Raw genomic sequence first — 115,343 nt, 5'->3', positions numbered from 1 at the left:
CACCGCCTGTGCTGTGTTTATCGACCTTGATCCCTTCAATCCCGGAAAGATCAATCTGATCACCGGACTCAACCATCGCCTGTGTCAAATGGACGCGTTCCTCTTTTGTCATTCCCTTGAAGAAAACGGCCATCGAAAACGCTGACATTTGATAGTCAGGTATATCCCCGCTTGTAAATCCTTCTATCATAAATTGAATTTCTTCTTTTGTTAACTCGTATCCATCACGCTTTTTTTCAATAAGATCAACCATTCTCATGCTGGTTCCTCCTAATGCGCTACCGCGAGCGCTTTCATTTTCATTAAAAAATTTTAACCTGATAGAATCCCCTATTGTGGTTCCAGGGGAACAATTGTACAATAACGATAACTACGAGATTACTATATCAGTGGTAACCCTTTCTGTAAAGAGGAAAAATAAATGTTAGAATTTTAAATGTTGGTAAAAAAATTGCCAGCTTAACAGGCATTTACAAAACATTTTTAATCTCATAGAATGAAATCAATCTATTCTGTATCTTGGAAATTTTAATAAAAAGAGGTCGTCATCATGCTGCAAAAATTTGGATTTTCACAATATGAAAGCAAAGTATACGAGGTTCTGTCATCATCAGATGAGCCGCTGGATGCCACGCTCATTGTAAAGTACTCCGGGGTTCCAAAGGCAAAAGTATACGAAGTGATCTCGCGGATGATCGAAAAAGGGTTAGTCCTCGATTCCGTTTCTGAAAAGAAAAAGCTCTATACGGCCCTGCCCTTACAGCTTGTAATCGAAAAGCTGACGAAGGAATTTCAGTCCAACCTTGAACAATTGAAAAACAATACTGGTAAAAAAATTGTTACCGATGACCGGGTATGGAGCCTGAAGGTCGATTCCTCCATCGTGCTGCAAGGAAAACAGCTGCTCGAGGAAGCAAGGTACTCCATCCATATTTCACTCTGGAAAGACGAGCTGGAGGAATATTTGCCGCTGTTACTGGAAAAGGAACAGGCCGGAGTAAAAATCGAGGCCCTCATTGTCGGAGAGCTAGAAGAAGACATTCCGCTGTCCACCTACTACAATCTGTCTCCCAATCAGGAACATCAGAAGCTGGAGAAAAACCGCTTAATCATTGTCGATGAGGAGAGCATCCTGTTCGCCGGCGTTGAAAATGACTCCTGGCAGGCGATGATTACCCGATCAGGGCCATTTGTTAAATTTTTTGCGGAATTCTTCTACCATGATGTTGCCCTGGCCAGAATCACGAGGAAATATGAAGACCAGCTGATGCAGGATGAGGAAATCAAGAATCTTTTATTAAGGCTGCGCTATTAAAAAACAGGCAGGGGACGCTCCCCTGCTTGTTTTTGTTATTGATTAATGATCGCCTCGAGTGCCACAACCATCATGTCATTAAAGGTTGTCTGTCTTTCTTCGGCCGTTGTATCTTCCCCGTTAAAAATATGGTCGCTTACTGTAAGGATGGACAGAGCCTTCACTCCGTATTTTGCAGCCAATGTATAAAGCGCCGCAGTTTCCATTTCAACCGCCATTACGCCATAATCCCCAAGCTTCTTCACAATGTCCATGCTGTCACGGTAAAAAACATCCGCAGAAAGGACATTTCCAGCTTTCATTTCAATGCCCTGTTCCTGGCCGATTTGATAAGCCTTGTTCAGCAAATCAAAGTTGGCACACGGAGCATAGTCAATCCCCGGGAACGTAAGGGAGTTCATATTCGAATCCGTCGAAGCTGTCATGGCAAGGATGACATCGCGCACATGGAGATCATCGTGGATCGCCCCGCAGGAACCTACACGAATCAGGTTTTTCACGCCGTATTCACGAATCAGTTCATTCACGTAAATAGAGATCGATGGAATCCCCATGCCGGTTCCCTGGACGGAGACTCTTTCTCCTTTATACGTTCCTGTAAAACCAAGCATTCCACGCACCTCGTTATAGCAGGTCACATCCTCGAGAAACGTCTCGGCAATGTACTTGGCCCGCAAAGGATCTCCAGGCAGCAGGATTTTTTCAGCGATTTCACCTTGTTTTGCATTAATATGAACACTCATTTACACATGATGATGAAGAGGTCTCCCCTGTTCATCACCACGTCCACCTCCTCTAAATAATTTCTTGAGCCTCTCTGCTCGTGCTTTTCACCTGACCCCGTGTAATCGAATAGATCGCACAGAGCAGGGAAAGGAAGACAAAGATTCCGCCAACAGCTGCGTTATGCATGACAGAATAATGATTAATGACCACACCGCCAATGACCGAGCCTAACGCAATGCCGAGATGCAGGGCTGAATTGTTCAGGCTTTGCTGGATATCAGCCGTTTCCGGCGAGGTTTCGATCAGATAGTTCTGCTGCGCGGGAGAAATCGCCCAGCTCAGCATGCTCCAGATCATCATCAAAATGACAAAGAGCGTAATCGAAAAGGCTGCCTTAGGCAGTGAGATCAGCGCCACGCCAAAAACGATGATAATCGTCAAAATGCTCCGCTTCGAACCCCACTTGTCCGCCATGAATCCGCCAAGTCCGCCGCCGATCACCGCAGACACACCAAAGATAAAATAAAAAATGGAGATCCAGGTGGAATTAAGGTTCAAAGCACTCTGAAGAAACGGAGTCAGGTAAGCATAAAGCGTTAAATGCCCTGTTAAAAATAAGGCAGATGCCAGCTGGGCAAACAAAATCTTTGAATTCTTCAGAGTCCTTAACTGCTCACCCAAAGATACCATCGGCTTCGGCTGGATTTTATTTAACATGAAATAAACTCCGGCCATCGAAACCAGGGTAAGCGCCGCAATAAACAGGAACGGCGAGCGCCAGCCAAACTGATTTCCGATCACAAGTCCAATCGGCACCCCTAAAACAAGGGAGCCGCTGATTCCCATGAAGATAATGCCAATGGCCCGGGCCCGGAACTCCTCTTTCACAATGCTGGACGCAATCGTCACACACAACACCACCAACAGCGAACCGCTCGCGGCCGAGATAATGCGTGACAGAAAAATCACCCAGTAATTAGGAGCGAAAAACGCCACAAGATTCCCAAAGAAGAACAGCACCAGCGTCACCAGCAGCAGCTTTTTCCGCTCCACTTTCGCCGTCAAGGTCAGAAGCACAGGAGACGCAATCGCAAACACCAGTGAATAAATCGTAATCAGCTCGCCCGCTTTACTGAGCGAAATCTCCAGGCCGCCAGCCACAATGTCCAGGATCCCCCCGACAATCAGCTCGGCCATCCCAACCACAAACGAAACAATCGCCAACAAATAAATCCTAAAATTCAAGAGATATCGTGCCTCCTTTCAAAATGATGTTAATTGATTATCCAAAAGGTTACTACATGTATAGTAACCCTTAAATAATGACGGAGGCAAGAGAAATTTATTTTTTAATAACTCGACTTTTTTTCCAAGCGGCAATCTGGTGGCCTTCCTGCAACTTCTATTTTCCAAAACGGACCTCTTATTTTTCAAAAACTCTACTTTATTTTCCAAATCACTTATTTATTTTCCAAACAGCTATTTTTATTTTTCAATTTCACTAGTTTATTTTCCAAGCAGCATTTCGGGGGCCTTCCTGCACCTTCTATTTCCCAAAGCCACCCTCTTATTTTTCGAAAACGAGAGCGTATTTAATTTTGTGTAAATGGTTATAACTTCCAATGAGGAGATGATCATTTATGCATAGCTTTGAAAACAAAACAATTAGGGATCTAGCACTGGAATGTGAATCAGTAGACGATATTCTTGCCATGATGAAAGTTCTCTTTAAAGAAACGCTACAGCTTGTATTCGAGGCGGAGATTGAAGAACACTTAGGTTACTCGAAACATAGCCAGATTGGAAATAACTCAGGTAATAGTCGGAATGGATACAGTAAAAAAACAATTAAAACTAAATTCGGAAACACACAGCTACATATTCCTAGGGATCGAAAAGGTGAATACGAGCCTCAAATTGTAAAAAAGTATGAGACCTCTATCAACGGTCTGGAAGAACAAATTATTGCTCTATATTCAAAAGGAATGTCGACTAGGGACATCGAGGACCATATGAAAGATATTTATGGAGTCAACGTGTCCCCCAGCCTAGTAAGCAAAGTTACAGATAAGATATTGCCACAGGTCTTTGAATGGCAATCCCGGCCACTGGAACGCGTGTATCCTATTGTTTATTTGGATGCCATTCACTTTAAAGTACGTCATGAGAACCGCATTATTAATAAAGCTGCCTATACAGTCCTTGGAGTCAATTCTCAAGGTGTGAAAGACATCCTTGGAATTTGGATTGGTGAGAATGAGAGCGCCAGTTTCTGGCTGAGTGTCTGTACAGATTTAAAAAACCGAGGGGTCGAAGATATCCTGATTGCCTGTAAAGACGGGCTTGCAGGCTTCTCCGAAGCAATACAGTCCACTTTTCCGCAAACAGATATTCAGTTATGTGTCATACATCAAATTAGAAACAGTATGAAGTATGTAGCTACAAAGGATCGACAAGAGTTTATGAATGACTTAAAGAAAGTTTATAAAGCATCCGTTATCGAAGAAGCGGAATTACAATTCGGTAAACTTAAGGAAAAATGGTCAAGCAAATATAAAAAAGTAATTTCCTCTTGGGAAGAGAACTGGGTAGAGTTAACTGCCTTTTTTGCCTATACATCCGATATAAGAAAAATGATCTATACCACCAATACCGTGGAAGGCTATCATAGGCAGTTAAGAAAAGTAACGAAAACCAAGTCGGCATATCCGACAGACAATGCGCTTAGGAAAATCATTTATCTAGCTACAACAGGTATAGTAGAAAAATGGGGTAACCCAATACCAAGTTGGCTAGAATGTAAGAGTCAGTTCAAGATAATTTTTGGAGACCGGCTAAAAGACTAATCACTAGCCATATTTAGGTGGCGTTTATAGGGATATGCCCCTTACTTTTATTAAAGAATAATTCATTTACACAAAATAATTTATACTCCCTCGAAAACTCCACTTTATTTTCCAAACCGTCGAATTTATTTTTCAATTACCTATTTTTATCTTTCAATTACGCCCTTTTATTTTCCTAGCGGCACCCAGGAGCCTCTTCCGCACCTTTTATTTTCGAAAGCCCCCCTCTTATTTTTCATGAACTCCACTTTATTTTCCAAACCATCGAATTTATTTTTCAATTACCTCTTTTTATCTTTCAATTCCGCCCTTTTATTTTCCAAGCGGCACCCAGGAGCCTCTTCCGCACCTTTTACTTTTCAAAGCCAACCTCTTATTTTTCAAGAACTCCACTTTATTTTCCAAACCATCGAATTTATATTTCAATTACCTATTTTTATCTTTCAATCCCGCCCTTTTATTTTTCAAGCGGCATTCAAGGCGATTTGGCCTTCTTTCTTAGTAAAATAGACTGTCCCTTTCCTAAAAATAAAAAGAACGAGCTGATCACACCCAGCTCGTTCTTTGCAATATCTAAAATTCACATTTGAATTTCCACAATCATTTACTCTAGGCCAAGGGCCCACTAACCCTGTCCTATCAACCTCAAATTAATCAATCGTTTGATTATTTTAGTACTTCACCGCACTGCGGGTCTGACCCCCTTTAGCACTTTACCGCACCACGGTTCAGGCACCCTTTAGTAAACTAAAGGGTGCCTGACCCCGTTCGCTGCTACTCCAAATTACTATGCCTTCCAAAGGCCTCCGCGTGATCCACTTCTTTCAGCTCACTGTACTGCAAGCAAATGGAGTCAAAGATGATATGCACGCATTGATCGAACAGGGAGCCGAGCGGCTGGATGGTTTTTAGCTCGTTTTCGCGGCGATATTTGGTTGCGGCCAGCACGTGGACCACCCCGGTTGAAGCTGCCGCCAGCGGGGATTCGGGATTGGTGGTCACAGCAATGACTGAACACCCGAGCGACCCGGTCTTTTCCGCGGTCCACACAACATTTTTGGTGGTCCCGGAACCTGAGATGGCCACCAGCAAGTCTCCTTCTTCAATCGATGGGGTAATTGTTTCCCCGACCACGTAAACCGTTGCCCCGAGGTGCATCAGCCGCATCGCGAAGGATTTTCCCATCAAGCCGGAACGTCCCTCTCCGACGACGAAGATTCGCTTCGCCTTTACCAGCTGCTCTGCCACTTCCTTCAGCTTTCCCTCTTCTACCTGTCCCAGGACCGCTTCCACTTCTTTTAAAATCGTTGGTAGATAAGACATGATTTATTTCCCCTCTCCGTGTAAAATCAGTTCTTTAAACTGGGCCGCCGACTCTGATGGGTTCTCCGCCTTCGTTATTGCGGAACCGACAATTACCACCTCGGGCTTTAGTGTCCGCTGCAGCTGCACAAGCGACGAAAGGGTAATTCCCCCGGCCACCGCCACCATCCTTTCACCAGAAAAGATGGAGCTTCCTCTTCCCTGATTCTTTGCCCCCATTTCTTCCTGTTGGTCCTTGCTGACATGCTCGCAAAAGATGGCATCTTTATACTTCAACAGCTCCCGTTGCTGCTCTTCAGATGTATTTAACAAATCAATCATCACCATTCTGCCATAACGCCCCGCAACCTCCATACTGGCGTCAATCGTCACAAGCGGCGACACTCCCATGACAGTCGCCACATCCGCCCCGGCCTCAAAGCACATTTCAAATTCATAGCGCGCATTGTCAATCGTTTTAATATCCGCGACAATCACCTTGTCAGGGAATGCCCGTTTCATTTCCTTCACACTGTCAACGCCAAACTCTTTGATCAGAGAGGTTCCGACCTCGATCCAGTCAACGGACTGTGCCACCTTCTCCGCCATCCCAACCGCTTCTGGAATGGTCATCCGATCCAATGCCAATTGTATTTTCATTAAGAACACTCCTCAACATTCTACTAAACCGGTTTATCAAACACCCAATACAAAGGGGCCGAACCACAAACTCTCCTCCAGCCCCTAAGTCAATCTGCTCGGAAACACAAACACTTCCGGCTCTTTCTCTTCCTGGTTGATCTGCTGAAACAACAGCTCCGCCGCCTTAGTTCCCATTTCCGCCGCCGGCTGGGTAATGAACGAAATCGGAGTCTCGAGCAAATGAAGGAATGGAATATTGTCAAAGACCACCAGTTCAATATCTTTCCCCGGCTGGATCCCTTTTTCCTTTAGAAATTCCGTCACCGCCATAAACACCCGGTCATTTGCCGCAAACAGGGCGGTCGGCTTCACGTCCAGAGAAAACAGCTTCTTAAGCTTCCCTTTCATCTCCGGAATGCTGGCTTCCGTTATGAAGTCAGGATTGATCTCAAGTCCCGCATCCCTCAACGCCTTTTTATAGCCCTCGAGCCGTTCCATCCGTGTCGAAACCGTCAGCGGCTGCACAGCAAAGGCAATATGCTTATGGCCGCCATTAATAAAATGCTGAATCGCTCTGTAGGTCGACTGGGCATTGTCCGTAATCACGGAAAACACCTCAAGCTCCTCCACGCTGCGGTCAACAAACACCACCGGATAGCCCTGCTTCACCATGCTTTTATAAAGCTCATTGTTTTTCCCGGTCGGAAAAATGATCAGGCCGTCCACCTGCTTGGCCTGCAGCATTTCAATGTATTTCTTCTCTTTCTCCGGATCGTCATCGGCATTGCATACAATCGCATGCAAATCATGCTGGTGGCAGAAATCCTCAATTGCCCGGGTGACCTCGGTTGAAAAGTAGTGCGTGATGTTCGCCACGATGATCCCTACCATCGAAGTGCGCTTCTGCTTCAGGCTTCTGGCGATAAAATTAGGCTGATAGCCGAGGGCTTCAATGGCTTCCTCAATTTTACGCTTCGTCTTTTCCCCCATGTATTCATACCGCTTATTTAAAAACTGGGAAACCGTGCTTTTGGAAACTCCAGCTTCCCTGGCCACGTCGGCCATCGTTACTTTCTGCATGCCTATCTTCCTCTTTCCTCTGCTGCTAGCTTCATTTTAGCGGCAAATCTCCAAATTATCCAGCGTCAGACAGATAGGCTTACTTTTTATAAAAAAGTGAGGATGGCGCTTTCAATTTGGCCATCCTCAAAATCCAGTAAGATTCATTACGCACTTGCCACAACCTTAGGGCTTTGCCTGCTCTCCTTTTTTCCCGCTTTTACCGCCCAGATGGTCAAAATGGCTGAGATAAACAGTGACCCGGCCATGAAAATGTAGGAAGCGCCGAACCCGCCTGTCGCACCATTCAAATAGCCAACAACATAGGCTCCAAGGAAGGAACCAAGTGCTCCCATGGAGTTAATCAACGCCATGGCTCCACCGGCCACATTGCGAGGCAGAATTTCCGGAATGATCGCGAAGAACGGTCCATACGGGGCATACATCGCGCCACCGGCAATGACCAGCAGGATAAAGGAAATCCAGAAATGCTCCGTTCCGATGGCATAGGATGCATAGAATGCCACAGCCCCAACCAGCAAGAATGGCCACACAAATGCTTTCCTGTTCATTGTTTTATCAGAGAAATACGAAGCCACAAGCATTAGAACCACCGCCAGAATATAAGGAACAGACGACAGCCAGCCGGTTTTCACGATATTCATGTTCGGCGCTGCCTGAATGATTGAAGGAAGCCACATCACGAACCCATAGACCCCAATGCTCCAAAGAAAATACTGCGCGCTTAGCAGGATAACGGGCTTGGAACGGAATGCTTCTCCGTAGTTTTTCACCGGCTTGATGCCTTCTTGTTCTTTCGCCAGCTGCTTTTCCAGATCGTTCTTTTCCTGATCTGTCAGCCATTTTGCTTCACGAGGCTTATCGTTGACAATCTTCCACCAGATAAAGGCCCAGATGACAGCCGGAAGACCTTCAATGATAAACATCCATCTCCAGCCGACAGATTCAACGAGATAGCCGGACACAATGCTCATCCATAAAACCGTTGCCGGGTTTCCTAAAATCAGGAACGTATTGGCCCGGGAACGCTCGGCCTTTGTAAACCAGTTGCTCAGAAGCACAAGCATGGACGGCATAACCGCACTTTCCACGACTCCAAGGGTAAAGCGAATCACAAATAATGCTTTAATGTCGGTCACCATTCCGGTAGCTGTCGCCAGCAATCCCCATAAAATCAGGGACCAGAAAATTAACAGCTTGGCGCTCTTCTTTTCCGCAAATGCCGCTCCAGGCACCTGGAAAAAGAAGTAGCCCAGGAAGAACAGCGAACCTAATAACGAAGAAGTACCCGCCGTAATGTTCAGGTCCTCAGCCAGCCCCGCCGCTGCCCCAAATCCATAATTGGCTCGGTCAAGATAGGCAAGACTGTAGGTAATAAATGCAATCGGGATTAAATACAGCCATCTCTTCTTAGCAAGGGTTTGATTCATGTTCGTTCACTCCTTCTAGGTTTCGTTTTATATAATCTTCGAGTTCTATTTTTGTTGGATAGCCATCATTGTCGCCAGGGAACTGGACAGCCCGTGAGCCAATCGCATTTCCTCTTAACACCGCTTCCCCGATAGAAAGCCCTTCAAGGAGTCCTGAAATCACTCCTACGGCAAATCCATCTCCTGCTCCAACGGTATCGACCACTTTGTCCACGTGGAATCCCGGAATGCAGCCTTCTTCTGTTCGACTTTTAAAATAAGCTCCCCCGGCACCAAGCTTGATGATCACCGCTTCAACCCCTTGATTCAGGTAAAAGGAAGCAATATCCCGCGGCTGCTGGAAGCCGGTCAAGGTTTCGCCCTCCGCGATTCCCGGCAAAACGTAATCCGCCTGAAACGCAGCTTCATTGATTTCCCTCACCATTTCTTCTTCCGTGTTCCAAAGGGTTGGTCTCAGGTTCGGGTCAAATGAGATTTTCTTTCCATTCTGTTTCATAAAAGCCAAAGTATGTTTGGCAAAGGATCTTGCGCTATCCGATAGAGCCAGGGGAATTCCCGTCATATGCAGATGCCTGGCACGTTTAAAATAATGTTCATCGAAATCACCGATCCATAAATGACTGGCCGCCGATCCCTTCCGGAAATACTGGACCTCAGGATCCCCGGACGTCACTACGGATTTTAACTGAAACCCTGTCGGATACTGATTGTCGGTGATAACATGCCCAGTGTCAACGTTTTCATTTTTGAGCCGTTCCATGATGAACCTTCCAAAAGCATCGTCCCCTACCTTGCTGGCCCATCCAGAACGAAGACCAAGCCGGGCAAGCCCGATGGCTACATTGGTTTCAGCCCCGGCAAGCTCGCGGGTAAACTGGCTGACCTCATGCAAGGGGCCTAGGTGGCTCGCCATGAACATCGCCATCGCTTCCCCAAAGGTCACAACATCTAATTCCTTCATGATAGAACCTCGCTTTCTGTCATCATCTCGATATACTTTTTCGTTCTTTCCTTCGGTTCAATCGGAAACTCAAGGGCCGTTACAATCCCGGCTGGAAGGCTCTCCTTCACCTTTTCCCAACTGTGTCCCCCGCCTTTTACAAGGGGCAATGTCACCAGTTCCCCGTCTTGAACTTCCACTTGCTTCAGGTGCAGATACCCAACGTACCGCGCCAGCTTGCTTAAGGCTTCCTCCACGTCCTGGTTCGCGTAAAACCAGTTCCCGGCATCGAATGTCATTTTGACAGGCACACTTTGTTCGGTGGCGCTTTCAAAAAAGGAAGCTAAGTTCTCAACATTCCCGCCATAAGGAGTCTGGTCGTTTTCAACCAGCAGCTGCACATCCGGCTGCCGGGACAGATAGTTTCTCAAGGCTTTCAAATCTGAATGTTCCCGATGGAAGTGGCCAAGGGAGACCTTGATCCACTTGGAACCGAGCACCCGTCCCTCTTCAAAGGTTCTTTCCAAGATCCCTGAGTTTAAGCTGCCGTCCTCTTTCCAGAGTTCCACCGGTGCGGAATACACGGTGAACAGTGAATATCGTTGAATTTCTTTTCGAATGGTTTCTATTGAAAGATCCTGTTCCGGCAATAATTCCCGGCGGATTTCCACTCCAAAGGCGCCAGCTTCAGCAATCAAACGAATGAACGAAGCCTGCCCTTTCTCTAAAACTTCTAAGTAATTAAAAGCATTCATTGGAACAATTACATTTTTCATAGCATGAACCCTTTCCTGAGAAAGTTTGATCCTAAACCGTTTTACTAAATCGGTTTAGTAAATCGATTTATCTGTATTATAAACAGAATGTAAACGCTTTTGCAACTAAAAAAATAAAAACATCCGAAAAATCTCAAAATAAAATATGCCCCACCCTGTCCTTTTCCTCCATTTCTCCGTATATAGAGGGTGAAAGGAGGTGATGAACAATGGCACAGGCAATGATGAAGAATTCACGCATCACACTGATGTTCGAAACCGGCATGAACGAAAAAGGCGAGGCGATTTTAAAAGGAAAGGCGTACTCCAATGTGAGGAAAACCGCCACTCCGGACCAGCTGCAACAGGCAGCCACAGCGCTTGGAACCTTGAGCGCCTACCCGCTGGTCTCCGTGGAGCGCACTGACAACTATGATATCTTTTAATCCCTATTTTTAAACAAGAAAGGAGGTAGTAACCATGGCTAAAACCCTGGAATTGCAATTCGTCACCAGTCTTGGCAAAACATCCAAGCTGACCGTCGAAAACCCCATCGAGCCAATCAGCACCGCGGCCGTCAAGCTGGCAATGGAAGCGATCATCGCTTCCAACGCCTTCTACTCCAACTACGGCAACCTTGTGGGCGTTGACAGTGCCCGCGTCGTGGAGCGCAATGTGACCGATTACGAAATACTCTAAAATTCATAAAGGCAATAAAAAAATGACGTGTGGCTGCTCACACGTCATTTTTTTACACCCATTTCTTGCTCGTACTGCTCACTCCGCTCCAATGGCGCCAGACCGACATCCTTCATATAAGTCTTCCCCCACTCATACATGGAATCCAGAATTGGCATCAAGCTTTCCCCCTGTTCCGTCAGGGAATACTCCACCTTTGGAGGAACGACCGGGTAGACTTTGCGCTCAACAATTCTGTCCTCTTCCAGTTCCCTCAGCTGATTCACCAGCATTCGCTGAGTGATTCCCGGCATCAGGGACTTCAGCTCCCCAAATCGCTTGGTCCCTTCTTTCCCAAGATGCCACAGAATCAGCATCTTCCATTTTCCGCCAATGACGGAAAGGGTTAATTCCTTTTCACAGTTAAATGTTTTATCTTCCAAACGTGACATTCTCATCACTCCCTGCCACTATCATAGTTTACTCCATAGCACTTAGTATACTTTTTAGCACTATGTAAAATAAAAGTGCGTACTTACACAAGGATGGATTACGTACTATACTTGCAGTAATTCCGGTGGAATAGCAGAAAGGAATATCCTTACAACACTGAGTGGAGACGAATAGGGAATATTACTACTGTTCACCGAGGCTTAAAACATGAGGAGTGAAGCAAAATGAAATTGCAATTAGCATTGGATCTAGTGAACATCCCTGAGGGAATTGAGCTTGTGAAACAAGTTGAGGAATATATTGATGTGGTTGAAATCGGCACGCCGGTCGTCATTAACGAAGGCCTGAAAGCCGTAAAAGAAATGAAAAATGCCTTCCCGAACCTGGAAGTCCTGGCTGACCTTAAAATTATGGATGCAGCTGGCTATGAAGTGATGAAAGCCTCTGAAGCAGGTGCCGACATTATCACCATTCTGGGTGCTGCCGAAGATGAATCAATCAAGGGGGCAGTAGCCGAAGCCAAAAAACAAGGGAAAGAAATCCTCGTGGATATGATTGCGGTCAAAGATAAAAAAGCACGTGCCAAAGAACTGGATGAGTTCGGCGTGGACTATATCTGCGTTCATACAGGCTATGACCTGCAGGCAGTGGGACAGAACTCTTTTGAAGATTTGAGAGCAATCAAAGACGTCGTTAAAAATGCGAAGACAGCGATCGCAGGCGGCATCAAGCTCGATACGCTTCCTGAAGTGATTAAAGCGCAGCCGGATCTTGTCATTGTCGGTGGAGGAATCACCGGGCAGGACGATCTCAAAGGTGCTGCGGCCCAAATGCAGGAAATGATCAAGCAAGGATAACACCTATGAATACGACTCAATATTTAGCGGAAATTTTGAAAGAGCTGGAAGGGGCACCTGATTACATTGATGGTGATGAAGCCGAAAACCTCGTCAACTCCATTCTTGAATCGAAGAAAATCTTTGTAGCGGGGGCTGGCCGCTCCGGGCTGATGGCCAAGTCCTTTGCCATGAGAATGATGCATATGGGGCTCGACGCTTATGTCATCGGTGAAACCGTGACGCCAAACTTTGAACAGGACGACATCCTGATTGTCGCTTCAGGCTCTGGCGAAACCAAAAGCCTAGTCTCCATGGCCGAAAAAGCCAAAAGCATCGGCGGAACCATCGCTGCGGTAACAATCAAGCCTGAGTCCACCATTGGAAGGCTGGCAAACATCACCGTCCAAATGCCTGGTGCTCCAAAGGATCAGTCATCTGGCCAGTCTGAAACCATACAGCCAATGGGCTCACTGTTTGAGCAAACCCTCCTATTATTTTTCGACTCTATCATTTTAAGGGTCATGGAGAAAAAAGGCCAGGACTCAAAGACCATGTTTGGCAGGCATGCAAATTTGGAATAAAAGCAAAAAAGACCGCAAATTGTCTCTGAGGAGATGATTTGCGGTCATCCTTTTAAAACCAGCTCTCCTTGCCACACAAGATGACGCAAGACTATTATATTTATCATAAAAACAGCCTGCCAGGTAATCGGAAGGCTGTACTTTTTGCAATTAGTATACTTCCATGGCTCTCTTTAAAGTAGGATAGATCTCTATACCCCGTAAATTGACTCCCATCGCTGCCATTTGTTTTGCTACTTGCGGGCGAAACCCGGTGAGAATCATTTCCTTTCCAATTAATTTCATTCCACGAGCAAGAAGTGTGATGGAATCATAAAAATTTGCATCAGCTTCATAGATTGCCGTAACATCTAAAATGACCTTCGTTATTTGCAGCGAGTGAACGGAGGTCAGAACCTTTTCGATAAAATACCCTGGCTCCAATTCTGATACGATTGGCTGAGTTAATGGAAGCACCGCAATCGAACAAGAAATGGGCACTAGATTCGCTGCCATTTCCTCTACACTTTTTTTGAGGGCAGCCTCCCGTTCAATATACTTGGTTATATCTGAGAACTCCGCCATGGCACCGACAACCAGGCCATCTTCATATAGAAGTTTGGTTTGCAAGGTAAAATAAGCGTTATACGGACCCCATTTATACGGCATAACATCCACAACATATTCCTGTTCATACTTCATTGCGTTTTCAATATGTCTTACTTCCTCGGGTGCATCAGGAAAAGCCTGAAAGATGTCCTTATATAAAATATCTTCCCGATTTACTTTCAGAAGTTTTTCACACTGCTGATTGACAGAAACAACCATATTCTGTGGATCAATGACCATTATTGCACTTTTAATATTTTCGACAATGGAAGAATACATCTCTCTCAATAAAATCGTCCCTTCCTGTAAGTCGCAGGGGCTTCTACCTACAATTAATGGAAAATAATCATCCCAACGCTTTTAGATTCCATTATATAGGAATTGTAATAGATAAAATACAATTACGCTAAAAAGTCATGCAATATTCACAATTATTTATTTAAATAGAAAGTGCCTTCATACATAGACAAAATGATCGAATAATAAACGACCTACATAAAAACGAGCCCAGGAAAATTCCTGAGCTTATCGTCTATTATTCTTCATTAAACCAGGTGCTGGTATTGTTCGGAGAGTATTAAATCATCCTCCATTAAAATATATGGATGGGTTTCCATCAAAATCGTTCGAAGGTGATCTGGCATTTTGTCTCCGTCATACGCACAAATCAATGGAAACGACATCAGATTTACAGCTCCGTCCACGACTTTCTCAAAGTCTTCTATTAGATGCAGCGGGTCCTTCATCGTGGCCCACTCCACATGTGCCCAGGATCGGAAAGAGACTTCTTCCTCCACATATGGCTGCACCATTTCATTAAAGTAATTCGTGATGGAAGGAGGATGATAGCTGCCACTTGAATAATAAAAATCAAAGTTGTTTACATGATGAAGGAATTTCAATTGATCCTGCGTCACGACCCTGCTTAGTTCTTTGTAAATAATAGGGTAATTCCGGTCATTTTCAATAAAAATAACGCAATCCCCCGCCGTAATGCCATCTTGGATAAAACGCACCGCCTGTTCAATGTATTTCTCCATTCCATTATAGGGATATAACACATGAACACTCCTTTGATCATTAAACAACTGGGTCATTTTACTATTCAAGTGATCACCTCTTCCTTCCTGTATTTTCTCCATTATAAAGTATATTGTTATAAATAATGAGAAAGAATAAGATTTTTAAAGAAATGGAGACATGGATGTAATAACTTGATACAAACGTTGAAAACACAGGAACGTTTTCCTTTAAAATAGAGAGACTCACTCCCGGCTGCCTGCCTCCTTCCTAAATCCCCCAACAACATTTTTTATAAAGAACACAGGCTATTATAAATTTGTTTTTCAGACCTTTCCAGCTGATGCCACAAAAGATATTTTTTCAATATAATAATTCATATTTAAACCTAATTAAATACCGTTGCTGTCATGAACACGCTACCGAAAAAGATTTGTGATTGAAAAACTCGAGGCGAACGAGTAAAATGAATTCTAACCGAATGTTCTTTATTAAGAACATTTAAAAAAGGGGGGTATTTGCATGTTTTACGATGGAAGCGGCAAAATCAGTATTAAAGGGGGATTAGAACAAAAGCCTCTTGAGGTTACAGCAGAAATGAGAAAGAGCATGAGCGGGAATCCTTATATTTTTGATGTAAAAAAATAAAAGATATCACATGTAAAAAACCTGGATTGAGTTCATCAATCCAGGTCTTTATTTTACCTATCAAATTATACAGACACGGTTTTCCTATACTCTTCTACTTCTTCCAAGGTTGGAATGGCATCCTGGCCTCCGGTACGGGAAACTTTAATGCCTGCTGCTACGCTTGCAAACTTTGCGGCTTCGATTAAGTCGTTTGTATCTAAATAAGCGCTGGCGATGGCACCTGCATAGCAGTCCCCCGCTCCTACTGTATCCACTGCTGTTACTTTAATCGCATCAATTAGTGTAGGAACATCGTTTTGATAAACCAGGCTGCCGTTTTCAGCCATTTTCACAATCACATCAGAAACGCCAATCTCTCTAATTTTCTTGGCCGCCAGCAACGCTGTTTCCTGGTCTGTTACCTCAATGCCTGTAATTCGCTCTGTTTCTTGTTTATTCGGAACCACTAAATCGGCATATTGGAAGGCTTCCTCAAAGATCCCATCTGCAGGAGCAGGGTCAAGAATGACATACATATTGCGCTCTTTTGCGGCTTTCATGGCGGCAATAATGGATTCTTTGCTTGTTTCCATCTGAACTAGAAGGATTTTTGCTTCAATTTGATTAAAGATCCCGTCAATATCTTCTTTTGTGATAAAGTCATTGGCCCCTTTTGTGCCCACCATCGTGTTTTCTCCAGTACTGTCCACCATGGCAACAAATGTACCGGTCCCCTGGTTTTCAATTTCAAGCATATGGGTGGTATCTACACCTTTTGACTGCAGATTCTGCAACAAGCTACTCCCTGCACTATCTTTGCCGACAGCACCAATAAGAGCCGTCTTTTTGCCTAGCCGGGCAACGGTCGCAGCCTGATTGGCCCCTTTCCCGCCTGGGGTCATCGCAATGGAGTTACAGAAAACCGTATCTCCATACTCTGGGTATTGAGGACATTGAACAATGACATCCATATTGATGCTTCCAACTACTACAATATCGTATTTCATTTGGGGTTCCTCCAATTCTATTTAAATAGTTCTCTTGTATTTGCTACATTTTCCTCTAAAGAATGATGACTGTTAAAGACCGCACTTGTTCCTAACACATACATGGTAGCCCCGTTTTCCTTGCACCCAGGGATTGTCTCCGCTCCGATATTTCCATCCACCTGAATTTCAATATCCCGGTCGTATGTACTAATTCTTTCATGCAACTCTGCAATTTTTTTATACATCGCTGGCAGGAATTTCTGCCCGGCAAAGCCTGGATTCACCGTCATGACAACTACGTAATCGGTTACGTTGTAGACATAGTCAAGAAAATCCAGTGAAGTTGCAGGATTAATGGCTACCCCTGCCTTTATGCCTCGGCTCTGAATTTGAGCAAGGGCACGCTGAAGATTCGGGGTAGACTCCTGGTGAATTGAAATCATTTCAACCTCACACTCAGCAAATAGATCAATATACCGTTCTGGTTCTTCAATCATAAGGTGAATGTCAAGCGGCTTATCTGTGATTCTTCTCACCGTCTTGACGAAGTCAGGGCCTAATGTAAAATTAGGCGCAAACTTCCCGTCCATCACATCAATATGATAAAAATCAACTCCAGCAGCATCCAATTCTCTTATATCTCTTTCCAAGTTTCCCAGATCCGCACACATCAATGATGGTCCTAATTTATACAAGTCAAATACCCCCTGTTGTTTTCGTTGATTGCCGGATGACGATTTGAGGTTCAAGCCGGTATTGTTTCGGCTTTTCCTCACCGTTCTGAATTAACCGAATTAATTCCTGAATGGCCAATTTCCCTATTTCCCCTTTTCTCTGATCAATCGTCGAAAGGGACGGGGCCATAAAAGAAGCAAAGCTGATATTGTCATATCCAATCACCTTAACCTGCTCAGGAATTTTAATGCCATATTCATAGCACGCCTTCATCGCGCCAATTGCCATGGCATCATTTGAACTGAAGATACTGTCAAAAACTGTTCCTTTCTCGATGAGCGACTGAAGGCCATGATATCCGCTTTCAGTGCCAAAATCTCCATAGACAACAGATGTTTCCACAGGAAGTCCCGATTTCTCAATAGAATGTTTAAATCCTTTTAAACGGTCTTCTGCACTTTTTTCTCCTCGAGGCCCTGATATAAAGACAATCTTTCGGCAGCCTTCATCCTCAATTAAATGCGTAACCGCCTGTTCAGCTCCCAGCTGATGGTCCACTGTCACAGCAGAATAAGGATGTTCAAAATTGGCACGGTCGATCGTGATCGTTTTAATTCCGCGTTCTTCAAGCATTTCCAAATCTTTTTCATCTACATGCAAGGAGTTGATAATGGCACCGCTGACATAATGGTCCACCATCGAATCCAGATAATACTTTACCTTGAATCTTTTATCATCACTGTTGCACAAATAGATGTTATATCCCTGTTCATTTGCCGCGGACTCTATGGCCTTAACAAGCTCAGGAAAAAATGGATTGCTTAATGTCGGTACAAGAAGCGCAATTAAATCCGAGTTTCTTTTTGACAGACTCTTTGCCAATGAATTGGGCTTGTAATTCAATTCCTTTATTACCCGCTTTACGCGAGCGATCGTTTCGGGGCTGGCTTCCCCTTTGTTATTGATAATTCTTGATACGGTTGCAACAGAAACTCCTGCTTCACGTGCAACATCCCTAATAGTAGTCAATTTATTATCCCTCATTTTTACGTAACCGGTTACTTAACATTTAAGCACCGCAATTTTAAATTGTCAAACTAAATTTTATATTTGATTTTTTGTGATTTTGGTGATAAGTTAAATTTAGTTATTCCTACTTTGTAATGTAACCGGTTACGCTTCATCACATTACAACCTAGGAGGTAGTTTTATCATGTTAGATACGTTAAATGATGCATTTAATGGCTTTATCAACCTGGGCGGAGCAGCAATGATGTTTATTATCATTACGATCTTATCCCTACTGGTTGGCGTTTCGATCTCCAAATCCATCGAAGGCGGTCTTCGGATGGCCATTGCTTTAACTGGTATGGGGGCAATCATCTCTTTGCTGACAAGTGCCTTTGCTCCTGCATTGGAGGATTTTGTTAAATCAACTGGCGTTTCCTTATCTGTTACAGATCTTGGCTGGGCACCCCTAGCCGTTATTACATGGGGATCCGTTTATACTCTTTATTTTGCCTTTATCTGTCTTGTTGTAAACTTTCTAATGCTAGTTATGAAAAAAACAACCACTTTCAATGTGGACTTGTTCAATATTTGGAACTTATCAGTTATCGGACTGCTTACTCTTTATTATTCAGATAATAATTTAGTTTTAACTTCTGTTTTCATCATGGTCATTTACGCGTTAATGCTTGTGAATGCGGACGTCATGAAGCCGACGATCAACGAATTGCTCGGTTATGACAAAACAAACATTACAACAACGGCACATCCATCATTACTGATTGCACCAGTCGTATATATTTTTAATAAAATCATTGATAAATGTCTTCCGTTTATCGATAAATATGATTTTAATGCCGAAGTTTTAAATAGAAAAATAGGATTCTGGGGAAGCAAATTCGCAATCGGGGCCTATCTGGGGATCTTCATCGGATTACTTGGACAGCAATCCGCAGCGGAAATCTTCACATTAGCCTTTACTGGCGGGGTTGCCCTGGAATTATTCGGTCTTGTCGGAGGATGGTTTGGCCCGGCCATTGAACCACTTTCTGATGGAATTACAAAGCTTATGAGTAAACGCTTACGAGGAAGAAAACTATTCATTGGAATTGACTGGCCGATTCTTGCCACAAGAGCGGAGTTATGGGCTGTTGCCAATATTCTGGCGCCAATTCTACTGGTCATTGCCATCTTCCTGCCAGGAAACACAGTATTGCCGCTCGGAGGCATTATCCTGACCGTTCTTGCACCTGCACTGTTAATTGTAACAAAAGGCCGCGTTGTCAGAATGACCATCATCGGTACCATCCTGATCCCGCTTTTCCTATGGGGAGCTTCACTAATTGCGAAGTTTGTGACAGATACATCTAAAGCGATGAATAACTTCCCTTCAGGAATGAACGAGAACGCTTTATTTTCTTCCGTCGATTCAGATCCAATCGAAAAAATGCTGGCCATCCTGATGGGGCGCGCGGTTGACACGATGGATCCAAAACTTCTTCTATTCACAATATTAGCTTTTGTCGCCTACATCGGCATGTTCCTATGGTACTTTAAGCAAATGCGCAAGGAAAATGCCAAGGCTCAAAATGGTAAAGAAGAAATCAATATTAAGTCTGCGATGTAAGATCTTGTGGGAAAAGAACCTCCAAATTGGGGGTCTTTTCATTATTAAACTTATTTCATGGAAGCTTACCTTTGAATGGTCTTCCCGACGGTAGATTTTGCGGTGATTTTATTCCAGGCTGTTTTCATAACAATCCCATGAATAAAGGCTCCTCCCAGTATCTATTTAAATGATTTAGAACTCACTATAGTTGAGCAAAAACATCTAAGAGACCCCGGTATCCCCGGGGTCTTAACTATCTAATATAGAGAATATCCCTCATCACTAAGCTATAAAACTTAAAGCACAATCCAAAACGGCAATAGAAAGATACTAATTAAGATAATTACACCAAGAGGCATTGGTACCTTTGTTTCCAGAATCTTGATTTTATTAGTAATGATCAGGACCAGACAAACGAGAGCCCCATTAATTAGGCCTATCAGCCATTTTTGGTCGATATGTAAAACTGCTCTGATTGTCTGACTCCCAAAGTTGATAAGCAGAATAACTGCCAAAAATTGAACAAGGATCATAATCCTCATGAAGTTCAACCCCGTCCTACATGGTTTGCAAAAATCATATTTTATAGATCAAGACGATAACCCAGATTCCGTAAGTTCTAACCCTCACCTATTCCTTCATTATAAAGATATAAATTCTTCATAAATAGCCAATCCAATCGACAAATTTCTATCTTTTTCACGACTTTAGATCAAACACTGACTATCACTGCTAGAAATAACAATGTCGCTAGAGGGCTTACTATAAGAGGGTGTAATACCAATTACCTTTACATCCCTATGTGTGAATCCATTCTAATAATCACCTTTCAGTCATCTCATTTTGTCACCATTTGTCGACAAAAATATAAGTCAATCCTGTGACTTCCAATAACCACATATAGTAATATTTAATTAGTTCTAAATACCTAATTAGAAAAAGGCAAACCATTCCAAAGTCTGGGACGCAAAGCTTCAGGTCTAAGGTGAAAAACTAGGATGGCTGAGTTACCTAAAATACTAAATATATTTTAGGGGGCTAATTATGATGATGACCCAGTACGATACAGAGATAGAGAAACTTGATACAGGATGGATCAGTCTTATTAAGGAAGCACTGGAGCTGGGACTCTCCGAAACAGAAATTAGAGAATTCCTTCAAAAATAAAATTGGACCCGTATGAGGTCTATTTTTTTATCTAAAAATGATTTAGTTGCTAGCTTCAAAGTAATATAAAAACATTGATAATATTTTATACCCAAGACAAAAGACCCATGATATATTATTCTTTGTTAAAATCATCAATTTTTGGAGGTATATATGAAAAGGTTATTTACACTATTGTTAGCAGCACTTTTTATTTTCACTTTCTCTTTTAGCGATGTTGCTGAGGCTGCTACTGAGTTCGAAGACAATGACTCATTCGGAACGGCAACGCAGCTATCTTTGGCAAAAAATACGGACGGTACTTATACGTCCAAGGTTACCGGCACCATAAGCGACAGCTATGATGATGATTACTATATGTTCAGCTTGCCGAACCCGGGAAAATTATCGGTTAAACTGGATCGCAAGGTCGGCACCAAATTTAGTGTGGAATTGTACAATGTGAAGCAAGAACGGCTGGAATCCTATTATACTGAATATGATGATGCAAAGGGAGTTTTTGAGGTATTTGGGCAAGGGCTCGATAAAGGAGTCTATTACATTTCAGTAGAATACTATGATGGCAGCTCAGCTAAAGTTCCTTATACCCTTCAGCTAGATTTCACCCAAAGCAATGTGTATGAGAGAGAAAACAATGACGACAGATCCCAGGCGAACTGGATCGGGTTAAATACCGTCTACAATGGCTTTGCCGATGATTATGATCCTGATTATTATGCCTTTAAAATCGATAAGCCCGGAGAAGTGAAAATCGATTTAAACAGCAATCCACAAACGGAATATAGAATAGAATTGCTTACGAATAATGGCAATAACTTAGAAACCTGGTATACAAACTATGGAGACAATTATAACCTCACCAATGTCATCCATACTGGATTGGCCCCAGGGAATTATTATTTGAAAATCACGGCCTACGATGGAGAAAAAGAGAATGTCCCTTATAAATTCAAAGTAAACTTCAATGCCAATAATTATTTTGAACAAGAGGATAATGATGCAGAATCATATGCCAACGCTTTAAATCTGAATACCCTATATAAAGGCGTCATCAGCCATGACTCTGATTATGACTATTACCGTGTCAGCGTTCCTAAGAATATGCATCTGGCCTTATATTTAACAAGGCCTAGTGATACCAGCTACCGGGTAAAAGTCTATAATCAAAGCTACTCTTTTAGTGAAACCTATTACTCTGCTTACGGGAATAACTCCTTAAGCCATTTTGTGAACCTTGATTTAAAAGCCGGAACCTACTTCATCAATATTAGCCATTATGATGGAGAAGATAATAAAGTCCCATACTCTTTAAAGTTGATTGAAAGAGACACCACCCCTCCGGCAACGCCGAAAGTGAATGCTGTCACGGATAAAAGCACAACCCTTTCTGGTACTGCCGAGGCAAACTCAACGGTTCACTTACAGGTTGGCTCCAAAGTGGTCAAAAAGGCGACTGCCAATAAAGATGGGAATTTCTCTTTCAGCATTTCAAAATACAAAGGCGGAACCACACTTGTTGTATTCGCAAAGGATTCCAGCGGCAACCAAAGCAAATCAACCAGCATCAAAGTAAAAGATACAACACCGCCTGCAGCACCTAAAATCAATACCGTTACAGACAAGAGCACAAAAATAACGGGTACGGCAGAGGCAAACTCAACGGTTTATTTAAAAGTTGGAAGCAAGGTCATTAAAAATACAAAAGCAGATAAATACGGAAAATACTCCATCAGTATACCCAAGTACAAGGCTGGAACCACCCTTACTCTTTATGCAAAGGACTCCAGCGGCAACACAAGCAAATCAGCCAGCACCAAAGTAAAAGACGCAACGGCCCCTAAAGCCCCGACCGTCAATAAGGTAACAACCAAATCAACCTATGTAACAGGAAAAACAGAGCCAAAGGCCAAAATTACCATCAAAAGTGGCAGCAAGACCCTTGACAAAGGTACCGCTGATTCCAAAGGCAACTTTAAAGTAAAAATCTCCAAGCAAAAGAAGAACACCAAGCTTTCCGTTTACAGCGCCGATGCATCCAATAATGTGAGTGGTGCAAGGACGGTTTATGTGAAGTAACGAAGAAAGGCTTGTCTGCAAGAAGCAGGCAAGCCTTTTTGTTGGTCCTCTATCCATCTTTAAAAATTTCTTGTAAAACTCCCCCAAATTCCTCTTTTCCTACTTAAAAATCATTTTTGCGGCCCGAAAACCCTGTTTAACCCCAAAATCTCCTTCAAATTTGAAAAAGGCCAGTTCGCCCAAAATTCCCAATCCTTATATCCTAAAGCTACCCGGGAATACATTAGCAAAGCGCGCTTTCTGAAGGGATTACCATGGAAAGCTTTGAACAGCTCAAAAATCAATATACACCAATGATATACAAAATTATCTCCACCTTGAATATCACTACTAATAAGGACGAGTTCTTCCAACACGGCCTCATCGCCTTATGGGAGGCTCACCAGCGGTTTGACGCGAATAAGGGAGTCTTTACAAGTTACGCCTACAGCTTCATCAGGGGAAGGATCCTAACCGAACTGGACTTAAGCAGTCAATATAATGAACGTTGGCACCAGGCAAAGGTAGATCTCGGGAATTATATAGCCGATCCGTTCTCCACAAGTCCATTAGAAGAAGACACTCTGCTATGCTACTGCCAATCTGGGTGCTTGACTGAAAACCAAACAAAGTGGGTACTATACACCTTCCTTAAACAATTGGACGTAAAAGAAATTGCCGAAATCGAACATGTTTCATTATCCGCAGTGAAAAACTGGAGGGCTGGGGCTAAAGAGAAACTGAGGCACACGATGGAGGAAAACAGTATATTTTAAACAATGGATGAAGCAAGAGACCGGTTCTCTTGCTTTTTCAAAAATGGAAGCAGCATTCCTCCAGTTCCTAGGTTTGTCACAATTTTCTTTGTGTTTTTTTAACTACACCTTTTCCAAAATCCTTATAGCTTAAGGGTTTTGCAAAAAAGTACCTTTTATATCCTAATTTAGTTTAAAAATTTTCCTTAGAGAAACTTTTGGCACTACACTGCGTGATTCAAAGATTTTGCTTATCGTTAGTCCTAATCCGTCCGGTTATAGGAAGTAAATAAACGACACTAAGCGGCGTTAGTCCTACATCATAAGGAGGTAGCGCCTTTAATAGTCGACTTTATAAATATTTTAAATGTTTTACATACACTAACTTTGGTTTAATCTAATTTCTTTACATTTTTTACAGCCTCTAGATATTTGAATCGGTCCCTTTTATTTGGTTGGAGGGAAGGACCTCCTTCTGCCCATTCTGAAACATTATATAAAGTAATAATTTTAGGTTTTTTGCTTTTATTAGTAACATAAACTGCATTTTGTAACAATTTTTCGAATAACTCAGGTGTAGAACCAGTCGTTGACCATCCACTTGGATGCGGGGCTTGCGACTGGGAGGCAGTTAAGACATTTAAAACTTGATAATCTTCCTTAGGAAACTGTACATGGTTAACGTAATTTCCATATGTATCATATCTAGTTTCTGCATACATACTGGAATATTCTCCACTGAAAAGATATATGTCATCATCTTTCAACTGCTCTCTAATATTATCTGTAAATATATCACTAGAAAGATTTCTTGCAATAATACTAATACCATCAAAATTAAGTGCTTTTAGTTTTAATGAAAGCTCCTTTAACCTTTCTATACTATATTCTGCTCCGTTATACTTATCGTAGGTTCCTCTCCACCCTTCCATGTCCCATATAAAAAACATGGCATATCTCTTACCATTAACATTATAGGTATATATATTTTGATGTTTTGCAACAATATCATTTATAATATGGTCTTGTTGGAAATTCGCTACCTCTTTTTTTGTTTTATGATCGCCACCGTTTAGCCAAAGAACGTATTTTAAACTATTAAAGTTTTTAACATTATTAAACAATTGGTAAGCCCAGTAATTTCTATCTGTCGGTTCGCTCCATTTTGTTGTATCAATAGCAGTTGACAATATTACTCCATTTACTCCATACTTTACTAACCAATAGCTAATCCAATCTAATACCTTTGGGTCATCCCCTTTATACCAGCCTAGTAATGGATGCCTTGAAGAATCATAATTTAAATTTCCACTATGGTTCCAACTCCAATCATACCAAACATAAGCTCCCTTCGCCTGCGTTGGTGATGATGCTGTAGATTCTAATCCAAAATCATTATACCAATGAGCCAAAAAATCAATGCTGTTTTTGGATTTAGGAAAAGCCAAAGGTGCATCATTTAGCTCACCAAAATCTATCCGGTTTGGGTAGTAATACTTCATCTCCTTTTTATTCTGTTCTCTCCCAAACTTTTCCTTATGGGAAATATTCAAAATCAATAAAATGCTAAACACTATAATTGTTATACCTAAGAATATTTTAATATTTTTTTTAAACAAAAAATCCACCTCTGTATTTCCATAAAAAAAAGGCGGGTTTACCAGCCTTTTTTTGCACTTTTATTTTTTATATTACCACACAATCTTAATTCTTTTCTTTTTTATGGTTGGCATATCTTTAGTTTTTTCAGACCATTGCCCTATTATAATCCCAATTGTAATAAAATACACAGCTGATGAATTAGGACTCAATGCAACTTCATTAAACATAATGTTAAGTAAAATTCCAAGTATTAAGGTTTGTACCATTACTTTTTCCTCAATATCCTGAATTAAATTACTTCTCTTCCAAATAAAGTAGAAAAAATATATAAAAAGAACTAGACCCACTATTCCAAGTTGTCCTATAACCATACCAAGTCCACTTTCAGTGATTTTTGTTTGAGCCCCATCAGAGTAGAGACCTGCTAAAACCCCTATATTTCCCAAGCCTCTACCTAAAGGATGATTAATTAACTCTGGAAAAGCTGAAAAGAACCCTGTTAAATGAAGAAACATACTCATTGTAGAATGCATCATTGAATAGATTATAAAACCTACACCAGCAACGAACGCACCAGAAAGAATAATAAAAAATCCAGTTTTAGAAAGCTTATAGTAGGACCAAACAACACTAAAAACCAAAAAACCTAGCATTGCACCTTTACTAACTGCCAAAGCTATCGATAACAAAATTGCTATCCCTAGTACCCTCTTCTTTAATAGCCATGCTGCCATAAACCCAAAAAACAAAAAGGTCCCTAGATTAACAGGATCGGCAAAAGAGGATACCATTCTTCTTAATTGTGAACCTCCAACCATTTCGGACGAATAAAAGTTACCCGGTAAGCCGGTAAAGGCGTTTAACGGCAAGCCTTTCTTCGACCATAAATCAGGCAAATTAAAAAACTCCCAGATATCTGTTAAAATAAACCGTTCTATAATTCCAAAAACTACTACAAAAATAGCAATATAACAAACGTATTTAAGAAATCTTTTTAAGCAAATATTGCATGATGCCAACAACCCAATTAACAAAAATAACATTGGAGTCATAACATTTCTTAACGAAGCGAACGCCGAAGTAATATGGGCATTAAATAAAAAGATAGTAAGAAATGAATAAACTACTAGTATTATAAGTACAATTAGTGTTTTTTGATATAGTGCTTGATTAAACCTAAATGGAGTATTTATAAATAAAATTAATAGAAGTACTATTGAAAATAAAAAATTTGTAATAACTAAAAACTGAATTTGGCTATCCGTTGCATAAGGAGATACTAAACCTAAATACAAATTTTGTGTTGCAGAAATTATTATTGGAATTGCCAAGTAAAAAGAAGCTTCTCGTCTCTTTACCATGTTAGATTCAAACAACACTATAGATGTAAATAATCCAAAGCCAAATAAATAAACTAAAATATGAGCCACTGATTCAAATGCTATAGTAGACAGTAAAATTATGATTAAAAATGCGCTAAAAAAGAAAAAAGAGATCAAATCTAATCCTTTATCATTAAAGGCTTTTTGCGAAGTATATAACGAATTCATAAATTCCCACCAATAAATATTTATTTTACTTAATTATGGATTATTACGGGGTATTTTGCAATATCGTTTGTCGCACCTTTAAATGGTATTAATTGTAAAAGTATTCTCTAGAAAGCTTATTTTATAGCCATATAACAAAGATGTTTTGCTTTTACATTCCGTCTATACTTATTTTCAGGAGATTGGATCTCAGTTAAATAGTTTTCCATCAATCAAAATAACCCTCAAAGTTCACTTTTCAGGCCCCAAAACTTAGTTTATTCTCATAATTCCCTTCAATTCAAACGTGGCTAAAGCCCATTCGCTCTAAAACGCCATTCCTATTATTCTAATGCTACTCAAGGATACGCTATAAATACGGATAAATTTACAATCTAAAACTTTAAACAGCTCACTACTACTCATCCCCCTCTCCTCTCCTAATGCTGGACCGGCTGCCTGACTGAGAATCAGACAAAGTGGGTGCTTTATAGTGAGTAAGCGTGTACCTTTTTATATTTGTGCCGTTTTAAAGAGAAATAGAATAATGAAGCAGCTGTCACAAGAGGAACTTGCCTATTGGTCTCACCTGACCGGAAATTCACCAACGAAATTTGAACGAGACAAACAAGAACCATTTATGGGACTTTCATCTTTCTTGCGAAGCTTTAGAAATAAATGCGATAAAGTTTATTAAAGTGATTACCGAATCATAAGTAAAAGGAAAAGATCCGAAGGGATACCCTTCAGACATATGGATCAATTTTTTAGGCGTTTAAAAGGGGATACTGTCCCCTTCTCTCCATATCAGATACGTCCGATGACATTTCTTCTTCGCGGCTTTATCTAATGACAAATGACTTCCTTCTGTTGAGTGGGGATTATATAAAAGTAAATCCATACAGAAAAGACGGAATCAAACGGCAAGGGTGACTCTATAGATCGATCATATTGCTGCTAAAGGAGTCGGACCACTTATTCATTGAAAACACTATATAATAAACTAACATTTCATGTTTATACGCGGACATTATGACCGAAACAGGAAACAGTATACGGAGATTAACGAAGCAACTAGACTATTTATGGACAGAGGCCCCTTTGGAAGCCCTCTCTGATAGTGAAAGTTGCATTGGATTTAATCTAACGGGGAGCCTATGTAGACATCCAAGTGTCTGCTGTGGAAGTCCATATGTGTCCCATTATGGTCAATCTGATTCACCAAATCCTTCCTGTTCCCTACCCGTTCTCCAAAGCATGACAAGGACCTCTGGGTAAACCAGATCAAGTTAATAAAACGACAAGCATAAGTAGAAAAACATGTATTTATTTCTAAGTGGCTGCACTATAATCAACCCACCAAGACTATCTTCATTGAACCATAAACTCAAAACCGTTGAACAATGTAAGGACATGAAAATTAAAACTGCGGAGAATCCATTATCATTATCATCGATTCGGGAAAAGAAAGACGGCTAAAGATTTTAAGCATGAAAGAAATATAGTTAAATATACCTAAACATCCCGGAAAATATGGGGGATATTTTCCTTTTTGGTTATTAAAATAACTATATTAATCTCGAATCTTTTTTGGTATTCTAGAATAAAGTTGAAAATAATGTAAAACTGTGGAGGAAATTATAAAAATGAAAGCTGATAATAAGAAAAAGGAAAAGCGATCCTGGCCGCGTATTGTTGGAGCAATCGCTTTAGTCCTAATCATTGGAACCGGGGCTTATGCATATTCAGTCTATCAATCCGTGTCTAATGCTGTCGATACAATGCACCAGCCAATCGAAAGGGAAAAGTCGGAGAAAAGGGAAAAAGAAGTAACCTTAACAAAGAAAGAACCATTCTCCGTATTGATGCTAGGAGTAGATGAACGCGAGGGCGACAGTGGCCGATCTGACACGATGATAGTTCTAACAGTTAATCCAAATAACAACTCTGTTAAAATGCTCAGTATCCCTCGTGATACACGTACGGAAATTGTAGGTAAAGGTATTGAGGATAAAATCAACCATGCCTATGCATTTGGCGGCGTTGAAATGTCCTTGAATACAGTAGAGAACTTCCTGGACATCCCAATTGACTATTATATGCAGATTAATATGGAAGGCTTTAAAGATATCGTTGATGCAGTTGGTGGTGTGACAGTCAATAATGATTTGGATTTCACCTATGAAGGAGTTCACTTTACTAAAGGTGATGTTACTCTAAATGGTGAAAAAGCCCTTAAATATAGCAGGATGCGTTACGATGATCCAAGGGGAGACTTTGGAAGACAGCTGAGACAACGCCAAATCATCCAGGCAGTTATTAAAGAAGGAGCTAGCCTATCTTCACTGACAAATTACAATGAAATATTTGGAGCATTAAGTAAAAATATTAAAACAAACCTAACCTTTAATCAAATGGTTGATATTCAAAAGAACTATAAAACAGTAGGAGATCATATTAAACAATTGACTGTTAAAGGCAGTGGAACAAAGATTAATTCTATTTATTATTTAATAGTCACTACCGAGGAAAGAGGCAGGCTTCAATCTGAATTAAAAACTCAGTTGGAAATTTAGATTTAAGAAAGTACCTTTTTTAGGTGCTTTCTTATTTTATAGTTATTGTTACCATAAAAAATTAAATTTTTCTAGTAGTTGTCGAAAACTAAAAAAAAACTCTGACACTCTTCTACTTTATACTCAATTTTAATATGGTAAATTAAAAGTATTCCTTATAAATTGAAATATCTACCTGTTTAAATTTAATGTGAACAGGCTAAGTATATCAATATACTTATTCTTTATTAAATACTTCGTAAAAATCCTATTTATTAAAAATAATTATTTTTATATTGTTAGCGCTTACAAATATAATTATTTAAACTATAGGCCCGGTAAAGGACACCATAAAGGAGTGTAAAATTCATGGAGGAGCAAGGGAACTTTTTAGTTGGTTTTTTATGGGGAACTTCTTTAAGTGTACCGTTATGGATTGCATTACTTGGCTGGTTAAAAATTATAATCAATTTATTATAAAGATTTATCACAGATCATTAGGATGAGCAAAATGTGTTAACTTTTGCCCTCCTTAATACTGCTAAAGGAGGGCAAAAGTTCTATTTATTCAAAGAATATTGTTGGTCGAAATATTTTTTATACTCTCCACTAATAACCTGTTCCCACCAACACTTATTTTCCAAATACCAATCGATAGTCTGAGCAATCCCACTTTCAAAATTATAGGTTGGTTTCCATCCTAGCTGTTCTAATTTTGTTGGATCAATTGCGTAGCGCTTATCATGTCCCAATCGATCTGCAACAAATTCAATTAGGTCTTCCGACTTACCAAGAGTATTGATAATTGTTTTTACTACTTCCAGATTAGTCCGTTCGTTATGTCCGCCAACATTGTACACCTCTCCATTAACCCCTTCATGTAATACAAGGTCGATTGCTGCACAGTGGTCGATTACATGGAGCCAGTCACGAATATTTTTACCATCTCCATATACTGGTACCTTTTCATCGTTTAATACGCGAGAAATCGTTAATGGAATCAGCTTCTCTGGGAAGTGGAATGGTCCATAGTTATTGGAACAGCGGGTAATATTAATTGGCAAGTGAAATGTTTCATGATAAGCCCTTACTAATAAATCAGATGATGCCTTACTTGCACTGTATGGGCTGTTCGGCTGTAGTGGAGTCTCTTCTGTAAAGAAGGTTGTCGGATCAAAATCCAGCTCTCCATATACCTCATCAGTAGAAACATGAACAAATTTAGTTACACCAATTTGTTTTGCTGCATCTAGTAACACTTGAGTTCCTAACACATTTGTTTGGACGAAAATCCCTGGGTCTGTAATCGATCTGTCTACGTGGCTTTCAGCTGCAAAATGCGCGACATAGTCAAACTTTTCTTTTTTAAAAAGAGCCATGATTGCCTCTCTATCTGCAATATCCGCTTTTACAAAATGGTAATTTTCCTTATTCTCAATATCCTTATGCTTAGCTAAGTCGCCTGCATAAGTTAATAGGTCAAGATTGTAGATATCATACTCAGGATATTTGTTAACCATATATTGGACAAAGTTACCCCCAATAAATCCAGCACCACCGGTAACCACTATTTTCTTCTTTGCCATTATTTCACCTCATTTAATAATTGCTCTAAATAATGATTTAAGGAGTCTTGCCACCTTGGTAAAGGCTCAAAACCATTATCAATTAGTTTTTGTTTGGACATACGAGAATTTTTAGGACGGACAGCCCTAGTAGGATATTCTTCAGTTGAAATGGAGTTGACTTTGACTTGTTTTCCAGCCTGACGGAAGATTTCCTGAGCAAATTCTGCCCAACTGCAGAAGCCATCATTCGAAGCATGGTACACTCCGTACTTATTAGTTTGAATCATATCGATGAGCAGCCTCGATAAATCAAATGTATAGGTAGGAGAACCGACCTGATCTCCGACTACATTTAATTCGTCCCGTGTCTCCGCTAGTCTCAGCATTGTTTTAACAAAGTTATTACCATTTAAGCCATAAACCCATGATATCCGGACAATAAACCATTCCGACAAAAGAGATTGTATAACTTTCTCCCCTTCAAATTTTGTCAGTCCGTAATATCCAATAGGATTTGGCTTGTCATTTTCAGTAAAAGAATCTTCTCCTTCACCGTTAAAAACATAATCCGTACTAATATACATAAACTTTGCATCTATATCCTTGGCAGCTTGGGAAAGGTTCCTTCCACCCTCAACGTTGACATTCCAGCAATTTTCCCTGTCATCCTCCGCTTTATCTACAGCAGTATAGGCAGCACAGTGGATAATGGCATTGGGCTTAACTTCTTCTATATAGTGAGTTACAGCCGTACTATCCGTTATATCTAAATCCTTGGAGCCAACACCAATCATATTCAGCCCACGGTTTAGGCCTTCACGAACCACATCATATCCAAGTTGTCCTGTATAACCCGTTACTAGTATCTTCATCTTTTACTCTCCAAAGGTAAAATTGTTCTCGGCTTGATTGAGAAGTGGAGCATTTTCATCTTTCGCTGACAGGATTGGTGTTATATCCATTGGCCACTCGATTCCGATAGCAGAATCATTCCAAATAATTCCCCGGTCACATTCTGGAGCGTATAGCTCATCGACTTTATATTGAACTTCAACGTCATCAGTCAGGGTCATGAATCCATGAGCAAAACCTTTAGGAACTAGTAACTGCTTTTTATTTTCTGCACTCAATTCAATTCCAAACCACTTTCCAAATGTAGTGCTATCTTTTCTTATATCAACAGCAACATCAAAAATAGAACCTTTTGTACATCTAACGAGCTTTGTTTGGGCTTTAGGATTTAATTGATAATGCAATCCTCTTAAAGTCCCTTTTGCTGCGGAAAAAGACTGATTGTCCTGGACAAATTTAATATTGATTCCAGCCTCTTCAAATTTAGCATCACTGAATGTCTCCATAAACCAGCCACGATGATCCCCGAATACAGTCGGTTCAATAACCTTTACACCAGGTAAAGAAGTCTCAATTACATTCATTCCTAACACCCCACGAATTATTAATACTTAATATCTCCATTTGCTACCTTTAGTAAATACTGGCCATAGCCTGTTTTCGCAAATCTTTCACCAGAACCAAGAAGCTCATTTAGACCAATCCAGCCATTGATATAGGCAATTTCCTCAAGGGCAGCAATTTTTATTCCTTGATGCTCCTCAATTGTTTTTACAAAATTAGTCGCTTCTACTAAACTCTGATGAGTACCTGTGTCTAACCAAGTAAATCCACGACCAAGAAGCTCAACATCTAGCTCTCCCATTTGTAAATAAGCCTCATTAATTGAAGTGATTTCTAACTCACCTCGGTGAGATGGCTTAATGTTTTTCGCAATGTCTACTACTCTATTATCATAGAAATACAAACCTGTAATGGCATAATTAGATTTTGGGAATTCAGGTTTTTCTTCTACACTTAGTACCTTGCCAGTCCCGTCAAACTCAACAACCCCAAAACGCTCTGGGTCTTGAACATGATAACCGAAAACAGTGGCGCCCTGCTCTTTTTGAGCAGCACGTTGAAGAATTTTTCTGATACCACTTCCATAATAAATGTTATCTCCCAAAATCATTGCAACAGAATCATCACCAATAAATTCTTCGCCAATTAAAAAAGCCTGGGCTAATCCATCCGGGCTTGGTTGGACTTTATATTCTAAATTTATACCAAACTGTGAACCGTCACCTAATAATGACTCAAAACGCGGAGTATCCTCTGGAGTTGAAATAATTAATATATCTCGAATGCCTGCAAGCATTAAAGTTGAAAGTGGATAAAAAATCATTGGTTTATCGTAAATCGGTAATAATTGTTTACTTGTTACCATTGTTAATGGGTATAGACGCGTACCGCTGCCACCCGCTAAGATTATACCTTTCATTTATTAAACCCCTCGCTCACTTTTTACTGATTACTCTTTAGTAGATAAAAGTACTTGATGAAATAAAAAAAGAGAGAGACAATTCACCTTCCTTGTTGAATTATACTCTCAAAACTCTATTAATATTGTTAAATACTAAAATTTTAAAGGATATTTAGTGAATACTCAATTTTTAGTTAGCCTTATTAAGGACTAAATACACACCTCTTTTTACTTTCCTTAAAATTTTTCTAACTGTTGAAGGTCCAGCCATTTTATCATAATTTTTTATTATAGGATTCATATATGTTACAAAAACATTAAAATCATTTACCTTTACTGCTTCTTTATAGGCGTCAAAGCTTTGTTTGTATAATTGTATTCTTTTTTCATAAACCCTTTTTCTTTTTTCACTGATGTCGTTACTCGGTTGCACCCTCTTATTCGGCCTACTTTCACCGTTCACATCTTTTAAATACAATCTATAGGAAAGTCCTTCTCTTCTATGTTTAAAACCACTAGCCTGTGATTGGTAAACCTCTTGGGTAGTAATTTCTTCTAAAAAGAGTTGATCTCTATTATCTTCAATTATATTTTGTATAATGGGATTTCTTACAATAACAACATTAGTCCCCATACTATCATTTGTATATTTTGGTAACCACGCATCACCAACGGTAACATCTGCAGTTTCTCCTACCACATCATCACAATATTCACAGGCGTTATATTTAAATAGCCCATGACCCCAATTTGTAGTATATAAACTTTTCGTCGGAGAGCTAAGTACTACCCGTTTTCCTTTTACATCTCCTGTTACTTCAACACCATAATTATTTGCAGCTTTACCTACTAATTTTTTCCTAAAATCAATACTTTTAAGATTTGCAGGTTCTATTCCCATTTGCCATCCCATAGATTTTGCAAACATTTCACTTTTCAAATGTCCACAAACAAGACCAATAAAAAATTTAATTCGATCTCTAATTATTTCATCATGCTCAGCTAATAGACGGACAGATTTAATGAAACAAGGTATACCAATCAATGCATACCTCCCCTCATTTTCTTTTACAAGATTAATAACTTTTGACATTTCTACTGGATAATACTTTGACTTGGCGCCTTTTGATAAATCCGCCTCGCTATATGATATTTGATATTCAAACAACATATTATTATCTGAATCATTTTTTGCCTTAACATGCAGAATGCCATCGACCAGATTCAACCTAAGAAGCTGTGAAGCTATCCAACTTCCCATCCCTCCTGAAGATCCCTTTTTTCTAAACTCTCCTTCTTTTACATAGCTTGCATAGTTTTTCAAATAATACCCAGTATACTCATTAAAATTTGCCTTATTCTCTAAATTAAACGCAATTTTTCCTATCTCATCTTCATTCTTACTGTAATTAGAAAACGGACAAACTGTTAATGGATTAATATCCATTTTACTATTTTGTGTGCTATTTTCTTCAAAAGGTCTAAACTTTCCGTCTTCATCAAGTCCCATTGTTAGTTGAGAACCTTTTAATGTTGCACAAATACCACAACCAATACAATAATCATTTTGTACAACTGAATTCATTAATTCTTTTATATTTTCATTCATAACTTACACTTCCTTAGCGAATTTAATTCTAGGAGTTAACACTTTTCATTTTATTAAAGGTATTTGTAACCTTAATTATTACTGATTTAATTAATTGTTTTTCATATTTATTTAAACCAAGTAACCAAATTAGAACAATATAAATTATAGTGAATAGTAATATTTTATATAAAAGATGTAATAAGCTATTGTCGGGTAGTAAATAGATAATTCCGTAACCAAATAGCAAGGAAATTAACACAGGAATTGAAATTATTAAAATATTTCTCCAGAATAAGAGCATATTTAAGCCGATCTTTTTCTGATAATAAACATTCATAATAATTATATTTCCTACAATTAAAGGAACCATTGTTGCAATTGCAGCTCCTACGCCTGAATAATATTTAGCTAAAGGAATAGAAATTATAACTTTTATAACTGCAACCACAATCATTATTATCGATCTGAAACCATGTAAGTTTTTAGCCTGCAAGATGGAGATACAAACATTTTGAATTAGGGGAATAGTCAATGGGATCATAACTAATAAAACTATATAGTAAGCATCATCAAAATTGGAACCAGCCCAAAGGTTTATAAAAGGCCGCCCAAACAAAACAAAGCCACTCACTATTAAAGCCATTATAATATATTGAACCCTACCAACTTTAATGGTTAAATTAGTTAATTCATAATTACTTGAGTTATTTGCTACCATCATAGAAACCTTAGGTAAGAAAACCCCACTAACCGAAGTAGAAAACATCATATATAGTTTAATAAATTGCATAGCAACTGCATAAATAGCAACAGTTGCTGTTCCTGATATAATCCCCAAAACAAATTGGTCAGTGTTCCAATATATTTGGTCGACTATAACATTTAAAAATATAAAAAAGGAGTAGCCAATAATTTCTACTAGCATCCGATAATCTATTTTACTAAAGAAAAATCTAATCTTTAAATGTTTGAAACAATAAAAGACGGTAAATAATAAACATGATATATTAATAATTGTAGTTATAATTACAATAGATACCGAGCCATAACCAACATATAAAAATGGTAAAGAAAGTATAGGTAACATAATATATCGTATTAATGTAACTATCTTAACTGCTATAAATTTCTCGTACGCCTGCATAATTGAACCAAATACAGATAGTGGGAACGACAGCGCAAAATTGACGATTAAAACTAATATCATTATTTTTGCTTTTTGCAATTCAGATGTACTTAAGCTCGCCCCAAATATTTGGTCAATGCTATTAAAAATTACTGCACCGACAACTACAGTCAATAATCCAATAACCGTATAAAGTAACAAAAACATTCCATTCAATTTGGACTCTATAACTTTATCACCTAACGCCCTATTGCGTGCGGTATATCTTACTATAGCGTTTCCTAAACCTAAATCCATAATACTGAGATAACCAGCTATAGAACCAATTAATGAGTACAAGCCGTATTCTGACTGTCCTAATAATCTTATAAGTATAGGCGTATATAGTAAGGCAATAATTACATTCACAAAAATTGATAAAAAGGACAATACCGCTCCTGCTTTAAGTTGATTCAAATTAAAACAACTTCTTTCCCTAAAATAACTTTCATTATTTATAATCAAATTATTAATTACAATATAACTGATTTAACTACTTTTATATCAGTTATATTGTTTTTAAATTGAGGAAAACGCCACTATTTAGTGGAAACTACCTCTTTAATATTTAAAGCTTTCTTTAGGTAGTTATAAGTTTTGGAGCGCTCTGCTTCTAGTATTGGAGCAATATGTGAATAACTAGTTTTAAAAACTTGATCATTAGAAGTTATATTTCTTGCTAATCTTGATTCTAGTTTAAATGTTGATAACAATGTATCTATTCGTGAACTCATTGATGGTAAACTTCCTCCCCTTTCGAAGACTATAAAAGGAGTTTCTAACAAGATGGAAAAAACAGAACCATGGAAAGAGTCGGTACACACTACACTCGCAGAGTTTATAAAATCAATAAATTCACTTGGCCCTGCTATAAATGTATCGCTTTCTTTAATTTGCGCCAAATTTACTACTTGTAAGTCATTATTCCTGGCCATTATATTAATTCTATCTTTGGCTTCCTTAGAAATAGGTCCTAAAAAGTAAGTCAATAAATACGGTTTTGTAGGTTTATTTGAAGCTCCTTTAGAAATAGAGAGCCATTGTTCTTTTGTGAGCATAAGAGTTGGATCAACTAGTACAATTGCGTCCCTACCCGTTAATGTCTGGATTATTTTCGCCCCTGCTTCCTCTCTTACAGATAGGCTGGCCATTTCCGATATCCATTTCTTATATTTACCGATAAATCTTTCTGGGATACTTGATACGGCAAAACTCGGTGAAAATGCAACCCTTTTATGCGGTGGAGCGAAAGTTATAAAATCAATTGAGGATCGATGATCAATATTTGGGTTCCAAACTTGATCGCTTCCTGTTACAAAGTAATCGTATCCTTTGTGTAAATCTTGCGGTATATTATTTTCAGAAATACTAAACTTTGTTTCCTTAATATATGATGAAGTAAAGTTTTTAAATACCTCAAACCTTTTTGCTTTATACTCTTTATAAGTAAAATTTAGGATTTTTCCATTTATCTTAGAATAGAGTTTTTTAAAGGTTATCTTTTTTAGCTTCTCTAATTTATCGGTTACACTACTATTTCTATTAATATACTTTGAATTGTTAACAACAGTTTCAGCTTCAAAACCCATATTCTTTAAAACTTCCTGTGTCGCATAATTTTGCAATCTATTTCCGTAATTTTCATAGTCATTTATTGTTAAAATCCCAACTTTTTTCATAATTACTCCTTTAACCTAAAAGCTAAATTTTTTTTCATACTCGCTGACAATTTTATCCCAAGAATATTCATTTAAAATCCGATTCTGTGCCTTAATTCCTAAATTATTTATATCCTCAGTTTGCAATTCCTCTACACTTTTAACTATCGAAGCTAAATTCCCTTCTTCTTTTGTAAAATAAATTGCTCCACTAGATCCAACTTCCTTATTAAAAACTACATCAAGTAATAGATTTATTTTGGTAGAAGCTAACGCTTCAAGCAATGAGGGGTTAGTTCCACCAACTTCATGACCATGAAAATAACCAAACGCTAGTTCTCTAATTTTCTTAAGTAAATCTTGATCATAAACGGTACCGACAAACTTAATACGTTTGTCCAGTTTAAAATTAGTATTTTGTAATAGATTATTATAAAAATCATTTTGCTCTATATTTGAAATAATTACTAAGTCCTTTTTTGACTGTGTTTTCATAAATTCACGGATAATTAACTCATAATTATTTTCTGGTACAAAACGACCAACGATTAAATAATACTCATTAGAATTAATACCAAAATTTTGGAACCAATTAAGTAACTTTTCATCGCTTTCTTCGAGAGGCGATAAGCTAACATCTGCACCATAAGCTATGAATGTAGTTTTAGGATTATATTTATGATATTCCTGAGTAATATAAGATTCAATTCCTTTAGAATCACATATTATTAAATCAGCATGTTTTACCATTAAACGTTCTGATAACTTCCAATATCGCTTAATCCAATAATTCCATTTACTTCTTTTCCACTCATGACCATCTGGGTTAACCCAAACTTTCGCACCCAAATCTTCTAGCTCTTTCTTAAACTTTGAAAAAAATGGGCCAACACGGCACGCTAATACATATACTATGCAATTAGAGAGATTATTTTCTTTGATATATTTTATAGACTCTTGGATGCTTAAAAGATCGTATAATACTGCTTTAGCACTACCTACATTCGGAACCTTTATATTAAAGCACCTAGCACCATTGTAATAGTGTTCATCATTATTTTCACCCATGCATGACACATGATAGGTAATTTCACTATTTTTCTTTCTCTTAGTTAACTCGTCTACAAATGTTTCAAATCCCCCGTATTTTGCGGGTATTCCCTTAGAACCTATTATAAAAATGTGTTTCATTTAACTCTCCCTTTATAATCCTTATTGTTTTTAATAAAAAAAAATTCAATTAATAATTAACAATAAGCATAAAAAAACTCTTTAAAAGGTAAATCCTTTTTTTAAAAAAGCGTCCTAGGAATTAAACGTTTTTAAAAATGTTAGATAAAACCCCTTTAATATTTGCTTTTTCATACCTTTGTGAAGTTTTAAAAGAATTTATCTTTAATTTATTTATTGTTTCTTTATTAAGAGAATAATACTTTCTAATTGCTAATCCCAACTCTTTTTTACTCTTTGGTTCGAACAAATAGCCATTATGTCCATTTTCAATATAGCTTTGTAACCCCGCAATCCTACTTCCAATAACCGGAGTACCACAAGCCATTGCCTCTATACCTACTAATCCTAAACTCTCACCTTTTCTCTCGGTTGGAAAACAGAAAAAATCTAAAATATTATATACGAGGTTCAATTCAGATTGTTGCATATACTTGAAGTGAATAACCGTGTCCTGTAACCCCAAGTTTTTGACTTTTTCATGAAAAAGGTTCAATTGGTCACCGTAACCTACAAAAATTACTTTTTTGTTTTCGAGGAGCATTTCCTCTTTTAAATCTCTTAACGATTCAAGGAAAGTGTCCCAACCTTTTCCATACTCAATTCTTCCGACATATCCAAGATACTGTAGGTTAGAATCTAAGTTTAACTTTTTAAAAATTTCCTTTTTATTTTCTATTGGATAAAAGATTTCCTTACTTATTCCTCCAGATGGAAAAGTTTTTATCTTATCTTTTGGAATATTATATTGCTTTGATACTAAATCCTTAAAATAATCGGAGGGTGCAATTATACATTCAGATATATTTAATAATCTATCAACAAAAATTTGAAATAATTCATGTATTTTATTTTCTGGAACAACATCTGTACCGTGAACATTCGTTATTACTTTAACTTTTTTATTGAAAAATTTCACAAACAATACTGGTATGGAAGGATGTGCTGCAAAATGAATATAAAATACGTCATAACGTTTAAACAAGCCTTTGAAAAATATTTTCAAATAAAAAATAAGATAATCGAACAATTTACTAAATATATTATTTTTTTTATATCTAACAACTTTATCGATTATGAATCCTTCATTATTTAAAATGTTTTCAGTATGTTTAACAAAAACACCAAATCCGGGATGCTCTTTATCAGGGTACATATTAGATATTAATAATATTCTCATGGATAAACACCTCGCCTAAGATAGTCTATATACTTTTTTGTAGCGCTTTGCATATTTTGCCTATTATGAGATGTTATTTTATTTAAACACATACAAAAAATATGTATGTACAAATCACCGAAGTAAGACAAAACAAAAGGAAAGTGGTCGTTTTTCGAACATTTGACACACTTTCCAACTTGCTGTTTCTAACGCTATTTTAGGAATTTCTAATATGCATCTTTGGAGCCGAACAAGACTAAAAATGTTTTTAATATAATTTTCATGTCAAAAAGTAATGAACGAGTTTGGATATACTGCAAATCTAATTCAACCATTTCTTTAAACCCTATATTACTTCTTCCACTAATCTGCCACAGTCCAGTGCATCCAGGGGTTACCATTAATCGCTGACTATCAAAATCAGAGTACACGGCAACTTCTTTAGGCAGAGGGGGCCGAGGCCCAACCAGACTCATTTCGCCTTTTAAAACGTTAAAAAGTTGTGGTAATTCATCTATACTAGTTTTCCTTATAAATTTTCCTATTTTTGTAATTCTAGGATCATTTTTCATCTTGAACATAGCACCTGATACTTCATTATATTTTAATAAGTCCTTTAGTTTATCTTCAGCATCAGAAACCATTGAACGAAATTTATAAATTTTAAACTCTTTTCCGTTTAACCCGACTCTTTTTTGGGCAAAGATAACTGGTCCTTTTGGATCTTCAATTTTAATCAGTAAAGCGATTATTACAAACAATAAACTCAAGAAAACAATACCAACGGCAGACCCAACAATATCTATTAAGCGTTTTGTAGCTAAGTATAATTTTTTATTATTAACTTTAATAGCTGAATTTTCTTTATTTAAGATTGCCACATTTTGATTTACTTGATTAGCCATTTGTATCCACCTTTAAACTAGTGCTTTCCCTTGAATATTTCCAATAAGATCTTTAAGGTAATCAACGATATCTTCCCGGAGATCTTCATGCTGTAACGCAAATTCAATAGTTGTTTTGACAAATCCAAATTTTTCACCAACGTCGTATCGCAATCCTTCAAAATCATACGCAAAAACTCTTTGAATTTGATTTAGCTTTTGTATAGCATCAGTTAATTGAATTTCTCCCCCTGCACCTTTTTGCTGGTCCTCAAGGAACATGAAAATTTCTGGAGTGAGAATGTAACGCCCCATAATTGCTAGATTAGATGGAGCTGTACCGGTCTTTGGCTTCTCAACAAAATTACTAACCTGATACCTTCTTCCCTCTTGTGAAGAAGGATCGATTATTCCGTATCTATTAGTTTCTGAATCACTTACTTGCTGAACCCCTATAACCGAAGACCGTATATCTTCATACTGATTAATTAATTGACGTAAACAAGGGGTCTCACTTTGAACAATATCATCGCCAAGGAGGACCGCAAAAGGTTCGTCACCAATAAAGTTTCTTGCACACCATACGGCATGGCCTAACCCTTTTGGTTCCTTTTGTCTAATATAGTGTATATCTGCTAGATTTGTAGAATAGCGGACCTTATCCAACAAATCGTACTTTTCTTTTTCAACTAAATTTTGTTCGAGTTCTGGTGCAAAATCAAAGTGATCTTCAATTGCTCTTTTTCCCTTACCAGTAACAATAATAATATCTTCGATCCCAGACTCAATTGCCTCTTCAACTATGTATTGAATAGTTGGCTTATCAACAATTGGCAACATTTCTTTCGGCATGGCTTTAGTTGCAGGCAAAAAACGAGTTCCTAAACCCGCCGCTGGAATAATTGCTTTTCTTACTTTTTTCAAACTTATCTCCTCCATTACTTCGTTATTCTAAAATCTTACTCCCGAGATTATATTAGAAATTAAATATCTAATGATAAATCACGTATAATACATGTACTATCATTAGATATTTATGAAAGCGCATTATCTTCTTTTAAAGCGTCTTGTTTATTTGGTTATTGGGCATCTAACCCGTCCTCACACCATACTTTTGACGACAATGCGCCTAAGGCTTGCATAACTAGATGCTACCCACAGCATGGCCGAGTGTCTCCATGTATAACGGGCAGGAGACATCGCCGGTCAGGAGAATTTCCTGAAGAGTTAATTCTATTACAGTTATCTATCTAATTTTGATGTGATTTACCCATTGCCTTATCATTGTTCTATCAAATATATAATTTAGAAAATACCTAAAAACTTTTTCTTTTTTATATGATGCGGCATTTCTTTATAAACATTCTGTCCCTCAACTAATAACTCAGCGTTCTCCTGGAATAAATAGACTAAATCGACTCCATATTTGGATTCAACAATATCAAAAGCCTCAACCATATTAAATGAGCGTTTGTAAACATTATGGGCATCCGATGCAATGAAATGGACTAGATTTGCTTCAATCAAGTCAAAAGATAAGTTTTTAACCCTCTTTCCAAACTTTCCACAAATCGCTCCAGCCGTCACCTGTGCCAAGGCACCTTTTTCAATCATCTTAAACAACAAATCCGGGCGTTCCTGAATCTCCTGATTTCGCTCTGGATGAACAATTATAGGAGTAAGTCCCTTTAATTGAAGCTCAAAAAGCATTTGAATTGTATAGCGTGGTACATGGCTCGAAGGTAATTCAACAAACTGATAATGGGTATTATTCAGACTAAGAATCTCATCCTTCAGATAGTTTTCTAACAAATCTCCATTAATAGCCGGTTCCTGCCCTGGCAAAATAGTCACTTCAATGTTTTCTTCCCGTAGTCTCTTATTCAACTCTTCTACTTTTTTCAAAATTTCTCGCTTCGGATTATCGTAGCGGCCATTTTTATGGTGCGGGGTGGCAATGATTGTATGAATTCCATCCTGAACAGCCTTCTTGGCCATATCAATGCTGTTGTCGATATGTTGCGCACCGTCATCTATTCCAGGTAGTATATGACAATGTATATCAATCACTGCAATCACCCATTTCCATAAGATTGTTAATTTCCTAGGTCCTTAAACAGGTTACCATCGACACATTAAGAGGTCAAAGGGGATATTTTGTCGAAAAAAGTCGATGAAGCCTATTTCGTTCCATAATAGTAATAATTATCTGAGTTCTCGAGTTTCTTCCCATTTAATACGGCCCCTAAAAGTTTTCCTTTTGAAGCAACTAATAATTCTTTTGCTTTTCCCGCTGCTTCCATCTCAGTTCTACCGCTATAGGCAACAAGTATTGTTCCATCACATTTATTAGCCAGTATTTGAGCATCTGTAACAGCCAATACAGGAGGTGTATCAAAAATAATAATATCAAAGGTCTCTTTTGCTTCTTTTATGAATCTTTCCATACCGACAGAGCCCATCAATTCTGAAGGGTTGGGTGGTATTGGACCACTAGTTAAAACAGAAAGATTGGGGACATTTGTTTCTTTCACAGCTTCCCCGAGCGAAATTTGCTTTGCCAAGACAGTGGTTAAACCAAAAGTATTTGTAAGATTAAAGGTATAATGAGCAGTCGGCTTTCTCATATCAGCATCAACAAGTAATACACTGTTTTCTGCCTGGGCAAATACAACTGCCAGATTTGAGGCTGTTGTCGACTTCCCTTCTCCTGGTCCTGAGGAAGTAACCATAATAGTTTTAATTTCTTCATCAACAGAGGAGAACTGAATATTGGTTCGGATCGTCCTGTATTGCTCCGATATCGGAGACTTAGGATCATAAGAAGTTACTAATTTCCGTCTCTGTTCACCCATCATTGTTTTCTTAGGAGCCAATTGCCTCACCCCTTGCTTTAGAATTTCTCTTACCTCGTTGTTCTTTTACTGTATCCATTTGTGAGCCTTCAATCACTGAAATACTTCCTAGGATTGGTAGGCCGAGTGTTTTTTCAATGTCCTGTTCGTTTTTAAGTGTATTATCAAAATACTCTAGCAGGAAAGCTAGTCCTACCCCTGCCAATAAACCTACAACTAGAGCAATTGCAATATTTAAAATCGGCAGCGGTTTAACAGGAGACTGTCCTTCAATTACAGTTGCCTCTGCAAGAACACTTACGTTATCAACATTCATAATTTCAACAATCTCGTTTTCAAAAACCTTTGCTATCGTATTGGCAATAGCTGCTGCTGTTTCAGGATTCTCATCCTGGACAGATATATTGACAACCTGTGATTGATTTTCACTACCAATTATAATCTTTTCGTTTAGCTGCTGGGCTGTAATATCAAGATTCAGCTCTTTAGCCACTTCATTGAGAATAGCGGGGCTTTTTATAATTACATTATAGGTATTAATTAACTGAAGATTAGTTTGAACTTCACTAGGATTATACATAGATTGTTCGCTTTTCTTTTGATTAACTAGTATCTGTGTTGAAGCCTGATAAATCGGTGTCAAAAAGAAAAAGCTAATCACACCGCTAACAATCACGGCTGTTAAGGTAATGCCCATTATCATGACCAGTCGTTTTCTTAAGCTCTGAAGTAACTCTTTTAAACTTATTGTTTCTTCCATACGATCCTCCACTTACTTTTTTTTGCAAATCTTTTAGTATTATAGCACAATATAACACAAGAACTTGTAAATATTGCCGTTTCTTGTCATAATTTTAATAAACTTGTAATGTTCCCTAACCCTTATTTATTTAAACCTATTTTTCACTCTTTTTAAAGAGTTTTTAGAATATGGAATTATTTACAATTTATTGGAAAGAGGGAGATTTCTTTCATGAAAAACGTTCTAGTTGTTCTCCTTGCAGTTGGATGCATTTTCCTGCTTGTTGCCGGAAACCTGCACTGGAAGGAAAAAACAACAGTGTCATCTGCTAAACAAGTTCAAAACGGGACTGTTAGTCAAGATGTTAACAATGAAGAGGAAACAACAACCGCTACTAACAGTGACATCGACGTTGAGGAACTTACTAAGCTCACTGAAAACTGGCCAAAGGATGCGAGAGAGCAATATAGTAAGGCTGTGGAAATCAATAAGCCTTTCACTATTCTACTGGCTGGCTCCAACGCCTTAGGGATGGAAGAAAATAGCTGGAGCAACCTTCTAAAGAAAGAATTGGAGACTGCCTATGGCGGAACTGTTAAAGTGATTGTTAAAACCTACGACTTGACTTCTTCCCAGTTCATTGCTGAAGGAAAACTTGGCGAATTAAAGAAACTACACCCAGACATTACCCTGCTCGAACCTTTTATTTTAAAAGATAATGGTATGGTTACGATTGAAGATTCAGAGCAGAATATTACTTCAATTGCCGGCGGACTGTTGGAGGAAAATTCCAACCACTCTCTAATCCTACAACCTTCCTTTCCAATTTATCAAGCAACTTACTACCCACTCCAGGTAGAAGCTCTTGAAGATTATGCAAAAAGGAATAGTATTGATTACCTGGATCACTGGAGTACTTGGCCAAATCCGGACAGCGAGGAGATCAAGCAATACCTGATGGAAGACCAGGAAAGTCCCAATGAAGCCGGCCATAAGCTTTGGGCTGATTATTTAATCCATTATTTCATTGCGAAGTAAACATAAAAGGAGCGATACCATATGGTACCGCTCCTTTTTATAAGTTCTTACATTTGATTTGCCAATAATGTCAGTGCCCCGCTCACAACTACAGTGAGGACAAAAAATGAGATATAAATAAGGACTTTGTTGCGCTTTTTCTTTCTCATTTTTTCTTCAGGTGTCAGGTGATAATAGTTTGACATCTAGTAATTCTCCTTCGAATGATTAATAAGGGTTTAGAGACAGGGCTGCTGAAAGAAAATATCATGGTGATAGCGCTTACCCTATTATTATTTTGATTATATATAATTTGTAAGCAAAATAAAACAGTTTTTCAATGAAAATGTCATATTATGTCGTAATTTAGAAATAGATTTTTCATTAAAATTATTTTTCTAATGATTCTCTTCGGCGCCATAAGTCCCAATTTACGTTTTCCGACCCTTTATAGAATGGTATGAATAGTATAAAAACAAGATATATATACCCATTATTAAAAGGAAATAAACATAAATTGGACAAATAATTCCCTCTACTTTTATCGACATTGATACCAAAATGTTTAGCACACAATAAAAAAAGACGGTGGATAAATCCCCGCCTTACTTAACGATTGTATTCTTTAAATCTATCTGCAAATCTTTCAATAATTTCTCTACGGTCATCTCTTGGTCATTTAGACCTTTTTCATAGGTTCTTCTAATCAGGTCAAAGAACTGTTCTTGCCTGAAATTGAATGAATATTCCTTTTTGTCCAATTCCCTTAATCCTCCCTAGATTATGACATCATTCTATGTGGTGTATAAGGATTTGTAAATACTTTGTCGACTAAAATTTCTGATAATTTTGTTTCAGGATTGTTACGTATGTTAAATCTTGGCGAAATTCTGTGTCCAGTTTTAGACAAATATGGTAAGATGGACATACTATATTGCCGGATTAGGAGTGTTTGAAAAAAAAGATGAAGAAAAAAGTCACTGCCCTTGCCACTGTTGCTGTTCTTTCTTCTGCGTTCTCGACAAGTGCGTTTGCTGATACATATAGTGTCAAAAAAGGGGATACGCTGTCCCATATTGCAAGTAAGTATAATACTAGTGTCTCAAACTTAAAGAACCTGAACGGACTCAAGTCTGATTTGATTTATGTGAACCAAACTCTAACCGTATCGAAAACCACGTCCACTGCTTCTGCCGCAGTGAAAACAAGTACACCGAAAGCAACTGCAGCAAGCAGCACCACGTCGAAAACCTATAAGGTAGTCTCCGGGGATACGTTGAGCGGGATTGCCAAGAAGCATAATATATCCTTGTCTAACCTTAAGTCATGGAATAAGCTGACAAGCGACCGGATTTATCCTGGACAAGTATTTGTTGTTTCTGGTTCAACCCAAGCCGCAGCGAAACCATCGCCAACGGTTACACAACCTGCAACGAGCACACAGCCAGCTGCTCCAGCTTCTGGCACTTACACCATTAAACCGGGAGATACGCTGAGCAAGATTGCCAGCCAGCACAAGATGACGGTTGCCCAATTAAAAAGCCTTAATAATCTTTCCTCTGATTTAATTTATGCAGGCAAAGTATTAAAGGTTTCTGGGACTGCCCAGGCACCGGCTGCCCCTGCTGCTCCATCCGCTGGGAAGGAATCAACAAGCCAGCCTGCTGTTGCTGGGGATGTCCAAAAGGTCATCTCTGCGGCAAAGGCCGTGATCGGAACTCCTTATAAATGGGGAGGAACAAGTGCCGGCGGTTTTGACTGCAGCGGCTTCATCTATTATGCTTTTAATAAGGGCGGCAAGAGCATGAGCCGCACATCCGCAGAAGGATATTACAGCCGTTCTTATTATGTGAATAATCCGCAGCTAGGCGACCTTGTATTCTTTGAAAATACATATAAAAAAGGAATCTCGCATCTGGGTATCTATCTGGGCAACAACCAGTTCATTCATGCTGATAACAGCGGCGTAAGGATCACCAACATGAACGATTCTTACTATAAAAAGCATTTCGAAGGCTTTAAGCGATTCTATTAAAATACTGTTATGGTCGATCAGAGCGCACCTGGGCATACAAATGTCCGGGTGCGTTTTTATAGGTTTACCCAATGTTCCTGACAATCTAACCTACTTTTCGATAAAAATCGTGAAAATTATTTTCTAGAAAAAAGTAAAAAGCCTGCACCCTTGTGGTAATCCTGGGTGCAGGCTTTTTACTTACTCTATTAAGCTTCAACCACTTCTGGCTTGTCGTATACCTTTTTATCAAATTCGCCTGTCACCTTGCTGGTGAGGACACCGGATGTCATTGCGCCGCTGACATTCAGGGCTGTACGGCCCATGTCGATTAATGGCTCAACGGAAATCAGGAGTCCGACAATCGCAAGCGGAAGGTCCATGACGGAAAGGACGATCAGAGATGCAAAGGTTGCGCCTCCGCCGACACCGGCAACGCCGAACGAGCTGATCATGACAACTACAATAAGTGTCAGGATGAAGGAGATGCTTGTTGGATCAATTCCCGCTGACGGAGCGACCATGACCGCAAGCATCGCCGGGTAGATTCCCGCACAGCCGTTTTGGCCAATGCTCAAGCCAAAGGAGCCGGCAAAGTTGGCAATCCCCTCTGATACTCCAAAGTCCTTTGACTGAGTTTTGATTGTCATTGGCAGCGTACCCGCACTGGACCGGGAAGTGAACGCAAACGTCAACGTTGGCATTGCCTTTTTCACGTATTGGGCCGGGCTGAGTTTCGCGAATGTGATCAATAACAAGTGAACAATAAACATTGCGATCAGTGCTACATAGGATGCAATGACAAACTTCCCTAGTGAGACAATCGCCTCATAGTTACTTGTTGCGGCAACCTTGGTGATGAGCGCCAGAATTCCGTATGGAGTTAAACGCAGTACCAGCGTTACAACCCTCATAATGATGGCGTACAGAGAATTAATGATTTTCGCAAACAGGTCCGCATTTTCCGGATCCTTGCGTTTTACTCCAAGGTAAGCTACTCCGATGAACGCCGCAAAGATAACAACCGCAATCGTTGAGGTTGGGCGTGCACCTGTTAAGTCAGCAAACGGATTGCTTGGAATCATTTGAAGGATTTGCTGTGGAACCGTTATTCCTTCAACAGTTGTGGCTCTTTCTGCAAGCTCGGCATTTCGGCTCGCTTCCGCTTCCCCTTCTGTTAACTGGATGCCATCAAGCCCAAAGCCTAATGTGGATCCAATTCCGATGGCAGCGGAAATCGCCGTTGTACCCAGCAGGATACCGATGACCAGGAAAGAGATTTTTCCGATGTTCTTTGTCAGTTTGAGCTTTGTAAACGCACCGACGATGGAAATGAATACAAGCGGCATCACGACCATTTGGAGCAGTTTTACATAGCCGGAACCGACGATGCTCAGCCAGTCGATGGTCCCCACCGTGATGTCGGAATCAATTCCGTAGATTAAGTGAATCAGATAACCGAACACAATCCCTAAACCAAGTGCAGTGAATACACGCTTCGAAAACGAGACATGCTTCTTCTGCATCAGGAACAAGCCGGCAATCAATAATAAGAAAATCGCAATATTTACGATGATTAGAATGCTATCCAATGTTGATCCCCCTCTAAATGTTTATCTACTGATAATAAGTACTGACAAATAGTACTGTAAGTATTCCTACATGTCAAGTCGGAATAACTATAAGACTCTTTCATCTATATTTACTGATGTTTTTCATTAAATATGCACCTTTTGAGGATAGTTATTTTACAAGCAAGTACCTCAGGTTTGTTGGAGAAATTTATTTGCCCTCCCCTCTTGAAGCCCCATAACCCCCATGCTAAAATACTACTTAACTTCTAAAAATTACCTATATGTAATCCGAAGTGCCTATTTCGCTAGATAAATAGGAAATCCCAACGCTCTGGAGGACCTATGGGTGTTTAGAATGCAGCATTACATACACAGATGGGGGAAAATTCAAGTGAAGAAAATCGTAAAATGGACGCTGGTGATGGTGCTTCTAATGGCAGTCTTCATATCCAGCCAGGTACCCGCCCAAGCAGCAACTACCTATCCGGCTTCTGTCAATGCCGATGTACTGAATGTACGTGAAAAGGCGTCAACCAAGTCAAAGAAAGTTGGCACACTTAAAAAGGGAACAAAGGTAAGTGTTTACAGTAAAACAAAATCCGGCTGGTCCGAAATCCGGTATAAAAAGAAAAAAGCCTATGTATCCACGAAATACTTAAGGTTTGAAGGGGCTAAAATCACCCCGCACAAGTATAAGAACATTTCTGCTTTAAAGTACCCTCAGGTTAGCGGTCTGAAAAGCAAGACTGCGCAGCAGAAAATGAACAGCCAGCTGACAAACTACATAAAAAAATCACACGGATCCTATTTATCCTTAATCCAGGACGAAAAGGATCTGAAAAAGGAAGAACCGGAAATATGCCGGGAATACCCGTATTCGTGTGAATTCGAGCATCAGACGTCCTATAAAGTAAAATATAATTCAACCAAGACCCTGAGCATCCTGCTGGATGAATATCAGTACTGGGGAGGCGCACACGGAGGGAACTATGTTACTTCCTACAACTTCAATCTGGCTACAGGACAGCCGCTCAAGCTGACCAATGTCCTGAATACATCCGCGAAAAGGGCAAAAGTCCAAAAGTATGTGGCCAATTATATTAAAAAGCATCCTACCCTATTTTTTAGTGACATTACTGCCAAGGACATTGAAATCAAGGCCGATACGCCATTCTACTATTATGATTCAGGCATCTATATCGTCTTCCAGATCTATTCTGTCGCTCCATATTCATCTGGAAACCCAGCTGTTAAAGTTCCAAGTTCCGTTTATAAATAAAACAAACCCACCAATTCTCTGCGGTTGGTGGGTTTGTTTTTAACAAAGAGCCTCTCTCCAACCCGCAGCCATACTCGATTATGAATCCGAAACTTTCAAAATTTGTTATCTTCTTGAATAGAGCTACATTCCTTCTTTCAAAAAAAATAAATTTATGTTGCTTTGTTCTATATAAAGAACATATAATTCTCATTAAAGGAAGTACCAAAATTTGAGAGGTGTGTTGAAATGAAAAGGATTGTCAGTGTCGTTGCCTCCGCGTTTTTAATGGCCAGTGCTTTTACGGGAAGTGCTTTAGCAAAGTCCACCGAAGACTTTAAAGAAGAAATAAAAATGCCAAGCCTTGAGGAATCAAATAAAGAATTCAAAAATGAACTCAACCTTAATCAGTTTAATTTGCCGAAGGAGTTGAACAAAAAGGGTGCCAGCCGGTTTTCATATGGTAAAGCCGCAGAGGATGATGTCCTTTATGAATCCGAGCCAAATGATTATTTTGACGAGGCAGACAGCCTCCCATTCATGACCGGCATGTTTGGTTCTTTTTACTGGGATGAGGACTTTGATGTCTATAAGGTGAAAGTGACGACGAATGACGAATACATGGCCGTGCTTGGGGTTACGGATGAATATCCCATGATGCAGCTTCTCTATGGGATCTATGATAGCGGCCTTAACTATGTCGAACCGGAGATTTATGAGTATCAGGACGGAATTTATTATCAGATTGTTCCAGTGAAGCCGGGAGACTATTACGTCGTGGCTTTGGATGGCTATATGCTTGGCACCGACGAGCCTTATATGCTGATGGCCGGAATGCTCGATGTCACGGCACCAGCTGCTCCAAAAGTCAACGCGATCGATGACAATGATACCGTCATTACAGGAAAAGCAGAAAAAGGTTCAGAGGTCACCCTGAAGAATGGAAGCACGTTATTAGGAAAGCCAAAAGCAAATAGCTCCGGCAATTTCAAGCTGACCATCAAGAAGATCAAGGCTGGTTCGAAGGTGACAGCAACTGCCACGGATGCCGTCGGTAATACGAGCAAATCAACCACTATCACTGTTAAGGATAAAACAGCTCCAGGCGCCCCTAAGGTAAACAAGGTCGACGATAATGACAAAAGCATCGCCGGAAAAGCAGAAGCAGGCTCCACTGTGACCATTAAAAATGGCAAGACTAACCTTGGTTCTCCTAAAACGGACAAATCAGGGAATTTCAAGCTCACTGTCAAGCCAATCAAGGCAGGATCAAAACTGACACTTACGGCCAAGGATGCGGCAGGGAATGTCAGCAAAGCCACAACCGTAACAGTAGCTGACAAAACAGCCCCTTCCCTGACGGTTAACGAGATCACAACCAAAACTAAGTCTGTCACAGGAAAGACAGAAGCAGGAGCAAAGATTGCCGTTAAGGCCGGCAAGACCTCACTCGGTTCAGGAACAGCAAACTCAAAAGGCGAATTCAAGATCGGCATCAAGGCCCAAAAGAAAGACACCACCATCACCATTTCTGCCACAGACAAAGCCAAGAATACCAAAACAGTAACCAAAAAAGTAAAATAGTTTGCAAAACAAGAGCCGCTTCTCATCAGGGAAGTGGTTTTTCCAGCGTCATTCCTCACGACAAACACCTTGTAAGGCGTAAAAGACCTACTAACCCAAGTGCGCCTACCTAGTTTTAAAATAAATCATTTTTACCCACAAAAACCCAGCAACTTACATTAAAATGGATATAGAGAATGAAAGTAAAGAGAGTCAGGGGTCGTCATCATGAGAACGGAATTGAAACCAGAAAAGAAAACAAAACTTTTAATGCTTTTAGGGGGACTTGCCCTTGTGCTGGTCATTGCAGCTTTTGCCGCTTTTAAGATAAACAGTAATGCCCGGGCTTACGAATTAGAACGGCAAAAGGAACAGGAAGCACAGCAAGAGTATGAAGAGGAACGTCTTGCGGATTTAGAAATGCAACAAGTAGAAGAGGCTAAGCTTGAGGCTGAAGAGGCCGCAGAAGAAGCTGCAGAACGTTTGGGCTTCATTGATGGAGTTACATATGACACTGGACTTACTCCCGAACCCACTCAGCAGCAAGTAATGGACGTCATGCATAAAATGACCCATCAGAAAGTGAGGGCCGAAAAAAAGATCGGCGCGATTCCGATGGTGGAAGACACGATCAACCAGGTTTACGACATCGTTTCCAATAGTCAATTTGCTAATAAGGACAAGATGCTCGAGATTGCAGACAAATGGAAAAATGGCTGGTTCGATACAATTGATTCTGATCACAACTTCTTTTGGGAACAAAAAGAGGGTACGATTGGGAAGGCATACGGAGTCTTAAGCTCTGCCGAAGAGAAAGAGTATATAAAAGTCACTTTCCCTGAATTAGTTCAAGAATAATTCGTAACGAAAAAAGAAGACACTTGCTGCAGTGTCTTCTTTTCGTTTCCCCAACTACGCCTGTTCCTGTTTACTCTTATTGGGAATGACAAAGCTGATTAATAGGCTGACAATGACCACCGCTAATGCACCTTTCTCAATAACCTCATTGTCCCCCAGGGAAGTAAATTGGCAGATAAAATAAACAACAGCCGCAATAAACCCTATCCAACGAAAAACATTAATCATGATATTCCTCCATAGCTAGGGTATTGTTATTTTATCACATATATGGTTTTATTTGTAATTAATATGTATTTTATTCTTTGATTTTTATCATTATCTGGTATGATTTATCATTATTCATTTTAAAAGAATTCATTAACAGAATCCTTGATTACCCACAATCTTTATAAACTCTTAACATTCCCCTTCCTATGAAAAACAAAAAAAAGATCCTTCACTGCGAAGGATCGACTCTGCCTATATAATGTGGAGGAAGTTTCTTCGAACAAGCTTTTGCCTTGTTTTAAACGCAAGTAAACGACTGAATTTGACGCAGGCTTATTCCAAAATACACCCATCTAAATCCTGTCCAGCGCCATCCCGCGACAGAGTTTCGGCCGACAAAGATTGGGAAAAACCAGAATTGCTGAAACCCTCTTAACCATACATAGGTGTATCTGAACAAACACCTGCGTATCCCTCCTGGATCAACAGCAAATGCAGAGGCTTGCTGTGCAGGCACATACCCTGGCGGAGGCGATGACGGCGGTCCGCCTTGAGCTCCCGGACCCATCTGCGGACCACCGCCAAATTGTCTTTCATCCAACATTGGATCGAAATTAGCGTCTTGGCCAAATGGATCATCATTCCAATAATAATAATGATTAGGATACATCATTTACACCCTTTCTTGATGTTGCTTAGTGCATCCTATTCTTGAGCCATTGGCCTATCATCTTGTACGTTTAAAAATGGGCACTGCCCTATAAAGTCGGCCAGGTCACCATTCACGGCTGCCTCTCATAAATTACAATACTAGCGTTTAAAAGGCAGGCCGATGTCCATCGTGGCCTTATATGACACTGCACTAATCAGTAAATTTAATTGAATTGCATGGATTTGCGGCATGCCATTGGAGGACTGAAGATGACTAATTTTTACTCATTTCACGGAACTGTAACCATGATCAGCGACTTTGCCACAGGTCAAAATGGTACGTCAGAAGGCTGCTATAAATTGATATCGGTCGAGAACGGATTAGGTGAATCAGTGAATTTTGTTGTATCGCCTTCCACTTATTTTGTCGACCATGCTGTGGTGGCAGCGGGCGATCGAGTCACGGGCTATTATGACGGTGATGCTCCCGTTCCACTGATTTACCCGCCGCAGTACCGGGCACTTGTGATGGTGAAAGAAAGCCCGTATCAGAATGTAAAAGTTGATTATTTTAACAGTCAGCTTGTAAGCAGAGATGGAAGGTTAAAATTGAATCTATCCCCCTTTACACAAATACTGTTAACAAATGGGCAGCCTTTTACAAAATCCCCTGCAAATCGGGATTTGATCGTCGTGTATGGACCTGCCACGAAAAGCATCCCCGCCCAAACCAATCCCTATCGAATCATTGTTTTATGTTCATCGTTTTAAAAAATGCACGTAGAAATCGAATCGGCAGGCACGCTCCCTGTAAAATCGCTAAAAACTGAACATGAAACCTGGAAAAGCCGGGCTGCAGAATCTGCCCGGCTTCATTTATGCTTTGAAAGCATGCTTTTCAAAGGACCTCCCTCAGCTCTTTTGCAGGGAATGGACGGCCTGTAGAGATAGCCTTGGTACTCGGGACAGCACTTTTCGTTAAGGGATCCTAGCAATGCCTGCCACTTTCTGAATGAGAATGGATTAAAAGAATCCTCGGAAACTCTCTATCTTTGTAAACTCTTAACATTCATTCCCCATTGACCTGGAGAACAAAAAGGCGATCCTTCCCACTGAAGCACCGCCCCTAACTCTTCTCATTAATCCTTCCCATAACAATGGTATTATAGTAGTTCCCGTCCGATAGGAGTTTATCGTCTCTTAAAATACCTTCCACAATAAATCCAAAGCTTTCATAGAGCTTGACTGCTTTTTGATTGGTTTCGAGAACATGCAGGGTTATTTTCCTGATTCCATTAGAGTCGGCCCAGCGAATGAGTTCCTTTAAGAGATTTTTTCCGATCCCATATCCCCAATACTCTTTTAATACGCCAATTCCGAATTCCACTCTATGCGAGGTTCTTTTCAGGTTGTTTCCTGCAGCCCTGATGAATCCTGCAATCTTGCCATGAACCTCAGCCACTAAAAAGAGATTATGATTGCACTCTGCATCCTCGTGAATGATTTTTCTGAAACCAGATTCATCGATATACCCTTCGCCTTTTTCTCGATCAAAGGTTTCTGTTTCGCCATCCAGCTTTAATCTTACTTCAGACAGTGTTTTTGCATCTTCCTCCACTGCGGGCCGTATCGTGTAACTTAAACCCTTAACCATAAAATCCTGCTGCTCCACCCTCATAAAATATTCTCCCCCGCCACTTTCTTTAATAGCATTATCGTCTATAAAGTGAGTATAGTATCTTATGATCCACACCTGCAAGGTAACCCGTTTAAACAAAAAAGGCATTCACCCTCCCCGGATCAATGCACTCGAAAAAGAATCTATTACCTTGGTTAAATCAAACACTTTAAAATTTCCCCTTCTCTATTTGTGCCCAAGCCTCCAGCAGCTCCTGCTCCCTTTCAAGGGAAATCCCTGCTTTTCGTTCTCCCTCCGGTCTTGCCCTCTCCCATTGATCGACATCACGGATGGTCTCTTCAAGAGGCCGGAACGATAGGCCGGCGTTCACCGCTTTTTCGACGGAGATGGAAAAGGCTCCTTTCCACGGGTGAGCTTCTCCTTCCAGCGGGAAGTGTTCAGGTACCCATAAAGGCAGCTGCGTCCAGGGCTGTACGTTTTGTTCCAGGATAAACTGTTCATCTGTCCAGACAAAGTCGGCATCGCTGTTGGCCACATTTTTACAGGTATGGACTAGGTCTTCCATCGTTCGTCCAGCATCCGGCCCGGTTACATTGAACGTACCGGCTTCCTTACTTTCAGCCATATCGAACACCCAGGCAGCGACATCTTTTACATCAATCAACTGGACAGGCCGATCAGGGCGTCCCGGCACCAGTACTTTTCCGCCCTGTTCAATCCGCTGAACCCAGTAAGGGAGCCGGTCTGTATAGTCGAATGGTCCGACAAGCTGCCCTGCCCTGACACTCAAAACCTTTCCCGGCCAGTGCTTTTCCGCCTCTTGCTCACATAAAACCTTCAGGGCGCCATAATGCTCGTAAGGAGAAATTTTACCTTCCTCAACGCCTTTCAATACATCCTCCGCTGGGCTGGAATGTAAAGGATAGTCTTCCGCAATGCCCGGCGGAACCCAATCTTTATAAACGGAAATGCTCGAGATAAAGGTGTAATGCTCGATGTGATCCCCCAGTGCAGCAGCGATTTTTTTAATGTGATGTGGGGCAAAACCGCATGTATCGATGACCGCCTCCCACTTTCCATTTTGAAGAAGCAATACATCACTGTCCCGATTGCCAATCAGCTGCTCCACATGAGGAAACACCTCGGCATTTGTGCCTCGGTTGAACAACGTGAGTTCATGCCCTCTTTTCAACCCTTCTTCTGTCAAAGCTCTCCCTAAAAAACGGGTACCACCCAGTATCAGAACCTTCATTTCTTCCCCCATCCCTTCCTTGTTAAAATAACATTTCGTTTATCTTAACGGTTTTCCTTCATCGAAAAGATTCGGGGAAGAATAAATTTTTTACAAGGAATAATTCTGGTTTACCGTTTTTTAGAAGGGTTATCCCAACCATTTCAACTGACTATATCATCACCCTATTTTTGATTCATAGCAGGGCTGTTTTACTAATTTTCTAGTGTTCAGTTCATCCCCTTACAGTTCTGCAAGATTTCCATGAAATCTTACTCTTCCGCTGTCCGTTACTTCCACTTCTTGAACAGCAACAGAAGTACCTTTGATTGTTACTACGCTTGCTTTAAACATTAATTCCAGAGTCTGATAAGAAACAACCGTTGCATATGTTTCTTTTTCCACCACTGCTTCAACATCATATTGGCTTTCTGAATACATTTTCTTTCCCCTTTCCTTCTCTGATTCTAATCAAAGGGTGAATTTCTTTTTTCTGTATCAAGCTAGTCTTTTATAACAGATCCGCACTGTAAAAATAGCTATCACATACAACACCCTTATGAGTTTCATTTACCCGAAAAAGAGCGATAGAATCTTATCCTTGGCTCTTTTTGTTCATAATGTCTTTTCGAAAAGAGAGCATCTTACTTTGATAGAGCGATATTCCAACGGGAACGGTTCGCGCCGGTTCCTTGGAATTGTTCGTCAAGGCAGACAGGCAATGATTCCAGGCTGCGCATATTTTTATAAGGCCTTTTATTTCCATCTAATAAGTACGGTATGGCATCCATAGTTCTTTCACTCCAGCCAGGTTAAGAAAAATGCTTGCTATCCGGGCCGGAATTTAAAGCATTCAGAGCTTCTTTTAGAAGTTCAATATCTTCAGATACATCCTGCTTTATTTTCACGTTTTCAAAGCGGCGGTATTCCCTTTGCAAACGATTAATTTCCATTGTGAATAGATTGTATTCCCAGGTGTTATCCATACGCTGCCCCTTGCTCATCAATTTTTTACGTTAAGATACCCTGTAGGTGCTAGAACAAAACTTGCCCGATGCAATGAAAAATTTCATTAAAGATAACTCTAGCATTTTTTACGGTTCCAAATTTACCAAAATCACTTGATAGCCATGCGTGATCTGTCAGCTTATGGAAACAAAACAGCCAGGATCCGGGGAAATTTCTCCCCAATATCCCGGCTGCAGGATTTTTATCAATCTCTTCTAGTCTCTTCCTTTGCCCTTGCGCGGTACTTGTTTTCCTCGTCCCGGACTGTCCAATCCATTGCCAGGATTCTTCGTATCTCCCGGCTTAATGATATTCACCTCGGTGTTTGGAAAGGCCGGATCCATGCCGCCCTGGTAATTGCGGGCCGGATTCACTGGCGAACCCGTGACCGGTCCTGTACCAGGCTGGCCATTGTTTATTTTTGCTTCGTTCTTAACAGCTTCCATGTTTGGTTTTACCGTTTGCGTCCTTTCGAGCGTTTGATCGAATCTAGCCAGGTGTTTGGCAGCAAACTCTTTTCCTCCCAGACCAAAAGCTAAACCAAACGCGAGGGCCAGTCCTCCCAGGATCAGCATAAATGCAGTATTTACAACGGTATTGGCAATTTGAAGCTGATCAATCGCCATGAAAACGGCAAAGATGATGATGATGTACTTGGCCAGGTTGCCAAACAGATTTGCTTCTGTGCGCTGAACAATCATGCTTGTTACAAGCTTCTGTACAAGGTTTGCTGCATATAAGCCAATACCCAGAACCAGCAGGGCACCAATGACTCTTGGCAGGTAGCCAAGGATGGCGTTAATAATGCCTACTATATTGTCCAGACCAACAAGCTGAAGTGCCTCGATGGTAAAAAGAAGGACAACAACAATCTGTGCTAAATACCCAATAATGCTCGCCGGAGTCATTGAGTTTCCGGTTTGGGTGGCAGCCCCTAGGCCAATTTTGGACAGAAAGCTGTCCAGTCCAACATTGTGAAGCAGGCTCGCCACGATTTTTTTCACCCATTTACCTAACCAGACACCCGCAGCAATAAGGAGAACAGCTACGATGATGTTTGGAATCATATTTAAGACCGTGTTCAGCATGGAAATAGCCGGTGCTGCGATTCCCTGGAGCTGAAGTCTTTCAAGTACGGCAATGACGACAGGAATCATGATTAAGACAAAAACAATCGTTCCAATCACATTGGATAACGTGGTTCCTTCCAATACCTTGCTGATTCCCATTCTTTCAGCAAGACGGTCTGCTCCCAGCTTTCTTAATAAGCCGGTCACGAGGCCCTTAACCAGGCGCGCGACAATCCAGCCCACGGCAAGGATGATGGCTGCACCCAGCAGATTAGGGATAAAACCGAATACCCCGCTAAGAAGGGTGTTCAACGGACTGGCCGCACCGCCTATATTCAGCATGTTCAGGAAGATGACAACGACAACAAGCATTAATAGCCAGAAAACAATTTTGCCAACAGTCTCTTCCGATGAATATTTCTTTGTATCCACACCCATTTTGCCTAACAGGCGTTCATCCAAATTCGATTTATTCAGGGCTTTTTGTACGCCTTTCGAAATTCCTTTTGCGATTAACCAGCCGACTAAAAGTACAAGAAGTGCGATAAGCAGCTCTGGCAGGCGCCCTAGATAGGCCCACCATTGATTAAATACGTTTTCCAAATAAGTTTCCTCCTAAGTAGTTAATACAGCGATGAAGGAAGCAAGCTGCCTTTTCGCTATAGATTGACTACCACTGGGGGAACTTATTGAAACAGATGCAGCTTAAAAATCCCTGTTGGTAAATATTTCTTACCCGAGTTACCCTGCAACAAAATAAAAAAGCGGAGCAATTCCCCGCTTAATGGAATGCTCCGCTTTTTTGCTATTGATGTACTTGTTCCTCTTCCTTCAGCACCGGCCTAAAGTCCGGCTTTTTAACAATCTCTCCACCTGGATTCTCCGCGCTGTCCTTCTCGATTTTATAATAATAGGAATTGCCGAGAGAATCGGTGAGTTCAAGCACATAATAAATATTCTCTTCAGATTGTCTTTCGAAACTGTAATCGTTTATCCCTGCGTTTAAAGCCACAGGCCCAGGGGTTTCCAGACGCTCTCCGGCAGCAGCGTCATAAACGTACAGCTGCATGGCCGCATCTTCCGTAGTAGCAATTTTTAGATTGAGCGCCGTTTTCCCGTCTGCTTCATTATTCGTAAAAGAATACTGTTTCCCGGTCAGCCATTCAGGAGCCTCTTTTAATGTCAGCTGCCCTTTTGCAGTCACCTCATTTTTAACTGAGTTAATCGCCTTGACCACGTAGGTATAGGTATCATGTGAGAATGAGCTGCCTTCCTTCATGAATTCATTCAATTGGAAAGTGTTGATTCCTTTATCCGCTGTCTTTTCGAGAGTACCGACACTCTCGCCGCTAGGATCCAGAATATCGATCAGGACTGTCGCGGGTTCCGATAGTTCATAAAGTACTTCACCTGGGTTCACCTCTCCAGGGTAAAACTCTGCGATGCCGGGATGTTTAATTTCCGGTCGTGTCAATGCAACCTTTAGTTTCACGTCAAAGGAATTGGCCACTGCAGGATTATATCGATTGGTTGCCGTGATTTTAAAGGTATAATCCCCATCTTCCAGCAGTTTGCCGTCAGCACCTTTTCCATCCCATGTAAAAGTATGGCTGTCGGCTGATTTTAGGGTATCTTTTACGACTGTTTTAACCACATTATTCCCTTGATAAAGCTGGATGGTGACCTTACCAGGCTTGCTAAGGGAATAAGCAAACGCTGCTGTCCCCGGATTCCGGTATTCAGCCTGTGGCTGCGCCGAAACAACCGGCTTCTGCTGCCAATCTTGGAGATCAACCCCCGCGCTTTTAATGGTGGCTTTATTTCCGGCTGCATCCTTGAATTCTGCCAGATAGCCATATTTGCCCTCTGGCTGCAAAGCCCCCTTGTCATTTTTGCCATCCCATTTAAGGGTATGTGTTCCAGCAGTAAAGGTTTTATTGGTCGCCAGCTTTTTCACCTTTGTTCCCTTGGCATTTGTGACATAGGCTGCCGTTACAGTTACTTTTTCCTTGAAGGTCAGCTTCACTCCATCCTGCGGCTTGCCATCCATTTTAAAAATAGGCGCCGGCAGGACGACTTTCCCCTCTGGTTTTTTCGTGTCCACCACGATGGACATCTGCTTGTTTGTTCCCTTGTTTTTATAGGAATCCGTACTGGTCATCACGAGCTTGTACGTTCCGTCGCTCACCCGCTGGTTTTTCGCGTTCTTTCCATCCCAGGTGAATGACTTTTTCCCTTTGGATTCCGTCTTTTTAAGCAGTGTTTTGACGGCTTTGTTGTTTTTATCATAAACCGTGGCCGTGACAGCAGCTTTCTCGCTCAACTCATAGGAAATGGTGAGTTTCCCCTGGGCGGTCGGCGAGTAGAGCGCTGACGTTCCCAGTTTGATGACTGGCTTTATTTTATCGGCCACCTTGATCGCCGCACTTTTAGTGGCCGTTTCCCGGCCATTCGTGGCTTTTGCGACCACTTTGTAGCTGCCGTCGCCTACAAAGGTTCCATTGTCCTGCTTCCCATCCCAGGAAGCGGAAATTTTGCTGCCGGTGGATTTTTTATTTTTAACAAGAGTCTTGATGGTTGTCCCCTTTGAGTTCTGGACGTACATGGAAACAGTGGAACCTTTCTTGGCTGTAACCGAAATGGACGTCTTGCTGCTGCCGCTCATGTTAAAGGTCTTGCCGGCAGTGACCGATACGGGCGACGGCGTCTTCTGCAGGGCCCGGTATGCATCAATGCGGCCATAGCCATAGTAGTTGTCGCGGCCTTTGCTGCCCAGGTCAACCGATGAATTCTTTAAAATAGATTCCACTTCTGCCGGCGAGAGCAGCGGGTTTTTCGAGAGCACCAGTGCGGCAACCCCGGAAACCTGCGGTGCTGCCATGGAAGTCCCATCCATGGTATTGTACTTCCCGCCCGCTACGGTGGAGTAAATATTAATCCCGGGTGCAGCAAAATCGATGTAGCGCCCGTAATTGGAGAAAATCGTGATTTTATTATCCTTATTTAGTGCAGAGACTCCGATCACATTCGGAAACGCTGCAGGGTAGGTGTTGAAATTCAGGTCTTCATTTCCCGCTGCCGCTACGACGACTGCCCCCTTCGTCCTTGCATAGGCAACCGCCTCTTTCATGACCGCGCTATAATAATAGCTTCCGAGGCTCATATTAATGACATTGGCCTGGTGGTCGGCTGCGTAATACACAGCACTCGCAATATCAAAGGTATCGGCATATTCGCCGGAGAACACGTTAATCGGCATGATTTTTATATTCGGTGCCACACCCGCGGTTCCGGCTTTGTTAAAGGAAGCTGCGATGATCCCGGCGACGTGGGTGCCATGATGGTCGGCCGGCAAGGTCGGTTTGCCCGTTACCACGTTATAGGGCGACACGATTTTTCCTTTCAACTCAGGGTGGCTTGTCTGCACTCCCCCGTCAATAATGGCAACCGTGATGTTGGAGGCACCTTTGGTTTGGTCCCACGCTTTCGGGGCCTGGATCCTGCCTAAATACCACTGCTTTTTATAACCAGGGTCGCTCGGCGTATAGGCGGCCTCTACCCGGTAGTTCGGTTCCACATACTCAATTTCCTGATAGTTTAAAAGAGATGCAGCAACCGAGGCCAAATCGTTTCCCTTCGGAGAGGAAACGAGTATGAAGTCCCCTCTGTCAACGCTGTCCAGCTCTTTCAGCCTGATGGATTCAAGGATTTCCTGCCTGATTTCAGGGGATGCATCTTTTTTAAATTTTACAATGACCTGGCGGCTGTTATATTCTTTGCTGTCATCAAACAGGAGCCTGGTCTGGAACTTCGAAATCTTCGGCTTCGGCGGCTCTACCTCCAGGCTATTCGCTGACACAGCGGACACAGACAACAAACAACAGAAAACAGACAATAATAACGTGACAGGCAGCCTCACGGCGATCCCCCTTAAAAATAGTAAAATAACTAACTTGCTAGTCTATCAATATCATATGACATCCTGAAAAATAAATATATGGGATTTGAAAAAATTGTAAACCTCAGAGGGTATGGAATGGAGCAAACAGGACTTTTGAACCTGAAAAAAGACCCCTCCTGCTCGGGCGCAGAAGGGGCAAAAGGAAAAATGACAGAAGGGGCTTACTAAAGATCATTTCACGCCCAGCTGCGAAGCTGAGCATTAGCAAGAAATCGGTTTGTGGAGGTCGTGAGTGCCAACCACCTCGCTTTCTGTAACTTTCTAATTTCATAGTATGAGAAACAAAACTATTTTCATATACTTTTGTCATGAAATCTGACACGGTTTTTTCAGTTGAGATGGGTGAGTTTCGTACATTAGTAAACACCAGCGTGCCAGACCCCCTTCAGTAAACTAAAGGGGGTCTGGCACGCTTTCGTAGGGTAAAGTTTTTATTTTACTGATGTTTTATTTTGAAAAAAGGAGGGAAATTAAAACTTAACAATTTCTTTAAGTTTGCTTTACATTGGTTTAGTAAACTTACCCATAAGAATCATTTTTCGAGGTGATGGATAATGTTGATGTTGACCAGTCTTTTTAGATTCAAAGATGAAGAGATTCAAACACAATCACCAAAATTGCCTTCTGTCGAACCAGACATCGAGGAAGAGTATGATTACGAGGACGAAATCGAAGACCGACATTACTTATATTGAATATTGAGGGCAGCCTTGGAACGGCGCCCTCTTTTGTCTATTGTGGGAGTAATAGTTTAGTTTGCAGTGTAAATCGATAAAAACGTAGCGTAAAAGGGCAACACTGGAGATAAAACGCAGCATTTCACGGTTTAATGCAGATTTAAGACCCGATATTAGTCAAAAAGTAGATTAATATCGGGTTTTATAGTGTAAATCGGTATAAAAATAGGACAAAATGCTGGGATCCTCGAGGTTATACATCGATTATTTTCATTTATGCATCGTTCCCGGCAGGTTATGCATCGATTATCTGAACTTATGCATCGATCCTCGTCTTTTATTGAAAAACCGGTTACAGCCTTGTGACAGGGCACCTAATTCTAGCGGGCTGGCTCTTATTAAAAAAAGGTATCATCCCGATACAGACCCTGGGGCAGAGCGTCATTTCCTGTTCGAATGCGGGAAACCGTTTGGAATATGCCCCCTCCTATTCGGAGTAAAGTTACCTTCTTTAAGTACCACACCCCATTTATGCATTGATTATTTTCATTTATGTACCGTTCCCGGCAGGTTATGCATCGATTTTCTGAACTTATGCATCAATTCTCGTTTTTTATTGAAAAACCGGTTACAGCCTTGTGACGGCGTACCATTATTCCAGCAGTATCCCACTAAAAAAAGGCGCCCCGCAAAGGGACGCCTTTCACATGTCTACCGTTTCAAAAACCCGACGCCAATGGCCTTGAACAGATCCATTTTGCGTTCTTCTTTAAAGGACGACTTGCTTAAGTCTTTTATACGAAGCGGGGTGATGAAGTCTTCTTTCTGACGGGCGACCTGGCTCGGCTTGCTGACGACGGTTTCACCTTTCTTCAGGCCCTTTTCGATCTGGACCCTGCCGTTGACCTCAAGGCCCTGCGTAATGCTCCGCTTTTCGATTTTTCCGCCAGGGGTGATGACGTAAATATAGCTTCCGCTTTTGATCTGCTTGTCCGCTACGGTTACGGCATTTTCCACTCGATCTGTGACAATGGTGACATCGACATGGGATCCATGGATAATGGGGTTGTCCTTGGCGAGCTCGACATTGTCCTCATCGTAGATCTCGGTGTCTTCTTCATCAGAGACTTCTTCCTCATCAGCAGCTACGGTATCATCTTCACTGGAACCGCCACCATCCTCCAGTTCGCCGGCATCGATATCTCCCCCGTCTTCTGTTTCCAGACCGGAATCACCTTCTGCTGACTCACTGTCCCAATCCGCCGCAGCTCCCTCTTCAAATCCTGCTTCTCCGCCTCCCGTTTCATCCAGTTCAATTTCAAACGGGAACTGGCTTTTCTTCTTTAGATTCGGTTCGTCCTCGGGATACGAGAAGATTTTCGTTACCGTTCCGCCCAGCTTTTCTTTTAACTGGTCAGAAGTGATGTAGGCTTCCATTCCTTCTTCGACGGTTTTCAGCTCTTCTTCCACGAAGGTGCCGGACACTTTAGGGGTGTCGGAGATGATGGTCATGATCGGGTTCTTGAGGTCATAATTGATTTCCTTGACCTTCCCGCTCACCTCGCTGTCCTTCGTCAGCTCGTCCCCCTCATTTAACGCGAGGATCCTGTCTTCATATTCGTCGATTTCACTTTCGACACGGGTTTTCTCTCGTTCTTTTTCATAGATTTCTTTTTCAATCGTAACAGATACAATTTCCGACGAGCTGGAGTCCGTGGTGCTGCCAAAGCCGCTGCTGACCGATTGGCTTCCTGAACCGGAAACAGATTGAAGATATTCGAGCTGCTTGATCTGTTCATCAATCAGCACAAGTTCTTTGTCCAGCTGTTCCTTATCCGATTCGAGCTGCCGGCGCTCGCTGTCGATGTTGTCCGATGTATATTCATAAAGCGTTGTCCCCGCTTCAACGGAGTCGCCTTTTTTCACATAAAATTCCTTGAAGCCGCCCGGATCATCATTATAGTAGATGGGATGTTCTTCGGCCGGGATCACCACTCCGGCGGTCTTTAGGGTTTTCGTCAGGTTTTCGGTTCCTGCCTCGGCCCACTTCGTAATATAGGAAGTGCGGCTGACTTTGCTGTCTTTATGGAGTGTCAGCACCACATTGCCGGAAACAAGCAGGAGGCCTGCTGCGACGAGGATGGCTGTTTTCTTTTTCAACGTTGTTCACCTGCCGTCTTAAATGAGTTTTTCAAATTGGATAATCGACAATAAAGCTGACATCAGCCAAAAGAGGAGATTGATCCCGATGACCATCGCAAGAACAACTCTTGACGATTTCCCGGTCAGGACCCTGAGATACGTATACTGAATGTACATCGCCCACAACTTAAAGAGGGAGATGCAGGCAAAAAAATACATGAAGAACAAATTCTTTGTCAGTGACTGGGCAATCGGCCCAAGGGAGAACGGCGATGAAATTTCCGGCACCCCAAGTGTCAGGGAGAACGGAATCAGGACCACCTTTTCAAGCAGCAGGATCAGAAGGACCAGGAACTGGACCACAATCAGCGGTTTCATGTCCTCATCCGACAGTGTCCAGAAGAACAGGGACGGGATATAAATAATCACGGCTCCGTAAAATAGCCCCCAAAGGAGCTGCCCGACCACAAACAAGGCTTTATGCAATTCAAACTCATCCCGCGGCAGCTGGGTGAGCTTTTTCGACAGGTACTCCGAACTTATGCCAAGATATGCAGCGGCGCCAAAGAGAAGCCCGCTCAGCAAGATCAATAAAACAGCGTGCTTCCACACCTTCCCGACTGTCTCGGCTGTATTTAGCTCATAGGAAAAATAGCTAGGATGGCGCAGTCCGCGCATGAGGCGAATACGAAACATGTTAGATGATTCCTCCAAAATATACTCACATTAAAACGCTTTTTCGTACTAATCATACAACGTGCTTGTGAAGCAGGCTACATATTTGTATTCTTTTTCGACACTAGTAAATCCTTCTAATTTTAGAATTCTCCACTTCCCCTCCTCTTTCCCCGCTTTTTTGGTTATAATAAAGGAATATGGTTTTTTGGAAGTCTTTTTACATGTGAGTTTTCCATGATTAAAATAAATGCAGTTTAGTAGGAGGGCTGAAACGGTGGCAATGATTCCGGATACGCAAATCCAGCATCTGAAAATAGCGGCACGCGAACTCCAGGGCAAGCTCCGCCCCGAGTCGGATGAAGACGCCAAAATCGTCCAGAAAGGCCTGATGCTTTACCGGCAGGGCCTGGTCCATCATTTAAAAATTGTGGGCGGCTCGATCTGGGCTACGGTGCAGGATGTCACGCCGGTCCGTGTCTATATCAGCTTTCCAGACCCCGAGGACAGCAGCTGTACATGTCCGGGTTACGGCTTTTGCCGCCACCGCATGGCCGCGTTTTTCCATGCCTATGCCCAGATTGACAGCGTCGCCGACTGGGTGGAGGAATGGCGCAAGCCGGCCAGGGAAAGCAGCCTCGCCGAACAATGGGGCATCAAAAAAGCAAAGGATCTGGTTAAAACGAATTCAACAGACAGGCATGACTATAACAGCTGGGTCGATACCTTTACGAACAGCTTTCAGGAAATCCTGCTTGGCCAGGGCAAGCCGACTCCGTATATAATTGCGAATCTGCTGCACGCGTATATGCGCCAGCTGCGCGCCTCAGCGCCGGTCCAGCAGGAATGGAAGAACCTGTACGAGCTGGTCGGCAAGCTCTATGCCTTTAAACAGCTTGCCGGTCTCAGCGAGGAGCTTGGCCACAGCGACGAGACCGTGAACCGCTATTACCGCTATGTGTTTGATACGATTGAAGAGGATGTGGAAGACCTGATCGCCACTTTGTCAGTCCACTCCCTTCCTTTCGATTTTGATTCCTTCATGGTGAACCTGAAGGACGAGACTGCCACCCTCATTGATACAGACGGCTCGTTTGTGTTTGAACGGGTCAACTTATACCGCATGCTGTGGAATGGCCTGCTGAAGAAGCCGAGCTGGCGGGATGAGGAGCGGGCAAGGCTGGAGAACTTCGGGCCAAACAGAAGAACGTTTGCCGAAGAACTCAGCCTTGCGCACCACTATTATCTGGCAAAAAGGGATAAAGACACAATCGAGATTCTTAAAAAGCACGGCACTGCTGCGCTTACCTTCTTATTTTACTGGCTCGAGGAATTGACCAGCCAGGGGGACCATCACCGTGCCGGCGCTTATGTCGAGTTTTTGACTCAGCAAATGCGGAATTTCATCGGGCAGTCCGGTGATTATCATCGCAACCGCGATTTTACCCGGCACGCAATCCGGACGGCTGCCCCCTACTTCCGGCTGGCCGGGCGCGAGGAGCTGTACGAACGGCTGCTGTCACAATCCCTGCCCTACAGCTTCATCGAGTACGAGGACTATTGCTTTGAAAAAGGCCTTTATGACCGGTGGGCCGAGCTATACACCTATGCCAGCTTTGAAAGCTTCTCGATCCCAAACGACAAGCTGAAAGTCGTCCAGAAGAATGCACCGGAGGTCCTGCTTCCCATTCTTCACCAGGCGGCCGACGGACTGATTGCCCAGAAGAATCGAGGCAGCTACAGGCAGGCGGTCCGATTGTTGAAAAAGCTCCGGACCGTTTATAAAAAACTGAAACGGGTGCCCGAATGGGAAACGTTTTTCAATAAACTGCTGGATCGTACAAAACGCTTGCGTGCCTTTCATGCTGAATGCGAGCGCGGAAAGCTGATTGTGACAGAGACGGCTGAGTAATGCATGCCAGGACGGCACAGGTGAAGAACCTGCTGTCCTGGTTTCTGATTATGAAGAGAGCCTTTTGGATAAAAGAACGCCAGAAATCAGTTGAAGGCTGGTTTCCTGCTCTATTTTAAAAAGAATGGCCGTGAACCAGGAATGGTTCCCCATTCACAGAAAGGAACTGGTGAGGTTGCTTAAGACAAGACAAATCGTCGTTCATATAGCGCCGATCTCAAACGGGCAGTTTTGGCTGTATGCAGAGGACATGAATGAAAATCCGCTGCCGCTGTCCGAATGGAAGCATCTCCTTTTTAACCGCCACAAAGAAAGCTATTACGGCACAATGCTGGAAACAGGCAAGGGGGATGACGGGGCTGAAGTTGTCAAAATCAGCAGCTGGCAGCTCGTCACGCTCTTTGCCGAAGAAAGCTTCAACCGGATGGTGGAATGGGATTGGGATGAGCTTTCCCAGCTCTGCCTCGCCTCCGCCCACTCCGTACAGGAAGCGATTGTCGAGAAAGACTGGCATCCCGACTTTTCACTGCTGAACGAAGACGTTGAGGCCGGCCGCAGTGCCGGCACGCTGGATGAAAAGTCGTTCCGCTGGATGCTTCCAGAGCGGGTCAAGGAGGAATTTGACTCAAGCTTTTGGGAGGAAACAATCAACCAGGACAATGAAAAGTACCCCGTGGAGGAATTTGTCGGCGATTTGTTCCACCACGCATTGGATGATTATTTTAATGAAAATGAAGCCCTTAAGTATCTCCTGGGCGAAAAGCTTGAGCTTCTTCGCAATAACCAGCTCACCGGCCGCGAGCTGGCTGCTTATTTCGATGAAAACCGCTGGCTCGAGTGGATCGGGCTGAAAGAGGACCCCGCTCCCTTCCGGATTGGCCTTCGCCTGGAGGAGCCGCTGGAAGGTGAAGGAGACTGGCATCTGGGATTGTTCCTCCGCGGAAACAACGGGATGGCGATTGATGCCAGGGACTATGCCTCCTATCCAGCCGACTGGGAAGGCTTTTCCGATAAAATCAATGCGGAAGAGGCACGCTTGACGAACATCTTCCCGTGGCTTTCAGATGGAGAGAATTTAAAAGACAGCCTGACGGAGGAAGAAGCCTGGCTCTTTTTAACCGATGCCAGTGAAACGCTGATTGCACTCGGCATCGAGATTCTCCTGCCATCCTGGTGGGAAGCGATTAAAAATGCCAACCTCCGTGTAAAGGCGAAGTTGAAAAGCCAGGGTGGCTACCGCCGCTCCTTTGTCGGCCTGAACGCGCTGCTCGATTATGACTGGCGCTTCTCCATGAATGGAGTCGACCTCACGGAGGACGAGTTCCAGCGACTCGTGAATGAAAAACGCCGCCTTGTCTACCTGCGCGGCCGCTGGATCAAGCTGGACCACGGCTTCATCCGCCAAATCCAGGATTTAATGAAGAAAGCCGACAAAGAAGGCCTGCATATCCGCGACCTCCTTCAGCAGGAGCTGGCCGAAGACGACGGCGAACCATCAGAGCAGCTGGACGACCCGCGTGCTTTCGCGAAAATCCAGATCGAACTGAACCGCCACTGGAAGCAAATGATGAAGCAGCTTTCGGAAACGAAGGAGCTGCCGGATTTGCCCGTGCCCGCCGGCCTCCAGGGTGAGCTTCGTCCCTATCAAAAGCTCGGCATGAACTGGCTCCTGTTTTTGCGGAAGTACGGATTTGGCGCCGTTCTTGCCGATGATATGGGACTCGGGAAAACGATTCAGCTGATTTCGTACCTGCTTGCGGTGAAAGAACAGGAACCGGACAGCGGCGCGGCCATGATTGTCTGCCCGACCTCCGTGCTCGGCAACTGGCAGAAGGAAGTGGAGCGGTTTGCCCCTTCCCTAAACGTGTACCTGCATTACGGTTCGAACCGCCTCAAGGGCGAGGAACTGACCCAGAGAGTGAAGGACGCCGATATTGTCCTGACCTCCTACGGCTTGACGCATCTAGATTTTGAAGAACTGGAAGGGCTCGAATGGAGTGCCGTCGCGATTGATGAGGCGCAGAATATTAAAAATTCCGATACCAAGCAGTCCCGGGCCGTCCGGAAAATGAGGGGCCGCCACCATGTTGCCCTGACCGGGACCCCGATGGAAAACCGGCTGTCCGAACTGTGGTCGATCTTTGATTTTACGAACCGCGGCTATCTTGGCAGCGCCGGCCAGTTCCAGAAACAGTTCATTGTTCCGATTGAAAAGGATAATGAGAAAGAAAAAATCGTCAAGCTGCAGGCGCTGATCCGCCCTTTCCTCCTGAGAAGAACGAAGAAGGACGAAGAGGTCGCCCTGAACCTGCCGGACAAAGTCGAGCAGAAGGAATACTGCCCGCTGTCCGCAGAACAGGCCTCTCTCTACGAGCAGCTTGTGAAAGATACCTTTACGCAAATCGAGAATCTTTCCGGCTTTGAGCGCAAGGGCCTGATCCTGCAGATGCTCGGCCGCCTGAAGCAGCTGTGCAACCATCCTGCCCTTTATCTAAAAGAAGAGCAGCCGGACAAAATCATTGACCGGTCGGCAAAAATGGAAAAGCTCGTTGAATTGACAGGCTCCGTTCTCGACCAAAGCGAAAGCTGCATTATTTTCACCCAGTATCTTGGAATGGGCGAAATGATCCGGAGTGTACTGAAGAAGGAGTTCGGCGTCGAAGTGCCATTCCTGCACGGAAGCTTGCCGAAGACAAAGCGCGACACCCTGATCGAGCAGTTCCAGAACCGGGAATTCCCGATCTTCCTGCTGTCGCTTAAGGCTGGCGGCACAGGGCTCAACCTGACTGCGGCGAACCACGTCATCCATTATGACCGCTGGTGGAATCCCGCTGTCGAAAACCAGGCAACCGACCGAGCCTACCGAATCGGCCAGAGCCGGTTCGTCCATGTTCACAAGCTAATCTCCACCGGCACCCTCGAGGAAAAAATCGATGCGATGCTGGAGAAGAAACAAAGCTTGAACGATCAGATCATCCAGAGCGAAAACTGGATCACTGAGCTATCGACCGATGAGCTGCAGAATTTGGTTAGGCTTGGCTGATACCAGCTTTAAAGAAAGGCGTGTGCTTTTGGCACACGTCTTTTTTTCGATTTTCAAGCTCTTTTTTAAACAGCCAATGCCCTCTTCCCCATCGCGTTATAAATTTTAATAAATTTATCTTTTGGCATTTTAACGTTTTTCACAAGCTCGCTGTCATTAAAATAAACATATTGCGAGTCCACCCCTGTCACGACGATGCAATGCAGCGGCCGTGCAGCATTGATCGTTTTCCCTGAAGGTGTTTGCCATGAACGGGCAACCGGCATTTCATGGCTGATGGTGAACCACGCCAGGACAGGTTTCCCTTGAAGGATATGTTGTTCAACTTCTGAGAAATTGCTTCCTGTGAGATTTACGCCCCCTGCGCGGTATTTATCCAGCACTTTTTTCAGTGGCCCTGGATTGATGGTAAAGCCGTTTCCAAATGGCGTCCCGACAAATCCAACATCCGGGTCGCCCCATATTTTGATTGAACCGTTTTCATTTCTGACAAGCTTAGTGGAGTCGTAAGGCATCTCCCTCGCTAGAGTTGTTTTGCTTACATTCACCCCGTAATATTGGAGTGCCATGGCCAAAGCCGTTACCTCACACCCGCTCGGCAGTTCAGGTCGTTGGGCGATGATCGGCACATTCAGCCTTCTTGCCGTCGCTGTGCTGGTTCTGACACTTCCTGTTGTCACATAGTCGCCGCTCACATACGCGTTTCTGCCGTTATAAGAAATTTTATACCAGCCATTGCTTTCTCTATGTATGACGTTGAGAACACTCCCGTTTTTCAGCAAGCCGATTCTTTTATATTGGGTTCCGGGGCCCGTTCTTACATTTAATCCTGTCGCGTTTACTTTATATGTAGTTGATGTGGCCGTTTCACTATTGGCTGTCCGGACATAATCTCCACTTACGTAGCCTGTCTTACCCTGGAAGGAAATTCTATACCAGCCATTCCCCGCCTTCTGGATGCCTTTCAGTATGGTCCCTTGTTTTAGCTGGCCAATCCGCGCATAATTCGTGCCGGCACCCGAACGGACATTTAAAATGTCAGCGGTGACCGTATAGATGGAAGCTGACGCACTGGAACTTCCTGAAGTTTTCACATAGGTTCCAGATACATAGCCAGTTCTGCCTTTATAGGAGATCTTGTACCAGCCATTATTCAATTTTTGAATCACCTGGATCTTGCTGCCATTGGGAAGGCTTCCTATTTTCGAATAGTTTGTCCCTGCTCCCGACCGCACATTTAAATTCGTTGCATTTACCGTGTACGTCACCTCTGCTGCTTCCACAACATGAGAATTCCCCTTGAACACTGGAGATTGTGGCACCACCAAGCTGCTTGCCAGGATGGATGAAACTAAGACTCCTTTAGACAGCCTTTTTAGCCATAAACTCCCGCACCTGTTTAGGTTACAACCCTTGTTCAAAATCTGACAGCCTCCATTTCCTGTAAATTTTTGTCGAAACAATCAATCTATTAAAAAATATAAGTAATTTTGAAGAAAATCCAACAAAACCCCTGATAAATAGAATAAATGAACCTATTTCCTTACATGCCGATTGGGATACAGGCATATCGGCTTGGTAAGTTAGAAGGAAGGCATAAACAATTATTGTAAAATATAATAAAGTAATAGACATGCGACAAAGGAGGGATTGAAAGTGGTTCCGATAATATTAACGCTCATCCTCGTCCTATTGCTTGTTTTTTCTATATTTTTTGTCATACGCAGACGGAAAAAGGCTGGCATCACGGGTTTCAAGAGTGCCTTGACCCCCATCTGTTTTTATCTGATTGCTGTGGTCAATATCCTTGCGTACTGGTTTAATTTCCTGGGTTTGGTGAATTGGGGCATGACGGTGGTTTTATTGATTTTAGGTGCCTATTTTACGAGGTTTATGCCAATTGCCGATAAGTGATTGTTAGGTGGAACGGTCATTCTGAGAGGGCTGGGAGTTGTGTAAAGGCGTGTGTGAAACAAAACGTTTTTCCCATATGCATCCGGAAAATCATTTAAGCTCGGTGTGATTGTTATTCAACGCGGGTGGCCGGTTTCATCATGGAGGGTTTTGTGAAAAAGCCGGGGAAATTTAGGGGGACCTGATATTGAGAGTTTCTTTTATAAGTCCTTCAGTGGCGTGCCAAACTCCTGCCGAGGTGCACGCCATTTTTATATAAAGTAATGACCATGGTCTATGATCTTCACCCTGGTTTCCTTCTACTGCCCTTGTCTGCCTTCCTCATTCAAAGACGGCTGGGACGCTGAAGCTGAATCCTTTGATTTTGCCGGCATCTCCTCACTGCTTGTCCCAGAGGTCTGTGCCATCATCAGACTAAGGGAAATGGTACTGGCAATCAAGTAGCTTCGAAAATTCACTGTCATAGTTAGCTCCTTCCTTTGATTCTCACAGTAAGTATAACCTGTAAACATGACAGGACTATGTCCAAACTATGGCGACTTTCTAAACAATGATGAAACGTCTTTCTTAGGGCAATCTAAATATTTTACGGCCTCCTGGATAAACTGTTTATAGTAGGAGGGGAACTCATCATGCGAAAACAATTAGAAATAACTATTTTAAGGTCCCTTTTTGTTGTAGGCATTGCATCTTTCTTTAACCTGATCAGAAAGCCTCCGATAAAGGATTGGGTCATCATCTTTTTATTAAAAAGCTATATTGCCTCCATTTTTGATGCCATCTTTGTAAAAAAGGGATATTTAAAATACCCCGTCAATTTATTTAAAGTGTTTGATATTAGTGTCTTATTCAGCTATCTAATATTCCCTGTCACCTGTATTTATTTTAACCAGGTGACAAGAAACTCCAGCCTGATTGGAATCCTTGCTAAATGCTTATTATTCAGTGCTCCATCTGCTTTAGCCGAGCATTGGCTTGAACGAAAAACAAATTTAATAAAATATAAAAAGTCCTGGAACTCTTTTTATAGCTTCGGCACGATTGCCTGCACTTTTTTAATGGTGCGGTTTCTCATGATCATCATCAGAAAAGAATCGCGCAGACAAAATTCACGGAGCGCAAAACGTAAAGGTGAAAAAAACTAATCTATTCCCCCCCAAAAAGAAGCCTTTGCAAACTAAATTAAGACAATAAAAAAACTGCCGCCATTCAGCGACAGCCAAAAAAGGTGTGGTCAGTCAGTGAGTCCACCGGGAAGAGCAGAAGAAAGAAGTAAGGCAATTCTGCTTAAGGGGAATCTTTCTTCTTCACTCATATTGGTTAATTACCCGCCAATTGGGCAGATAAACCATTTTTGTATAAATTTTTTACATGAATTATTATAAATAAATTTCGGTCCATTCAAGCCTGCTATGACGCGTGTTCGATGCATTGGTTACATTGTAAAATGATCCTTTAATCCGTTTAAAATCGTTTTTTTATCATTTGGTCATTGTCTTGTAACAATTTTCTTGTAAGCTAGTTTTTGTATTCATTCTGATGTCCAAAAAATAATTGAATGCAAATAACTACTTAGGGGTGTTAATTGAAATGGCCTCCTCTACCAACAGAAGTTTTTATTTTGACAATGCAAAATTCATTTTAATATTCCTGGTCGTGTTTGGACATGTGATTAGTCCGTTAAAGAGCAGCGATAATTTTTTATTTACCTTATATGCTGTTATTTTCCTGTTCCATATGCCCGCTTTCATTCTCATTTCCGGCTACTTTTCAAAGGGCTACAGGAAGAAAGGATACTTGCAGAAGATATCTAAAAAAATCCTCCTGCCGTATCTGGTGTTCCAGGTGATTTATTCCCTGTTTTATTATTTCAACGGGCAGGAAGCAAATCTGGCATTTGACCTTCTGCAGCCGCACTGGACGTTATGGTTCTTACTAAGTTTATTCTTTTGGAATCTTTTGCTTTATGCGTTTGCCAGACTCAAATGGATTGGACTGGTCATTGCCCTTGCCATCGGAGTTGCCGTCGGCTATTTGGATGATGCAGGCAGCTACCTGTCGTTATCCCGGACCTTTGTTTTTTTCCCTTATTTTCTATTAGGCTTTTTACTCGAGCCTCAGCATATGAAGTTGGTCAAAAAAATAAAATTCTCTCCTGCCATGGGCTTGGCCATCCTGCTCGGTGCATTGGCGGTATTCCATGCCTTCTTCCCGAAGGATGCCGTGCACTGGCTGCTCGGTGATACCTCCTATGCCCAATTGGGCGTAACCGAGCCAGGTGCCGGGATAATCCGGTCCTTCCAATACCTGATCACTTTCATTGTGATTTACGGATTCCTGGCGCTTGTCCCGACCAAAGGAAATAAATTTACCGTCATCGGCCAGCGGACCTTTTATATCTACCTGCTGCACGGATTTATTATAAAATCCATCCAGACCTACGTGGGCGAAGACATTCTAAGCGGACTAGCCAACCATTATCTGGCGCTAACCGTTTTCTCCCTGAGCATCTGCCTATTGCTGGGAAGCTATGCAATCAACAAATATGCCCGGCCATTGGTCGAATTGCGAATTTAGCAAGTGTTAGAGAATGGGGAGACCGTGTCCATTCTCTTTTTTTTCTAGCGGGATTAAGTCATATAATTGTATAAAAAGAAAGAGTCATTTTATTCACTCTCGGCAACACTGTTTTCAGCGACGGTAAACAATGAAAAGAGGAATATAATGACTCACTTACAGGTTAACCAGGATATGGCTTTTTAAAACAATCCGTCATCAATTCTAATCTTGATAGGGTAATTATAATGGCTCTTATTTTAGTTCTAAATGAATTTAAACAATAATCTGGATTTAGGGCTCGATGAAGTCCTTTTCTCCGGCTCTCCTTATGAGTTTGGGTCTTCATAACCCCGATGAAGTCCACTCCCACGGCTCTCCTTACGAGTTTTGGTCTTCATGACCACGATAAAGTCCTCTTCCACGGCTCTCCTTATGAGTTTTGGTCTTCATGACTATGATGAAGTCCTCTTCCACGGCTTTCCTTACGAGTTTGGGTCTTCATAACCCCGGTGAAGTCCTCTTCCACGGCTCTCCTTATGAGTTTGAGTCTTCATAACCCCGATGAAGTCCTCTTCCACGGCTTTCCTTACGAGTTTGGGTCTTCATGACTATGATGAAGTCCTCTTCCACGGCTTTCCTTACGAGTTTGGGTCATCTTGACAGCGATGAAGTCCTCTTCCACGGCTCTCCTTATGAGTTTGGGTCTTCATAACCCCGATGAAGTCCTCTTCCACGGCTCTCCTTACGAGTTTGGGTCTTCATGATCACGATGAAGTCCTCTTCCACGGCTCTCCTTATGAGTTTGGGTCTTCATGCCCCCGATGAAGTCCACTCCCACGGCTTCCCTTACGAGTTTGGGTCTTCATGACCCCGATGAAGTCCACTCCCATGGCTCTACTCACTAGTTTGGGTCTTCATAACTCCGATGAAGTCCTCTTCCACGGCTCTACTCACTAGTTTGACTCTTCATAACCCCGATGAAGTCCTCTTCCACGGCTTTCCTTACGAGCTTGGGACTTCATCACCACGATGATGACCTCTTCTCAGCTCTTCCCCAGCGTTTTCGTCCTTCATAACTCAATAATGTCTAGTCCTTCACCTTCTGCTCCTGCAGCAATCCACGTCTCCCCTGCCAGCCCATTAGATTGTTGTACCAATTCCCTTTCGTTTACTATTTTCCCAGACCAGACCCAGCACTCTGCTTCTCTATGTTATGATTACTGTACCTAAAATAGCGTACTAATCTGGGCATCTAAACAAAAGCGGCCCTGAATAAAATAATGCAATAAAGGGCTGTTTGCGCAAGGGGGGAAAGCGTTCGTGTTTGGAATGGATAATCACATATGGCTAACTCTGATTTTGCTGGTAGTCGGCTATAGTGTGCTGTCGATTTGCTTTAATGCCTTCATGAGGAGATGGCTGAAGGTGGAGAAGAGAAAGGCCTTCTCGTTTAACTTTGTGAATGACACACATAAAAAGATAGATCGGACTATTAGGGCATTTTTTGTCATTTTGATCTTGATCGGCTATTTTCTTACCGTAGCAAAAGATCCTCTGGATGACTCCTTCGTTTTCGTTCCCTTTTTTATTTTAATGGCTAACTTTATTGTCACGGACAGTATCCAGGCGATCATGGAGTGGAAAGTTGCCCAGAAGAAGAATGAAGCGATCTTTACCATCTCCCAGATGCTGTTATCGGTTGCCTTTTTTCTTTCCCTTTTTTCTATTTTTATTTAATCCTTCCCTGACATAAAAAAACCAGCCCTAAACAGCCAGGCCGGTCAAAATTGAGGGATATTGAAGAGGGGGTTACTTTCTCTCTCTAGAAGGAATGATTCTGACTTTGCATGGGGGCGCTTTACACTTTGGGTGTGTGGAGTTCCTCGGGTCTTTGCGGCTCTGCGATGAAGGAGTAGACTTGGCTGGCTGGTTCTTCTTTCGCGGCCATTTCCAGCTGGTGGACGCGCTTCATGAGTTCGTCCATTTTTTCATTGGTTTTTCCAACCATTTTGATCATTGAGACCAGGAGCTTCTCCAATCCATCCATTTCACTGGGGGACCGGTTCAAATTGGCTGACCTCACTTTCCGGGGTTTGGGCTGTTTTTTTACTGAGAAATTGGACGGTTTCGGCGACGACTTCGGTTACATAGACGCGCTTCTTGTCCTGATTTTCGTACTGGCGCGTCTGGATCCTGCCGATGACGCCGAGGATGGAGCCTTTCTTGCAGTATTGAGCGGTGTTTTCTGCGGTTTTTCTCCAGAGGATGCAATTGACAAAATCGGTGTCGAATTCCCCGCTGGCATTGCGGAATTGACGGTTCACGGCAAGCGTCACACTTGCTACGGCTTTCCCGTCACTTGTGAACTTTAGTTCCGGATCCCTCGTAAGGCGTCCGACAAGAATCACCTGGTTGATCATTTTTCAACTCCTTTTCGTTTGATGAGACCATCATATCTCGTCAGGGCAAACGAGTAAAATCGCCAAAAATCCCCTATGATCGACATCTTTCTCCCGGAACAAGCAGAATGTATGGATGAAATATTTCTTTTTGAAGCCCCGGATCATGCAAATTACTTTTTTCCTAATAACACCACATATTTTTCGACAAAGGTTGAATTCGCTTTCTTTTTTTCGCTTATGTTATAATTTGGGTAAAAGCTGTGAGGAGGCCGCAATGAAGTCTTTTAGGTTGATCTCAATGCAAATCGTAGGTAAAGATCATGTTCAGGAAATTGAACTCGAGGAAGGCCTGATTATTAACAAGGAAGACGAACATGGGAACTGGCTGCTCGAAGCTTTTGTAGATGAGAAGTTTGTTCCCCATTTCGAGGAAGCTTCCGCTCAAAACCAGGACATCATTGTTCAGGTTGTCATAACGAAAAAGGAAAACGACCCAGCGGCTTTTTCTACCAAAGTCACCAGCATTCAGAAAATCAACGGCAAAGCCAGCATTCTGTTAAAAGGCCACCTCAGTAAAATCCGGAATGACTACCCAGCCCTGCTGCTTGAGCATCTCCTCGAACAGGGACTGCATGGGGAGGAACTGCTTGCTGAATTCAAAGACAAAGTCCTTGCCCGTCCGAAAATTGTGCTGCCGAAAAAGGCATGAAATTGAACTCCAGTGAAAGGCTTGCTGGGGTTTTTGCTGTTAAAAAACAGGGCAGGTTTCCCCTGCCCTGCTTTGATTAACGGTCTTTTTCGTCGCGGTCGTTCCGGTCAAGGTCGTCTTCCATGCCATCTTCGCCTCGGTCGTTATTGTCACGGAACATGTCCCCGTCGCCATCGCGGTTGGTGTCATTGTTATTGTTATTGTCGTTGAAGATGCGCTCACCGTTTGTATCATCATTGTTGCCGTTGCCATTGTTACCGCCGTTGTTGCCATTATTATTGTCAAAACGGTTGATCTCTGCACCATCATTGTCATCAGCCGGATTCTGAACATCCGTATCACCGTTTGGAGGAGGATCATTATCGTCGTTTGTTCCGCACCCTACAAGCAGCATGGCGGAAAGCAGTGAACCTCCGAGTAACTTCAAAAGCTTATTCATGAGAAAAAATCCCCTTTCAGATGTCTTATTCTTGTTGACCTGCATTGGTCTTCTTTTAGAATGCCCATTCAGTGAAAAATCTTGTATCATTTTTATTTAAAAATGAAGTCTTGCCTCGGGCCAAGTTTGGAATACTGAGACTAGAGCGTTCATTAACCTGATTTGAAAGCCGAAAAAAGAAAACCAAAGGTGAACTATGAATTTTATCGCAATTTTTACTTTCCTAGCCTTATCCTTAAAGGCTTTATTTGCACGGACTCTTATGATCGGCGACATTGAGCTGACGGGGTATGCTGCCGAGGTGTCACTGCTCCTGCTGGTCATTTTGGGTTTAAGCCTGTTTCGGGGCAGAGCCAGGACCATCCTGATGTTCGGGTTAAACTTATTGCTTTCCTTTATTTTTTTATCAGCCATCATGTATTTCGACTTTTACAACAGCATCATCACTTACAAGTCACTCGGACAGGCAGGGCAAATTGGCGAGGTTCGGGACGCCGTCACCGCCCTGCTCCACTGGAAGTATCTTCTTTTCTTTGCAGACTTTGTCCTATATCCCTTTTTATCGAGGTCTTCTTTCAAGATCTCGCTCACTAAAACGGCAATGGTTCTTATGCTTGTCCCGGCTGGGGTTTTTATCGGAAACGGGGCCTACAACGCTTCGCAGACCTTCAGTGAAACCAGCCAGTACAACCAGATTGGGCTGCTGGGGTACCAGCTCGTTGCAGGGATTTCCGGCCTGAATGCTGCGCAACTTGCTGAGGACGGCATTACCCCGGAGCTTATTGAGGAGAAAAGACCCTCGGCCTTAAAAGAGACTATTTCCTATACAGGGGCAGCCAAAGACAAACATTTAATCATCCTTCAGCTGGAATCGGTCCAAAGCTTCCTTCTAAACCGGAAGATAAATGGTGTGGAAGTGACCCCGAACCTGAATAAGTTTTTGGCTGAATCCTTTTACTTTCCGCATTTTTATACGCAGGTGGGGAAAGGAAATACATCGGATGCGGAATACATCACGAACACTTCCCTCTATGCTTTGGGTGATGTACCGATGTCTTCTGTGGTCACCGGAAAGCAAATCCGAAGTTTTCCTGCACTCCTTGGGGAAAATGGCTACCATACGGCCACCTTCCATGCCAACGCCGTTTCGTTCTGGAACAGGCAGGATATGTACGCAACCCTGGGTTTTGATGAGTATTATGATAAAAAATATTTTGGGACTCAGGATATGGTTTCCTACGGGACCTCGGACGAAGTTTTTTATCAAAAAAGCCTGGATAAGCTAGTGGAGTTCGATGGCAGGGGCTCAAGGTTTTACGCCAATCTTATAGCGCTTTCCAGCCACTTTCCCTTTGACCTTCCCGAGGAAAAAAAGGCTATGGCGATTGACTTGCCGGAGGAATATAACGGCTCCATTGTCGGCTCCTACATTGAAGCCGTCAGCTATGCCGACTATGCCTTTGGCAAGTTGGTGGAGGGACTGAAAGAGCAGGGGCTTTATGAAAAGACGGTGATTGCAGTTTACGGAGACCACCAGGGGCTGCAGACGAAGAATGAAGCCGACCAGAAGCTGGTTGAAAATCTTTTTGGCAGAGAGTACCATTCTGTTCTCGATCATTTGAATGTTCCACTCGCCATCAGGGTTCCTGGCCTGGAAGGGGGGCAAACCGTGAAAACAACCGGCGGCCTTGTGGACATCTACCCTACCCTGGCCAATCTGCTGGGGCTGGATTTAAAAAAAGAGATCGTCTTCGGAACCGACCTCCTTAACGCCAAACAAAATAGGATTGGCATCCGGTTTTATGCTCCAACCGGAACCTATGTGAACAGCAAGTATGCCTTTGCTCCCGGCGAAACCAAGGGCAGCGGGCAAATCACCAATATAGACAGCCGGAACAGGACAGCTGCGGATGATGCCGCCATCCAGCAGCTGGAAGAGATCATGGAGTTTATGAGTTTATCTGATGAGTATGTGAAGTCGCTGGAGTAGGTTCAGCCCGGGTATGAAGAGCTGCTACCACAGCGGCTCTTCCTTACTGGTCAGTTCAAAGAAAAAAGGCATCACACCTATACAAAGAATGCCAAGGACCATTCCGAGCCCAAGGATTGAACCCGGCGCAAGATCAAACAGACTCGCTGCAGGAATCAGTACCACGGGTATCAAGCCGGCAATCAGAGAGGTCTTTTTTCTCGAGGAACGTGTTTGATATTGCTTCTTTTTGCAGTTCCGGCATCTCATGCCTCTGCGGAAAGTCCAGCTTCTTTTAAGAGTGTCGGACCAGGACCATTTGGCTCCACAATGTTTACAGACAGGCATTTAGCATTTCCCCTTCCTTGACAGGGCACTTTATCTAGTTACGATCATCACCTGCGGAAGGTTTCAATTTATGGCTAAAAGGGGGCCTAATTGCCCCCTCCTGTATAGCCGCTCTCGATCCCGCTTGCTTGAGGAGGCTTTCGGACCACACACATGAGCCCGGCGATCAGATAGAATATTCCGGGGACAAGGCCTATGCCTACAGTGACGACAGATACCAGAATGGCTGTAACAAGGAAAAGGATGCCAGCCGGTTTCGGCTTTTTGTTCCCTTTTACCATGAAGATGGCCACTATTCCCAAAAGGATGGCAAGAATGGAAGCCGTAATAAACATGATGCCGCCGGATTCCATGGAGTTCATGGCCATCTCCATCTCTTCTCCCCCGACGCTTTCCATTTCACTCAGGAACTCTTCATTATTTTGCAGGAAAACCATCAGGCTGCCTAAGCCTGCTAGAAGTCCGTATCCCAGTATTCCTAATATGGCTAAAATAACTTCGCCCGTTCTCTTCATCTATTCCATCTCCCCACGTAGAACGTTACCTATCGTAAAAGTATTAAATGCTGATATCCCTTTTTTGAAAAAAGGCAAAGGTGATGAGCAGAAACACGATGTAGTACACAGCAAGTGTGGCCAGGGATACCGGCAATGTGACATCCTGAAGTATATTTTCCTGCAAGGCATATACAGTCAGATCCAGGTGCGGGAAAATTAGAAACTTCGTCCATGTGTATTTTTCCGTTAACAGGATCATGATGCCGCCAAGTGTGGAGGACAGGAACAAGACGAATATTCCGACGCCAACCGCCAATGCCTGGCTTTTGAACAAGGTGGACAACATGAAGGCGATCGTTAGGACAACGAGCAAACTTGGGATATAATAGAGCACCTTCAACAGGAATTGCGTTCCGACCACTGCTATTTTTTCGCCCTCAAGAGTGATTTCAACGAATCTCGCATTGAAATCGCCGCTTCCGAACAGAAGGGTGCCAACAATATAACCTGATGCAATCAGCACAGCCAGCAGCATCAGGGAGTAGATCAATACGGAAAGATACTTCGACAGCAGGATCACCCATCTTTGATGAGGCCGGATCAGCAGCTGTTTGATTGTCCCATCTGCAAATTCCGAGGAGACACTGGCACTCGCGACAATCACCGCAAACAGCGTAACCAATGTACCCATCCCAATCACAGTTCCATTCATAAAATGCCAGTTGCTTGCTGCGTTGGGATCGATGTTTTCATCAAGGTATTGCTGCTTTTTCTGAATCTCCTGAGCAATCCATTCCTTTTCTTCGTCCGGGGCGGCTTCCAGGTCTTTTTGCAGCTGGGTCACCTCAGCCTGCGTTTTCTCCCGCCAATTCTGGCTTGGTTCTCCGCCAAGTTTTTGCTGAACCATTCCGCCAATGGCAACGGCGATGATTAAAATAAGGATATAAATCCAGTTTGCTTTTTTCCCGAATAGCTTCATCATTTCGTTCTTAACTAGATAAAACACTCGCCTCTTCCTCCTTCCTTCCTTTGCCGGTTAATTCAAGGAACCGGTCTTCAAGAGTGGCTGTTACCAGCTGGATGCCGTATACCTTGATCTGATTCGTGACCAATAGCTGATTTACGGCAGCGATGGTCTCTTTATCGACGGAGACGGTAAATTGCCCATTTCCTGATTTGACCGCTTCAGCCCCCAGCTTATGTTCCATCAGAAGGTGAATCGCCTGGTCCGAATCGCTCACCTCAAACACCACATTTTGTGCTGCCCGATCAGCTTCCTTAAGAGTATCAATTGAAGAAACATGAATCAGTTTCCCATGTTCAATAATGGCAAATCGGTCACACATTAATTGCATTTCTGATAATAAATGCGAGGATACAATCACGGAGATTCCCTCTTTCGTCAAGGAACGGAGGTAATCCCTGAATTCCCGGATCCCCTGCGGATCAAGCCCATTTGTGGGCTCATCCAGGATGAGGATGGATGGGTTATGCAACAGCGCCTGCGCCACTCCCAGCCTTTGCCTCATCCCAAGGGAATAGGTCCTCACCTTTTGATGGACGGCCTTCTCGAGGCCAACGAGCCTGACTACTTCCTCAATGCGTTCCTTCGTAATTTTTTGCCTTGCCATATTTGCGTAATGCAATAAGTTTTTGTACCCGCTCAAATACTTATAGAACTCCGGATTTTCGACAATCGCTCCAATTTCGCTCATGGATTCTTTGAATTCGCCGTCCAGGTTATGTCCATTCACATGGACACTCCCTTCTGTCCGCCCAATCAGGCTGACAATCATTCGGATGATCGTCGTTTTCCCCGCTCCATTTGGGCCCAGCAATCCGAAAATTTCACCTTTTTCCACTTCAAAGCTGACATGGTCAACAATCACTTTATTCTTTATCTTTTTTGTTAAGGACCGAACTTCTAGCGCTTTTCCTGTCATCTCGTCTCCCTCTTTTCGTTAAATCATTACGGCTTTCTTACCTTTCTCCCTGGGCTTCACGCATCTTGCTGAACAGTAAAAGCAGGGAAGGAACAACGATCAGCCTGATAATGAACACTTGAGTATCCCCTTCCCGCAAGTCGGAAAAATACCCCCATACAATCGATATGATCAGTCCGGCAATAATTGGGGGCAGTGCTGATCTCAAGGCACACCCTCCTTTCTATTTATTTCCACCAGGCATCCGGTAACAGCAGTCTGTTATTTGGATACAACTCCCAAATCCCTTCCATTCAATTATATTAAAACATTCTTTAATTTTATTCAAGTTGTTTTAAATAAAATTAAAAATAGTGGTGTTTTAGCCCTATCTAACCTGAGTTCCCCCCATGTTCGGACAGCCCTCAACTTATCAAACCTTTATAGATAAATAGCAAACTACCAGGTAGGATAAAGCCGATGAATCTATATGGCTTTCCTTTTTTTCATTATAGGGATGGAATCCACCCTTTTATAGGACCTTTTTACAAATATTGGTTAACATTCTGTAAAAGTGTAAATCACATGTAAAAGAGAAAAAATACCAGGAATAACAGTTTTACCATATGTTACCACCAACCATGGTATAATTACCTGACAATATTGTCAATAAATTTCCAAATTAAAGGTTGATTTGGTTACCCTCTTGTTGCCAATTAAGTTTAATCTCCACAGAAAACATAGCTGCTTTTTTAAGAATCTTTGACCAATTAGGTGTGTAATTGTAATCTGCGATATTGGCTTGAGACAGCAAAGCAAGGTAGTGGAATGGAACCGAAATGGGATGGCAATTGCGTGGATCATTGACCGAACCAATGATTGTCAGCTAATCCTTGGATGAAATGATTGTTTGCAGATAGAAAAAATCCATGGCTAATTGCGGACCAGAGGAACTAGGATGGCTGCGTTTTTGGAAATGCTGGTCAATAGGTGTGAAAGCTGCGAACTGAAGGTAGAATCTTGAGGGAACAGACCTGTGATAGATCCTTGAAGCGTTGGCAATTGCCTGAAACTGCCGGCATGAGGGCATCGCCGGGTAAGAGGAAAAGTGAGAATCAAAAAAAGTTTTACATGCTGCTGAAGTTAAATACAGGTTGGGATAGAGGAATGACAGGATATATTCCCTATCCCAAGAGTACTTGCTTGAAGGAGAGGGCCGTTTAAAGATCCTTGGCCTTCATTTTATTCAACTCTCTCTTCCTTTGCCGGTACATGGCATCTCTCCCTTTCATCCACGCCGACACAAGCAGCACACTGCCACCAAAAAGGGCCGCGAGTACACTGACTTCCGATTTACCCTCAAAAAACCCGGTGACATATCCATAAACAAACAGCCCAATATAAATCAATGGCAGGATGGCCCCCAACCATGCACTCCCTCTTTTAGAAACAAAGTATTGAATGATTAAAATGATAACAGCGAACGAGAATTGTACGAGATGTTCCATTCTTATTCTCCTTTTTCACTTCTGTATTTATCAATAATCACCTTGGCAACCTCTAAACTTAAGCGTTCGTCGATGACCAGGTTTTTAATCATGTTCACGAACTCCACATCTTCTTCTTTGCTGTACAGCTCAATTTTTTTAATTAAATTGTCCAGCATGGTGCGGACAGTAGGATAAGAAACCTCGTACTCCTTCGCCATATTTTTCAAGGAGCCAGAATTTAGTATGAACTTCCTGATAAACTCCAAGGATTGTTTATCCAGGGACAGCACCCAGGATGGGATTTCATCTCTTTCCAATTTAAACACCCTCCTTTTTTTAATTATATTAAAACACATTTTAATTTTATTCAAGTATTTTTAAATAAAATTAAAAAAGTTTGTAATTCGCTTAACCTAAAAAAACCGAGTGTGATATGATCCACCCGGTTTTGCTTGCTATGTATATTTATCCTTGAACGGCAAACATGATCTCCGCTTCCAGAGAAACTTTTCCGTCAACTTTGGAAACGACCTTTCCTTTTCCAATCCCTCTGCGAATGGATAAAAGCTCGACTTCTGTCACAATGGTGTCTCCCGGACGAACCTGCGCTTTGAATCTTAGCTTGTCAATTCCGGCAAACAGGGCGATTTTCCCTTTATATTCCGGCATGGACAGCAGTGCCACTGCCCCTACCTGCGCCGCATGCTCCAGGCCGATAACACCGGGCATCACGGGATATTCAGGGAAATGTCCGTTGAAGTATTCCTCATTTGCGGTCACATTCTTTACTCCAACCGCACGTTTTCCTGCTTCCAGCTCAAGAATTTTATCAACTAAAAGAAAAGGATAACGATGGGGGATAATTTCTTTAATCTGATCAATATTCAATTCCATTACATCCAAACTCCTCATGAAATATTTATGAAAACCGTTTTTCCTTCCGCCATTATACAATAAGGAGGTTGTTTATTCCAATGGAGGCCATGAAAAAAGGAAGGGACCACTCCCTTCCTCTGTACGTTATTCTCCGTTGACCAGACTCCAGATATGAGTCCAGGTTGACTTTTCAAAGATTTCCTTTGGGTCGCCTCCGCCCATCACGCCATACCCGAAAGCGGCGCCAAGGACAATGCTGAGAGCGAGCAGCACAATGACAATAAGAACTCGAAGCCAGATCGGCACAAGGCGCACCCGAACTTTTTGCTGCTTTTCCTGATGCTCTACTTTCTTTTCTTTTTTTACCTTCTCCCGTGTTGCTGCTTCTTGCTGCTTACTGTTCACTGCCATGCTTTTCTTCCCCTCTTCACGTATTCCGTCCGCAAGCCCTTGCCTATTTATCTATCGGGCAGCGGCTTGATCCCATGCGTGCCCTCTTAACGAATCCCGTTCACAAGCCCCAGCATCTGATCGGCGATGGAGATGGACCGGGAATGGAACTGATAGCCGCGCTGAACGTTCAAAAGGTCGGTCATTTCCTTGCTTACATCTACATTGGATTGCTCAAGCGTATGCTGCTGAATGGCGATCTCGCTGGGCAAAGCTCCATTAAGTCCGGTCACGATATCATTTTCGGTTACACCCAGCGCTGCCAGATTCTCCGGCAAACCATAAAGATTATGGCCTTTTTGCTCCAGGAATTGCGGTTTATCCACCCTGACAACCCCCAGGTTTCGCTGCTGCGAGCTCCCATCTGCCATAATCGCCACAAACTCGCCATTTCCGGCAATTTTAAATTCTTTTGGTGTGCCTGTAAAGGAAATCGGTTCCCCATTTTCATCAAGAACAGAATCCCCGTTCCCGGTGACGACCATGGATTCCCTTTCTGATACAGGCGTTAGGTAAAAGGCACCATCCCTTGTATAGGAGACGGAGCTGCTGCCATCTTCCCCCTGAGCCAGAATGGTATAAAACTGCCCTTCCTTTGTAAAAGCAGTATCAAGCCCCCGGTCGGTCGTTTTCAAAGCACCCTGCGTCAGGACAAGCTGGGACTGGGCAATTTTAGCTCCTGTCCCCTGACGGATGTTATAAGGTGTCAGGCGGTTCGCCTCCAGCTGATCCTGCGGCTGATTGCGGAACTCCTGGACGACCAGGTCACTAAACGTAGTTTCCCGGCTCTTATACCCGTTCGTATTGGCATTAGCGATATTATGACTGATGCTGTCCATTTGCTTTTGCAGCTGGGCCAGCGTGTTGGTTGCAGTTATCATTGTTCGGTTCATGATTTACCTCTTATGATTTCCATTTCTTCTCTATTAATTTAATCATAGTCTGCCAATTTCATTCGCAGCCTTCTGCATGCTCTGATCATATGCCTGCAAAACCTTTTGGTTCGCCTCAAATGCACGGTAGGCGGTCAGCATTTCAGTCATCGTCTGGCTAAGATCTACATTGGACTGTTCCAGGAAGCCTTGCTGAAGCTTGAACTCGGCTCCATTGGTCCCTGCTGCATCAGGAAGCGCCTCGCCGTTTTCCGTGCGGAACAGACCGCTTCCTTCCTTAATCAGCTGATTCGGGTTGCCGGCAAGGCCGATCCCAAGCTGGGCAGTTTCACCATTTTGGCCGGTTACAATTCCCGTTTCGCTGATAGTGAACTGATCACTGGACAGCTGGATTGGATTTCCTTGCCGATCCAGGATGTACTGGCCGCTCGCCGTCGTTAAAAACCCCTGGCCGTCCAGCGTGAAATTTCCGTTGCGTGTATAGCGGACCGTGCCATCAGGGAGTCGGACGGTAAAAAGTACCGAGCCGCTCATTCCTGTTTCCTCATCCGCCGGCATAGCGACATCGACCAGCGCGATATCGGTTTTCTTTCCGGTTTCCCGCATGTCACCCTGGATAAACTTCGGCATTGCCTCCTGCATGTATACGCCAGTATTGATAGCGCCAACCTCTTTTCCCGTACCATTTGGGGCAGTCTGGTCATAGCGCTGCAAAAGCATTTCCGGGAAAGCCCTCATTGCTGCCTGGTCGGCTTTAAAGCCCGGTGTATTGGAATTGGACATATTGTTTGTAAGCATTTCAGTGCGGCGCTGCTGGGCAAGCATCCCGGACGCCACTGTATAAAAACCTCTGAACATCTCTTGTGTTCCACCTCAGAAGGATATGTAGTAAAATAAATACTTTTTTACTCATCTACTATTTTACAAAAATTTTCAACAAGAAACATTAACAAATTGTAGAAATTTGATGGTTTTTGCGTTTTAAAGAGCCTTTTTCGGGTAAAAAAAGAAAAAATCCTGGCTTCAGCGGCGATGTTTGCCGATTGACCCGGATTTTTTTCTTTTAAGTGGTGTTATTTTATATTTTTATTCTTGCAATCCTGTCAAGATTGTCAAGCATGATTCCTGTTCCAACGGCCACACACTCCATTGGATTGTCCGCTACCAGCACAGGAACCTTCAGTTCTTCTGCCAGAAGGGTGTCCATGCCGTGAAGCAGGGCGCCGCCGCCGGTTAAAATCACTCCTCGGTCAATGATGTCCGCAGACAGTTCAGGCGGTGTTCTTTCCAGGACCGTCTTCGCTGCCTGGACGATGACCGCTACAGATTCTCTTAGAGACTGCTCGATTTCCTCAGAACGGACAGAAATCGTTCTTGGCAAACCGGATACCATATCCCGGCCGCGGATTTCCATTTCCTCGCTGCGAAGGCCAGGGAACACGGTTCCGATGGTCACCTTGATATTCTCGGCTGTGCGCTCACCAATCAGAAGCTTATATTCCCGTTTGATATAATTCAGGATTTCAGCATCAAACTTGTCACCGGCCATTTTTAAAGAAGTGGAAGTCACGATATCCCCCATAGAAAGGACAGCAACATCCGTTGTTCCGCCGCCGATATCAACGACCATGTTTCCGCTCGGCTGGAAGATGTCCATGCCAGCACCGATTGCAGCAACCTTAGGCTCTTCCTCCAGATAGATCTTCTTGCCTCCGCTCTTTTCCGCAGCTTCCCTGATTGCTTTTTGCTCGACGCTCGTAATGTTTGTCGGGCAGCAAATCAGGATGCGCGGCTTGGACAGGAAGCCTTTGACATTCAATTTGTTAATAAAATGCTTCAGCATTGCTTCCGTTACATCAAAATCAGCAATAACTCCATCTTTCAATGGACGGATTGCGACGATATTCCCAGGTGTACGGCCCACCATCTGGCGCGCCTCTTCTCCAACGGCCAAAACCCGGCCCGTATTCTTATCAAGCGCCACAACAGACGGCTCATTCAACACAATCCCACGGCCCTTGACGTGGATCAACACGTTAGCCGTACCAAGGTCAATTCCAATATCCCTTGCTAACATTTTTTTATCCTCCTTGACAATGGCTGGCTGCGGCTGGTTTAACCCCTACATCTACCAACATAGACAAGGAGTTCTCAAACTATACAGACGCTACCGCGTATAACGCAAAACCATATTCTACACTAATTGTTTATTTTACCACAGCGATAGGAAAATAGTAACTATTTACCTGCTGGATTTGCTAGTTTTTGAAGAAAAATGGGAATTCGTGATGAAAAAGAAGCATGGAGGCCGGTTTGAGGCGGGAGCTGGGGCCGGCGGCGGGATAGTTTCTTTATTTTAGTCCCTTTTTTCGGGGAGGGAAATGAGTTATGCATCGATTATTTCGACTTATGTTTCGTTCCCGGGAAGTTATGCATGTATTATTTTGGTTTATGCTATGATTCTTGGCTTTTATTGAAAAACCGGTGTCAGATGTGACAGTGACCTTTTTTAAGCTGGTTTCAGATTAGGAAAGGCGTATTCCTGTTCCGGTTTGAGGACAAGTGGGCAATTTAGGGGTGGGTGACAAGCTTTAACTAGATTTACGATGTTTTCGTCTCCTAGTTTTATAGGGGAAACACTAGTTATGCATCAAAAAATTTAGGTTATGCATCGTTCCCCGGAAGTTATGAATCGATTATTTCGGTTTATGCTTTGATTCTTGGCTTTTATTGAAAAACCGGTGTCAGAGGTGTGACAGTGACCTTTTTTAAGCTGGTTTCAGATTAGGATCGGCGTATTCTTGTTCTGATTTGAGGACAAGTGGGCACTTTTGGGGTGAGAGACCAGCTTTAAATAGGTTTTACATTGCTTCGCCTCCTAGTTTTATAGAGGGAACACTAGTTATGCATCAAAAAATTTAGGTTATGCATCGTTCCCGGGAAGTTATGCATCGATTATTTCGGTTTATGCATCGATTATCGGCTTTTATTGAAAAACCGGTGTCAGATGTGTGACAGTGACCTTTTTTAAGCTGGTTTCAGATTAGGATCGGCGTATTCCTGTTCTGGTTTGAGGACAAGTGGGCAATTTTGGGGTGGGTGCCCAGTTTTAACTAGGTTTACGGTTTTTTTCGTCTCCTAGTTTTATAGAGGGAATACTAGTTATGCATCAAAAAATTAAGTTTATGCATCGTTCCCGGGAAGTTATGCATGTATTATTTCGGTTTATGCATCGATTATCGGCTTTTATTGAAAAACCGGTGTCAGAGGTGTGACAGTGACCATTTTTCAGGGGTTATCACAACCAGCGTATTTCTGTTCTCTAGGACAGATACCTGTAAAAAGCCCTCCCCTGCCGCACAGGAAAAGGAAGGCCAACACCACATCAATATTCGACATCGAATACAAACGGTTCAAATTCTAGCTCATAGTTATCGGAGGAGCCTTCAAAGAGGATTTTTACATTCCCTTTTTCGGGCAGTTCCGGGAAGGCAATGATTCCTTCGCTCTGGACGCCGGGCAGGATATCGGAAGGAATTTCCGGATAGGCTGCCTCGTAATTGTCCTGTGTTTCCAGCTGTTTGCTTCCAGCTACAGCCTTCGCATCAAAAGAGAAGAAAGAGATGTTTTCTTTCGTCTTGTTGGTGACGGTCACGTATACTCGGCTTTCCGTATCGGCCAGCTCTATTTTATTGAGCTTGATGATGTAGCCGTGCTGGTCCACTTCTTTACTGACTTCAATGGTTTTTTTAGGTGGAGAGAAGGCGGTGACATAGTCGGATTGCTGGATGGATTCCGCCCGGATCATCGGGGCCGTTACAGTCCCGCCAAGTGCATTTTCCCCTTCAAATACATCTTCCACTGTTCCTTTGACCAGGATAATGTCGTCCACCTTGACGTCAAAATCAGGATCTTCATATCCAATGATGGTGTTTCGTTCGTCATTATTATTGGCATACACCTGAAGATAAGTGCCCTCTTCATCTTTTTCCGGCTCCACAAATACCTTGGCGTAAAACTCCACCTTTGATCCTTTGTATTTTTCAGGATCGGTATACATCTGTTCAAATTCTTTACGATCCAGCAATTTTACTTCTTCCTGCTTCTCTTCCTTCACCGCGGTGGATGTTTCTGTGCCTCCGCATGCGGCCAGGCTCAACATTAGTAAACTGGCAAGCAATGAATACATCAGCTTCATGTAAAATTCCCCCTCCTATTTAACTAGGTCTATTTTACTATACAATAGAGTGAACTTGCTGTACTCTCCCTAATTGTCGCTAATTGTTCAAACTTCACTCCAACATAAAAAGAGGCCTTAAAGGGATGCCCCTTTAAAACCTCTTCCTTCTTTCTATTCTTCTGGCTGTTCTTCTTTCCTGCTTCGCGCAGCCATGAATCCTGCAGCTGTCACGATACCCAGAAGTCCTGCAATTGTTCCGGCAAACAATGGCTTGTTTTCGTAAAGCTTGACGAGTGCTCCTTTTTCGACAATCTCGAATGGAAGGACCTTCTCTGTTTCATTGCCTGCTTCATCATACGCTGTTACCTTGATTTCATATTTATTAATATCACTCAGTGTGGTTTTGATGACTTTTTGGCCATTCTCCTCCACGACTTCCCCGTCAAATAGCTCTCCATTGATGGAGACATCCTTAATCGTATCCTGCGGATTGTCGAGGGTGATGGAAATATTGACTGGGTCGCGGTATTTAGCCGCTTTCTTGACACCTTCAAAAATCACCTTTGGCGCGCTTTTATCAATAATGAATTCAACACTCATCTGCTTGATATTGCCCGCCTTGTCCTTGACTTCAAAGAACAGCACATGCTTGCCTTCTTCCTTAATCGGATCGCCCAGCTCATAGGATTTTCCGTCGAGCATCATGGCGATGATGTCATAGGCATTCAGGTCCTCAATCAAAAGCTCTGGAATCAGGTCTTCGTTGAAGTACTTATTGGAAATCGGCTCTTTGAACTTGATGACAGGCGATGTTTTATCGATCGTAAATACAATTGTTCTTGTAGACACATTGCCGGCCAGGTCGGTTATGAGCGCTTTAAGCACATAATCCTGCTCCTTTTCAAGCCTTGTTCCATTGACATATGGCTGCCCATTCAAGGTGACGGAGGTCTTTCCGCTGTCCAGATGAATATCGGAATACGTCACGCGCGGTGCGATATTATCCTTGAAATATCCATCCAGCACGCCAGTTACATTCAGCTGCGGCTTGGTTGTATCCAAAGTAAATGAAATTTCAAGAGTCGCTTCGTTTCCTGCTTTATCGCGGGCCAGCACCTTATAGGAATACTTCATTTCCTTGGAGGCCATCGGGATTTTGGTTCCCATGTTCTTGCCGTTCAGCGATACAGAAACGATGCTGTCTTCACTCTGATCAAGGGCAAAAACTGGTGTGAACACCTTATTGATGTAGGCACCGTCTTTTATGGTCTCGCCATTCATTTTCGGCGTGATGACCGGCTTGGTTTTATCAATCGTGAACGTAATTTCCCTGCTGAAAGAGTTGCCCGCCTTATCGGTCGCATCAACCGTTACATGGTATTCGCCTTCCTGGCCGAAGCTGTGGCTCAGCGATGCCGTGTTCCCGCTGACCGCAAAACCGCCTGGGCTGTAGCTCATTCCGTTACGGGTCACCTTGATTCTGTTGATATCCAGATTGACATCTGTAATCGAAACAGACACTGGCTTTGTTACATTATAATACGCATTATTTTCCACACCGGAAATTTCAATTGCCGGCTTTACCGTATCGATGGTAAAAGTGGTTTTCCTGGAAGCAGGCCCGTTTCCGGCCTTGTCCTCAGCACTGATATTGAGTGTATATAGGCCGTCGCGGCTGAAGTTGTATCCCAGCTTCGACACCTTGCCTGTGTTCTCCCAGGCACCGATGCTGAACGGACTTCCATCCTTTGTAGCCGTAACCGAAACATTGTTTGTCTTATAGTTCAGCTCATCCACCGACAGGGTGACGTACTTGCTTTCCGGATTGAAGGAACCGTCCTCCACTCCATCAATCTTCACGACCGGAGTCGTTTTGTCGATAATAAAATCAATTTGATCATGAGTCGTGGAATTGCCCGCTTTATCGGTCGCTTTAAACGAAATCACATAACGGCCTTCTTCGCTAAAAGTAAAGCTCTTTGCCGCTGTAATGGCGTTCGCAAGGGTCGGTCTTCCAATGTTATAGGCCTTGCCGTCTCTGGTCACACTTATTTTCGTGCTAGCCATATCGATGTTGCGGTCAGTTGCCTTCATCGTCACTGTCTTTGAGACAGGATAATCCTCGCCAGATTCAACGCCGGTGATGCTCAGGCCAGGAGCAACCTGGTCAATCGTAAAGTGGGCGGTTTTCGTTTCTGCCTTGTTTCCGGCAGCATCGGTCGCCTTGACGACGATCTCATATTCGCCATCCTGGCCAAAATGATGGCTCAGGCTGGAAACCTCACCGGCATTGTTCCACTCGCCGATGGAGTAGACTGCTTTTTTGCCGTTCACTTCGATTTGTCGAGTGACAGAGATGCTGACATCATTGTTTTTAAAATTGTGCTCTTTGATTTGGATGCTGACATTCTTGCCGTTTTTATAATAGGCATCCTTGGCGACGCCGGAAATATCGATCGCCGGCTTCACATTGTCCACCGTGAAACTGAGTGTTTTCGCCTCTGCAGCGTTCCCCGCCTTGTCCTCGGCGCTCACCGTGATTTCATAATCGCCATCGGAGTTGAAAACATGAGACAGCTTCGAGGATTCTCCGGTGTTTTCCCAGTTCCCCAAATCGTATTCTTCATGATTGCGGGTCGCCTTAATCTTCACCTTGTTATAGGCAAAATTATGCTCGTCGACCTTAATGGTCACGGTCTTGCCTTTTTGAACGAAGGCTCCCTGTGCAATTCCGCCGAGACTGATCTTTGGAGCTGTATGATCAATGGTGAAAGCCTTAGATACATGATCAGCACTATTTTTCGCCGCGTCAGTGGAGCTGAACTGAATCACGTAATCTCCTTCTTTTTCAAAGGAAAGCTTCACTTCGGCTGTCCGGATATTGTCATCCGATTTTGTGACCTTCCAGTCAAGCTTGCCAAGGTCATAAGGCTTGCCGTCCCTGGTTACCGCAACGACGGTTTCCTTGAGGTCCAGCGTAAGGTCCTCCGCAGTAAGCACGATTCCCTCTTTTGACTTGGCATGTTCCTCATCGTCGACTCCGGTAATCTTTAGCTTTGGTTTCGTTTGGTCAATCGTAAATGACATCGGTTCAAGCACGCGTTTATTTCCCGGGCCATCAGTGGACTCCAGGTAGAGCACGTACTCGCCATCCTGATCAATCAGGTGGGATGCTACGGCCTCTTTACCACTCGCCTTAAGGAATTCTTCCCCATTACGGGTGATATACAGCCTGGTGCTTTCAATCGCCGGATGAAGATCCGTCACCGAAATTTCAATCGTTCTTGCTTCCTTGTATAGCCCGTTGTTCTCGACATTCTTCACTTCTAAAGCCGGGGCCGTCTGGTCGATATCAAAGGCCACTTTAAGTGTTTGAGCTGCATTTTCCTTTGAATCCGCCGAACTGAAAGAGATTTCGTAGCTGCCTTCCTGATCAAAGGAAAGCTCGGCCGCCGCCTTCTTCAGGCCAGCGTCGGTTTTGGATCGATCCCATTTCAGCTTTCCCGGATCAAACTCTTTTCCATCCCGCGTCACCTTGACTGCCGTCCTCTTCATATCAAGCGTCAGGTCTTCCACTGTCAGGATGACATGTTCCTTCTTCTGGGCAGCTTCTCCATTTTGAACCCCTGTGATGCTCAGTTTTGGAGCCGTCTGGTCGATGGTAAAAGCAACCGGTGGGTGCTGTGCTTTGTTTCCTGGCTGATCCGTCGATTCGAGGTAGATCACATACTCGCCATCCTCCTCGAACAGGTGGGATTTCACAGCCTCTTTTCCGTTTGCCTTCAGGTATTCTTTTCCATTGCGTGTTACATACAGTTTCGTATTTTCAATCACGTTATGCAGGTCTTTTACAGAGATTTCGACCTTCTTTGACTCCTTGTACAGCCCATTGTTATCGACGTTTTTGATTTCGAGCGCTGGAGGCGTATGGTCAATGGTAAAAGCGACCTTTACACTTTCAGCAACATTCTCCTTGGCGTCCGCCGAGCTAAAGGTAATTTCGTAGGTTCCTTCCTGTTCAAAAGACAGCTGTGCTGCTGCTTTCTTCAGACCGGAACTCGTCCTGGTTGTCTCCCACTTCAGTTTGCCGAGTTCATACTCCTTGCCGTCCCTGGTCACTTCAACGGCTGTCCGTTTTAAATCCAGCGTTAAATCTTCCACAGCGAGAATGACATTGTCCTTCTTCTGGGCAATCTCTTTATTTTCAACGCCGGTAATGCTTAGGCCAGGCTTTGTTTTATCAAGGGTAAAAGCAACTTCTTTTGTTGCCTTGTTCCCCGCTTTATCGGTAGATTCAAGATAGATGACGTACTCGCCGTCCTGATTGAATTTATGCTTCTGAACCGCGTCTTTTCCTGATGCAGCCAGATACTTTGCTCCGTTCCTGGTCACGTAAAGCTTCGTATTCTCCAGCACGAAGTTTTTATCTGCCGCGGTAATGCCAATAGTAAGATCACTGTTGTAAATCTGGCTGTTCTCGACGTTATCGATGCCGAGCGCCGGTTTCGTCTGGTCGATCGTGAACGTCACTGGTTCCAGCCCGGACTCGCGGCCAAAGGCATCCGCCGTGCTTAACTGGAGCTCGTATACGCCATCCTCCTTGAAAGTTAGGATCTTCTGATAATGGAAGAAACTTAGATCCAGCTCTTCATTGAGGTACTCTTTTCCATCCTTTGTCACTTTGAGAACAGGCTTTTCAACTAGTGTAAAATCTTGGACGGAAACCTTTAAGGTTTTATTTTCATTAAAATACTTGCCATCCACATCTTCGGAAAGTTTTACTTCCGGCTTATCGCCATCAATGGTAAAAGAGATGGCTTTCTGCGTCTGGTTTCCGGCTTTATCGGCAGCCTGGATCGAGATCTCATACAACCCGTCCCGCTCCGCCCTCAAGGTTGCTTTTCCTTCACGGTTCAGCTGATAGGTCTGAGGTGTCTCTTTTCCGTTATATCCAGTTCTTGTCACCGTCACTTCTCCGCCGGAAAAATGCGGGTCCTGCACGGCAATTTCAACACTTTTGGCTGATTCATATTTTTCTTTGTCCTTCACACCTGCTACGCTAACCTCAGGGCCGGTATGATCCACCGTAAAAGCATAGGCCGGAAGCTGGTGCGTTTTTCCCTGTGCATGTTTTTCTGCAACATAGACGGTTAGCTTGAAATTCCCTTCTGTAACAGGATAGCTCAGGCTCGCTGATTTGCCATCAACCGCCAATTCCTGCTTCGTAGGTGCCCCGCCGTTCTTCGTGATTTCCACATACGCAGAGCCAATGGAAATGCCACTCTCTACGGCAATGCCTATTTTCTTCGTTTTAGTGATTTCATCCAGAGGTTTATTCCCCTCAAGGTCGCTGATACTTAAAACAGGGCCTTTGGTGCGGATCGCAAAGCTGATGGTTTTCGTCCCGGACGCATTGCCCAGCTCATCCACAGCTGAAACCGAAAGCTTGTATTCCCCGTCTTTATTAAAGTAATACGTTTTTTCGGTTGTTTCCCCTCTGTTCTGCCAGTCCAGCTGGCCGGCACTCTTTCCATCCTTCGTGACGGAAACATCCACCTGGCTGGTTTGGAAATGCGTCTCGGCCACTTTGACCTTGATGCCGACATCCCTGGTGGAAAGGGCGCCATTTTCAATTCCTGAAAGCTCCACTGCTGGTGCCGTTGTGTCCCTGGTAATGCTAAAGCTTCCGGATGATGGGCGGGCGTCCCAGCCATTATTTCCATCAATGCTAATATGTATATCCAGTCGTCCTTCCTTATTAAAAGGAATGGTCACCTGGTACTGGCCCTTAAAGCCAGCCTCACCGCCCACTTTCACAGGCTCAGGTACAGAGATTCCATTTCCCTGGTAGGCTGCCTTAATGGTAAAAGGCCGATCCACCGGTTCAGCGGGAGGCTCCTTAAACTTGTTTTCATAATCATCCTGCAAGTCAACAACAAAGGTAACGGAATTCCCATTGGTCTTCCATCCTTTGTTGAAGCGGTCGCTCATGTCCCAGGTATCGCCATTGAACGTAACCTTCCTGTCAACGCCGAACCAGTTGGACAACGCCTTGGTATCAAATACAAGGATCGAAGCGAGCAGCACGATTACAGCGGATGCCAATACAATCCATTTGTTCTTTTTATAGATTCCCAGTATTGTCCCTATCATTTCCTTCTCCTTCTTAAATCGTGGTCGAAGAATGGACGATCATAATGTCCACTTCTTTCTTAAAAGCCGTTTCTTGCTCAGGTTCTGCGGCAGCTGCGGCCTGCCGTGCGGTGCCCTCGATCTCCGAGAGGACGGTTGTTTCCTCCAGGTCCGAGAGAATCATCGTCTCATCAAAGGCGGCGGCCCGTGCTTCCTCCTGACCTGGTCGCATTCTTTCTTCTAAAAGCGAGGTTGTCCCTTTATCTGGGTGCGAGGATAATAGGGCGGTTTCTTCCTGGCCTGGCGGTGCTTCTGAAAGAATTGCCGTTTCTCCCGCTTCTGGTTGCGCTTGTGTCAGAAGTGCGGTTTCCCCCAGGTCTGGCTGTGTTTCGGATAGAAGGGCCGTTTCCTCCTGGCCTGATGGTGCTTCGGTCAGAAGTGCCGTTTCCTCCAAATGCTGATGCGAAGTTACTTTTAAGTCAGAAGCTGCGCGCTGTTCTGTCGAAAAGGTTGCTGCGCCTTGACCTTGTTTTCCTGATAAAAACGCCGTTTCGTCCTGAGCCGGTCTACTTGTGTCTTTTAACAGTGCTGTCGCCTCTTGTTCTCTCAGGAGTGCAGTGGCTTCCGCAGACTGGGGTGATAAAAGAGTGGTACCTTCTGCTTTTTGCGGAGCTAAAAGCGTTGTTCCGCTTCCATGATCAACATTGTGTCGCTTTGAAAATGACACCCTTTCCGCTTCCGGCTTTGAAGCAGCGCTCCCCTTCTTGCCCATTCGGATCGTTGTTCCCGTTGGGTTTCCGGTCAATATCGCCGCGCCGCTTCCATCCGGGCTAAGCAGGGCGGTCGGCGCTGGGTGTGACCCTTCCACTTCCACATGCTTTCGCAACTTAATTTCGTTGGTGATTCTGCCAGTCTGCTCAGCATCAGAATTCCTCATGGAGTTTGAAATCCTGTTGGCGCCAGGAAGGGTGAAACCAGTTAAATCCTTCACCACCTGCGGGATATTCAGTTTTATATAAAGGAAGACTGACAGAACCAGTGCCAGCGCCGCACCCGCCATGCCCCCGTAAAACATAATCTGGTATTCCATACTTTCACAGCCTTTTATCTGTCAATTTCCGATGCAGTTGAAAAGTTACTATTTTTAAAAGAACCATCCTATTGAATTTGGTAATGATTTTACAGCTATTAGGAATATATCAAGCGTAATCAGTGATATATAGACTTTAATCAGGAATAAACCACTGCTAATCAGGAATAAAATCGTCGGTTTAAAGATTAGGGAGGTTTCCACTCAAATTAGCAGCTTTTATAACGACCTTTTCCTTGGTTCCTGCAAATTACAGGCGTTATGAACTTATTCATAATGATCAATTTGCTCTTCCCCGCACCATTTCGGTCCCCATGAACCCTTTATAACGACCATACTCTCTGATTCTTAGCAAATCGGGTCCCCATGAACCCTTTGCATTAGCTAGTTTTTCAGAATCTCCTCAACCCCAGTCACTATAATCGCCCAATACAATTACTACAAAATCCGCAAATTCTCCATCCGCCTCGTCAGCTTCTTGAAGGCTTCATCTTCACGTGCGCCTTTGAGCTTGCCGGCCTTTTGATAGAGCTGCTTTGCCTCTTTATAGTTCCGCTTGCTTTCTTCCTTGCTTTGCTCGATGTCGAGCAGGAGGTTCCCGAGCTTAACGTGAATGTTGATGCTGTCGGGGAGTTTCTTGATTGCGGTCTGGAATTGCTCGACAGCCTGCGAGCTTTCGCCCATTTCCTGATGGATGACCCCGATGTTGCCAAGGATTTCTTCCTGATTTGGCGCATTCAATTCAATCAGCTTGCTATAGTGCTCGACGGCGAGCTCGTAATCATCCCTAGCAGTCAGCTTATCCTCGGAATTCACGGCCCTGCTGTAATACGCCTGGGCCAGCTTTTGCTCAAACTCCATTTCATATCTGAACTGCAGCTCTTCCTGCCCCAGCTGTTCGAGGATGTCTCCCGCTTTTAGCACAATATCAATCGCCTCGGTGTTCGCCTCGCTAATTTGGCTTTTATACGAGATATAAATATTGGCCAGCGAATTGTAGTTCTCGATTTTTTTCGCATTGTTCGGGAGGCTGTCATTAAACTTCTGGAATTCGAGAAGGTCGCCGGCAAACTTTTTATAATTGATATTCAAGGTTCCCATCGTGGCGGCAAGGGATTTATAGTACTTCGCATCAGGGATTTCTTTTTCATCCACCTGCTGGAAATACCTCAGGGCACTCGTATAATCCCGTTTCACATCAAAATACGTCATCCCCATTTTGAACAGGACAGCATCATTTTTATGGACATTCCCATATTTATCGTTGATATAGGACGTCATTTTCTCCAGGCCGGTATCGACATCACCCCGGTTTATGTAAAAATCAAGCAGATTGATGTACGCTTCAGGCCTCTTGTTGTCCACTACCGTGATGGCACGCTCCAGAAGCTCTGCGGCCTCCGTTTCTTTCCCTTCAATCAGCGCCAGGCTAGACTGGTTGACAAGGCCCATATAATCCTGGAATTGTTCATTTTTCATGCCTTTGTATCCGAGAACCGAGGTTGTCGAAAACCCGAGGAACATCACTGCCGGAATCAGGAATAAGGTTAATTGCTTCATCAGCCTGTTTTTATAGCCCTGCGTGAGCCGGTCGATATTCTCCAGATCATACGCGAGCTCCTCGCATGTCTGATAACGGTCACCAGGCTCGGACTGGGTGCATTTGTTGATAATGTGCTCAAGCCCTTCCGGCAAAGCCGGATCCCACTGGCGGATTGGCTTCACCTCGTAAGGCGGCTCGCTCAGGCTCTTCCCAGTCACCAGGTGGTAGAGGGTAACGCCAAGGCTGTAGATGTCGGTCCGCGCATCGGTCTGCTTTCCGGAAAGCTGTTCCGGCGCGGCATACCCTTTCGTTCCAAGGTTGGTGGTATCCGAAGAAGTGTCGGTTTTATACTCTCTGGCAATCCCGAAATCAATCAGCTTGATTTTTCCTTCGGGTGTCAGCATCACGTTGTCCGGCTTCATATCCCGGTAAATGATCGGATTGGGCTTCCTGGAATGAAGGTAGCCGAGGACATGGCTGAGCTGGCGGGCCCAGTCGATCACTTCATCCGCGGCGATTTTCCCCTCGCGCTTCAGCTTTTCTTTCAGCGACTCGCCCTCGATGTAATCCATGACCACATAGATATCGCCAGCTGAATCAATAATGTCGTAAATCCGGGGCAAAGCACCGTGATCCAGCCTTTTCAGCATGTTTGCCTCAACAACGAGAGAGTTGATCAGCAGCTCGTTATTGCTGTTGGCCCGTTTGCGGATATCCTTGACCACAAGGGATTTATTGAGCCTGTTGTCCATCGCCAGATATACGACGCTCATGCCCCCGCGCCCGATCTCCTTGAGGATTTCGTATCTGTCATCTATGATTGTTCCGATCTGTATCAAGTAAATCCCCCCTCAGGCTGAATGGCCTTTCCAATAATGGTTGCGTCTTTTAAAAGCAGCCCCTGCCGATGCAACCGGAAACTGCCTCTGAACCTTTCAGAAACACCGTCTGCGGTTCTATTAAAAGAACTTCCCGCTGAAACTGTTGATCAGGCCGTCACCTTCGCCACAACAACGGAAATATTGTCACTTTCCTGCCGCTGCTTCACAAGCTCGACCAGCTCAACTACTTTATCTTTCATCTGCTCTTCCCCATAAAATCGGTCAGGATTCAGGGTGGTCAAAAGTTCTTCCTCCATCACCTCGTGGTAAAAGCCGTCCGTGCACAGCATATATAGCGCACCTTCCTCGATGTACCCCTCGGAAATCGTAACATCAAGCTCCCTCGTCGCCCCGATGCATTGCAAGAGGATGTTCCGCCGCGGATCCACTTTCGCCTGTTCCTCTGTGAGGTTGCCCCGCTCCAGCTCCCGAGCAACCAGGGTTTGGTCCTTTGTCAGCTGCTTTAGCTGATGATGGATGCTGTAAACCCGGCTGTCGCCGATCTGGACAATATAATAGCGGGAATAGATGACAAGCAGCGCCGTGATGGTGGTGCCAAGCTTGATCTTATTTGCCTCGCCAAACTGGAGGATTTTATCATTAAGCTCACGAATGCAAGCCTCCAGCCCGCTCACAATATTCCGTTCCTTTTTCTCAGCAAGGAGGCGCGGAAGCTGTTCATCGAACCAGCCGGACATTCCCCGGATGACGGTCGCGCTCGCAAGCTCCCCGTGCGAAAGTCCGCCCATGCCGTCGCACACCACGAACAACCCCACTTGCCCGTCCGGCGTTTTCGCTGTTTTCAGCAGCAGGCCATCCTGATTCGTTTTCTTTCTGATGCCGATGTCCGTATGATAGGCCAATTGAAATGGCATCCCGTTCCCCTCCTTCCTTCTTGTAAAATTGGACTAAAACAGCCTGAATACAAATTCCTCGTTGGCCAGCCTGATTCTGTCTTCATGCCTGATTTTTTGCCGCTGTTTCGGCTGCAGCTTCACTCCGTTCACGAAGCTGCCGTTTGTCGAATGATTGTCTTCAAAAAAATACTCTCCATCGATTGTGAGCAGCTGGGCGTGGACCCGCCCCACCACACTGTTCTTTGAAGTGTAATGTGTCTGCAGGGGATCGCGCCCCATTTTAAACAAGCTTTTATCGATCTTGATTCTTTCATTGGTGGCACTCGCCAGCAAAAATGGCTTGGCTGAAGGTTCCAGGCCCAAGAAGGTTGTCCCCTCTTCCTCCTCCCCGGCAGCTCCCAGGACGGTCGTGCCTTCCTCTTCCACCTCGTCTTTGGCAGGGGTCCCGATATTCGGCAGGATGCTGATGGAAGTGCCCCCTAATGAAGCGGCATCCTTCAGGAGCGAGCTGTTGTCTCCCAGCTCGGTCCTGGTGATCCGCTTATACTGGACCTCTTCCTCAATCTCGAGCTTCCGGCCTGTTTTCTTATCCTTTTTCTGCGAGCTGTACTCCGATGTCACGACGCCCTGTTGAACCGGGGTGTCCACTACCACTGCAGGACTTCCCGGACTGTAATAATGCGGCTGCCTCTTCCAATCCTGCTGGAAGAAAGGGATTTCCGAATCAGCCGCCCATTCCCGGAGTTTTTCAGAAAGGTCCGTGGGGGAGATTTCCTTTGTTTGCAGGAGATAATTATGAAGTTTAATAAAGAAGCGGGCGTCATCCTGTTCGTCGTACGGTGCCATCGTGATAAATTCCTGTAAAAATTCCTTCAATGACCTTTTTTCAAAGGCATGATTTTTTACAGGCAGATAAATAAAAACCAATCGGCCGGAAAAGCTGTCAATATAAATCTGGTCCTTGTTCAGGATAAAACTCTCTGTGTCCAATCCGCCAGCCTGGGCTTCCACCAGGGTTTCAGCCAGGTCCATCAGGGCTTTGCAGAGAGTATCCCTTGTAATAACTGAATGCTTTTTTCTGAGAGTCGTTTCCGATACAAGGTCATAGCGAATATAGACGTCCTCATCCTTCTGAATGGCGATGCATGGCAGGACACCAGGAATCCGGCTGTTCTTCAGCCAGTCAATGCGGGCTCCATCAACATTTTCAGACCCAGCGGCCTTATAAAATAAAAACTTCGAAACTCCAAAGTTATCGAGATTCAGCTCTACCTGTTTAATCATCTTCACTCGACTCCATCATGTTTGTTTTAAAGAGGGCAGCGAGCCTGTGCTGTCTGCCCTCATCATTTTTCTTTCCAGCTTGCCAAAGGAAGCGGGATGTCAACGTTCGCCACAGGATGTGGCGGGTCTTAGTTGACGTTCCTCCCAAGGCGTTTACGCTTTTCCTTGTCCAGCTCCGCCTCCTAGCCCTTCGGGTCATAAGCCACTCCCCTTCAGAAGTCAAAGAACGACTTCCTGCGGGGCGCGTCTTATGCCTGTCAGACTTGCACAGGATGTGCTAACGTCAACGTTCGCAACAGGACGTTGCGGATCTTAGTTGACGTTCCTTCTAAGGCTCCGCTTTTCTTTGTCCAGCTTCAGCGCCTAGCCCCTCGAGTCGCTTCGGTCCAGCTGATGAAGTCAAAGAACGACTTCACCTGCTGGACCTTCGACGGACAGGATGTTAGTGCCGACGTTGCCACAGGACGTGGCCATCTTAGTCGGCCAGCGCTTGTCAGACTTGCACAGGATGTGCTGACGTCAACGTTCGCCACAGGATGTGGCGGGTCTTAGTTGACGTTCCTCCCAAGGCTTCGCTTTTCCTTGTCCAGCTCCGCCTCCTAGCCCTTCGGGTCATAAGCCACTCCCCTTCAGAAGTCAAAGAACGACTTCCTGCGGCGCGCGTCTTATGCCTGTCAGGGCTGGACAGTCGGCTCCGCTTTTCCTACTTAAAAGAACTAGCGTTATTATTAATGGCTGTTTCTGCCTGGTTGTAGTTGGTTACTGTGTTGTCGAGGAACTTTGCGTAGCTGTCGACGACTTGGCGGTATTCTTCAAATCTTGGTGCCAGGGCATTGAAGTTGCCCCTGATTGTGTTGGATGAATCAGAGTTCCAGACGGAAGCCAGGGCGTTCATTTCCTTCTTGATTTCTTCAAGACGGATGGAAAGCGTCTGGTTCAGGGTACGGATTTGTCCAGCGGTTTTGCTTACCTCGCCGAGCGTAATTTTAATTCCATCAGCTGCCAATATGTCCACCTCCTAAATATGTAATGGATTAGTTGGTTAATCTTCTTGCCTGGTTAATGACTTCGTTTTGTGTTTCACGGTAGGTTTTCGCGCTTAGCTTCAGGAACTCGGAGTACTGGCGCATCAGGTTGGTCATTTTTGTGAAATCATCCATGAAGCCTTTGATTTGGCCGACATACGCAGTGTTATCTGTTCCCTGCCATGCAGCTCCCATTGCCTCAACCTCGCTAAAAAGAGCTTTATACGTTCTTTCGTAGTCAGCTGCCTGCTGGTCAATTTTGTTTGCTGCTGTTTCCAGTCTTTGTGGTTCAACCATAATTGATCTTGACATTCTTCTCACCTCCTTAAAGTGGCTTTTTTATATGAACTCCTAAAGAGTCATACGAATGGATAGACCTTAAATTCTCCTAAGCTCGCTTGAGACCCTGTGATATTTCTGGGCTGCTCCCTGGAGGCTGGATGAGCACTGGGCAACGCCAATCCCCTTAAATTCCCTGGCAATTCCCTCGGCAATTTCCTCCAGCTCCCTCGCGATGGCATGTGACTCAGCTGCAATTCTATTAATCTTGCTTTTTACTTTCGGGTCCATTTTCCCCATCTCTCATGCCTCCTAGCGGACAGATCCCGCTCTGTTTAATAGATAGGCCTCATCCCTTTGCATCAGTTCAGCCGTCCTGTTTAAATAAGCAGCACTTTGGGTAATTCGAGTATCAATGGCTGATGTTCTTAAATCGGCCCTCAGTACATTATCAAGACCCAAAAGCCCGGCTTCCCAGTAGAGGCTGTCCACCATATCATTTAAGTGGGCTGTCCTGCGCTTCAGATTCTGAAGCCTTTCAGCATAGTACCTTAGGCGGCCGATATCGACCTTGATCACTGGCTCGGCTGCCGCTGCACTGCCGCCGGCGAAGAATGCGGCCACACCTCCTACAAGCGACTTCGCTTTGTGAATCATATCGTTAAAAAAGGAGTTCAGGTTGCTCTTCAATTCCCTCGTAACGTTCTGCAGCTTTGTAATGATTTTAATCGACTCATCCCGTAACCAGTTCGCGGCTTTGGTAAGCCCTTTGGCAGCGGCAGAAATCACATGCGGTGCCACATTGCGCACATAGTCCGAGGCTTTTTTCATTAAAACTGGAGTCGACATCGAGACACCAAAAATCACTCCCGCTAACACATAATTCACTCCATCGCGGGCCCAATTGGAGCCTGTTTTACATCGTTCATAATTGCCTTCGCTGTCAAAATCCCCGACATTTGCAAGGCCATGGGCATAGAATGGATTCAGCACCTCACCCATGGATTCCCTCGGCTTGGTTGATACAACTTTATCTACGTAGGGGACATAGCCCAGCTGTGATACCGGATCAAGCTCGAACACAATGAATGAATTTCGATCACCTTTTAATGCTTCTTTCTGCTCATCGCTCAAATCCCACCAGTAAATCGGAGCTGCATTGATGACATAGGATTTCACATTGTCATCCAGGTTGTTCACAAATACATGCGAGGTGAGGTTGCCGCCCTTGGAATGGCCCATTACTAACCGTTCTCCGCTAAGCTCACCCAAATACCTTTGGTAAAAATCATCCGCTTCCCGCTGCTGTTTGATGTCAATACCCATTGCCGCTTCAACGTTTGATTTCCAGTCTGTCGCCAGATGGCCCGGGTTAACCAGCGATTCACTTCCCCTGAACAGGGCCACGCCGTTTCCTTCCCTATCCTCGAAAGCATACCCGACAAAACCCGAGACCGATTTGTGATCCATAAGATCCTTGAAATTCGGATTATTATTTTCATAGCCTGCAAACTTCAAATCTGCCAGATTATTATTCGGCTTTTGAAGATAATCCTGAATGGCGATCACCGTCTCATCCTCTGCATAATCCGGCATGAGCGCCAAGTCACTGACAACCCGTTCTAAATTCGGGGAGTCTTTTGAGTTTTCATAGCTCGTTGGCAAATCAATATAGGAAAGCCGCAGCAATAAATTCTTCTCTTCATCAGTCAATTTATTTACAGACATGCTATTGCTCCTCGTTCGGCTGGTAATATTCCACCAGGTCATCTGCATTTTGGATGTCAGAATAATCACGGGCAACAATTGCGCCGTACACCTTGCCCTTCAGATTTGTCCAGGCCACATTATTAACATTCGAAACTCTGATATAATCAGAAATTTCTTCCTCTGACTTGTCTACAAATCCCACGGACAGTGTGTATTTATCGGTGCCCTGCTCCTTCAGCAGCTGAAATAAATGAAATAACCCTTGTTTATATTCATCGAGATTGGGTTCCCCATCCGTAAGAATGGCCATTTGCAGGACGATATCCACGTTTTGATTTTTATTTTTAAGATAATCAAAAACAGATAGATCCATCATGCTGGCGTCATATTGGTTGTCCGCAGCCCGGAGATAGAACTTCGAAATGCTGTCACCGGCAATTTCCTTCTTTACCTGGTCTTCGTACGTCTCTGTCAGCTCTTCTCCCCACAAAGATAGAACGTAGGTATCATAATAATCCCCATCGTTTTTTTTGCTCTCCCCCGCAACGAAAATCAACTCGGGCTTGCCCTCCGGATAGGCAAATACCTGGTCCTTCCCGTACATTTCCGGAAAAAGATCACTGCCTTCCTTTACCTCTTCCACTTCAAACTTTTGATGGTATTTCTCTTCCAGGTGCCCAAGCACTTTGCTTTCCGACTCCATGCAGCCTGTCCCCCCAGCCATGATAAAAATCAATAAAAGCATGAACCTTATTCTATTTGTAAAAGCCATTTTGCTCCTCCCTGCCAGCACATCACAATAATTGTTGAATGAATATCAGGGCACTAGGCCTGTGCCAAAGTGGCTTGATATTCATTCAACCGGATTCCAGGCAGCTGGTTTTAATAACCACATGCCCGGATCTAAGTCTATGAATATCCAATGGGACATTTTTACCGGGAGCCCCCACCCGATTTTGTTTCAACGAAATCTACATTTCTGCATGGGTTTGGCTCTGTGAACCCTGCTCCCAAATCAGAACCAGGATTCACCAACCCCTTAAATCAGCATCAGCTTCGCCCCATTCAGGAGGCCATTTTCTTCCACTGTCTGATTGATGTTTAAAATAGCCCCGGTTTTCCGGTCGCACAGAATCGTATCGGCGGTTCCCGCAAAGAAACCCTGCGACAGCTCGGTCAGCGTTCCTGCGAGCAAAACCAGGACTTCGTAAAGCTTGCTTTCGAGCGGCAAGTAGACGTCAAACTCCTTTTCGGAGGCCGGGACATATACCTCGACGAGTACTTTATCCATGATAAACGGCCTCCTCCTCTCTAGTGGCTGCTGCCCTTAGCAGCTTCACAAGCGTTGCTTTTCCTTTCACCACGACATATCCGAAATCGTTCGGGATTTCCTGGTACATCTCCGTTGTCACCTTGGATGTCTTCAGGACATACTGGTCGGTAATTCCGCTGCCGGCCCAGATAAAGTCGTTCAGAGAAACATGCTGCTTGAACCAGCTGTCGAACGAGAAGGAGCTGATTTTATCGCCGCTGTCGGAAATGATCATATGAACATTCAGGCCGCTGCCTTTTTCCAAGAAGACCTTCAGCTTATCCTGCGCATCCGGTGACAGCATCATCATCAGATCCGAGAACGAATCGATGAGGCAAACGATTTTATCAAATACAGGCGGTTTAAGCCCCTCGGCGATCCTGTCCTTGGTGGTATTGTTCCGATGCACAAGTGTATGGAACAGTTCCACTACCTGCTGTTCCAGATCCACCGCGTTGGAATGGTACTCATAACGGCGGCTTTCATCCCAGGTAAAATGCTGGTTCGGGTCAAGCACGATCACACTTCCGTTCCCCAGCTCGCCAAACAGCTCGGCGGCACCCTGCATGAATGGCGTAACCGTTTCGGCACTGTTTCCGGAAGCGATATGGATAAACGATTCTTTGTAATCGAACATGCTCACCCTCAAAGAGTTCTTCTCTATCCCAACCGCGATCCGGCCTTTGCGGTCCGTCAGCTCGTCGCCAAATGATGCTACATTCACCTTTTCCGGTAAAATCGGAACGCGCTTCGCACCAGGGCGGTTCCAGCTCTCCCTGGCATTCCGGCAATAGTCTGTGATGAACTGGTACATATTTTCAGCCTTCCGGGTAATAAGGGCACTTTGGAATTCATAGGTCTGATCGGTTTTAAAAATGCCTCGGCCTTTAAACTTCGATGGATAGACACCATCAATGCTGCCAAGGATGCCGGAATACTCCGTGCGGTCATTAAGCTGCAGGACATACAGCTGCTTGAAATTCTGCAGCAGCCTGTAGCGGATGGCACCGGTATTGCTGGCGGTCAGTACGAAGTAAATGCCATATTTCACGCCCTCGCGTGTCAGGAAGGAGATCGCCTCCTCCTGGACTTCATACATTTCCGAGAACGCTGAATAGTTATGGATGCTCACCACGATTGCCGGCAGACTTTCCGCCGACATTTCGTTGTAGCGGCCAAAGTCCCCGCCATAGATCGCAAGCAGCTTCTTCCTTCGTTCAATCTCTCCGCCCAGCATTTTAAACAGGTTGGCAATCTTTTCGCTTTCGTGCGACAAGATGACATCCCCGACATGCGGAGCTTCCCGGAACCAGGTCATCGTTTCGGATGAGAAATCCAGCAGATAAAAATTCACTTCGTCCGGGGTATGCTCGCTCATTAAGGAATAAATCATCGTAGACAGAAGTGTCGTCTTCCCGCCTCCCGCAACTCCATAGATAACCGCATTCCCATCGCGGGTAATTGGCATTCTCATCACCATTTGGCGCTGGTTCGCCGGATCATCATACTCGCCGATTACCGGATTGAGCACAAAGTTCGACCTGTCCTGACAATCTTCTTGGTACTTTTCCCTCAGTTCATCAAGGAAAATGAAGGCTGGGATCGGCTCAAGCCACAGCTGGCGGACAGAGATGTTCTCCTGCCTGGCGAGGCTGGCCAAATAATCGGTCACTTCATCAATTTGTTTCGGCGGATTTTTCTCCGTATGTTTACGGCGGTCAATCTTTGCCGTCTTCATCACACGTCCAAGCTCGTCAATGACGACAACACTTTCATCCTTCGATTTCTCCACTTTATTGGATGGATAATATGGTGCACCGGCCCACGCCGACTGCCCCAGCTCGAACAGTTCATTGAAGCCAACCTGGAGATAAAAGCGTCCTGTAGTCGAAAGCTCGGCGGCATCCGGGCGCTTGATGACCTCCATCGAATCCGCTTTTTCCTGGACCTTCAGGGAAATCCGGAATTTACTGTTGCTCCAGATTTGATCGTCGACAACCCCGGAAGGCTTCTGGGTGGCGAGAATCAAATGCACGCCAAGGCTCCGGCCGATCCGCGCCGCACTGACCAGCTGCTCCATAAATTCGGGCTGCTGGGATTTCAGCTCGGCAAATTCGTCGGAAATGATGAACAAGTGCTGCAGCGGTTCGGTTACAAGTCCTTCGCGGTACAGCTTTTGGTATTTATAAATATCAATGTTGCTTTGATCCAGCCTGCGGCCCGTTTCGCTAAAAATAGCCTGGCGCCGCTTCAGCTCGCTTTGGATGGAAATCAGCGACCGGTTGACGGCGGCTCCGTCCAGGTTTGTGATCGTCCCGGCAAGATGCGGGAGGTCCGTGAAGGCATTCGCCATGCCTCCACCCTTATAGTCAATCAGAATGAACGCCACTTCGTCCGGATGGTAATTGACCGCAAGCGACAGGATGAAGGTCATGATGAATTCACTTTTCCCCGATCCGGTCATCCCAGCAATCAGCCCGTGCGGTCCATGGTATTTTTCATGAAGGTCAATTTTAAACGGCTCCCCTGATCCGTCCACGCCGATTGGTGTTTCAATGGTGACCGTCGGATTGTTCTCCTTCCATCGGGTCAGTGCGTTCAGATGCTCAATCTTGCCAACGCCAAACATTTCGAGGAACGTGAGCATTTCCGGCAGTACATAGGCCTGCCCGGAGGTGGCAAGCTGGATGTTCGCCAAGGCCACCGCCAGTTCTTCCGGATCTTCCTGCATATAAATGTCGGCATTGAACCCGGTATATTTCCCGGAGATATCATCTTTATCAAAGATCTTCGAGTACTCCCCGCCAAGTTCGATGACATTCGAGCATTCTTTCGGCAGGTTTTTCAGCTCATCATATAGTGTAATGAGGGAAAAGCCGAGGTTCTTCTTTTCCTTAAGCAGCAGACTGATCATTTCTGCCTTTGCTCCCAGGCTCTTGCTCATTGAAAAGACGACTGTGTGCTGGGGAATTTCATTCAGTTCATCTTCCGTCAGCTCGGCACGGGCATTGATTTCCTTTTCAAAGTAGACGGAAAGCTCCTTGACTTCATTGGAATCGGTGGCAATAAACCGGACATCTCTGTCCTCGCTCCACACGTGCGGAAGCCATTTGACAAACTTCCAGTCCTCCTGCTCGCGATCATCATAGATGAACACCAGCTTCAGTTCGTCATAGCTGTGCAGGGCAGTCAGCTGAAAGATGAGTCCTTTGACAAAGGACTTCACTTCCTCGCGATTCCCTATGATCCCGCTGATCCGGTCCTCCACCAGCGAAAGGGTGACAGGCACGTTTTTCAGAATTTGCGGAGTTTCCACGATTTTATAAAGCTCGTCCTGCAGATTATCATCCTCGAGCATGAAGCGCTTCTCCGGATACTTAACGTCGGCATTCAACGGCAGGTCGCCAAGCCCGAGCCTGACTTTTAAAAAGTCATCCTGCCCAAGACCTCTTTCCCATAAATTCCGCTGGCGCCGCTTGATCCTTGAAAGGCAATTGTCAAGGCCCACATGGTTTTCATGGAGAATCTCACTTTGATAGGTACATTCGTCCTTGATGACTTGCTTCATTTCTTCCAGATAGTGCAAATACTTTTCCTGGCGGATGCCTTCCAGCTTAATTTTCTTCTTTTTCTCATACTGCTTCGTTAAAATCGGCCAAAGAACCGTACCAATCAGCATGGAGATCGACATGACCAGCGTTGGCATCGCCATCATGATATCGCCGTCCTTGTTCATAACATTCTGGAGGGTAATCAGCCCGGTGAACATGGATGCCATCCCCATCGTGATTGAAGGCCCGAGCATCAGCATCAGCGGAGTCTCCTCCAGGCTTGGCTGCTGGGGCGGAGGGTCTATTTTAATCACAGCGGTGTTGATATCCCGCTTAAAACGGGGGGAACGGTAAAAAAGTCCTTCTGCTTCTTCTTCCACATGAAAATCATCCAGCTCTTCTTCCTCCTGGATGACGGGCTTTTCAGCGATATAAGGATGTAATGAATTTCTGTCGAGGAAAACGGAGCCGTGAGGATTATTCAGGCTCAGCAAGCGGCCGTTGAACACGATCTTTAGGCCCATGATAAAAATAACATCCCCGACGTTAAGCTTTTTCTCCTTGATCCGGTCCCCATTTACGTATGTACCATTGGAGCTGTTCTGGTCCCTGATGACTGCCCCTCCATTGGGAGTGTACTCAATCACACAATGGGAGCTGGACACAAGCTTGTTTGAAAAACAGATTTGGCTTTCCTTCGATCTGCCTATCTTAATGCTGTTGGAAACCGCCGTATGCTTGGTGTATTCATTGCGGCCAGATGTAGGAGGTTCCACATACAGCAGGGCGTGGGAATGGCCGTCCCGGTGGATGGTGTAGGTTTTAAACGGTTCCAGCCTGACTCTGGAAACTCTTTCGTTCTGGTCATTTTTCAGGAAAGCTGTTTTGTTGGATTTTAAATGCCATTGTTCATTTTCTGCTTCTACCGCCATCATTTCCAGCGGGTTATTGTCCTGATCTTCCGTACTTAAGACATACCTGCCTGTTACCCGGTCAGGAAGAACTAGATTGAAGGCTTTATCCTGGTCAAATAGAGTCAGTATCACAAGTTCATCTCTCCCCGCAGGCACAAATCAGCAGGCGGATTCTGGCCGTTTCGCTTAACGGTCGCCATTCCTGCCTGCCTGCTGTAAATAAAATTCGCTATCGTAAAATTATGTAGTTTACAAGATTATTATTTGAAACATTTATGACAAATCTATCACTAAATATATAAATATTTTACAATATCAGCCATTCAAGGCAAAGGTTTCGCCAGGTATTTTACCAAATTGAGGATTTTAGACCTAAATTACCCTTTCTTCGACAATTTCAAACTAGGTACATGAAAGGATAATCTCGACAAATTGCGACAATCCTCGCATAGAAACCGCTTGCCTCTTGCACATCTTTTAAGAAAAATAGAAAGATATTATAGGAAGATAGGAATTTTGAATTAGACCCCATTCAAATTCCCGCCAAAAAATCAACGGTTACCGAGACAGAAACAGTCCTTTAGTCCCGATTAAAAACAACAAAACCGGAGAAATAACGGTCAACACTGGGGAAAATTTCTTTTTATGCTATATAATTTAACAATCTATTACATTCTTGGATTCGGACTTTTCGGGGCGGGATTGAAATTTGGCTTTGAGCCCGAGGAAGACGAAGACGAAAAATAAGTAATAAAAGGGGAATTGGAACATGGATTTAGCTAGAATAAAAAAGGTGATCACATCCTTCGGGGTTTTATCAACACTCTCCTCCCTGTATGCCATCTGGTTTTACAGCAACTCTCCAATGATCAACAAACTCATCATTTCGTTGATATTCATTGTGGTTGTGCCTGTTGGTTTAAGCCTCTTTTATTTGTTTATAAAATTTCTACTAAGTAAATATGAGGTTACAAGAAAATAAAAAAGGAAGTGTCCATCATGGAAAAGGATCAAACACTGCTTCCTATTGGTACGGTTGTTTCATTGAATAATCTGAACCAGCCCATGATGATCTACGGGCGGATGCAGACCCAAAATGGCGCGGAATCCATCTGGGATTATGTAGGCTGCCCTTATCCACTGGGGTTCATCAGCAAGGAGTACAATGTTTTTTTCGACCACAAGCAAATTGAAGCGGTTCTCTTTAAAGGGTATGAAAGTCCGCAGGAACAGGAGCTGAGTGAGGCGCTGTCCAGTGAACTTGCCCGATTCAGGAACAAGGATGTATGAAAACAGGCTGCTTGCCCCAAGCAGCCTGTTTTCTATTGTACCTGCCAAAACAAACAAGGCGGTGTACCGTCTGCCCTTTAAGCAGACTCTACCCCGCCTTGTCCTTTTTATTCATGGTTGAATCATTCCTGTAAAAGCTTTCGCCCCCGATATTTCCCCTCAATTATTGAACAGGCTCCCCTTCCCTTTCCTCTTTGCGGTATTTAAGCTTCGTCGCTTCGCCGCCCCTTAAATGGCGGATCGATTTATGGTAATCGAGAATTTCCTTTACTTCATTCGCAAGCTCCGGGTTGATTTCAGGCAGTCTTTCCGTCAAGTCTTTATGGACTGTACTTTTGGATACGCCAAACTCCTTCGCGATCACGCGAACCGTTTTTCTCGTCTCCACGATATACTTTCCAATCTTGATGGTTCTCTCTTTGATGTAATCGTGCACACCACTCGCCCTCCCTAAATTGGATGTGAGAAGTGTGAAATGAGACCCGCTTTTCCTCGTAAAATACTGAAAACCGCAAAACTTGCTTTTTTACTTGCGGCAGAAGGACAGGCCTTCTATACATTACTGGAAATAATCATGTCTCCGGCTAAATCCTCATTCACGCAAAACGACTCCTCACCTCAAACACTCTCTCTTTGACAGGTTTGTATTCATTCTATTAGCTTGGTTGAGGATATATGCACGAAAAACACAATAAGGACAAGGAATAGGTAACTTTTTTCAGAAAGTTTTATTAACTTCTCAGCAGAAGAGACCTTATCCCCTTTAATCCGTTGAATCTCCAATCCATTTTACTGTCAGTTGATGCCATCCATATCGCATAGCGATATGGCATGTCAACATATTGCGCACCGACTAGATCCTGCCAATGTTATATTATTTAAGGCGTTGCCATATCACATCCAAGTATCTGCATCAACTTTTGCCCTTGCCATATCGCATGCCGCTATATCACAAAGCAGCTATACTGCTCATGCCGTTTGAACAACTTCCAGGATGGGATACCGTTACTTCATATCGGGCAGCAATACAATGCCGATTGCTGTATCGCATGCCGATACGCCGTAAAGACCTGTATCACAAACCTCAGACCATATCGGCACGCTATACGATACCCCGGCTGCCGCAGCCCATATCGCACACCTGAACTTTATCGTCACACCGCTATACTAAAGCGTGCCTGACCCCGTTTAGTACACTAAAGCAATGCCAGGCAGGCCCGGAGGTTCCGCCAGCTAAACCGCTGTTCATCGACATGGCCTTGCCCGCTCTCACCCTTTAACCGCCTTGAGCAGCTCCCCCCAGGTACGGACACCCCGCTCCTTTGTCCGGAGCAGAAGTTCGGTGAAGAGGTATGCTGTTGTCAGGGCATCCCCGAGGGCGGA

At 43.4% G+C, this 115,343-nt stretch carries 109 protein-coding genes, 1 pseudogene and 1 riboswitch (2 of these 111 running past the window's edge); of the genes and pseudogenes, 30 read left to right on the top strand and 80 right to left on the bottom strand.

The window, feature by feature from the left end; genetic code table 11:
- Window positions 1-259, bottom strand: partial view of a pyrimidine-nucleoside phosphorylase gene (locus EV146_RS16580; protein ID WP_132008402.1) — the beginning only. 1,043 nt of this gene lie to the left of the window's left edge; the window shows 259 of its 1,302 coding nt (coding positions 1-259); the start codon lies at window positions 257-259; its stop codon lies off the left edge, out of view.
- Between the two features lie 291 nt (window positions 260-550).
- Here EV146_RS16580 and EV146_RS16575 point away from each other — a divergent pair, with 291 nt between their 5' ends.
- A complete protein-coding gene (locus tag EV146_RS16575; protein WP_132008399.1) occupies window positions 551-1,315 on the top strand; it encodes a TrmB family transcriptional regulator in 765 nt (254 codons plus the stop codon).
- A 35-nt stretch (window positions 1,316-1,350) separates the two neighbouring features.
- On the opposite strand, the gene deoD is transcribed toward EV146_RS16575, so the two are convergent.
- Together deoD and EV146_RS16565 are read right to left on the bottom strand one after the other, a co-directional pair.
- Window positions 1,351-2,058, bottom strand: coding sequence for a purine-nucleoside phosphorylase (gene deoD, locus EV146_RS16570; protein WP_132008396.1), 708 nt, complete (start codon window positions 2,056-2,058; stop codon window positions 1,351-1,353).
- Window positions 2,059-2,110: 52 nt separating this feature from the next.
- Window positions 2,111-3,286, bottom strand: a complete 1,176-nt coding sequence (locus EV146_RS16565; RefSeq protein WP_132008393.1) for an MFS transporter — start codon at window positions 3,284-3,286, stop codon at window positions 2,111-2,113.
- Window positions 3,287-3,681: 395 nt separating this feature from the next.
- Between EV146_RS16565 and EV146_RS16560 the strand changes: the two genes are divergently transcribed.
- Window positions 3,682-4,887: an IS256 family transposase gene (locus EV146_RS16560; protein WP_132008390.1), complete on the top strand. Its 1,206-nt coding sequence runs from the start codon at window positions 3,682-3,684 to the stop codon at window positions 4,885-4,887.
- 774 nt (window positions 4,888-5,661) lie between these two features.
- Here the strand turns inward: EV146_RS16560 and hxlB (EV146_RS16555) are convergent.
- From hxlB (EV146_RS16555) to EV146_RS16530, 6 genes are all read right to left on the bottom strand, one after another.
- A complete protein-coding gene (hxlB, locus tag EV146_RS16555; protein ID WP_132008387.1) occupies window positions 5,662-6,210 on the bottom strand; it encodes a 6-phospho-3-hexuloisomerase in 549 nt (182 codons plus the stop codon).
- Between the two features lie 3 nt (window positions 6,211-6,213).
- Window positions 6,214-6,849 carry a 3-hexulose-6-phosphate synthase gene (gene hxlA, locus EV146_RS16550; protein ID WP_132008384.1) on the bottom strand — a complete coding sequence of 212 codons (636 nt, stop codon included), beginning with the start codon at window positions 6,847-6,849 and terminating at the stop codon, window positions 6,214-6,216.
- 84 nt (window positions 6,850-6,933) lie between these two features.
- Window positions 6,934-7,911, bottom strand: coding sequence for a LacI family DNA-binding transcriptional regulator (locus tag EV146_RS16545; RefSeq protein WP_132008381.1), 978 nt, complete (start codon window positions 7,909-7,911; stop codon window positions 6,934-6,936).
- Between the two features lie 146 nt (window positions 7,912-8,057).
- The gene (locus EV146_RS16540; RefSeq protein ID WP_132008378.1) at window positions 8,058-9,341 is read right to left on the bottom strand and encodes an MFS transporter; all 1,284 of its coding nucleotides are present in this window, start codon (window positions 9,339-9,341) and stop codon (window positions 8,058-8,060) included.
- Window positions 9,322-10,302, bottom strand: coding sequence for a sugar kinase (locus EV146_RS16535; RefSeq protein WP_132008375.1), 981 nt, complete (start codon window positions 10,300-10,302; stop codon window positions 9,322-9,324). The genes EV146_RS16540 and EV146_RS16535 overlap by 20 nt, the downstream gene beginning before the upstream one ends.
- Window positions 10,299-11,057: a sugar phosphate isomerase/epimerase family protein gene (locus EV146_RS16530; RefSeq protein ID WP_132008372.1), complete on the bottom strand. Its 759-nt coding sequence runs from the start codon at window positions 11,055-11,057 to the stop codon at window positions 10,299-10,301. Before EV146_RS16530 ends, EV146_RS16535 begins: the two co-directional genes overlap by 4 nt.
- A 209-nt stretch (window positions 11,058-11,266) precedes the next feature.
- Here EV146_RS16530 and EV146_RS16525 point away from each other — a divergent pair, with 209 nt between their 5' ends.
- On the top strand, window positions 11,267-11,482 hold the full coding sequence (locus EV146_RS16525) for a DUF1659 domain-containing protein (protein WP_132008368.1): 216 nt from the start codon (window positions 11,267-11,269) through the stop codon (window positions 11,480-11,482).
- A gap of 34 nt (window positions 11,483-11,516) precedes the next feature.
- Window positions 11,517-11,735, top strand: coding sequence for a DUF2922 domain-containing protein (locus EV146_RS16520; protein ID WP_121610668.1), 219 nt, complete (start codon window positions 11,517-11,519; stop codon window positions 11,733-11,735).
- 44 nt (window positions 11,736-11,779) lie between these two features.
- Here the strand turns inward: EV146_RS16520 and EV146_RS16515 are convergent, their stop codons facing one another.
- A complete protein-coding gene (locus tag EV146_RS16515; RefSeq protein ID WP_132008365.1) occupies window positions 11,780-12,166 on the bottom strand; it encodes a winged helix-turn-helix transcriptional regulator in 387 nt (128 codons plus the stop codon).
- A gap of 225 nt (window positions 12,167-12,391) precedes the next feature.
- Between EV146_RS16515 and hxlA (EV146_RS16510) the strand changes: the two genes are divergently transcribed.
- Complete coding sequence (gene hxlA, locus EV146_RS16510; RefSeq protein ID WP_132008362.1) at window positions 12,392-13,024, top strand: 3-hexulose-6-phosphate synthase; 633 nt, start codon at window positions 12,392-12,394, stop codon at window positions 13,022-13,024.
- A gap of 5 nt (window positions 13,025-13,029) precedes the next feature.
- A complete protein-coding gene (gene hxlB / locus EV146_RS16505) occupies window positions 13,030-13,587 on the top strand; it encodes a 6-phospho-3-hexuloisomerase (RefSeq protein ID WP_132008358.1) in 558 nt (185 codons plus the stop codon).
- A gap of 150 nt (window positions 13,588-13,737) precedes the next feature.
- On the opposite strand, the gene EV146_RS16500 is transcribed toward hxlB (EV146_RS16505), so the two are convergent.
- Together EV146_RS16500 and EV146_RS16495 are read right to left on the bottom strand one after the other, a co-directional pair.
- Window positions 13,738-14,454, bottom strand: coding sequence for a PAS domain S-box protein (locus EV146_RS16500; RefSeq protein ID WP_241993940.1), 717 nt, complete (start codon window positions 14,452-14,454; stop codon window positions 13,738-13,740).
- A 266-nt stretch (window positions 14,455-14,720) separates the two neighbouring features.
- Entirely contained in the window at window positions 14,721-15,272 is a 552-nt protein-coding gene (locus EV146_RS16495) for an MEDS domain-containing protein (RefSeq protein ID WP_241993935.1), read from the bottom strand.
- A 445-nt stretch (window positions 15,273-15,717) separates the two neighbouring features.
- Between EV146_RS16495 and EV146_RS28180 the strand changes: the two genes are divergently transcribed.
- Window positions 15,718-15,843 carry a hypothetical protein gene (locus EV146_RS28180; protein WP_258235963.1) on the top strand — a complete coding sequence of 42 codons (126 nt, stop codon included), beginning with the start codon at window positions 15,718-15,720 and terminating at the stop codon, window positions 15,841-15,843.
- A 65-nt stretch (window positions 15,844-15,908) separates the two neighbouring features.
- Here EV146_RS28180 and EV146_RS16490 read toward each other — a convergent pair whose 3' ends face one another.
- The 3 genes from EV146_RS16490 to EV146_RS16480 are packed head-to-tail and all read right to left on the bottom strand — an operon-like array spanning window position 15,909 to window position 18,533.
- Entirely contained in the window at window positions 15,909-16,832 is a 924-nt protein-coding gene (locus EV146_RS16490) for a ribokinase (RefSeq protein ID WP_132008349.1), read from the bottom strand.
- 17 nt (window positions 16,833-16,849) lie between these two features.
- Window positions 16,850-17,509 (bottom strand): ribulose-phosphate 3-epimerase, encoded by a 660-nt coding sequence (gene rpe, locus EV146_RS16485; protein ID WP_132008346.1) that lies wholly within the window; start codon window positions 17,507-17,509, stop codon window positions 16,850-16,852.
- 1 nt (window position 17,510) lies between these two features.
- Window positions 17,511-18,533, bottom strand: coding sequence for a LacI family DNA-binding transcriptional regulator (locus EV146_RS16480; RefSeq protein ID WP_258235964.1), 1,023 nt, complete (start codon window positions 18,531-18,533; stop codon window positions 17,511-17,513).
- A gap of 169 nt (window positions 18,534-18,702) precedes the next feature.
- Here EV146_RS16480 and EV146_RS16475 point away from each other — a divergent pair, with 169 nt between their 5' ends.
- On the top strand, window positions 18,703-20,124 hold the full coding sequence (locus EV146_RS16475) for a PTS transporter subunit IIC (protein WP_132008340.1): 1,422 nt from the start codon (window positions 18,703-18,705) through the stop codon (window positions 20,122-20,124).
- Between the two features lie 278 nt (window positions 20,125-20,402).
- Here the strand turns inward: EV146_RS16475 and EV146_RS16470 are convergent, their stop codons facing one another.
- Window positions 20,403-20,648, bottom strand: a complete 246-nt coding sequence (locus EV146_RS16470) for a hypothetical protein (RefSeq protein WP_132008337.1) — start codon at window positions 20,646-20,648, stop codon at window positions 20,403-20,405.
- 389 nt (window positions 20,649-21,037) lie between these two features.
- Window positions 21,038-21,121: riboswitch (cyclic di-GMP riboswitch) on the top strand.
- A 29-nt stretch (window positions 21,122-21,150) separates the two neighbouring features.
- Here EV146_RS16470 and EV146_RS16465 point away from each other — a divergent pair.
- The 3 genes from EV146_RS16465 (at window position 21,151) to EV146_RS16455 (ending at window position 24,104) form a co-directional block, all read left to right on the top strand.
- A complete protein-coding gene (locus EV146_RS16465; protein ID WP_241993934.1) occupies window positions 21,151-21,273 on the top strand; it encodes an anti-repressor SinI family protein in 123 nt (40 codons plus the stop codon).
- A gap of 153 nt (window positions 21,274-21,426) precedes the next feature.
- A complete protein-coding gene (locus EV146_RS16460; RefSeq protein ID WP_132008334.1) occupies window positions 21,427-23,349 on the top strand; it encodes an Ig-like domain-containing protein in 1,923 nt (640 codons plus the stop codon).
- 254 nt (window positions 23,350-23,603) lie between these two features.
- Window positions 23,604-24,104, top strand: coding sequence for a sigma-70 family RNA polymerase sigma factor (locus EV146_RS16455; RefSeq protein WP_132008331.1), 501 nt, complete (start codon window positions 23,604-23,606; stop codon window positions 24,102-24,104).
- A gap of 371 nt (window positions 24,105-24,475) precedes the next feature.
- On the opposite strand, the gene EV146_RS16450 is transcribed toward EV146_RS16455, so the two are convergent.
- Both EV146_RS16450 and EV146_RS16445 read right to left on the bottom strand, forming a co-directional pair.
- A complete protein-coding gene (locus tag EV146_RS16450) occupies window positions 24,476-25,702 on the bottom strand; it encodes a hypothetical protein (RefSeq protein ID WP_132008328.1) in 1,227 nt (408 codons plus the stop codon).
- Between the two features lie 72 nt (window positions 25,703-25,774).
- Complete coding sequence (locus tag EV146_RS16445) at window positions 25,775-27,235, bottom strand: hypothetical protein (protein WP_132008325.1); 1,461 nt, start codon at window positions 27,233-27,235, stop codon at window positions 25,775-25,777.
- A gap of 1,625 nt (window positions 27,236-28,860) precedes the next feature.
- On the opposite strand from EV146_RS16445, the gene tagU reads away from it, so the two are divergent.
- Window positions 28,861-29,790, top strand: coding sequence for a polyisoprenyl-teichoic acid--peptidoglycan teichoic acid transferase TagU (tagU, locus tag EV146_RS16440; protein WP_132008322.1), 930 nt, complete (start codon window positions 28,861-28,863; stop codon window positions 29,788-29,790).
- Window positions 29,791-30,329: 539 nt separating this feature from the next.
- On the opposite strand, the gene rfbB is transcribed toward tagU, so the two are convergent.
- The 14 genes from rfbB to EV146_RS16370 form a co-directional block, all read right to left on the bottom strand.
- Entirely contained in the window at window positions 30,330-31,355 is a 1,026-nt protein-coding gene (gene rfbB / locus EV146_RS16435; protein ID WP_132008319.1) for a dTDP-glucose 4,6-dehydratase, read from the bottom strand.
- Complete coding sequence (gene rfbD, locus EV146_RS16430; RefSeq protein WP_132008316.1) at window positions 31,355-32,209, bottom strand: dTDP-4-dehydrorhamnose reductase; 855 nt, start codon at window positions 32,207-32,209, stop codon at window positions 31,355-31,357. The genes rfbB and rfbD overlap by 1 nt, the downstream gene beginning before the upstream one ends.
- A 3-nt stretch (window positions 32,210-32,212) precedes the next feature.
- The gene (rfbC, locus tag EV146_RS16425) at window positions 32,213-32,773 is read right to left on the bottom strand and encodes a dTDP-4-dehydrorhamnose 3,5-epimerase (protein ID WP_132008313.1); all 561 of its coding nucleotides are present in this window, start codon (window positions 32,771-32,773) and stop codon (window positions 32,213-32,215) included.
- 20 nt (window positions 32,774-32,793) lie between these two features.
- The gene (gene rfbA / locus EV146_RS16420; RefSeq protein WP_132008310.1) at window positions 32,794-33,672 is read right to left on the bottom strand and encodes a glucose-1-phosphate thymidylyltransferase RfbA; all 879 of its coding nucleotides are present in this window, start codon (window positions 33,670-33,672) and stop codon (window positions 32,794-32,796) included.
- A gap of 172 nt (window positions 33,673-33,844) precedes the next feature.
- Complete coding sequence (locus EV146_RS16415) at window positions 33,845-35,263, bottom strand: Coenzyme F420 hydrogenase/dehydrogenase, beta subunit C-terminal domain (RefSeq protein ID WP_132008307.1); 1,419 nt, start codon at window positions 35,261-35,263, stop codon at window positions 33,845-33,847.
- Between the two features lie 28 nt (window positions 35,264-35,291).
- The gene (locus EV146_RS16410) at window positions 35,292-36,827 is read right to left on the bottom strand and encodes an oligosaccharide flippase family protein (protein WP_132008304.1); all 1,536 of its coding nucleotides are present in this window, start codon (window positions 36,825-36,827) and stop codon (window positions 35,292-35,294) included.
- A gap of 122 nt (window positions 36,828-36,949) precedes the next feature.
- Window positions 36,950-38,089 carry a polysaccharide pyruvyl transferase family protein gene (locus EV146_RS16405; protein WP_132008301.1) on the bottom strand — a complete coding sequence of 380 codons (1,140 nt, stop codon included), beginning with the start codon at window positions 38,087-38,089 and terminating at the stop codon, window positions 36,950-36,952.
- Window positions 38,090-38,104: 15 nt separating this feature from the next.
- The gene (gene cps2T / locus EV146_RS16400; protein WP_132008298.1) at window positions 38,105-39,259 is read right to left on the bottom strand and encodes a beta 1-4 rhamnosyltransferase Cps2T; all 1,155 of its coding nucleotides are present in this window, start codon (window positions 39,257-39,259) and stop codon (window positions 38,105-38,107) included.
- Between the two features lie 121 nt (window positions 39,260-39,380).
- Window positions 39,381-40,478, bottom strand: coding sequence for a glycosyltransferase family 4 protein (locus tag EV146_RS16395; RefSeq protein WP_132008295.1), 1,098 nt, complete (start codon window positions 40,476-40,478; stop codon window positions 39,381-39,383).
- A 209-nt stretch (window positions 40,479-40,687) separates the two neighbouring features.
- The gene (locus EV146_RS16390; protein WP_132008292.1) at window positions 40,688-41,365 is read right to left on the bottom strand and encodes a sugar transferase; all 678 of its coding nucleotides are present in this window, start codon (window positions 41,363-41,365) and stop codon (window positions 40,688-40,690) included.
- Window positions 41,366-41,377: 12 nt separating this feature from the next.
- Complete coding sequence (galU, locus tag EV146_RS16385; protein ID WP_132008289.1) at window positions 41,378-42,268, bottom strand: UTP--glucose-1-phosphate uridylyltransferase GalU; 891 nt, start codon at window positions 42,266-42,268, stop codon at window positions 41,378-41,380.
- A 381-nt stretch (window positions 42,269-42,649) separates the two neighbouring features.
- A complete protein-coding gene (locus EV146_RS16380; RefSeq protein WP_132008286.1) occupies window positions 42,650-43,414 on the bottom strand; it encodes a tyrosine-protein phosphatase in 765 nt (254 codons plus the stop codon).
- A 110-nt stretch (window positions 43,415-43,524) separates the two neighbouring features.
- A complete protein-coding gene (locus EV146_RS16375) occupies window positions 43,525-44,220 on the bottom strand; it encodes a CpsD/CapB family tyrosine-protein kinase (protein ID WP_132008283.1) in 696 nt (231 codons plus the stop codon).
- Window positions 44,210-44,959 carry a YveK family protein gene (locus EV146_RS16370; protein ID WP_132008280.1) on the bottom strand — a complete coding sequence of 250 codons (750 nt, stop codon included), beginning with the start codon at window positions 44,957-44,959 and terminating at the stop codon, window positions 44,210-44,212. Before EV146_RS16370 ends, EV146_RS16375 begins: the two co-directional genes overlap by 11 nt.
- Before the next feature lie 213 nt (window positions 44,960-45,172).
- On the opposite strand from EV146_RS16370, the gene EV146_RS16365 reads away from it, so the two are divergent.
- Entirely contained in the window at window positions 45,173-45,979 is an 807-nt protein-coding gene (locus EV146_RS16365) for an SGNH/GDSL hydrolase family protein (RefSeq protein WP_132008277.1), read from the top strand.
- A 47-nt stretch (window positions 45,980-46,026) separates the two neighbouring features.
- Here EV146_RS16365 and EV146_RS27115 read toward each other — a convergent pair whose 3' ends face one another.
- Window positions 46,027-46,164 carry a hypothetical protein gene (locus EV146_RS27115; protein WP_158287123.1) on the bottom strand — a complete coding sequence of 46 codons (138 nt, stop codon included), beginning with the start codon at window positions 46,162-46,164 and terminating at the stop codon, window positions 46,027-46,029.
- A gap of 399 nt (window positions 46,165-46,563) precedes the next feature.
- Window positions 46,564-46,719, bottom strand: coding sequence for a YwzD family small protein (locus tag EV146_RS27110; RefSeq protein WP_158287122.1), 156 nt, complete (start codon window positions 46,717-46,719; stop codon window positions 46,564-46,566).
- Between the two features lie 203 nt (window positions 46,720-46,922).
- Between EV146_RS27110 and EV146_RS16360 the strand changes: the two genes are divergently transcribed.
- On the top strand, window positions 46,923-47,993 hold the full coding sequence (locus tag EV146_RS16360; RefSeq protein ID WP_132008274.1) for a C40 family peptidase: 1,071 nt from the start codon (window positions 46,923-46,925) through the stop codon (window positions 47,991-47,993).
- A 188-nt stretch (window positions 47,994-48,181) separates the two neighbouring features.
- On the opposite strand, the gene EV146_RS16355 is transcribed toward EV146_RS16360, so the two are convergent.
- Window positions 48,182-49,564, bottom strand: coding sequence for an L-cystine transporter (locus EV146_RS16355; protein WP_132008271.1), 1,383 nt, complete (start codon window positions 49,562-49,564; stop codon window positions 48,182-48,184).
- Window positions 49,565-49,937: 373 nt separating this feature from the next.
- Between EV146_RS16355 and EV146_RS16350 the strand changes: the two genes are divergently transcribed.
- From EV146_RS16350 to EV146_RS16340, 3 genes are all read left to right on the top strand, one after another.
- Entirely contained in the window at window positions 49,938-50,825 is an 888-nt protein-coding gene (locus tag EV146_RS16350; protein ID WP_158287121.1) for a PdaC/SigV domain-containing protein, read from the top strand.
- A gap of 228 nt (window positions 50,826-51,053) precedes the next feature.
- Entirely contained in the window at window positions 51,054-52,388 is a 1,335-nt protein-coding gene (locus EV146_RS16345; RefSeq protein WP_132008265.1) for an Ig-like domain-containing protein, read from the top strand.
- Between the two features lie 207 nt (window positions 52,389-52,595).
- A complete protein-coding gene (locus EV146_RS16340) occupies window positions 52,596-53,225 on the top strand; it encodes a DUF6241 domain-containing protein (protein WP_132008262.1) in 630 nt (209 codons plus the stop codon).
- A gap of 54 nt (window positions 53,226-53,279) precedes the next feature.
- On the opposite strand, the gene EV146_RS27105 is transcribed toward EV146_RS16340, so the two are convergent.
- Together EV146_RS27105 and EV146_RS16335 are read right to left on the bottom strand one after the other, a co-directional pair.
- Window positions 53,280-53,453, bottom strand: a complete 174-nt coding sequence (locus tag EV146_RS27105) for a hypothetical protein (RefSeq protein WP_158287120.1) — start codon at window positions 53,451-53,453, stop codon at window positions 53,280-53,282.
- Between the two features lie 280 nt (window positions 53,454-53,733).
- Window positions 53,734-54,105 carry a hypothetical protein gene (locus tag EV146_RS16335; RefSeq protein WP_132008511.1) on the bottom strand — a complete coding sequence of 124 codons (372 nt, stop codon included), beginning with the start codon at window positions 54,103-54,105 and terminating at the stop codon, window positions 53,734-53,736.
- A gap of 251 nt (window positions 54,106-54,356) precedes the next feature.
- Between EV146_RS16335 and EV146_RS16330 the strand changes: the two genes are divergently transcribed.
- A complete protein-coding gene (locus EV146_RS16330) occupies window positions 54,357-54,857 on the top strand; it encodes a hypothetical protein (protein ID WP_132008259.1) in 501 nt (166 codons plus the stop codon).
- 355 nt (window positions 54,858-55,212) lie between these two features.
- On the opposite strand, the gene EV146_RS16325 is transcribed toward EV146_RS16330, so the two are convergent.
- From EV146_RS16325 to EV146_RS16305, 7 genes are all read right to left on the bottom strand, one after another.
- Window positions 55,213-55,764, bottom strand: coding sequence for a GNAT family N-acetyltransferase (locus EV146_RS16325; RefSeq protein ID WP_132008508.1), 552 nt, complete (start codon window positions 55,762-55,764; stop codon window positions 55,213-55,215).
- A 169-nt stretch (window positions 55,765-55,933) separates the two neighbouring features.
- A complete protein-coding gene (locus EV146_RS16320; protein WP_132008256.1) occupies window positions 55,934-56,977 on the bottom strand; it encodes an NAD-dependent epimerase/dehydratase family protein in 1,044 nt (347 codons plus the stop codon).
- A 222-nt stretch (window positions 56,978-57,199) separates the two neighbouring features.
- Window positions 57,200-57,397 carry a hypothetical protein gene (locus tag EV146_RS16315; RefSeq protein WP_132008253.1) on the bottom strand — a complete coding sequence of 66 codons (198 nt, stop codon included), beginning with the start codon at window positions 57,395-57,397 and terminating at the stop codon, window positions 57,200-57,202.
- 203 nt (window positions 57,398-57,600) lie between these two features.
- A complete protein-coding gene (locus EV146_RS27100) occupies window positions 57,601-57,747 on the bottom strand; it encodes a hypothetical protein (RefSeq protein ID WP_158287119.1) in 147 nt (48 codons plus the stop codon).
- Between the two features lie 21 nt (window positions 57,748-57,768).
- Window positions 57,769-57,942, bottom strand: coding sequence for a hypothetical protein (locus EV146_RS27095; protein ID WP_158287118.1), 174 nt, complete (start codon window positions 57,940-57,942; stop codon window positions 57,769-57,771).
- A gap of 237 nt (window positions 57,943-58,179) precedes the next feature.
- Window positions 58,180-59,637: a mechanosensitive ion channel gene (locus tag EV146_RS16310; protein ID WP_132008250.1), complete on the bottom strand. Its 1,458-nt coding sequence runs from the start codon at window positions 59,635-59,637 to the stop codon at window positions 58,180-58,182.
- 202 nt (window positions 59,638-59,839) lie between these two features.
- A complete protein-coding gene (locus tag EV146_RS16305; RefSeq protein ID WP_241993939.1) occupies window positions 59,840-62,902 on the bottom strand; it encodes a S8 family serine peptidase in 3,063 nt (1,020 codons plus the stop codon).
- 647 nt (window positions 62,903-63,549) lie between these two features.
- On the opposite strand from EV146_RS16305, the gene EV146_RS27090 reads away from it, so the two are divergent.
- Window positions 63,550-63,690, top strand: a complete 141-nt coding sequence (locus tag EV146_RS27090) for a hypothetical protein (RefSeq protein ID WP_158287116.1) — start codon at window positions 63,550-63,552, stop codon at window positions 63,688-63,690.
- Window positions 63,691-64,383: 693 nt separating this feature from the next.
- Here the strand turns inward: EV146_RS27090 and EV146_RS16300 are convergent.
- Together EV146_RS16300 and EV146_RS16295 are read right to left on the bottom strand one after the other, a co-directional pair.
- Entirely contained in the window at window positions 64,384-65,832 is a 1,449-nt protein-coding gene (locus tag EV146_RS16300) for a permuted SH3 domain-containing protein (protein ID WP_132008244.1), read from the bottom strand.
- 18 nt (window positions 65,833-65,850) lie between these two features.
- Window positions 65,851-66,510 (bottom strand): hypothetical protein, encoded by a 660-nt coding sequence (locus EV146_RS16295; protein ID WP_132008241.1) that lies wholly within the window; start codon window positions 66,508-66,510, stop codon window positions 65,851-65,853.
- 262 nt (window positions 66,511-66,772) lie between these two features.
- On the opposite strand from EV146_RS16295, the gene EV146_RS16290 reads away from it, so the two are divergent.
- Both EV146_RS16290 and EV146_RS16285 read left to right on the top strand, forming a co-directional pair.
- Entirely contained in the window at window positions 66,773-68,401 is a 1,629-nt protein-coding gene (locus tag EV146_RS16290) for an SWIM zinc finger family protein (RefSeq protein ID WP_241993938.1), read from the top strand.
- A gap of 175 nt (window positions 68,402-68,576) precedes the next feature.
- On the top strand, window positions 68,577-71,444 hold the full coding sequence (locus EV146_RS16285; RefSeq protein ID WP_132008235.1) for a DEAD/DEAH box helicase: 2,868 nt from the start codon (window positions 68,577-68,579) through the stop codon (window positions 71,442-71,444).
- Between the two features lie 65 nt (window positions 71,445-71,509).
- On the opposite strand, the gene EV146_RS16280 is transcribed toward EV146_RS16285, so the two are convergent.
- Window positions 71,510-72,865: an SH3 domain-containing protein gene (locus EV146_RS16280; RefSeq protein ID WP_241993933.1), complete on the bottom strand. Its 1,356-nt coding sequence runs from the start codon at window positions 72,863-72,865 to the stop codon at window positions 71,510-71,512.
- A 235-nt stretch (window positions 72,866-73,100) separates the two neighbouring features.
- Between EV146_RS16280 and EV146_RS16275 the strand changes: the two genes are divergently transcribed.
- Window positions 73,101-73,358 (top strand): hypothetical protein, encoded by a 258-nt coding sequence (locus EV146_RS16275; RefSeq protein WP_132008229.1) that lies wholly within the window; start codon window positions 73,101-73,103, stop codon window positions 73,356-73,358.
- 299 nt (window positions 73,359-73,657) lie between these two features.
- On the opposite strand, the gene EV146_RS27085 is transcribed toward EV146_RS16275, so the two are convergent.
- The gene (locus EV146_RS27085; RefSeq protein WP_158287114.1) at window positions 73,658-73,822 is read right to left on the bottom strand and encodes a hypothetical protein; all 165 of its coding nucleotides are present in this window, start codon (window positions 73,820-73,822) and stop codon (window positions 73,658-73,660) included.
- A gap of 168 nt (window positions 73,823-73,990) precedes the next feature.
- Between EV146_RS27085 and EV146_RS16270 the strand changes: the two genes are divergently transcribed.
- From EV146_RS16270 to EV146_RS16260, 4 genes and pseudogenes are all read left to right on the top strand, one after another.
- Window positions 73,991-74,503 (top strand): CBO0543 family protein, encoded by a 513-nt coding sequence (locus EV146_RS16270; RefSeq protein ID WP_132008226.1) that lies wholly within the window; start codon window positions 73,991-73,993, stop codon window positions 74,501-74,503.
- A 445-nt stretch (window positions 74,504-74,948) separates the two neighbouring features.
- Window positions 74,949-75,935 (top strand): acyltransferase family protein, encoded by a 987-nt coding sequence (locus EV146_RS16265; RefSeq protein ID WP_132008223.1) that lies wholly within the window; start codon window positions 74,949-74,951, stop codon window positions 75,933-75,935.
- A 147-nt stretch (window positions 75,936-76,082) separates the two neighbouring features.
- Window positions 76,083-76,198 (top strand): annotated as a pseudogene (locus EV146_RS28395) (IS256 family transposase); the annotation flags it as partial.
- Window positions 76,199-77,246: 1,048 nt separating this feature from the next.
- The gene (locus tag EV146_RS16260) at window positions 77,247-77,654 is read left to right on the top strand and encodes a DUF4181 domain-containing protein (RefSeq protein ID WP_158287113.1); all 408 of its coding nucleotides are present in this window, start codon (window positions 77,247-77,249) and stop codon (window positions 77,652-77,654) included.
- 121 nt (window positions 77,655-77,775) lie between these two features.
- Here EV146_RS16260 and EV146_RS16255 read toward each other — a convergent pair whose 3' ends face one another.
- Together EV146_RS16255 and ssb are read right to left on the bottom strand one after the other, a co-directional pair.
- Window positions 77,776-77,964, bottom strand: coding sequence for a hypothetical protein (locus EV146_RS16255; protein WP_158287112.1), 189 nt, complete (start codon window positions 77,962-77,964; stop codon window positions 77,776-77,778).
- A 1-nt stretch (window position 77,965) separates the two neighbouring features.
- A complete protein-coding gene (ssb, locus tag EV146_RS16250; protein WP_121610617.1) occupies window positions 77,966-78,337 on the bottom strand; it encodes a single-stranded DNA-binding protein in 372 nt (123 codons plus the stop codon).
- A gap of 256 nt (window positions 78,338-78,593) precedes the next feature.
- On the opposite strand from ssb, the gene EV146_RS16245 reads away from it, so the two are divergent.
- Window positions 78,594-79,028: a YwpF family protein gene (locus EV146_RS16245; protein ID WP_121610616.1), complete on the top strand. Its 435-nt coding sequence runs from the start codon at window positions 78,594-78,596 to the stop codon at window positions 79,026-79,028.
- 76 nt (window positions 79,029-79,104) lie between these two features.
- Here EV146_RS16245 and EV146_RS16240 read toward each other — a convergent pair whose 3' ends face one another.
- Window positions 79,105-79,467 (bottom strand): hypothetical protein, encoded by a 363-nt coding sequence (locus EV146_RS16240; protein ID WP_181215903.1) that lies wholly within the window; start codon window positions 79,465-79,467, stop codon window positions 79,105-79,107.
- Window positions 79,468-79,663: 196 nt separating this feature from the next.
- Here EV146_RS16240 and EV146_RS16235 point away from each other — a divergent pair, with 196 nt between their 5' ends.
- Window positions 79,664-81,457: an LTA synthase family protein gene (locus tag EV146_RS16235; protein WP_132008211.1), complete on the top strand. Its 1,794-nt coding sequence runs from the start codon at window positions 79,664-79,666 to the stop codon at window positions 81,455-81,457.
- 24 nt (window positions 81,458-81,481) lie between these two features.
- Here EV146_RS16235 and EV146_RS16230 read toward each other — a convergent pair whose 3' ends face one another.
- The 26 genes from EV146_RS16230 to essC all read right to left on the bottom strand — a co-directional run bounded on the left by EV146_RS16230 (window position 81,482) and on the right by essC (window position 112,802).
- On the bottom strand, window positions 81,482-81,784 hold the full coding sequence (locus EV146_RS16230; protein ID WP_132008208.1) for a TIGR04104 family putative zinc finger protein: 303 nt from the start codon (window positions 81,782-81,784) through the stop codon (window positions 81,482-81,484).
- An 86-nt stretch (window positions 81,785-81,870) separates the two neighbouring features.
- Entirely contained in the window at window positions 81,871-82,299 is a 429-nt protein-coding gene (locus EV146_RS16225; RefSeq protein ID WP_132008205.1) for a DUF4064 domain-containing protein, read from the bottom strand.
- Window positions 82,300-82,342: 43 nt separating this feature from the next.
- On the bottom strand, window positions 82,343-83,287 hold the full coding sequence (locus tag EV146_RS16220; protein ID WP_132008202.1) for an ABC transporter permease: 945 nt from the start codon (window positions 83,285-83,287) through the stop codon (window positions 82,343-82,345).
- A complete protein-coding gene (locus tag EV146_RS16215; protein WP_132008199.1) occupies window positions 83,271-84,224 on the bottom strand; it encodes an ABC transporter ATP-binding protein in 954 nt (317 codons plus the stop codon). The genes EV146_RS16220 and EV146_RS16215 overlap by 17 nt, the downstream gene beginning before the upstream one ends.
- Before the next feature lie 37 nt (window positions 84,225-84,261).
- Window positions 84,262-84,432, bottom strand: coding sequence for a hypothetical protein (locus EV146_RS27080; RefSeq protein ID WP_158287111.1), 171 nt, complete (start codon window positions 84,430-84,432; stop codon window positions 84,262-84,264).
- 991 nt (window positions 84,433-85,423) lie between these two features.
- Complete coding sequence (locus EV146_RS16210; RefSeq protein ID WP_132008196.1) at window positions 85,424-85,711, bottom strand: hypothetical protein; 288 nt, start codon at window positions 85,709-85,711, stop codon at window positions 85,424-85,426.
- A 2-nt stretch (window positions 85,712-85,713) separates the two neighbouring features.
- On the bottom strand, window positions 85,714-86,010 hold the full coding sequence (locus EV146_RS16205) for a DUF2089 family protein (RefSeq protein WP_132008193.1): 297 nt from the start codon (window positions 86,008-86,010) through the stop codon (window positions 85,714-85,716).
- A gap of 148 nt (window positions 86,011-86,158) precedes the next feature.
- Window positions 86,159-86,587, bottom strand: a complete 429-nt coding sequence (gene fabZ, locus EV146_RS16200) for a 3-hydroxyacyl-ACP dehydratase FabZ (RefSeq protein ID WP_132008190.1) — start codon at window positions 86,585-86,587, stop codon at window positions 86,159-86,161.
- A gap of 126 nt (window positions 86,588-86,713) precedes the next feature.
- The gene (locus EV146_RS16195) at window positions 86,714-86,980 is read right to left on the bottom strand and encodes a DNA-directed RNA polymerase subunit beta (RefSeq protein WP_121610608.1); all 267 of its coding nucleotides are present in this window, start codon (window positions 86,978-86,980) and stop codon (window positions 86,714-86,716) included.
- 86 nt (window positions 86,981-87,066) lie between these two features.
- Window positions 87,067-87,912: a flagellar hook-basal body protein gene (locus EV146_RS16190; RefSeq protein ID WP_132008187.1), complete on the bottom strand. Its 846-nt coding sequence runs from the start codon at window positions 87,910-87,912 to the stop codon at window positions 87,067-87,069.
- 42 nt (window positions 87,913-87,954) lie between these two features.
- A complete protein-coding gene (locus EV146_RS16185) occupies window positions 87,955-88,770 on the bottom strand; it encodes a flagellar hook-basal body protein (RefSeq protein ID WP_132008184.1) in 816 nt (271 codons plus the stop codon).
- A gap of 220 nt (window positions 88,771-88,990) precedes the next feature.
- A complete protein-coding gene (mreB, locus tag EV146_RS16180) occupies window positions 88,991-89,989 on the bottom strand; it encodes a rod shape-determining protein (protein WP_121610605.1) in 999 nt (332 codons plus the stop codon).
- Window positions 89,990-91,297: 1,308 nt separating this feature from the next.
- Window positions 91,298-92,110 (bottom strand): DUF4352 domain-containing protein, encoded by an 813-nt coding sequence (locus EV146_RS16175; RefSeq protein ID WP_132008181.1) that lies wholly within the window; start codon window positions 92,108-92,110, stop codon window positions 91,298-91,300.
- Between the two features lie 153 nt (window positions 92,111-92,263).
- Window positions 92,264-98,245, bottom strand: coding sequence for an Ig-like domain-containing protein (locus EV146_RS16170; RefSeq protein ID WP_132008178.1), 5,982 nt, complete (start codon window positions 98,243-98,245; stop codon window positions 92,264-92,266).
- A 13-nt stretch (window positions 98,246-98,258) separates the two neighbouring features.
- Window positions 98,259-99,314: a hypothetical protein gene (locus EV146_RS16165; RefSeq protein ID WP_132008175.1), complete on the bottom strand. Its 1,056-nt coding sequence runs from the start codon at window positions 99,312-99,314 to the stop codon at window positions 98,259-98,261.
- 438 nt (window positions 99,315-99,752) lie between these two features.
- On the bottom strand, window positions 99,753-101,696 hold the full coding sequence (locus EV146_RS16160; RefSeq protein ID WP_132008172.1) for a protein kinase domain-containing protein: 1,944 nt from the start codon (window positions 101,694-101,696) through the stop codon (window positions 99,753-99,755).
- A gap of 149 nt (window positions 101,697-101,845) precedes the next feature.
- Window positions 101,846-102,613, bottom strand: coding sequence for a PP2C family protein-serine/threonine phosphatase (locus EV146_RS16155; protein ID WP_132008169.1), 768 nt, complete (start codon window positions 102,611-102,613; stop codon window positions 101,846-101,848).
- 33 nt (window positions 102,614-102,646) lie between these two features.
- Window positions 102,647-103,879: a DUF6382 domain-containing protein gene (locus EV146_RS16150; RefSeq protein WP_132008166.1), complete on the bottom strand. Its 1,233-nt coding sequence runs from the start codon at window positions 103,877-103,879 to the stop codon at window positions 102,647-102,649.
- Window positions 103,872-104,078 (bottom strand): hypothetical protein, encoded by a 207-nt coding sequence (locus EV146_RS16145; RefSeq protein WP_132008163.1) that lies wholly within the window; start codon window positions 104,076-104,078, stop codon window positions 103,872-103,874. Before EV146_RS16145 ends, EV146_RS16150 begins: the two co-directional genes overlap by 8 nt.
- Before the next feature lie 504 nt (window positions 104,079-104,582).
- The gene (locus EV146_RS16140) at window positions 104,583-104,894 is read right to left on the bottom strand and encodes a pore-forming ESAT-6 family protein (RefSeq protein ID WP_241993932.1); all 312 of its coding nucleotides are present in this window, start codon (window positions 104,892-104,894) and stop codon (window positions 104,583-104,585) included.
- Between the two features lie 19 nt (window positions 104,895-104,913).
- Complete coding sequence (locus EV146_RS16135; protein WP_121610597.1) at window positions 104,914-105,216, bottom strand: WXG100 family type VII secretion target; 303 nt, start codon at window positions 105,214-105,216, stop codon at window positions 104,914-104,916.
- 66 nt (window positions 105,217-105,282) lie between these two features.
- Complete coding sequence (locus tag EV146_RS16130) at window positions 105,283-105,483, bottom strand: hypothetical protein (protein ID WP_241993931.1); 201 nt, start codon at window positions 105,481-105,483, stop codon at window positions 105,283-105,285.
- A 12-nt stretch (window positions 105,484-105,495) separates the two neighbouring features.
- On the bottom strand, window positions 105,496-106,911 hold the full coding sequence (locus tag EV146_RS16125) for an Mbeg1-like protein (RefSeq protein WP_158287110.1): 1,416 nt from the start codon (window positions 106,909-106,911) through the stop codon (window positions 105,496-105,498).
- 1 nt (window position 106,912) lies between these two features.
- Complete coding sequence (locus tag EV146_RS16120; RefSeq protein WP_132008157.1) at window positions 106,913-107,665, bottom strand: hypothetical protein; 753 nt, start codon at window positions 107,663-107,665, stop codon at window positions 106,913-106,915.
- A 267-nt stretch (window positions 107,666-107,932) separates the two neighbouring features.
- Entirely contained in the window at window positions 107,933-108,184 is a 252-nt protein-coding gene (locus EV146_RS16115; protein ID WP_121610594.1) for a ubiquitin family protein, read from the bottom strand.
- On the bottom strand, window positions 108,177-112,802 hold the full coding sequence (essC, locus tag EV146_RS16110; protein ID WP_132008154.1) for a type VII secretion protein EssC: 4,626 nt from the start codon (window positions 112,800-112,802) through the stop codon (window positions 108,177-108,179). Before essC ends, EV146_RS16115 begins: the two co-directional genes overlap by 8 nt.
- A 637-nt stretch (window positions 112,803-113,439) precedes the next feature.
- Here essC and EV146_RS16105 point away from each other — a divergent pair.
- Window positions 113,440-113,652: a hypothetical protein gene (locus tag EV146_RS16105; RefSeq protein WP_121610591.1), complete on the top strand. Its 213-nt coding sequence runs from the start codon at window positions 113,440-113,442 to the stop codon at window positions 113,650-113,652.
- A gap of 17 nt (window positions 113,653-113,669) precedes the next feature.
- Window positions 113,670-113,960 (top strand): DUF4176 domain-containing protein, encoded by a 291-nt coding sequence (locus EV146_RS16100; protein WP_132008151.1) that lies wholly within the window; start codon window positions 113,670-113,672, stop codon window positions 113,958-113,960.
- A 163-nt stretch (window positions 113,961-114,123) separates the two neighbouring features.
- Here the strand turns inward: EV146_RS16100 and spoIIID are convergent, their stop codons facing one another.
- The 3 genes from spoIIID to EV146_RS16090 form a co-directional block, all read right to left on the bottom strand.
- Window positions 114,124-114,396: a sporulation transcriptional regulator SpoIIID gene (gene spoIIID, locus EV146_RS16095; RefSeq protein ID WP_121610589.1), complete on the bottom strand. Its 273-nt coding sequence runs from the start codon at window positions 114,394-114,396 to the stop codon at window positions 114,124-114,126.
- A gap of 569 nt (window positions 114,397-114,965) precedes the next feature.
- Window positions 114,966-115,118 (bottom strand): hypothetical protein, encoded by a 153-nt coding sequence (locus EV146_RS27605; protein WP_199232689.1) that lies wholly within the window; start codon window positions 115,116-115,118, stop codon window positions 114,966-114,968.
- 111 nt (window positions 115,119-115,229) lie between these two features.
- A protein-coding gene (locus tag EV146_RS16090; RefSeq protein ID WP_132008148.1) for a 3'-5' exonuclease crosses the window boundary here: on the bottom strand, window positions 115,230-115,343 show its end. It continues 531 nt past the right edge of the window; 114 of the gene's 645 nt are visible here — the last part of the coding sequence; the start codon falls outside the window, past its right edge; it ends in the stop codon at window positions 115,230-115,232.

Source organism: Mesobacillus foraminis (genome assembly GCF_004340465.1).
Taxonomy (GTDB): domain Bacteria; phylum Bacillota; class Bacilli; order Bacillales; family Cytobacillaceae; genus Mesobacillus_B; species Mesobacillus_B foraminis.
This window is presented reverse-complemented; position numbering and strand designations above follow the sequence as displayed.

What these genes read in the sequence shown, in the direction of transcription:
- EV146_RS16145 (WP_132008163.1), bottom strand. Translation starts at nt 104,078, where the DNA reads ATGACCCGAAGGGCTAGGAGGCGGAGCTGGACAAGGAAAAGCGTAAAC.
- tagU (WP_132008322.1), top strand. Translation starts at nt 28,861, where the DNA reads ATGAAAGCTGATAATAAGAAAAAGGAAAAGCGATCCTGGCCGCGTATT.
- EV146_RS16215 (WP_132008199.1), bottom strand. Translation starts at nt 84,224, where the DNA reads ATGACAGGAAAAGCGCTAGAAGTTCGGTCCTTAACAAAAAAGATAAAG.
- rfbD (WP_132008316.1), bottom strand. Translation starts at nt 32,209, where the DNA reads ATGAAGATACTAGTAACGGGTTATACAGGACAACTTGGATATGATGTG.
- EV146_RS16325 (WP_132008508.1), bottom strand. Translation starts at nt 55,764, where the DNA reads ATGAGGGTGGAGCAGCAGGATTTTATGGTTAAGGGTTTAAGTTACACG.
- EV146_RS16575 (WP_132008399.1), top strand. Translation starts at nt 551, where the DNA reads ATGCTGCAAAAATTTGGATTTTCACAATATGAAAGCAAAGTATACGAG.
- rfbB (WP_132008319.1), bottom strand. Translation starts at nt 31,355, where the DNA reads ATGGCAAAGAAGAAAATAGTGGTTACCGGTGGTGCTGGATTTATTGGG.
- EV146_RS16335 (WP_132008511.1), bottom strand. Translation starts at nt 54,105, where the DNA reads ATGTATCCTAATCATTATTATTATTGGAATGATGATCCATTTGGCCAA.
- EV146_RS16240 (WP_181215903.1), bottom strand. Translation starts at nt 79,467, where the DNA reads ATGAATAAGCTTTTGAAGTTACTCGGAGGTTCACTGCTTTCCGCCATG.
- EV146_RS16525 (WP_132008368.1), top strand. Translation starts at nt 11,267, where the DNA reads ATGGCACAGGCAATGATGAAGAATTCACGCATCACACTGATGTTCGAA.
- EV146_RS16540 (WP_132008378.1), bottom strand. Translation starts at nt 9,341, where the DNA reads ATGAATCAAACCCTTGCTAAGAAGAGATGGCTGTATTTAATCCCGATT.
- EV146_RS16535 (WP_132008375.1), bottom strand. Translation starts at nt 10,302, where the DNA reads ATGAAGGAATTAGATGTTGTGACCTTTGGGGAAGCGATGGCGATGTTC.
- EV146_RS16330 (WP_132008259.1), top strand. Translation starts at nt 54,357, where the DNA reads ATGACTAATTTTTACTCATTTCACGGAACTGTAACCATGATCAGCGAC.
- EV146_RS27095 (WP_158287118.1), bottom strand. Translation starts at nt 57,942, where the DNA reads ATGGATAACACCTGGGAATACAATCTATTCACAATGGAAATTAATCGT.
- EV146_RS27105 (WP_158287120.1), bottom strand. Translation starts at nt 53,453, where the DNA reads ATGATTAATGTTTTTCGTTGGATAGGGTTTATTGCGGCTGTTGTTTAT.
- EV146_RS16365 (WP_132008277.1), top strand. Translation starts at nt 45,173, where the DNA reads ATGAAAAACGTTCTAGTTGTTCTCCTTGCAGTTGGATGCATTTTCCTG.
- cps2T (WP_132008298.1), bottom strand. Translation starts at nt 39,259, where the DNA reads ATGAAACACATTTTTATAATAGGTTCTAAGGGAATACCCGCAAAATAC.
- EV146_RS28180 (WP_258235963.1), top strand. Translation starts at nt 15,718, where the DNA reads ATGTTTTACGATGGAAGCGGCAAAATCAGTATTAAAGGGGGATTAGAA.
- deoD (WP_132008396.1), bottom strand. Translation starts at nt 2,058, where the DNA reads ATGAGTGTTCATATTAATGCAAAACAAGGTGAAATCGCTGAAAAAATC.
- EV146_RS16210 (WP_132008196.1), bottom strand. Translation starts at nt 85,711, where the DNA reads ATGGAACATCTCGTACAATTCTCGTTCGCTGTTATCATTTTAATCATT.
- EV146_RS27090 (WP_158287116.1), top strand. Translation starts at nt 63,550, where the DNA reads ATGTTGATGTTGACCAGTCTTTTTAGATTCAAAGATGAAGAGATTCAA.
- EV146_RS16520 (WP_121610668.1), top strand. Translation starts at nt 11,517, where the DNA reads ATGGCTAAAACCCTGGAATTGCAATTCGTCACCAGTCTTGGCAAAACA.
- EV146_RS16100 (WP_132008151.1), top strand. Translation starts at nt 113,670, where the DNA reads ATGGAAAAGGATCAAACACTGCTTCCTATTGGTACGGTTGTTTCATTG.
- EV146_RS16515 (WP_132008365.1), bottom strand. Translation starts at nt 12,166, where the DNA reads ATGTCACGTTTGGAAGATAAAACATTTAACTGTGAAAAGGAATTAACC.
- EV146_RS16490 (WP_132008349.1), bottom strand. Translation starts at nt 16,832, where the DNA reads ATGAAATACGATATTGTAGTAGTTGGAAGCATCAATATGGATGTCATT.
- rfbC (WP_132008313.1), bottom strand. Translation starts at nt 32,773, where the DNA reads ATGAATGTAATTGAGACTTCTTTACCTGGTGTAAAGGTTATTGAACCG.
- hxlB (WP_132008387.1), bottom strand. Translation starts at nt 6,210, where the DNA reads ATGTCTTATCTACCAACGATTTTAAAAGAAGTGGAAGCGGTCCTGGGA.
- hxlA (WP_132008384.1), bottom strand. Translation starts at nt 6,849, where the DNA reads ATGAAAATACAATTGGCATTGGATCGGATGACCATTCCAGAAGCGGTT.
- EV146_RS16360 (WP_132008274.1), top strand. Translation starts at nt 46,923, where the DNA reads ATGAAGAAAAAAGTCACTGCCCTTGCCACTGTTGCTGTTCTTTCTTCT.
- hxlB (WP_132008358.1), top strand. Translation starts at nt 13,030, where the DNA reads ATGAATACGACTCAATATTTAGCGGAAATTTTGAAAGAGCTGGAAGGG.
- EV146_RS16340 (WP_132008262.1), top strand. Translation starts at nt 52,596, where the DNA reads ATGAGAACGGAATTGAAACCAGAAAAGAAAACAAAACTTTTAATGCTT.
- EV146_RS16345 (WP_132008265.1), top strand. Translation starts at nt 51,054, where the DNA reads ATGAAAAGGATTGTCAGTGTCGTTGCCTCCGCGTTTTTAATGGCCAGT.
- EV146_RS16455 (WP_132008331.1), top strand. Translation starts at nt 23,604, where the DNA reads ATGGAAAGCTTTGAACAGCTCAAAAATCAATATACACCAATGATATAC.
- EV146_RS16155 (WP_132008169.1), bottom strand. Translation starts at nt 102,613, where the DNA reads ATGCCATTTCAATTGGCCTATCATACGGACATCGGCATCAGAAAGAAA.
- EV146_RS16415 (WP_132008307.1), bottom strand. Translation starts at nt 35,263, where the DNA reads ATGAATGAAAATATAAAAGAATTAATGAATTCAGTTGTACAAAATGAT.
- EV146_RS16135 (WP_121610597.1), bottom strand. Translation starts at nt 105,216, where the DNA reads ATGTCAAGATCAATTATGGTTGAACCACAAAGACTGGAAACAGCAGCA.
- EV146_RS27100 (WP_158287119.1), bottom strand. Translation starts at nt 57,747, where the DNA reads ATGGATGCCATACCGTACTTATTAGATGGAAATAAAAGGCCTTATAAA.
- EV146_RS16230 (WP_132008208.1), bottom strand. Translation starts at nt 81,784, where the DNA reads ATGCCTGTCTGTAAACATTGTGGAGCCAAATGGTCCTGGTCCGACACT.
- EV146_RS16500 (WP_241993940.1), bottom strand. Translation starts at nt 14,454, where the DNA reads ATGTATTCTTCCATTGTCGAAAATATTAAAAGTGCAATAATGGTCATT.
- hxlA (WP_132008362.1), top strand. Translation starts at nt 12,392, where the DNA reads ATGAAATTGCAATTAGCATTGGATCTAGTGAACATCCCTGAGGGAATT.
- EV146_RS16125 (WP_158287110.1), bottom strand. Translation starts at nt 106,911, where the DNA reads ATGTCTGTAAATAAATTGACTGATGAAGAGAAGAATTTATTGCTGCGG.
- EV146_RS16460 (WP_132008334.1), top strand. Translation starts at nt 21,427, where the DNA reads ATGAAAAGGTTATTTACACTATTGTTAGCAGCACTTTTTATTTTCACT.
- EV146_RS27115 (WP_158287123.1), bottom strand. Translation starts at nt 46,164, where the DNA reads ATGTCAAACTATTATCACCTGACACCTGAAGAAAAAATGAGAAAGAAA.
- EV146_RS16270 (WP_132008226.1), top strand. Translation starts at nt 73,991, where the DNA reads ATGCGAAAACAATTAGAAATAACTATTTTAAGGTCCCTTTTTGTTGTA.
- EV146_RS27085 (WP_158287114.1), bottom strand. Translation starts at nt 73,822, where the DNA reads ATGACAGTGAATTTTCGAAGCTACTTGATTGCCAGTACCATTTCCCTT.
- EV146_RS16470 (WP_132008337.1), bottom strand. Translation starts at nt 20,648, where the DNA reads ATGAGGATTATGATCCTTGTTCAATTTTTGGCAGTTATTCTGCTTATC.
- EV146_RS16290 (WP_241993938.1), top strand. Translation starts at nt 66,773, where the DNA reads ATGATTCCGGATACGCAAATCCAGCATCTGAAAATAGCGGCACGCGAA.
- EV146_RS16105 (WP_121610591.1), top strand. Translation starts at nt 113,440, where the DNA reads ATGGATTTAGCTAGAATAAAAAAGGTGATCACATCCTTCGGGGTTTTA.
- EV146_RS16130 (WP_241993931.1), bottom strand. Translation starts at nt 105,483, where the DNA reads ATGGGGAAAATGGACCCGAAAGTAAAAAGCAAGATTAATAGAATTGCA.
- EV146_RS16545 (WP_132008381.1), bottom strand. Translation starts at nt 7,911, where the DNA reads ATGCAGAAAGTAACGATGGCCGACGTGGCCAGGGAAGCTGGAGTTTCC.
- EV146_RS16170 (WP_132008178.1), bottom strand. Translation starts at nt 98,245, where the DNA reads ATGATAGGGACAATACTGGGAATCTATAAAAAGAACAAATGGATTGTA.
- EV146_RS16315 (WP_132008253.1), bottom strand. Translation starts at nt 57,397, where the DNA reads ATGTATTCAGAAAGCCAATATGATGTTGAAGCAGTGGTGGAAAAAGAA.
- EV146_RS16195 (WP_121610608.1), bottom strand. Translation starts at nt 86,980, where the DNA reads ATGGCAGTGAACAGTAAGCAGCAAGAAGCAGCAACACGGGAGAAGGTA.
- EV146_RS16235 (WP_132008211.1), top strand. Translation starts at nt 79,664, where the DNA reads ATGAATTTTATCGCAATTTTTACTTTCCTAGCCTTATCCTTAAAGGCT.
- EV146_RS16120 (WP_132008157.1), bottom strand. Translation starts at nt 107,665, where the DNA reads ATGGCTTTTACAAATAGAATAAGGTTCATGCTTTTATTGATTTTTATC.
- EV146_RS16150 (WP_132008166.1), bottom strand. Translation starts at nt 103,879, where the DNA reads ATGATTAAACAGGTAGAGCTGAATCTCGATAACTTTGGAGTTTCGAAG.
- EV146_RS16445 (WP_132008325.1), bottom strand. Translation starts at nt 27,235, where the DNA reads ATGAATTCGTTATATACTTCGCAAAAAGCCTTTAATGATAAAGGATTA.
- EV146_RS16480 (WP_258235964.1), bottom strand. Translation starts at nt 18,533, where the DNA reads ATGAGGGATAATAAATTGACTACTATTAGGGATGTTGCACGTGAAGCA.
- mreB (WP_121610605.1), bottom strand. Translation starts at nt 89,989, where the DNA reads ATGTTAGCAAGGGATATTGGAATTGACCTTGGTACGGCTAACGTGTTG.
- EV146_RS16165 (WP_132008175.1), bottom strand. Translation starts at nt 99,314, where the DNA reads ATGGAATACCAGATTATGTTTTACGGGGGCATGGCGGGTGCGGCGCTG.
- fabZ (WP_132008190.1), bottom strand. Translation starts at nt 86,587, where the DNA reads ATGGAATTGAATATTGATCAGATTAAAGAAATTATCCCCCATCGTTAT.
- EV146_RS16245 (WP_121610616.1), top strand. Translation starts at nt 78,594, where the DNA reads ATGAAGTCTTTTAGGTTGATCTCAATGCAAATCGTAGGTAAAGATCAT.
- EV146_RS16295 (WP_132008241.1), bottom strand. Translation starts at nt 66,510, where the DNA reads ATGTTTCGTATTCGCCTCATGCGCGGACTGCGCCATCCTAGCTATTTT.
- EV146_RS16495 (WP_241993935.1), bottom strand. Translation starts at nt 15,272, where the DNA reads ATGACCCAGTTGTTTAATGATCAAAGGAGTGTTCATGTGTTATATCCC.
- EV146_RS16225 (WP_132008205.1), bottom strand. Translation starts at nt 82,299, where the DNA reads ATGAAGAGAACGGGCGAAGTTATTTTAGCCATATTAGGAATACTGGGA.
- EV146_RS16190 (WP_132008187.1), bottom strand. Translation starts at nt 87,912, where the DNA reads ATGAACCGAACAATGATAACTGCAACCAACACGCTGGCCCAGCTGCAA.
- EV146_RS16260 (WP_158287113.1), top strand. Translation starts at nt 77,247, where the DNA reads ATGGATAATCACATATGGCTAACTCTGATTTTGCTGGTAGTCGGCTAT.
- EV146_RS16390 (WP_132008292.1), bottom strand. Translation starts at nt 41,365, where the DNA reads ATGGCTAATCAAGTAAATCAAAATGTGGCAATCTTAAATAAAGAAAAT.
- EV146_RS16255 (WP_158287112.1), bottom strand. Translation starts at nt 77,964, where the DNA reads ATGGATGGATTGGAGAAGCTCCTGGTCTCAATGATCAAAATGGTTGGA.
- EV146_RS16475 (WP_132008340.1), top strand. Translation starts at nt 18,703, where the DNA reads ATGTTAGATACGTTAAATGATGCATTTAATGGCTTTATCAACCTGGGC.
- EV146_RS16320 (WP_132008256.1), bottom strand. Translation starts at nt 56,977, where the DNA reads ATGAAGGTTCTGATACTGGGTGGTACCCGTTTTTTAGGGAGAGCTTTG.
- EV146_RS16395 (WP_132008295.1), bottom strand. Translation starts at nt 40,478, where the DNA reads ATGAGAATATTATTAATATCTAATATGTACCCTGATAAAGAGCATCCC.
- EV146_RS16185 (WP_132008184.1), bottom strand. Translation starts at nt 88,770, where the DNA reads ATGTTCAGAGGTTTTTATACAGTGGCGTCCGGGATGCTTGCCCAGCAG.
- EV146_RS16405 (WP_132008301.1), bottom strand. Translation starts at nt 38,089, where the DNA reads ATGAAAAAAGTTGGGATTTTAACAATAAATGACTATGAAAATTACGGA.
- EV146_RS16370 (WP_132008280.1), bottom strand. Translation starts at nt 44,959, where the DNA reads ATGGAAGAAACAATAAGTTTAAAAGAGTTACTTCAGAGCTTAAGAAAA.
- rfbA (WP_132008310.1), bottom strand. Translation starts at nt 33,672, where the DNA reads ATGAAAGGTATAATCTTAGCGGGTGGCAGCGGTACGCGTCTATACCCA.
- EV146_RS16115 (WP_121610594.1), bottom strand. Translation starts at nt 108,184, where the DNA reads ATGGATAAAGTACTCGTCGAGGTATATGTCCCGGCCTCCGAAAAGGAG.
- EV146_RS16175 (WP_132008181.1), bottom strand. Translation starts at nt 92,110, where the DNA reads ATGAAGCTGATGTATTCATTGCTTGCCAGTTTACTAATGTTGAGCCTG.
- EV146_RS16530 (WP_132008372.1), bottom strand. Translation starts at nt 11,057, where the DNA reads ATGAAAAATGTAATTGTTCCAATGAATGCTTTTAATTACTTAGAAGTT.
- ssb (WP_121610617.1), bottom strand. Translation starts at nt 78,337, where the DNA reads ATGATCAACCAGGTGATTCTTGTCGGACGCCTTACGAGGGATCCGGAA.
- EV146_RS16560 (WP_132008390.1), top strand. Translation starts at nt 3,682, where the DNA reads ATGCATAGCTTTGAAAACAAAACAATTAGGGATCTAGCACTGGAATGT.
- EV146_RS16465 (WP_241993934.1), top strand. Translation starts at nt 21,151, where the DNA reads ATGATGATGACCCAGTACGATACAGAGATAGAGAAACTTGATACAGGA.
- EV146_RS16265 (WP_132008223.1), top strand. Translation starts at nt 74,949, where the DNA reads ATGGCCTCCTCTACCAACAGAAGTTTTTATTTTGACAATGCAAAATTC.